This is a genomic window from Aquabacter sediminis (genome assembly GCF_028863665.1).
Classification (GTDB): Bacteria; Pseudomonadota; Alphaproteobacteria; order Rhizobiales; family Xanthobacteraceae; genus L1I39.
Genome location: NZ_JARBFX010000004.1, coordinates 456665 through 572007 on the forward strand (window position 1 = coordinate 456665; position 115343 = coordinate 572007).

Annotated in this window: 96 protein-coding genes, 1 tRNA gene and 1 pseudogene (1 of these 98 cut by a window edge); 51 read left to right on the plus strand and 47 right to left on the minus strand. The window is 67.4% G+C overall.

Going from position 1 to position 115343, the window contains the following annotated elements:
* Together PV781_RS10360 and PV781_RS10365 are read left to right on the plus strand one after the other, a co-directional pair.
* Positions 1 to 1658, plus strand: the 3' portion of a protein-coding gene (locus PV781_RS10360) for an autotransporter outer membrane beta-barrel domain-containing protein (protein WP_274775542.1). 10234 nt of this gene lie to the left of the window's left edge; the window shows 1658 of its 11892 coding nt (coding positions 10235-11892); the start codon falls outside the window, past its left edge; the stop codon is at positions 1656 to 1658.
* A complete protein-coding gene (locus PV781_RS10365) occupies positions 1658 to 2815 on the plus strand; it encodes a TIGR03032 family protein (RefSeq protein WP_274775543.1) in 1158 nt (385 codons plus the stop codon). Before PV781_RS10360 ends, PV781_RS10365 begins: the two co-directional genes overlap by 1 nt.
* A gap of 11 nt (positions 2816 to 2826) precedes the next feature.
* Here the strand turns inward: PV781_RS10365 and PV781_RS10370 are convergent, their stop codons facing one another.
* Positions 2827 to 5631, minus strand: a complete 2805-nt coding sequence (locus tag PV781_RS10370; RefSeq protein ID WP_274775544.1) for a [protein-PII] uridylyltransferase — start codon at positions 5629 to 5631, stop codon at positions 2827 to 2829.
* A gap of 434 nt (positions 5632 to 6065) precedes the next feature.
* Here PV781_RS10370 and PV781_RS10375 point away from each other — a divergent pair, with 434 nt between their 5' ends.
* Complete coding sequence (locus PV781_RS10375; RefSeq protein WP_274775545.1) at positions 6066 to 8366, plus strand: transglycosylase domain-containing protein; 2301 nt, start codon at positions 6066 to 6068, stop codon at positions 8364 to 8366.
* Between the two features lie 106 nt (positions 8367 to 8472).
* On the opposite strand, the gene PV781_RS10380 is transcribed toward PV781_RS10375, so the two are convergent.
* The 4 genes from PV781_RS10380 to PV781_RS10395 form a co-directional block, all read right to left on the minus strand.
* Positions 8473 to 9705, minus strand: a complete 1233-nt coding sequence (locus PV781_RS10380) for an amidohydrolase family protein (RefSeq protein ID WP_274775546.1) — start codon at positions 9703 to 9705, stop codon at positions 8473 to 8475.
* A 55-nt stretch (positions 9706 to 9760) separates the two neighbouring features.
* Positions 9761 to 12211, minus strand: coding sequence for a branched-chain amino acid ABC transporter ATP-binding protein/permease (locus PV781_RS10385; protein WP_425532383.1), 2451 nt, complete (start codon positions 12209 to 12211; stop codon positions 9761 to 9763).
* Between the two features lies 1 nt (position 12212).
* A complete protein-coding gene (locus PV781_RS10390) occupies positions 12213 to 13082 on the minus strand; it encodes a branched-chain amino acid ABC transporter permease (RefSeq protein WP_274775659.1) in 870 nt (289 codons plus the stop codon).
* Positions 13083 to 13718: 636 nt separating this feature from the next.
* The gene (locus PV781_RS10395; RefSeq protein WP_425532384.1) at positions 13719 to 14912 is read right to left on the minus strand and encodes an ABC transporter substrate-binding protein; all 1194 of its coding nucleotides are present in this window, start codon (positions 14910 to 14912) and stop codon (positions 13719 to 13721) included.
* A gap of 446 nt (positions 14913 to 15358) precedes the next feature.
* Here PV781_RS10395 and PV781_RS10400 point away from each other — a divergent pair, with 446 nt between their 5' ends.
* Positions 15359 to 16057 carry a GntR family transcriptional regulator gene (locus tag PV781_RS10400; protein ID WP_274775547.1) on the plus strand — a complete coding sequence of 233 codons (699 nt, stop codon included), beginning with the start codon at positions 15359 to 15361 and terminating at the stop codon, positions 16055 to 16057.
* A gap of 6 nt (positions 16058 to 16063) precedes the next feature.
* On the opposite strand, the gene PV781_RS10405 is transcribed toward PV781_RS10400, so the two are convergent.
* The 11 genes from PV781_RS10405 to PV781_RS10455 all read right to left on the minus strand — a co-directional run bounded on the left by PV781_RS10405 (position 16064) and on the right by PV781_RS10455 (position 25748).
* On the minus strand, positions 16064 to 17443 hold the full coding sequence (locus PV781_RS10405) for an aminotransferase-like domain-containing protein (RefSeq protein WP_274775548.1): 1380 nt from the start codon (positions 17441 to 17443) through the stop codon (positions 16064 to 16066).
* Positions 17444 to 17505: 62 nt separating this feature from the next.
* A complete protein-coding gene (locus PV781_RS10410; protein WP_274775549.1) occupies positions 17506 to 17895 on the minus strand; it encodes a DUF983 domain-containing protein in 390 nt (129 codons plus the stop codon).
* A gap of 152 nt (positions 17896 to 18047) precedes the next feature.
* Entirely contained in the window at positions 18048 to 18857 is an 810-nt protein-coding gene (locus PV781_RS10415) for a Pnap_2097 family protein (protein ID WP_274775550.1), read from the minus strand.
* Positions 18858 to 18874: 17 nt separating this feature from the next.
* Entirely contained in the window at positions 18875 to 20128 is a 1254-nt protein-coding gene (locus tag PV781_RS10420; protein ID WP_274775551.1) for an MSMEG_0569 family flavin-dependent oxidoreductase, read from the minus strand.
* On the minus strand, positions 20125 to 20433 hold the full coding sequence (locus PV781_RS10425) for an MSMEG_0570 family nitrogen starvation response protein (protein ID WP_274775552.1): 309 nt from the start codon (positions 20431 to 20433) through the stop codon (positions 20125 to 20127). The genes PV781_RS10420 and PV781_RS10425 overlap by 4 nt, the downstream gene beginning before the upstream one ends.
* Positions 20426 to 21595: an MSMEG_0565 family glycosyltransferase gene (locus PV781_RS10430; protein WP_274775553.1), complete on the minus strand. Its 1170-nt coding sequence runs from the start codon at positions 21593 to 21595 to the stop codon at positions 20426 to 20428. Before PV781_RS10430 ends, PV781_RS10425 begins: the two co-directional genes overlap by 8 nt.
* Complete coding sequence (locus tag PV781_RS10435; RefSeq protein ID WP_274775554.1) at positions 21595 to 22572, minus strand: sll0787 family AIR synthase-like protein; 978 nt, start codon at positions 22570 to 22572, stop codon at positions 21595 to 21597. The genes PV781_RS10430 and PV781_RS10435 overlap by 1 nt, the downstream gene beginning before the upstream one ends.
* A 1-nt stretch (position 22573) precedes the next feature.
* On the minus strand, positions 22574 to 23113 hold the full coding sequence (locus PV781_RS10440; RefSeq protein ID WP_274775555.1) for an MSMEG_0567/Sll0786 family nitrogen starvation N-acetyltransferase: 540 nt from the start codon (positions 23111 to 23113) through the stop codon (positions 22574 to 22576).
* Positions 23110 to 24228 (minus strand): MSMEG_0568 family radical SAM protein, encoded by a 1119-nt coding sequence (locus PV781_RS10445; protein WP_274775556.1) that lies wholly within the window; start codon positions 24226 to 24228, stop codon positions 23110 to 23112. Before PV781_RS10445 ends, PV781_RS10440 begins: the two co-directional genes overlap by 4 nt.
* Positions 24155 to 25198, minus strand: a complete 1044-nt coding sequence (locus tag PV781_RS10450; RefSeq protein WP_274775557.1) for a Nit6803 family nitrilase — start codon at positions 25196 to 25198, stop codon at positions 24155 to 24157. Before PV781_RS10450 ends, PV781_RS10445 begins: the two co-directional genes overlap by 74 nt.
* Positions 25199 to 25265: 67 nt before the next feature.
* Positions 25266 to 25748, minus strand: a complete 483-nt coding sequence (locus tag PV781_RS10455; RefSeq protein ID WP_274775558.1) for an MSMEG_0572/Sll0783 family nitrogen starvation response protein — start codon at positions 25746 to 25748, stop codon at positions 25266 to 25268.
* Positions 25749 to 26062: 314 nt separating this feature from the next.
* Between PV781_RS10455 and PV781_RS10460 the strand changes: the two genes are divergently transcribed.
* The gene (locus PV781_RS10460) at positions 26063 to 27439 is read left to right on the plus strand and encodes an aminotransferase-like domain-containing protein (protein ID WP_274775559.1); all 1377 of its coding nucleotides are present in this window, start codon (positions 26063 to 26065) and stop codon (positions 27437 to 27439) included.
* Here PV781_RS10460 and PV781_RS10465 read toward each other — a convergent pair.
* Both PV781_RS10465 and PV781_RS10470 read right to left on the minus strand, forming a co-directional pair.
* Positions 27433 to 27822: a PaaI family thioesterase gene (locus PV781_RS10465; protein WP_274775560.1), complete on the minus strand. Its 390-nt coding sequence runs from the start codon at positions 27820 to 27822 to the stop codon at positions 27433 to 27435. The two genes, PV781_RS10460 and PV781_RS10465, sit on opposite strands and share 7 nt — an antisense overlap.
* A 132-nt stretch (positions 27823 to 27954) precedes the next feature.
* A complete protein-coding gene (locus PV781_RS10470) occupies positions 27955 to 29076 on the minus strand; it encodes a helix-turn-helix transcriptional regulator (protein WP_274775561.1) in 1122 nt (373 codons plus the stop codon).
* Between the two features lie 377 nt (positions 29077 to 29453).
* Here PV781_RS10470 and PV781_RS10475 point away from each other — a divergent pair, with 377 nt between their 5' ends.
* Positions 29454 to 30542 carry a helix-turn-helix transcriptional regulator gene (locus tag PV781_RS10475; RefSeq protein ID WP_274775562.1) on the plus strand — a complete coding sequence of 363 codons (1089 nt, stop codon included), beginning with the start codon at positions 29454 to 29456 and terminating at the stop codon, positions 30540 to 30542.
* Positions 30543 to 30649: 107 nt separating this feature from the next.
* Here the strand turns inward: PV781_RS10475 and PV781_RS10480 are convergent, their stop codons facing one another.
* Both PV781_RS10480 and PV781_RS10485 read right to left on the minus strand, forming a co-directional pair.
* Complete coding sequence (locus PV781_RS10480; protein ID WP_274775563.1) at positions 30650 to 31426, minus strand: SDR family NAD(P)-dependent oxidoreductase; 777 nt, start codon at positions 31424 to 31426, stop codon at positions 30650 to 30652.
* Between the two features lie 284 nt (positions 31427 to 31710).
* Positions 31711 to 32532 (minus strand): IclR family transcriptional regulator, encoded by an 822-nt coding sequence (locus PV781_RS10485; RefSeq protein WP_274775564.1) that lies wholly within the window; start codon positions 32530 to 32532, stop codon positions 31711 to 31713.
* 328 nt (positions 32533 to 32860) lie between these two features.
* On the opposite strand from PV781_RS10485, the gene PV781_RS10490 reads away from it, so the two are divergent.
* From PV781_RS10490 to PV781_RS10505, 4 genes are all read left to right on the plus strand, one after another.
* Positions 32861 to 34090, plus strand: coding sequence for an ABC transporter substrate-binding protein (locus tag PV781_RS10490; RefSeq protein WP_274775565.1), 1230 nt, complete (start codon positions 32861 to 32863; stop codon positions 34088 to 34090).
* Positions 34091 to 34190: 100 nt separating this feature from the next.
* The gene (locus tag PV781_RS10495; RefSeq protein WP_274775566.1) at positions 34191 to 34592 is read left to right on the plus strand and encodes a cupin domain-containing protein; all 402 of its coding nucleotides are present in this window, start codon (positions 34191 to 34193) and stop codon (positions 34590 to 34592) included.
* Positions 34593 to 34652: 60 nt separating this feature from the next.
* The gene (locus PV781_RS10500; RefSeq protein WP_274775567.1) at positions 34653 to 34988 is read left to right on the plus strand and encodes an NIPSNAP family protein; all 336 of its coding nucleotides are present in this window, start codon (positions 34653 to 34655) and stop codon (positions 34986 to 34988) included.
* Between the two features lie 213 nt (positions 34989 to 35201).
* Positions 35202 to 35489 carry a hypothetical protein gene (locus PV781_RS10505; RefSeq protein WP_274775568.1) on the plus strand — a complete coding sequence of 96 codons (288 nt, stop codon included), beginning with the start codon at positions 35202 to 35204 and terminating at the stop codon, positions 35487 to 35489.
* A 294-nt stretch (positions 35490 to 35783) separates the two neighbouring features.
* On the opposite strand, the gene PV781_RS10510 is transcribed toward PV781_RS10505, so the two are convergent.
* From PV781_RS10510 to PV781_RS10525, 4 genes are all read right to left on the minus strand, one after another.
* On the minus strand, positions 35784 to 36299 hold the full coding sequence (locus PV781_RS10510) for a Dps family protein (protein ID WP_274775569.1): 516 nt from the start codon (positions 36297 to 36299) through the stop codon (positions 35784 to 35786).
* A gap of 336 nt (positions 36300 to 36635) precedes the next feature.
* Positions 36636 to 37022: a response regulator transcription factor gene (locus PV781_RS10515; RefSeq protein WP_274775570.1), complete on the minus strand. Its 387-nt coding sequence runs from the start codon at positions 37020 to 37022 to the stop codon at positions 36636 to 36638.
* A gap of 102 nt (positions 37023 to 37124) precedes the next feature.
* Positions 37125 to 37775, minus strand: coding sequence for a response regulator transcription factor (locus PV781_RS10520; RefSeq protein WP_274775571.1), 651 nt, complete (start codon positions 37773 to 37775; stop codon positions 37125 to 37127).
* On the minus strand, positions 37772 to 39313 hold the full coding sequence (locus tag PV781_RS10525) for a two-component system sensor histidine kinase NtrB (RefSeq protein WP_274775572.1): 1542 nt from the start codon (positions 39311 to 39313) through the stop codon (positions 37772 to 37774). The genes PV781_RS10520 and PV781_RS10525 overlap by 4 nt, the downstream gene beginning before the upstream one ends.
* Before the next feature lie 456 nt (positions 39314 to 39769).
* On the opposite strand from PV781_RS10525, the gene PV781_RS10530 reads away from it, so the two are divergent.
* The 7 genes from PV781_RS10530 (at position 39770) to cydB (ending at position 50081) form a co-directional block, all read left to right on the plus strand.
* Complete coding sequence (locus tag PV781_RS10530; protein ID WP_274775573.1) at positions 39770 to 41872, plus strand: FUSC family protein; 2103 nt, start codon at positions 39770 to 39772, stop codon at positions 41870 to 41872.
* Positions 41873 to 41884: 12 nt separating this feature from the next.
* A complete protein-coding gene (locus PV781_RS10535; RefSeq protein ID WP_274775574.1) occupies positions 41885 to 42091 on the plus strand; it encodes a DUF1656 domain-containing protein in 207 nt (68 codons plus the stop codon).
* 58 nt (positions 42092 to 42149) lie between these two features.
* Entirely contained in the window at positions 42150 to 43070 is a 921-nt protein-coding gene (locus tag PV781_RS10540) for an efflux RND transporter periplasmic adaptor subunit (protein WP_274775575.1), read from the plus strand.
* Between the two features lie 289 nt (positions 43071 to 43359).
* Positions 43360 to 45654: an FdhF/YdeP family oxidoreductase gene (locus PV781_RS10545; protein WP_274775576.1), complete on the plus strand. Its 2295-nt coding sequence runs from the start codon at positions 43360 to 43362 to the stop codon at positions 45652 to 45654.
* A 226-nt stretch (positions 45655 to 45880) separates the two neighbouring features.
* A complete protein-coding gene (gene poxB, locus PV781_RS10550) occupies positions 45881 to 47617 on the plus strand; it encodes a ubiquinone-dependent pyruvate dehydrogenase (protein ID WP_274775577.1) in 1737 nt (578 codons plus the stop codon).
* A 65-nt stretch (positions 47618 to 47682) separates the two neighbouring features.
* Positions 47683 to 49095, plus strand: coding sequence for a cytochrome ubiquinol oxidase subunit I (locus tag PV781_RS10555; protein WP_274775578.1), 1413 nt, complete (start codon positions 47683 to 47685; stop codon positions 49093 to 49095).
* A gap of 2 nt (positions 49096 to 49097) precedes the next feature.
* Positions 49098 to 50081 carry a cytochrome d ubiquinol oxidase subunit II gene (gene cydB / locus PV781_RS10560; protein WP_274775579.1) on the plus strand — a complete coding sequence of 328 codons (984 nt, stop codon included), beginning with the start codon at positions 49098 to 49100 and terminating at the stop codon, positions 50079 to 50081.
* A 622-nt stretch (positions 50082 to 50703) separates the two neighbouring features.
* On the opposite strand, the gene PV781_RS10565 is transcribed toward cydB, so the two are convergent.
* From PV781_RS10565 to PV781_RS10580, 4 genes are all read right to left on the minus strand, one after another.
* Positions 50704 to 51909, minus strand: coding sequence for an MFS transporter (locus PV781_RS10565; RefSeq protein ID WP_425532385.1), 1206 nt, complete (start codon positions 51907 to 51909; stop codon positions 50704 to 50706).
* 79 nt (positions 51910 to 51988) lie between these two features.
* Entirely contained in the window at positions 51989 to 52519 is a 531-nt protein-coding gene (locus tag PV781_RS10570) for a DsbA family protein (protein WP_274775580.1), read from the minus strand.
* Positions 52516 to 53031 carry a redoxin domain-containing protein gene (locus PV781_RS10575; protein WP_274775581.1) on the minus strand — a complete coding sequence of 172 codons (516 nt, stop codon included), beginning with the start codon at positions 53029 to 53031 and terminating at the stop codon, positions 52516 to 52518. Before PV781_RS10575 ends, PV781_RS10570 begins: the two co-directional genes overlap by 4 nt.
* Positions 53032 to 53230: 199 nt before the next feature.
* Positions 53231 to 53989 carry a YoaK family protein gene (locus PV781_RS10580; RefSeq protein ID WP_274775582.1) on the minus strand — a complete coding sequence of 253 codons (759 nt, stop codon included), beginning with the start codon at positions 53987 to 53989 and terminating at the stop codon, positions 53231 to 53233.
* A 368-nt stretch (positions 53990 to 54357) separates the two neighbouring features.
* Here PV781_RS10580 and PV781_RS10585 point away from each other — a divergent pair, with 368 nt between their 5' ends.
* The gene (locus PV781_RS10585; protein ID WP_274775583.1) at positions 54358 to 55491 is read left to right on the plus strand and encodes a cupin domain-containing protein; all 1134 of its coding nucleotides are present in this window, start codon (positions 54358 to 54360) and stop codon (positions 55489 to 55491) included.
* A gap of 140 nt (positions 55492 to 55631) precedes the next feature.
* Here the strand turns inward: PV781_RS10585 and PV781_RS10590 are convergent, their stop codons facing one another.
* Positions 55632 to 56555: a helix-turn-helix domain-containing protein gene (locus tag PV781_RS10590; RefSeq protein ID WP_274775584.1), complete on the minus strand. Its 924-nt coding sequence runs from the start codon at positions 56553 to 56555 to the stop codon at positions 55632 to 55634.
* A 576-nt stretch (positions 56556 to 57131) separates the two neighbouring features.
* On the opposite strand from PV781_RS10590, the gene PV781_RS10595 reads away from it, so the two are divergent.
* Complete coding sequence (locus PV781_RS10595; protein WP_274775585.1) at positions 57132 to 57974, plus strand: alpha/beta fold hydrolase; 843 nt, start codon at positions 57132 to 57134, stop codon at positions 57972 to 57974.
* A 126-nt stretch (positions 57975 to 58100) separates the two neighbouring features.
* Here the strand turns inward: PV781_RS10595 and PV781_RS10600 are convergent, their stop codons facing one another.
* Complete coding sequence (locus PV781_RS10600) at positions 58101 to 58991, minus strand: AraC family transcriptional regulator (protein ID WP_274775586.1); 891 nt, start codon at positions 58989 to 58991, stop codon at positions 58101 to 58103.
* Positions 58992 to 59204: 213 nt separating this feature from the next.
* Between PV781_RS10600 and PV781_RS10605 the strand changes: the two genes are divergently transcribed.
* Positions 59205 to 64355: a trifunctional serine/threonine-protein kinase/ATP-binding protein/sensor histidine kinase gene (locus PV781_RS10605; RefSeq protein ID WP_274775587.1), complete on the plus strand. Its 5151-nt coding sequence runs from the start codon at positions 59205 to 59207 to the stop codon at positions 64353 to 64355.
* Positions 64356 to 64405: 50 nt separating this feature from the next.
* On the opposite strand, the gene PV781_RS10610 is transcribed toward PV781_RS10605, so the two are convergent.
* From PV781_RS10610 to PV781_RS10630, 5 genes are all read right to left on the minus strand, one after another.
* Positions 64406 to 65533, minus strand: a complete 1128-nt coding sequence (locus tag PV781_RS10610; RefSeq protein ID WP_274775588.1) for an FAD binding domain-containing protein — start codon at positions 65531 to 65533, stop codon at positions 64406 to 64408.
* A gap of 37 nt (positions 65534 to 65570) precedes the next feature.
* Positions 65571 to 66347, minus strand: coding sequence for an SDR family NAD(P)-dependent oxidoreductase (locus PV781_RS10615; RefSeq protein ID WP_274775589.1), 777 nt, complete (start codon positions 66345 to 66347; stop codon positions 65571 to 65573).
* Between the two features lie 56 nt (positions 66348 to 66403).
* Positions 66404 to 66811, minus strand: coding sequence for a fluoride efflux transporter CrcB (gene crcB / locus PV781_RS10620; protein WP_274775590.1), 408 nt, complete (start codon positions 66809 to 66811; stop codon positions 66404 to 66406).
* 176 nt (positions 66812 to 66987) lie between these two features.
* Entirely contained in the window at positions 66988 to 67698 is a 711-nt protein-coding gene (locus tag PV781_RS10625) for a LysE family translocator (RefSeq protein WP_274775591.1), read from the minus strand.
* A gap of 217 nt (positions 67699 to 67915) precedes the next feature.
* Positions 67916 to 68839 (minus strand): LysR family transcriptional regulator, encoded by a 924-nt coding sequence (locus tag PV781_RS10630; protein ID WP_274775592.1) that lies wholly within the window; start codon positions 68837 to 68839, stop codon positions 67916 to 67918.
* Positions 68840 to 68985: 146 nt separating this feature from the next.
* Here PV781_RS10630 and PV781_RS10635 point away from each other — a divergent pair, with 146 nt between their 5' ends.
* The 6 genes from PV781_RS10635 (at position 68986) to PV781_RS10660 (ending at position 76126) form a co-directional block, all read left to right on the plus strand.
* Entirely contained in the window at positions 68986 to 70713 is a 1728-nt protein-coding gene (locus PV781_RS10635; protein WP_274775593.1) for an acyl-CoA dehydrogenase family protein, read from the plus strand.
* Positions 70710 to 71918, plus strand: coding sequence for a CaiB/BaiF CoA transferase family protein (locus PV781_RS10640; RefSeq protein ID WP_274775594.1), 1209 nt, complete (start codon positions 70710 to 70712; stop codon positions 71916 to 71918). Before PV781_RS10635 ends, PV781_RS10640 begins: the two co-directional genes overlap by 4 nt.
* A 66-nt stretch (positions 71919 to 71984) precedes the next feature.
* Positions 71985 to 72971: a Bug family tripartite tricarboxylate transporter substrate binding protein gene (locus PV781_RS10645; RefSeq protein ID WP_274775595.1), complete on the plus strand. Its 987-nt coding sequence runs from the start codon at positions 71985 to 71987 to the stop codon at positions 72969 to 72971.
* Between the two features lie 430 nt (positions 72972 to 73401).
* On the plus strand, positions 73402 to 74220 hold the full coding sequence (locus PV781_RS10650) for an ABC transporter ATP-binding protein (protein ID WP_274775596.1): 819 nt from the start codon (positions 73402 to 73404) through the stop codon (positions 74218 to 74220).
* Complete coding sequence (locus PV781_RS10655) at positions 74220 to 75023, plus strand: ABC transporter permease (RefSeq protein ID WP_274775597.1); 804 nt, start codon at positions 74220 to 74222, stop codon at positions 75021 to 75023. The genes PV781_RS10650 and PV781_RS10655 overlap by 1 nt, the downstream gene beginning before the upstream one ends.
* A gap of 59 nt (positions 75024 to 75082) precedes the next feature.
* Positions 75083 to 76126 (plus strand): ABC transporter substrate-binding protein, encoded by a 1044-nt coding sequence (locus PV781_RS10660; protein ID WP_274775598.1) that lies wholly within the window; start codon positions 75083 to 75085, stop codon positions 76124 to 76126.
* A gap of 107 nt (positions 76127 to 76233) precedes the next feature.
* On the opposite strand, the gene PV781_RS10665 is transcribed toward PV781_RS10660, so the two are convergent.
* Positions 76234 to 76959 (minus strand): GntR family transcriptional regulator, encoded by a 726-nt coding sequence (locus PV781_RS10665; protein ID WP_274775599.1) that lies wholly within the window; start codon positions 76957 to 76959, stop codon positions 76234 to 76236.
* 319 nt (positions 76960 to 77278) lie between these two features.
* On the opposite strand from PV781_RS10665, the gene ggt reads away from it, so the two are divergent.
* Complete coding sequence (gene ggt / locus PV781_RS10670) at positions 77279 to 78871, plus strand: gamma-glutamyltransferase (protein WP_274775600.1); 1593 nt, start codon at positions 77279 to 77281, stop codon at positions 78869 to 78871.
* 61 nt (positions 78872 to 78932) lie between these two features.
* Here the strand turns inward: ggt and PV781_RS10675 are convergent, their stop codons facing one another.
* A complete protein-coding gene (locus PV781_RS10675; protein WP_274775601.1) occupies positions 78933 to 80339 on the minus strand; it encodes an aminotransferase in 1407 nt (468 codons plus the stop codon).
* A gap of 328 nt (positions 80340 to 80667) precedes the next feature.
* On the opposite strand from PV781_RS10675, the gene PV781_RS10680 reads away from it, so the two are divergent.
* From PV781_RS10680 to PV781_RS10695, 4 genes are all read left to right on the plus strand, one after another.
* Positions 80668 to 81387 carry a GntR family transcriptional regulator gene (locus tag PV781_RS10680; RefSeq protein ID WP_274775602.1) on the plus strand — a complete coding sequence of 240 codons (720 nt, stop codon included), beginning with the start codon at positions 80668 to 80670 and terminating at the stop codon, positions 81385 to 81387.
* Between the two features lie 72 nt (positions 81388 to 81459).
* The gene (locus PV781_RS10685; protein WP_274775603.1) at positions 81460 to 81921 is read left to right on the plus strand and encodes an RrF2 family transcriptional regulator; all 462 of its coding nucleotides are present in this window, start codon (positions 81460 to 81462) and stop codon (positions 81919 to 81921) included.
* On the plus strand, positions 81906 to 82793 hold the full coding sequence (locus tag PV781_RS10690; protein ID WP_274775604.1) for an NAD(P)/FAD-dependent oxidoreductase: 888 nt from the start codon (positions 81906 to 81908) through the stop codon (positions 82791 to 82793). Before PV781_RS10685 ends, PV781_RS10690 begins: the two co-directional genes overlap by 16 nt.
* Before the next feature lie 48 nt (positions 82794 to 82841).
* Entirely contained in the window at positions 82842 to 83516 is a 675-nt protein-coding gene (locus tag PV781_RS10695) for a class I SAM-dependent methyltransferase (RefSeq protein ID WP_274775605.1), read from the plus strand.
* A gap of 127 nt (positions 83517 to 83643) precedes the next feature.
* Here PV781_RS10695 and PV781_RS10700 read toward each other — a convergent pair.
* The 7 genes from PV781_RS10700 to PV781_RS10730 form a co-directional block, all read right to left on the minus strand.
* Positions 83644 to 83720 (minus strand) — tRNA-Arg (locus PV781_RS10700).
* 206 nt (positions 83721 to 83926) lie between these two features.
* Positions 83927 to 85405, minus strand: coding sequence for a sensor histidine kinase (locus PV781_RS10705; protein WP_274775606.1), 1479 nt, complete (start codon positions 85403 to 85405; stop codon positions 83927 to 83929).
* A gap of 178 nt (positions 85406 to 85583) precedes the next feature.
* Positions 85584 to 85940, minus strand: coding sequence for an HPr family phosphocarrier protein (locus PV781_RS10710; protein ID WP_274775607.1), 357 nt, complete (start codon positions 85938 to 85940; stop codon positions 85584 to 85586).
* Positions 85909 to 86310 (minus strand): PTS sugar transporter subunit IIA, encoded by a 402-nt coding sequence (locus PV781_RS10715; protein WP_274775608.1) that lies wholly within the window; start codon positions 86308 to 86310, stop codon positions 85909 to 85911. The genes PV781_RS10710 and PV781_RS10715 overlap by 32 nt, the downstream gene beginning before the upstream one ends.
* A gap of 114 nt (positions 86311 to 86424) precedes the next feature.
* Complete coding sequence (locus PV781_RS10720) at positions 86425 to 86889, minus strand: HPr kinase/phosphorylase (RefSeq protein ID WP_274775609.1); 465 nt, start codon at positions 86887 to 86889, stop codon at positions 86425 to 86427.
* 3 nt (positions 86890 to 86892) lie between these two features.
* Entirely contained in the window at positions 86893 to 88662 is a 1770-nt protein-coding gene (locus PV781_RS10725) for a sensor histidine kinase (RefSeq protein WP_274775610.1), read from the minus strand.
* 26 nt (positions 88663 to 88688) lie between these two features.
* The gene (locus tag PV781_RS10730) at positions 88689 to 89390 is read right to left on the minus strand and encodes a response regulator transcription factor (RefSeq protein ID WP_209103452.1); all 702 of its coding nucleotides are present in this window, start codon (positions 89388 to 89390) and stop codon (positions 88689 to 88691) included.
* A gap of 201 nt (positions 89391 to 89591) precedes the next feature.
* Here PV781_RS10730 and PV781_RS10735 point away from each other — a divergent pair, with 201 nt between their 5' ends.
* The 17 genes and pseudogenes from PV781_RS10735 (at position 89592) to yihA (ending at position 108087) form a co-directional block, all read left to right on the plus strand.
* Complete coding sequence (locus PV781_RS10735; RefSeq protein WP_274775611.1) at positions 89592 to 90302, plus strand: HugZ family pyridoxamine 5'-phosphate oxidase; 711 nt, start codon at positions 89592 to 89594, stop codon at positions 90300 to 90302.
* A gap of 177 nt (positions 90303 to 90479) precedes the next feature.
* Positions 90480 to 90944 (plus strand): (2Fe-2S)-binding protein, encoded by a 465-nt coding sequence (locus tag PV781_RS10740; protein WP_274775612.1) that lies wholly within the window; start codon positions 90480 to 90482, stop codon positions 90942 to 90944.
* The gene (locus PV781_RS10745) at positions 90941 to 93055 is read left to right on the plus strand and encodes a xanthine dehydrogenase family protein molybdopterin-binding subunit (RefSeq protein ID WP_274775613.1); all 2115 of its coding nucleotides are present in this window, start codon (positions 90941 to 90943) and stop codon (positions 93053 to 93055) included. Before PV781_RS10740 ends, PV781_RS10745 begins: the two co-directional genes overlap by 4 nt.
* A gap of 118 nt (positions 93056 to 93173) precedes the next feature.
* A complete protein-coding gene (locus tag PV781_RS10750) occupies positions 93174 to 94055 on the plus strand; it encodes an NAD(P)-dependent oxidoreductase (protein WP_274775614.1) in 882 nt (293 codons plus the stop codon).
* A gap of 275 nt (positions 94056 to 94330) precedes the next feature.
* The gene (locus PV781_RS10755; protein WP_274775615.1) at positions 94331 to 95944 is read left to right on the plus strand and encodes a phosphoenolpyruvate carboxykinase; all 1614 of its coding nucleotides are present in this window, start codon (positions 94331 to 94333) and stop codon (positions 95942 to 95944) included.
* A 275-nt stretch (positions 95945 to 96219) separates the two neighbouring features.
* Positions 96220 to 96993 (plus strand): hypothetical protein, encoded by a 774-nt coding sequence (locus PV781_RS10760; RefSeq protein WP_274775616.1) that lies wholly within the window; start codon positions 96220 to 96222, stop codon positions 96991 to 96993.
* Between the two features lie 156 nt (positions 96994 to 97149).
* Complete coding sequence (locus PV781_RS10765) at positions 97150 to 98406, plus strand: MFS transporter (RefSeq protein WP_274775617.1); 1257 nt, start codon at positions 97150 to 97152, stop codon at positions 98404 to 98406.
* Positions 98407 to 98503: 97 nt separating this feature from the next.
* A complete protein-coding gene (locus PV781_RS10770) occupies positions 98504 to 98674 on the plus strand; it encodes a hypothetical protein (protein WP_274775618.1) in 171 nt (56 codons plus the stop codon).
* Positions 98675 to 98762: 88 nt separating this feature from the next.
* Positions 98763 to 100181 (plus strand): 3-isopropylmalate dehydratase large subunit, encoded by a 1419-nt coding sequence (gene leuC / locus PV781_RS10775; RefSeq protein ID WP_274775619.1) that lies wholly within the window; start codon positions 98763 to 98765, stop codon positions 100179 to 100181.
* 372 nt (positions 100182 to 100553) lie between these two features.
* Entirely contained in the window at positions 100554 to 100976 is a 423-nt protein-coding gene (locus tag PV781_RS10780; RefSeq protein WP_274775662.1) for a metallopeptidase family protein, read from the plus strand.
* A gap of 101 nt (positions 100977 to 101077) precedes the next feature.
* On the plus strand, positions 101078 to 101632 hold the full coding sequence (locus PV781_RS10785) for a cytochrome b (protein ID WP_274775620.1): 555 nt from the start codon (positions 101078 to 101080) through the stop codon (positions 101630 to 101632).
* Positions 101633 to 101836: 204 nt separating this feature from the next.
* Positions 101837 to 102442 (plus strand): 3-isopropylmalate dehydratase small subunit, encoded by a 606-nt coding sequence (gene leuD / locus PV781_RS10790; protein ID WP_274775621.1) that lies wholly within the window; start codon positions 101837 to 101839, stop codon positions 102440 to 102442.
* A gap of 238 nt (positions 102443 to 102680) precedes the next feature.
* Positions 102681 to 104321: pseudogene (gene ybaL, locus PV781_RS10795) on the plus strand (YbaL family putative K(+) efflux transporter); the annotation flags it as partial.
* A 563-nt stretch (positions 104322 to 104884) separates the two neighbouring features.
* Complete coding sequence (rpmH, locus tag PV781_RS10800) at positions 104885 to 105019, plus strand: 50S ribosomal protein L34 (RefSeq protein WP_274775623.1); 135 nt, start codon at positions 104885 to 104887, stop codon at positions 105017 to 105019.
* A 27-nt stretch (positions 105020 to 105046) separates the two neighbouring features.
* The gene (gene rnpA / locus PV781_RS10805) at positions 105047 to 105427 is read left to right on the plus strand and encodes a ribonuclease P protein component (protein WP_274775624.1); all 381 of its coding nucleotides are present in this window, start codon (positions 105047 to 105049) and stop codon (positions 105425 to 105427) included.
* The gene (yidC, locus tag PV781_RS10810) at positions 105424 to 107262 is read left to right on the plus strand and encodes a membrane protein insertase YidC (protein WP_274775625.1); all 1839 of its coding nucleotides are present in this window, start codon (positions 105424 to 105426) and stop codon (positions 107260 to 107262) included. The genes rnpA and yidC overlap by 4 nt, the downstream gene beginning before the upstream one ends.
* A gap of 159 nt (positions 107263 to 107421) precedes the next feature.
* On the plus strand, positions 107422 to 108087 hold the full coding sequence (gene yihA, locus PV781_RS10815; protein WP_274775626.1) for a ribosome biogenesis GTP-binding protein YihA/YsxC: 666 nt from the start codon (positions 107422 to 107424) through the stop codon (positions 108085 to 108087).
* A 559-nt stretch (positions 108088 to 108646) separates the two neighbouring features.
* Here the strand turns inward: yihA and PV781_RS10820 are convergent.
* Together PV781_RS10820 and PV781_RS10825 are read right to left on the minus strand one after the other, a co-directional pair.
* Complete coding sequence (locus PV781_RS10820) at positions 108647 to 108838, minus strand: hypothetical protein (protein WP_209103434.1); 192 nt, start codon at positions 108836 to 108838, stop codon at positions 108647 to 108649.
* 648 nt (positions 108839 to 109486) lie between these two features.
* Positions 109487 to 110002 carry a cold-shock protein gene (locus PV781_RS10825; RefSeq protein WP_342449159.1) on the minus strand — a complete coding sequence of 172 codons (516 nt, stop codon included), beginning with the start codon at positions 110000 to 110002 and terminating at the stop codon, positions 109487 to 109489.
* 507 nt (positions 110003 to 110509) lie between these two features.
* Between PV781_RS10825 and PV781_RS10830 the strand changes: the two genes are divergently transcribed.
* From PV781_RS10830 to PV781_RS10840, 3 genes are all read left to right on the plus strand, one after another.
* Positions 110510 to 112204: a SulP family inorganic anion transporter gene (locus PV781_RS10830; RefSeq protein ID WP_274775627.1), complete on the plus strand. Its 1695-nt coding sequence runs from the start codon at positions 110510 to 110512 to the stop codon at positions 112202 to 112204.
* A gap of 9 nt (positions 112205 to 112213) precedes the next feature.
* A complete protein-coding gene (locus PV781_RS10835) occupies positions 112214 to 112855 on the plus strand; it encodes a nitroreductase family protein (RefSeq protein WP_274775628.1) in 642 nt (213 codons plus the stop codon).
* A 323-nt stretch (positions 112856 to 113178) separates the two neighbouring features.
* Positions 113179 to 114861 carry a B12-binding domain-containing radical SAM protein gene (locus tag PV781_RS10840; protein WP_274775629.1) on the plus strand — a complete coding sequence of 561 codons (1683 nt, stop codon included), beginning with the start codon at positions 113179 to 113181 and terminating at the stop codon, positions 114859 to 114861.
* A gap of 111 nt (positions 114862 to 114972) precedes the next feature.
* Here the strand turns inward: PV781_RS10840 and PV781_RS10845 are convergent, their stop codons facing one another.
* Positions 114973 to 115212: a hypothetical protein gene (locus PV781_RS10845; protein WP_274775630.1), complete on the minus strand. Its 240-nt coding sequence runs from the start codon at positions 115210 to 115212 to the stop codon at positions 114973 to 114975.
* Between the last annotated feature and the right edge of the window lie 131 nt (positions 115213 to 115343).

Genomic DNA, 115343 nt, shown 5'->3' on the forward strand with positions numbered 1-115343 from the left:
CCGAGAACAGCGTTACCATCGCCCAGGGCGCCACACTTTCGGCGCTGAGCGGACAGGCGATCCTCGCCGGCTCCGGCAATGAGAGCGTGACCAATGCGGGCACCCTGACCGGCAGCGTGGATCTCGGCTCCGGTGTCTCAAGCCTGACCAATGCGGGCCTGTTCAATTCCGGCGCCGTGGTGCAACTGGGCAGCGGCACCTTGAACATGGCCGGCGCATCGGCCGTGCTCTCGCCCGGCGGCAAGGGAGCCATCGCCACCACCGCCTTGACGGGCAATTTCGCCATGGCGTCCGGCACCGTCCTGGTGGATGCGGATTTCCGCCAGCAGAAGGGGGACCTTCTCGCCGTCAGCGGCACCGCGCAGGTGGCCGGAACGGTGCAGGTGGTGCCCGCCAAGGTGGTGCCCAATGGCCAGGTGATGTTCCTCGCCGCCGGCCAGATCACCACCCAGGGCCTTGCGGTGGCGGACACCTCCATTCCCTATCAATGGGAGCTGACGCCCCAGTACACCAACAGCCTGCTCACCGGGCTCGGCCTCGTCACCCAGGCGAACTTCACGCCGGCGGGCGTGGTGCTGAATGCCAACCAGCAAGGTGTGGCGCAGCATCTCCAGGCCACCTGGGACGCGGGCGGGACCAAGAATTCCGACCGGCTCTACACCTCGCTCGCCTCCGCCTCCACGGTCCCAATTTACCAGGCGGCGCTGACTGACCTGTCACCGGAACTGCTCGGCGCCGTGGCCTCCGCCCGCACGTCGGACGCGCGGGCGGTGATGAACCGCACCATGAGCTGCCCGGTCTTCGCCGACGACACCACCTTGCTGGTGGAGGATCAGTGCGCCTGGGCCCGGCTCATCCTGGGGCGCACCACCCAGACCACATCCGCCAGCAACCAGGGCTTCTCCACCAATTCCATCACCGCCCAGACCGGCCTCCAGGCGCGCCTGGCGCCGGACTGGTTCGGTGCCTTTTCGGTGGCCTACCAGGAGAGCTGGACCTCCGGGGCGGGCAATAGCAGCTGGACCTCCGCCTCCGGCCTCGACGTGACGGCGGCGCTGAAGCACCAGGTGGGGCCGTGGCTGTTCGCGCTTGCTGGCGACTTCGGCTATATGAGCGCCGACAGCACCCGCACCATTTCGGCTATGGGGGCGAGCCCGCAAAGTTCGTCGGACACCTACAGCCTCACCGGGCGCTTCCGCATCGCCTATGACATCCCCTTCAAGGACTGGTACCTGCGGCCCTATGCGGATTTCGACGTCTCCTATGTGAATGTCCCCGGCTATTCGGAAGCCGGCTTCAGTGGCGCCGAGCTGCAGATCCAGGGCCAGAGCCAGACCACCTTCATCTTCAGCCCGAATGTGGAGATCGGTGGCCGCTTCAATCTCGCGGGCGGAACGGTGCTGCGCCCCTATGCCACCGCTGGCGTCTCCTTCCTGTCCAATGACAGCTGGGTGACCACGGCGAGCCTGATCGGCGCGACGGCGGGCTCGGGCACCTTCAACACCACCACCTACATGCCGAACTTCGTGGGCAATTTCGAATTCGGCCTGCAAATGCTGACCGTCCAGAATGTGGAGTTCAAGCTCGACTATGGGCTCTCCGTCGGCCAAGACTATCTGTCCCAGGCCGGCATGGCCCGAATGGCGGTGCATTTCTGATGGGTGATCCTGAGGTGATCGAGGACCAGACCAAGGGCATGGGGGCGGCACCCGATGCCCCTCCGGCCGCGGCGGCGGGGGCGGGCGAGCCCGCCGCCCTCACCACCGAGCTGACTTGCTCGCGTGGATTTAGCGAGTGGCTGGCCCAGCACAATGTGAGCCTGGCCTTCTCCTCCTACCAGAGCGGGCAGCTCTTCCTCATCGGCCGCTTTCCCGACGGCACGGTCTCCTTCCATCAGCGTGACTTCGTGCGCGCCATGGGGCTGTGGGCCGAGCCCGGCCGGCTGTTCCTCGCTTCGCTCCTCCAGGTCTGGCGGCTGGAGAATGTGCTGGCGGACCATGAGCGGGCGAACCAGCATTTCGACCATCTCTATGTGCCGCGCACGGCGCGCATCACCGGCGACGTGGACGCCCACGAACTGGGGGTCGACGGACGGGGACGGGTGATCTTCGTCAACACCAAGTTTTCGTGCCTGGCCACCTTCAGCCTCACCCATTCCTTCCAGCCGCTCTGGAAGCCCAAATTCATCTCCCGCCTCGCGGCCGAGGATCGCTGCCATCTCAATGGCATGTGCATGGATGGCGGGCAGGTGCGCTATGTGACGGCGGTCAGCCGCACGGACGTGGTGGATGGCTGGCGCGAGCAGAAGGCGGGGGGCGGCGTCGTCATCCGGGTGGAGGATGACGCGGTGGTGGCGGAGGGGCTCTCCATGCCCCATTCGCCGCGCCTCTATGGCGGCTTCCTGTGGGTGCTGGATTCCGGGCGCGGCTATCTGGTGCGCATCGACCCGGCGACCGGCGCGCGGCAGGACGTGGCCTTCTGCCCCGGCTTCCTGCGGGGCCTCGCCCTCCATGACGGGCACGCCATCGTCACGTTGTCCCTGCCGCGCTACCTGAACTTCAAGGGGCTGCCCATCGACGAGGAGATCGCCCGGCGGGGCGGCCAGCCCTGGTGCGGCGTGCAGATCATCAATCTGGCCACCGGCGACATCGTGCAGTGGATCCGGCTGGAGGGCCATATCCGCGAATTGTTCGACGTCACCGTGATCCCTGGCGTCGCCTGCCCCATGGCCGCCCCGCTCCAGGGGCCGGACCTCGCCAACCTCATCACGGTGGAAGCCCCGCCGCGCTCCCTGGACGAGCCCGGCCCGCCCTGAGGGGCGGGAGATCAGCCCCGCGCCGCGCGGCGCGGGGGCTCTTCCTCGTCGAACGTGCCTTCGAACACGCTGATGAGCGCCCGGCGGATGGCCGACTGGCGGGCGGCGGAGGTGATCTTCGCGCCCATCAGGTCGGTAACGTAGAACACGTCCACCGCCCGCTCGCCGAAGGTGGCCACATGGGCCGAGGCGATGTTGAGGTTGAGGCGCGAAAGCGTGGTGGTCAGCTCGAACAGCAGGCCGGGCCGGTCGAGGCCGGAGACCTCCACCACCGTGTGGCGGTTCGACCAGCTGTTATTGACGGTGACCTCGGGCTCCACCGTGAAGGTGCGTCGTGCCTTGGGCAGCTTGCGGGCCATGACCTCGGGCAGGCGCACGGTGCCGGTGAGCGCCTGCTCGATGGCCTCGCAGATGCGGCCGGCGCGGCGCTCCTCATCCTCGTCCCGGTCAAAGGCGCGGCGCACCGAGATGGTGTCGAGCGCCAGCCCGTCCGTGGTGGTGGAGATCTGAGCGTCCACGATATTGGCGCCCGCCGCCGCGCAGGCCCCGGCGATCACCGCCAAGAGCTTGGGATGATCGGGGGCGAGCACCGTGAATTCGGTGATGCCGCGCGCCTGCTCCATGTCGGCGCGGGTGGAGAGCGCCTTGCCGGCGGCCTCGGTGGCCGCGATGAACCGGGCATGGCGGACCTTGGTGTCCAGGTCCATGCGCAGCCAATAGGGCGGATAATGTCGTGCCGCATAGGCCGCGAAGGCTTCGTCCGACCAGTCCGTCAGCGCATGGCGCAACTGGTTCTGGGCGATCTGCACGCGCTTGCCGCGATCCACTTCCGAGAAGCCGCCCGTGAGCACCGGCTCGGTTTCATAATAAAGGGTCTTGAGAAGCTGGGCCTTCCAGCCGTTCCACACCCCCGGGCCCACCGCGCGGATGTCGGCGGTGGTCAGGATCAGCAGCATCTTCATGCGATCGAGATTTTGCACCACGGCGGCGAAATTCTCGATGGTGCGGCGGTCCGAGAGGTCGCGGGACTGGGCGACCGTGGACATGACCAGGTGCTGCTCCACCAGCCAGGCCACCGTCTCCGTCTCCACCGCATTCAGGCCGAGGCGGGGGCAGATGCGGCGGGCGACGCGAGCGCCGGCGATGGAATGGTCCTCGGGCCGGCCTTTGGCGATGTCGTGCAGCAAGAGCGCCACATAGAGCAAATGGCGCGGCTTGATGGTGCCCATCAATTCGTTGGCCAGCGCATTCTCAGGGTTCGTCTTGCGCTCGATCTCCGAGAGGATGCCGATGCAGCGCAGCAGATGCTCATCCACCGTATAGTGGTGGTACATGTTGAACTGCATCATGGCCACGACCTTGCCGAATTCCGGCAGGAAGCGGCCGAGCACGCCCACTTCGTTCATGCGCCGCAGCACCGTCTCGGGGGCGTTGCGCGAGCACAGCACCTCCAGGAACAGGCGGTTGGCCTCCACGTCCTCGCGCAGCTTGGCGTCGATGAGGGAGAGCGAGCGGGCGGCCAGGCGCAGCGCGTCGGGATGGAAGGCGAGGTCGCGCTTGTCGGCGATGTGGAACATGCGGATCAGATTGATCGGCGCGCGCTCGAAGGCGGCCTCGTCGGCCACGTTCAGTCGCTCATTGTCGATCACGAAATCCGGGGTCTCCTTCAGGCGGGTGCGCTTGGAACCCATGCGCAGGCGCCCCACCATGCCCTTCAGGCCCGGCACCGGCTTGTCGTGCCGCGCCTCCAGCGCCGCCGAGAGAATGGCGGTGAGGTCGCCCACTTCCTTGGCCACCAGGAAATAGTGCTTCATGAAGCGCTCGACATCCCGCTGGCCCGGATGCTCGGTATAGCCCAGGCGCTCGGCCATTTCCCGCTGCACGTCGAAGGACAGGCGCTCCTCTGCCCGGCCGGTGAGGAAATGCAGGTGGCAGCGCACCGACCACAAGAAATCCTCGCAGCGGGTGAACAGGCGCACCTCGTCGCGGGTGAACACGCCCTTGGCCACCAACTCATTGGCGGAGCGCACGCGATAGACGTATTTGGCGATCCAGAACAGGGTGTGCAGGTCGCGCAGGCCGCCCTTGCCGTCCTTGACGTTGGGCTCCACCACATAGCGGGACGAGCCGGCCTTGCGCAGGCGCTCCTCCCGCTCGGCCATCTTGGCGGCGACGAACTCGGCGGCGGTGCCTTCCACCACCTCGGCGTCGAAGCGCTTTTCCAGGTCCTCGAACAGCACCTTCTCGCCCACCAGGAAGCGGGCTTCCAGGATGGAGGTGCGGATGGTGATGTCGGCTCGGGCCTGCCGCAGGCACTCGTCCACCGAGCGGGTGGCATGGCCCACCTTCAGGCCCAGGTCCCACAGCATGTAGAGCACAGCCTCGGCGACGCTCTCGCCCCAGGCGGTCTGCTTGTAGGGCAGCACGAAGAGGATGTCGGTGTCCGATCCCGGCGCCATCATGCCCCGGCCATAGCCGCCCACCGCCACCACCGCCATGCGCTCGGAGCGGGAGGGATTGTCTACGGGGTAGAGCACGGTGGTGGCCACCTCGAAGGCGGCCGCGATCACCGCGTCCTGGAGCGCGGACAGGCGCTGCGAGCAGGTGCGCCCGTGGCCGTCTTCCATCAGCAGCCGTTCCGCCTCGGCGCGGCCTTCGGCCAGCGCCTGCTTCATGCGCGCCACTACGGCCCGGCGCAGGTCGGGCTCCGGCCCCTTGTGGTCGCGGGCGATGGCGAGGACGTCCGCCTTCATCCGGGTGCCGAGGAACGGCTCGGCGATGGTGCGGGAAGACCGGTTCGTCCGCTGCGTACTCATGCGATCCCGACGACCTTGCTGGCGTTGGCCCCAAGCGGGGGGAAGAAATTTGCTTTAACGCAAACAAGGCCCGCCGTCACGGCGCGGCGCGGCATGACCTTTGGGAACCGGTGGCGCGTGCGGCCGGGCCGCTGGGGAAGGTCGCGGGCGCGCCGTTAACCGCCCCTTAAATGGCCGCAATCGAAGGTCGAATAGGGACATCGATCCGGACGGGCCGCACCTTGCCTGTGCCGGGACTGATGACGGATCCGGCGTTCAGGGGCCACGGCGCCCCCGGATCTCCCTGCGTTGGGCGAATCAGGCGTGCGAGAGCCTCGCGCGAGAGCCTGGCCCAGCTTCCGGTGGTTCGGGGCCGCGTCCCCGCCTGTCATCTTCCCGCGTGCACCAAGGCGGAGACGGCGCGTCGAAAGTCAAGGAATGGCGGAAAAAATCAGATGGCGTGGAAAGGCAATGGAGACGGGGAACGGCGCGAGCCCATGCTGGACGCACGCCCCGACTCGCGCTTCGACATCCGCCTCGACGCCAATGACCGCGCCGCCGGCGCACCGCCGAGACTCGACCGGAATTCCGAGCGCAAGCCAGACCGAAAGGGCGAGCGCACCGCCGTCAACCGGGCCGAGCCGCGCCTGTCCGCCCCTCGCGACGCGGCACCGGAGGACCACGTCTCTTCGCCTGACGGGTACGACATGAGCGCCCGGCGCGAGCCGGCACGCGGCGGAAGCGGCAAGTCCACGAAAGGCGCCAGCAAGGCCACGCGGACGCAGAAGGCGCCGCGTCGCCGCAAGCGCGGGTCCTTCCTGTGGTTCTTCATCAAGTGGAGCTTCGTGCTCGGGGTGTGGGCGGTTCTGGTGGTCGGCGGCGTCGTCGCCTACGAGGCTTCCAAGCTGCCGCCCATGCAGACCCTCATGGTGCCCAAGCGCCCGCCCACCGTCATGATCCAGGCGGCGGACGGCAAGCCCTTGGCCACACGCGGCGACATGGGCGGAGCGGCGGTGCCCCTGAAGGAGGTGCCGGCCTATCTGCCCAAGGCCTTCATCGCCATCGAGGACCGGCGCTTCTACGAGCATATGGGCCTCGACCCCCAGGGCCTCGCCCGCGCCATGGCGGCCAACCTCGTCTCCCGGCGGGTGCGGCAAGGCGGCTCGACGCTGACCCAGCAATTGGCCAAGAACCTGTTTTTGACCCAGGAGCGCACCTATTCGCGCAAGATCCAGGAACTGGTGCTGGCGCTCTGGCTGGAGCAGAAATTCACCAAGAACGAGATCCTCGACCTCTATATCAACCGCGTCTATTTCGGCGCTGGCGCCTATGGCGTGGAAGCCGCCGCCCAGCGCTATTTCGGCAAGTCCGCACGCAACGTGACCTTGGCCGAGGCGGCCATGCTGGCGGGCATCGTGAATGCGCCCTCGCGCCTTGCGCCCACCCGCAACCTGAAGGCCGCGCAGGATCGCGCCGCCTTGGTGCTCGCCGCCATGCGCGAGCAGGGTCTCATCACGCCGGACATGGCGGCCGCCGCTTTGTCGCGCCCCGCCGTCCTCGTGCGCCCGGCAGCCCCCGATTCCTCCGGCTATGTGGCCGACTGGGTCATGGACCAGCTGGATTCCTATGTGGGCGAACTGTCCGGCGACGTGGTCGTGCGCACCACCATCGACGCCGCACTTCAGGGGGCCGCCCAGTCCGCGCTCACCGATACGCTGGCCAAATCCGGCGGCAAGTATGGGGTGGGGCAGGGGGCGCTCGTCTCCCTCGACACGGACGGGGCGGTCAAGGCGCTGGTGGGCGGCAAATCCTATGAGGAGAGCCAGTATAACCGCGCCGTGGTGGCCCGCCGTCAGCCCGGCTCCTCCTTCAAGCCCTTCATCTATCTGACCGCGCTGGAGCATGGCCTGACCCCCGACACGGTGCGCGAGGACGCACCCATCCAGCTGAAGGGCTGGCGGCCGGAAAACTCCACCCACGATTATCGCGGGCCGGTCACCTTGCAGCAGGCGCTCGCTCTGTCGCTCAACACCGTGTCGGTGCGCCTGGTGCTGGAAGTGGGCCCCAAGGCGGTGGTGGCCACCGCCAAGCGGCTCGGCATCACCTCCAACCTCGATCCCAACCCTTCCATCGCGCTGGGCACGTCGGAAGTCTCGGTGCTGGAGATGGCGGCGGCCTATACGCCCTTCGCCAATGGCGGCATCGGCGTCATTCCCTATGTGATCGACAATGTGAAGGCGGCCAACGGCAAGGTGCTCTATGCCCGCGCGGGCCAGGGGCCGGGACGGGTGATCGCGCCCGAATATGTCGGCGAGATGAACCGCATGATGCAGGACGTGCTGATCGCCGGCACCGGCCGACGGGCCGAACTGCCCGGCTGGCAGGCGGGCGGCAAGACCGGCACCTCGCAGGATTATCGCGACGCCTGGTTCGTGGGCTACACCGCCCGCTACGTCACCGCCGTGTGGTTGGGCAATGACGATTCCTCGCCCACCAAGAAGGCCTCCGGCGCCAATCTGCCCGCCGAGATCTGGAGCCGCTACATGAAGGTGGCGCACCAGGGCATCCCGGTGGCCGAGCTGCCGGGCGGGGGCCGCGCGCCCGGCTTCGGCTTCCCCTTCCCGCAGGGTGGCCAGCCCGACGATTTGCCGCCCGCCGTGGTCGGCTCCATCCCCCAGCAGGCGCCCCCGCAGCAGCAGGAGCCCATGACGCTGGACCGCTGGTTCGTGGACACGTTCCTGGGCGGGCGGCGATAGAGCATTTCCGAGCGAAGTGGGATCCGGTTCGCGTGAAGGAAATGCGTCAAACCAACGAGTTAGAGCGCTTCAGCGTTTCCGCGAAACTCTGAAGCGCTCCAGGCTCCTATTCCGGCTGGTGGAGCGTCGGGGCCGGGCGGGTCACCGTGCGGCGGCCGGCCTTCATGGCGAAGAGCGGCTGCGCCAGTTCCGCCACCGCCTGGGCGCGGCTCTCGCAGGCGAGCGCCACCAGGTTCGCCGGATGGCCCACTTCGATGCCGTAATCGGCCACGTTCATCAGCTTGGCGGATGACGCGCTCACCATGTCCAGGCAATCGGCCATGCCGGCGGGCGTGCCCACCTGGGCGACATTGGCATAGAGGTTGGCGATGCGCACCGTGGAGCAATCGCCGAAGGGGGTGAAGGGGTTCAGCACATTGTTGGTGGAGAGGGAGCAGGTGACCCCGATCTCCTTCAGCTTGTGCGCCAGCGCCACCCCGCGCGGGACATTGTGATCGTACTCCCGGCCGATCAGGAACAGGTCGGTGGAGGGCAGGGCTGTCAGTGCAACCCCGGCTTCCGCCAGGCGCTTGCCCAGCTCCATGAGGCGCGGTTCCGGCACGGCGGAGAGCTTGGTTACATGGCCGATGGCCACCCGCCCGCTCCAGCCCGTTTCTTCCGCCAGCCGGCACACTTCCAAGAGATCCAGGTGCGAGGGGTCGAGGCCGAAATCCAGGTGGAAGTCGATGTCCACGTTGAAGCGCTGGGCGAGCGCGAAGATGCGGGCGATCTGGCCGTGGCTGTCCTTGTCCATGTAGGGCGCGCCGCCCACCACGTCCGCGCCGGCCTCCAGCGCCGCCACCATCACGTCCTCGCAGCCGGGGTCATCCAGGAGGCCTTCCTGCGGGAAGACGCACAGCTTCAGGTCGATGGCCCAGGCATAGGCCTGCTTCAGCTTCAACAGGGCCTTCACTGAGGTGAGCCCGATGCGCGGGTCCACCTCCACATGGGTACGCATGCGCTGGGTGCCCTGGAGGATGGCCTTTTCCAGCGTGCGGGAGGCGCGCTCATAGACGTCCTCCTCGGTAAAGCCCTTCTTGGCGGCGGCCACTGCCGCGATGGCCTCGTCCAGCGTGCCCTTCTGGCACTGGCAGCGGCCGAGCAGGCAGGATTTGTCGAGATGAATGTGGGTCTCGCAGAAGCCCGGAACCACCAGGCGGCCGCCCAGATCCTCCTGCGGCCCATCTGCCTCCAGCTTCACCTCAATGGCGGCGAACCGGCCATCCTTGATGCCGATGTCGAAAAGCGTGTCCTCCCGGCCGGCGATGCGGGCATTGCGGAAGATGTGATCGAGGCTCATGGGAAAGGGCTCCTTGAAATCGATTGGGCCGCCGGGACCTATTGGGCGGCGGGACCTATTGGGCCGCCGGTTTGGCGCCGAGATAGGCGGCTTCGAGCGCCGCATCGCCGGTCAGCTCCGCCGCGCTGCCGGCCTTCACCACCCGCCCGCTTTCCAGCACATAGGCCCGGTCGGCGACGGTGAGGGCGAGGGCGGCCATCTGGTCCACCAGGAGGATGGTCACGCCCTCCTCGCGCAGCTCGGCGAGCACGTCGAACACCTCGTTGATGATGGCCGGGGCAAGTCCCAAGGACGGCTCGTCCAGCAGGAGGATATCGGGCTTCGCCATCAGGCCGCGGGCGAGCGCCAGCATCTGCTGCTCGCCGCCCGAGAGAAGGCCCGCCCGGCTGGCGATGCGCTCCTTCAGGCGCGGGAAGCGGGCGAGCTGGGCGGCAAGGTCGCGCTCCAGGGTGGCGGCATCGGGGGCATCCCGGCGGGACGTGGCGCCCAGCAGGATGTTGTCGCGCACGGTGAGTTCCGGGAACACCTGCCGGCCCTCCGGCACCAGTGCCAGCCCCATGCGGGCGATGCGGTGCGCGGATAGAGACGAGATGCGCACGTCTTTCAGCACGATGTCGCCGCCAACCGGCCGCAGCAGGCCGGTCAGCGCCTTCATGGCGGTGGACTTGCCCGCGCCATTGGCGCCGAGCAGCGCTACCAGCTCGCCCGGCCGCACCTCCACGTCGACGTCTTCCAGCACCGGGGCGGCGCCATAGCCGGCGGTGAGGCGGAGCGCGGTGAGCACGGCGTCGCGCGGCCCGTCCCAGGGCGCCGCGCGGCCGCGGGCGCGGGTCTGCGTGCCACCCAGATAGGCGGCGATCACCTGCGGGTTCTCGCGGATGGCGGCGGGCGATCCGGCGGCGATGGGGCGCCCCGCATCCAGCACCACCACATGGTCGGAAATGCCCATGACCATGGCCATGTCATGCTCCACCAGGATGACGGCGATGCCGGCGTCCGCGATGCGCCGCAGGAGCCCGCTCAGGGCATCCTTGTCCGCCCGCATGAGGCCGGCGGCGGGTTCGTCCAGCAGCAGCACGCGGGGGCGGGTGGCGAGCGCCCGGGCGATCTCCACCAGGCGCCGGTCCACATGGGGCAGATCGTCGGCACGGGCGGCCAGCGCCCCGGCATAGCCCACGAAGGCGAGCAGGGCCTCGGCGGTGGCGGCATCGGCGCCGGCGATGCGGACATTCTCCAGCACCGAGAGCGTGCCGAACAGCTGGGTGGTCTGGTAGGTGCGGGCGATGCCGGCGCGGGCCACCTGATAGGCCGGCGCGCCGGCCAGGTCCTTGCCCTCACCGAGGCGGATGGAGCCGGCATCGGGCCGGTAGAAGCCGCCGATCATGTTGAGGACCGTGGTCTTGCCGGCCCCATTCGGGCCGATGACGGAGGTCACCGCTCCCGGCTGAGCCTCAAAGCTCACCCCCGCCGCCGCCTTCACCCCGCCGAAGGAAATGCCGAGCCCCTCCACACGCAGCGGGGCGGCATTCTCCGGCCTGAGCCAGGACATAGGCACGGGCAGGCCGTCGCGCGCCGCGCGCGGGTCGGGCCGGCGCAGGCGGGCGAGGAGGCCCACAATGCCCTCCGGCGCGATCCACAGCACCGCCAGCAGCAGTGCGCCGAACAGCAGCAGGCGATATTCGGCGAGGCCAGAGAGCAGTTCCGGCAGCCCCGCCACCACCAGTGCGCCCAGCACCGGGCCGAGCACGGTTCCCGCCCCGCCCAGCACCACGGCGAACAGGAACAGGATGGATTGCGAGAAGGGAAAGGAGCCCGGGCTGATGAACATGAGGAGCGGCGCGAACACCGCGCCCGCCAGTCCCGCCAATGCCGCCGAAAGCGCAAAGGCCAGCGTCTTCAGGCTCACCGGATTGAGCCCCACGGATTGCGCCGCCACCTCGCTGTCGCGCACCGCCCGCATGGCGCGCCCGAGCCGGCTGCCCGCCAGCGCCCAGAAGCCGAGAAGGCATAGAGTGGCAAGGAAAAGTGCCAGCAGCGCCATTTCCCGCTCGGCAAACATGATCGGGCCCACCACCGGCGGCAGGATGCCCATGAGGCCGTTGGCGCCGCCGGTGACGTCCTTCCACTCGATCAGCGCATGCTCGACGATGAAGGCAAACGCGATGGTGACCATGGCCAGATAGGGCCCGGACACCCGGAGCGCCGGCAGCGCCAGAAGCGCGCCCAGCGCGGCGGCCACCAGCACCGCCAGCGGCAGGGCGGCGAAGAAGTCCCAGCCCTTCAGGATCAAGATGCCTTCCACATAGGCGCCGATGGCATAGAAGCCCACATGGCCGAGCGACACCTGCCCTGCGAGGCCGAGCAGGATGTTGAGGCCCACGCCCACGATGATGGTGAGCGCGATGAGAGCGATCACGAATTGCGTGTAGCTCTCCGCCATGAAGCAGAAGGTGGCGACGGCGACGGAGCCGAGGAGGATGGCGAGGGGCAGGAGGAAGCGTCCCATCTCACACCTTCTTCACGGCGGCCCGGCCGAACAGGCCGTTGGGCAGGAAGGCGAGGGCGGCGATGACCGCCGAGAAGACGAGGATCTGAGTGTAAGAAGAGCCCAGATAGGCGGTGATGAGCGCTTCCGCGAGGCCATAGAGGAACCCCGCCACCATGATGCCCGTGGCCGAACCGATGCCCCCCAGGATCGCCACCGCGAACGCCTTGATGCCGAACATCAGCCCCATGTCGGAGGCCACCGACAGCAGGGGCGCGATCAGCATGCCCGCCACCGCCGCCAGCACCGCCGAGGCGGCAAAGGAGAGCGCGATGGCCCGCTTCACGTCGATGCCCATGAGGCGGGCGGCGGACGGGTTCTGCACCACCGCCAGGAGGCGCTTGCCGGCCTTGGTGTGGCGCAACAGCACATGGAGGCCGGCGGCGATGGCGATGCCCACGACGGGGATAGTGAGCTGGAGCGGATAGACGCCAGCGCCAAACAGGCTCACCGGCTTGGTGGCCAGCAGAGAGGGCAGGGAGCGGGGCTCCTTGCCGAAGGTGAACATCACCGCATTGTCGAGGATGATGCCGCCCGCCACCGTCGCCATTAGCCAGGCATTGGAACCGCGCGCCGCGAACGGGCGGACGAGAAAGCGCTCCACCACCAGGCCGAACAGCGCCGCCAAGGCCAGCGCGCCGATGATTGCCACCGCCAGGGGCGCGCCGAGCGTCACCCACAGGGTGTAGCAGAGCACGGCTCCCAGCATCACCGAGGAACCCTGCGAGAAATTGACGGTGTTCGAGACCGCGTAGGTGACGTGATAGCCGAGCGCGATCAGCCCATACATGGCCCCAAGCGAGAGGCCGGAGACCAAAGCGGAGACGATCAGCATTCGGGGTTCCTCGTTCTTCTTGGTGGCGGGCGATCGGCGCCCTTGGGCAGGCTTGCTTCAGGCAAACCCTGGCCTCTTGGTGGGCCCGCTTCGATTTCACCCTCTCCCGCGTGCGGGGGAGGGCAGGGAGGGGGAGCGCGCGCATTGTCGGCGCACCGTGCCTCCGTGTGGTCCGGCCCCCTCCCCATCCCTCCCCCGCACGCGGGAGAGGGGGCAGGGCGCGCCGGCGTTGACGTTTGTCCAGGTGCCCTTGCAGGGGATGCGCCCCAACAGCCCCGTGCACGTTCTCCAATTTCACCCTCTCCCGCTTGCGGGGGAGGGCAGGGAGGGGGAGCGCGCGCATTGTCGGCGCACCGTGCCTCCGTCTGGTCCCGCCCCCTCCCCATCCCTCCCCCGCACGCGGGAGAGGGGGCAGGGCGCGCCAGCGTTGACGTTTGTCCAGGTGCCCGGGCCTTGCAGGGGATGCGCCCCAACAGCCCCGCGCACGTTCTCCACTTTCACCCTCTCCCGCGTGCGGGGGAGGGCAGGGAGGGGGAGCGCGCGCAGTGTCGGCGCACCATGCCTCCGTCTGGTCCGGCCCCCTCCCCATCCCTCCCCCGCACGCGGGAGAGGGGGCAGGGCGCCCGCGCCGCCTCAGTTCACGGGCACGATCTCGGCGCCCTTGAAGTGGGTGAACATGTAGTCGTCCTTGGAGAGCGCATCCTGGTTCTCCGGCGAGAAGGGCTTCGCATAGGTCTTGATGAGACCCTCATAGGTGCCGATCTCGTAGAAGGCCTTGCGCAGCGCCGGGCCGTCGGTGGTGCCGGCCTTGGCGATGGCGAGCGCCAGCAGGTGCATGGCGTCATAGGCATTGGCGATGCCCACCGCCGGGGTCACGTCGGCGAGCGTGGTGATCTGCGGATACTTGGTCTTCAGCGCCGCCAGCACCACTTCGCCCTTCTTGGAGAGATTGCCCGAGAAGGAATAGGTCTGGACCATGCGCACCTTTTCCGCGCTCGGGCCGCCCAGCTCCGTGAAGCGCCCGCCCGCCGGGCCCCAATGGGAGACCACCGGCACGTCCCAGCCCATGCGATCGAGCGACTTGACCACCTGCGCGGCCGGCTGGACGTTGGCGACCAGGAAGATGGTGTCGGCGCCCGCCTCCTTCAGGCGGGTGAGCTGGGGCACCATGTCCACGTCGTTATTGTCGAACTTCTCGGCGCCGGCGACGGTGAGGTTGGCGGCGGCGGCCGCGGCTTTCAGGCCCTTCTCATTGCCCTCGCCCCAGGGATTGTTGATGAGCATGAGGCCGGGCTTCTTGGTCTTGTAGGTCTTCATGCCGTAATCGATCATGGCCTGGTCGACCAATTCGTCCACGGCCGAGACGCGGAACACGTAATTCTCCGCCGCCCCGTTGCGGGTGATGGCGGTGCCGGCCGCCCACACGCCGATGAAGGGCACCTTGGCCTGGTTGGCGAAGGGCACGATGGCCAGCGACACCGGCGTGTCGATGCCGCCGAAGAAGGCGGCGACCTTTTCCTTCTGTACCAGCTCGCGGGCGGCCACCACGCCCTTGGCGGGGTTGCTCTCATCGTCGCGGCGGATCAGCTCGATCTTCTTGCCGAGCACGCCGCCGGCGCCGTTGATCTCGTCAATGGCCACTTCCAGGCCGCGCGTGATGGCTTCGCCGGACTTGGCGGACTGGCCCGAGAGGGCGGCGACGAGGCCCACCTTGATGGTGTCATCGGCGCGGGCCGCACCGCCCATCACCAGAGCGGCGCCGAGGCCGAGCATGGCGGCGCGGCGGGTGAAGGCGGGAAACTTTCGATGCTGCGAGGACCTGCTCATGGGGATCACTCCTCTCCCGGACGTCACGTCCCCTTCCGCAAGCATCGTGCCAGGGGGCGCCAGCACTGGACTCGCCGCTCTTGTGCCGGAGGGAGGGGCAGGCGGGTTCGACCTGGAGCATCCAATCGCCCAATCATTGGGCATTTTGTGCACGAAGGATAGTCAAAATCGTATACGATTTATGGGCGGCGTGATCTCTTTCGCCCGTATCATGGGGTGATTTCCTCTGCTGCCGTCATGGCCGGGCTTGTCCCGGCCATCCACGGGGATTGGCCAGGCGCACGTGAAACAAGTTTTGCCTCGCGGAGAGGCGTGGATGCCCGGGACAAGCCCGGGCATGACGGTGGCAGGAGTGCACGAAATGTGTGCCTAAAATCGTATACGATTTTCTCTCATCTTGAGCCGCAAACGCTCTCGTGCCATTCAAAGGTGGAATGGAGACCCAGATGAAGCAGCGGGGCGAGCGAGTCGACGCGATCTATGCGGGCCTGCGCCTCGCCATCCTGGAGCAGGTGCTCCAGCCGGGCATGAAGCTTCCCGAGGATGCCATTGGCGAGCAGTTCGGCGCCAGCCGCACGGTGGTGCGCCGCGCCCTGGAACTGCTGGCCAGCGAGGAACTGGTGGACATCCGACCCAATCGCGGCGCCACCGTCGCCAAGCCCTCGCTGGAAGAGGCGCGCGATCTCTTCAGCGTGCGGCAGGATGTGGAGCAATTGGTCATCCGCCGCCTGTGCGGCAATCTCACCCCCGCCCAGGTGAAGCGCCTGGATGCCCAGATCGCAGCGGAGGAAAAGGCCCATCGGGAAGGCCGGCCGGAATATATCCGTCATGCCGCCGAGTTCCATCTGGTGCTCGCCGAGATGACCGGCTCGCCTCTGCTCGCCCGCTATATGCGCCAATTGGTGGGGCGCAGCGCCCTGATCCTCGGCCTCTACGGTCGCCCGCGCTGGACCGATTGCTCGGTGCAGGAACATCGCGATCTCGTGGCCTGCCTCGTCTCCGGCGACCGGGACCGGCTGGAGCATCTCATGCACGACCATCTGGAGGCCGTGCTCACCCGCGCCATCGAGACCGCCGGCCGCGACAAGGACCGCATCCTGCGCGACCTCCTCGCGCCTTATGCGGACGCTTCGCGGGGCGCTTAGCCGCCCTTACACCACCACCCGCAGCGGCGCCGCCGGGCGGGCGAGCAGAGCCGCGAGCAAAGCGAGGCCGTCCTCTAGCGCGCCGCGATCCGGCGCGACGCCCAGGGACAGTCGCACCGCCTCTTCCGCCGGGGTGCCGATGGCAAAGGCGGAGCCGGCCACGATGGACACGCCCGCCCGGTCCGCATGTTCAGCGAAATCGGCCGCGCGCCAGTGGGAGGGAAGGCGCAGCCAGACATGATGGCCGTGCGGGTCGGCGGCGAAGGCGTGGCCTTTCAGCGCCGCCCGCGCAAGCGCCTGGCGGGCCGTGTTCTCCGCCCGGATGGCGCGGGTCAGCAGGTCCAGCGTGCCATCGAGAATCCAGCGACTCGCCAGCGCCGCCATGAGCGGCGGGGCCATCAGGCTGGTGGCGCGCAAGATGCCCGCGAGCCGCTCCGCCGCGTGGGCATCGGGCGCGACCACATAAGCGGTGCGCAAGGCGGGGGTGGCGCATTTGGAGAGGGTGGCGATGTGCCAGCACCGCTCGGGCGCCAGCGCCGCAAGCGGCGGGATGTGCGCCGGGCAGAGCGGGGCGTAGGGATCATCCTCGATCACCGCCAGATCGTGCCGGCGGGCGAGGTCCGCCAGCGCCTGACGGCGGGCGGCGGGCAAGGTGGCGGTGGTGGGATTGTCGAGGGTGGGAATGAGATAGAGCGCGCGCGGCGTGCCGGTGCGGCAGGCGGCTTCCACCGCTTCCGGGCGGATGCCGTCCCCATCCATGGCCAGCGGCATCAGGCGCAGGCCCCGCTGGGCCGCCACGGCCTTGAGGCCGGGATAGGTGACATCTCCGGCCAGCAGCACGTCGCCCGGCTTCAGGAGCGCGTCGCAGACTGCGAACAGCGCGCATTGCGCTCCGCCGGCCACCACCAGGCGCTCCGCCGTCACATCCGGCAGCCGGCCAGAGAGCCAGCGCGCGCCCGCGGCCCGATCGGCGGGGGTGCCGGTGCTGTCCTGATAGTGCAGGGTGAGGAGACCGCGCGGGCCGGCCAGCAGGCTTGCCATGGCCTCGGGAATGCGGCGGGCGAACTGCGCCTCGTCGGGCTGGGGCGGGATGTTCATGCTCAGATCAATGAGCGGGCGGGGGGCGGGCATCTCGCCCGGCGCCGCAAGTGCCTCGCTCACGAAGGTGCCGCGCCCGGCCTGGGCGTCCACCAGCCCCCTTCGGCGCGCCTCGTTGAAGGCACGAGTGACGGTGGTGAGGTCCACGTCGAGGGCTTCGGCGATGGCCCGCTGGGGCGGCAGGCGATCGCCCCGCGCCACGCGGCCGGAGCGGATGTCCGCCTCCAGCGCGTCCACGATGCCGAGATATTTCAGCCGTGCGCCCGCCAGGACCCTGGGGTGCCACATGCTTCTTTTCCCCCGCCGCGATCCGGACATTGAGCTAGCATGTATGGATAAGGGGCGAAAGCTCAGCCTTCCTCGCGCAGCACCCGGCGGCCTTCCTCGGCCTTGTAATAATATTGGCTGGCCACCAGCCACCCCTTCAGCGGTCGCAAGGGCGGGATGCAGGTGAGCAGCATCACCGGCAAAGTGGTGACCAGATGCACCCAATAGGGTGCTTCATAGGCCACCTCGATCCAGATGCCGAACACCACCGAGGGAATGCAGGCAAAACAGATGACGAAGAAGGCCGGGCCATCAGCCGGGTCGGCAAAGGAATAGTCCAGGCCGCACACGTCGCAGGACTTGCGCAGGGTCAGGAAGCCGTTGAACAGCTTGCCCTCGCCACAGCGGGGGCAGCGGCCGCGCAGGCCGGCCCGCATGGGGGAGAGCGGCGGCCAGTGGCGGGTCTGGGACATGGAACGCTCCTTGGGGCGCGCGCTCTCAGGGGGGAGGGGTGAGCCGATGTCCGGCTTTGCACCCTCGGCGCCGTGAATGCCCGTATTTAATCCATACAATGCGCCGTTGTAAATCTAATGAGCCATACAATTTAGGGACCTCAGCCCCGCCCTCAGGGCGCGGCCGGAGACTTCACGGCGACCATCTCCGCCAGGAGCGCATGATCCCCGGCGCGCACAAGGCGCGTGGCGCAGACCGTGCGTCCGTGGGGGGCATCGGCCAGTTGGGTCAGGATCTCAACCGCGTCGCCCGGATCGATGTTCCCGTGATAGGCGACGTGCCGGCTGCGCGTGACGGTGGCGCGGGCGGGGGCATGGGAAAACAGCGCCCGCTCGGCGAGGCCCACATAGCTGGAAAAATAGAGAAAGCCGGCGCCGTTGAAATCCTCTGCCGGGCAGGGGGTGAAGGCGAGCCGCTCGCCGTCCGGCGCCTGCGGCACGGCCAGCGGCGCCGGCCGTGCGCCATCCCATTCGGGCAGGTCGGCAAGGCCCGGCACTTCGACGCGGCAGATGCGGCGGTTGCTCGTCGCTTCCCGCCGCACGAAGGCGGAAACGAGCGTGGCGGTGCCCGCCGGCGCGCCGTCCAGCATCAAGGCGTGACGGCTCAGCACCTGCGTGCGCGAGAGCCGCCACAGATGGGAGCGCACCGCCAGCCGCCCATCCTCCCGTGCCGCATCGAGGCAAAGCCCCTCAAGGCTCACATGCCGGAAGGCGGCATAGACCCGCGTGCCGCTGCGGTCGGCGATGCGGGAGGGCGGGCAGCCCAATTGGCGGGCCAGCATCTGCCAGTGGGCATCCCCCAGGTGTCGCAGCAGCCAGGTCTCCGACAGACCGCCGGGGACCAGATGCGGCATGCCCAGATGCACAGAACCCTCAAGGCCGGGATCGGGCACGAGGCGGGAAAGCGGGGGCAGAAGGCTCATGTCTTGCCCGCCTTTTCCTAGCCCGCCTTGGCGAGCGGCGGCGTGGCGCGCGCCTGGAGCTGGCCCACCACATAGGCCGCATCCGCCGCCACCCCGAGGAAGCGCCCGGACCCCCAGGTCCACAACCAGGGAAGACCGAGCACATAGAGCCCATCCACCGCCGTCACCCCCCGCTTGTGCACGGGATAGCCGGTGCCATCGAAAATGGGCAGGCCGACAAAGGACCAGTTGGGGCGAAAGCCCGTGGCCCAGATCACCGAGGTGATGCCAGCCGCCGCCAGATCCAACTCGGTGGTCTCGCCCGCGGGCTCCCACACGGGGGCATAGACGGAGGGCGGCGGGGCGGAGATGCCGGCTTCGGCGATATGCCGGTCGATGAGGGCGTTGATGCCGTTATAGACCCTGTCGGCGGCGTCCAGATTGTCCTTCAGATTGGGCGCGAACTGCATTTGCCCGCCGGACACGCCGGTGAGACGGCCGTAGAGGGCCATGCCCTCCCGTGCAAAGGCGCGCAGGTCGATGTCGCGCCCGCCCTCGCGGCCGGTGAGATAATGGTTGGTGTCGTGCTTCTTGCGGCCCATGCCGTCATCGGCCACCGTGATCTCGTAATGGCCGATGTCCCAGAGCCAGTCCACCACGTCGCGGCCGCGATAGAAGCGGGCGCAGCGGGGGGCATTGCCGGTGGCGAGGTGCACCTTGCGGCCGGCCAGATGCAGGTCCTCCGCGATCTGCGCGCCCGATTGGCCCGAGCCCACCACCATCACCGCGCCCTCCGGTAGCGCGGTGGGGTTGCGATAGGAGGCGGTGTGCAGCTGGACGATGCCGTCGGGGAGCCGCTCGCCGAGGCGGGGAATGTCCGGCTCGCCATAAAGGCTCACCGCCAGGATCACCGCATCCGCACTCACCGGGCCGGCGGCCGTCTCCAGGTAGAAGATGCCGTCCGCCTTCTCCAGCGCGGTCACCGGCGTGTGCTCCAGCACCGGCGCCTGAACCTTGGCGGCGAAGCGATCGAGGTAGGCGAGGATCTCGTCCTTCACCATGAAGCCGTTGGGATCGTCGCCATCATAGGGATGGTCGGGCAGGCGGCATTGCCAGTTGGGGGTGACGAGGCAGAAGGCGTCCCAGCGCTCGTCCCGCCATTTGTGCATGATGGTCTTCTTCTCGAACACCACATGCTCGATGCCCGCGCGGGTGAGATGAAGGCTGGCGGAAAGCCCAGCCTGGCCGCCGCCAATGACGATGGCGGGATAGTGCGACTTCAGCTTGGTCATGACGGCATGTCCTGATGGGAATAAAGGAAAGCGAGGCAGGTGACCTGCGCCGTGGGATCGTCGGCGAAGCGTCGGGAGGTGGCTTCCAGGCGCGCCAGTTGGCCGAGCGCCAAGGAACAGGGATGGCCATATTTGGCGGCGACGCGCTCCGAGGCGATGGTGAGCGCCGTCCGCGCCCGCGCTATGAAGTCGGGCAGGGCATAGGCGGTGCCTTCGCTCAAGTGCTCGCGCACCACGAGGGAGGGCGAATAGCAGCTCTCTTCCCGGCCATCGGGCCAGGCGATGTGGAAGCGCATTTCAGGCATGAAGGGCCTCCCGGCTCTTGGTCTTGGCCGCGAGGCGGCCATAAAGGGGCAAGTGGGCGCGGGCGACGTTTGACCAGTGGTGCCGCGCGGCGATCTGCGGCCCGAGCGCGGCTAGGCGCTCGCGTTCTGCCGGCTGAAGCGAGAGGGCCATGGCGTCCGCGATGGAGGCGGGGCGGGCGGGGTCGCACCACAAAGCGTCCCGTTCGCCCAGATATTCGGTGAAGGGCGCCATGGCCGAGACGATCACCGGCACGCCGCTCGCCAGCGCCTCCAGCACGGCGAGGCCGAAGCCCTCTTTCACCGAGGCGAAGAGCAAAGCATGGGCGAGGCGAAAGATGGCGGGCATGTCCGCATCCGCCAGCGGCCCGGTCACGTGCACGCCGCCGGTTCCGGTGCGGCCGAGCAGGCGACGGAACTCGCTTTGATAGGCGCAATGGTCCAGGAGCGAGGCGCCGCCGGCGATCACCAGTTGCGCGTCCCGGCGCACCTGGCGCAGCTGGAGGAAGGCCTCCAGCATGCGCACCGTATTCTTGCGCGCCTCGATGCCGCCGACGCTCAGGAAGATGGGCCCCGCGCCCAGCCCCAGCCGCGCGCGCAGCGCCTCTTCGCGCCCGTCCCGGCCAGGCGAGAAGCGCGTGCCGTCCACCCCATTGCCGGAAAGATGGGCGTCGATGCCGAAGCCATCCGCCAACTGATCCTGCCAGGTGCGGCTCACCGCCAGCCAGCCATCCGCCGCGCGGATGGAGCGGGACTGGAGGTCGAGCAGGCGGGTGTCTGAGAAGGTATCCACGTGATGCACCGTGCGCACGAAGGCGGGGATGCGGCCGCGTTCCTTCAGGGTGGCCAGCGCATTGCCGGAAATGCCGTCATGGGCGTGGAAGAGGTCGAAGCCGTCCGTGCCCGCAGCCTCGAAATGGCTGACATAATCGGCGATGCGCTGCTCCACCATGGCCGTCATGCCGGGCGCGGCAGGTGCCACCTTGAAGGCGACGGCCGGGCATTTCGGTGCGCGGAAGAAGCCTGTGCCGCGTGCGTCCGGCGCGAACAGGACCGGGGCATGGCCGAGCCCCGCCAACGCCTCGGCGAGCGCCATGGCATGGACCACCCCGCCGCGCGGATTGGTGGAATGGGTGAGAATGGCAATAAGCAGCGGCCGGTCCATCAGGCGGCCTCCCCGGCAGGGGCAAGGCCCATGAGGCGGGAGGCGGCAAGATCGCGCACCACGGCCCGGTGCGGCCCGTGCCGCACCGCCACGGCCGCGCCCGATGTCACCGCACCGATGGCGGAGGCGGTGAGGGCGCGGGCCTCGAACAGGGCGAGAAGTTCCGGCACATGAGCGGGCGGGACGGAAAGCAGAAAGCCGAAGCTCGGGAAGGACGCGAGCCAGCGTTGGAGGGGCACGCCGGCCGGCACGGGAAGCGCGGCCAGATCGATGGCAAGGCCCACGCGCGAGCATTCCGCCAGCATGATGGCGGTGCCGACCAGCCCCGCCTGGCTGATGTCCTTGGCCGCATGGGCAAGACCCCGCCGGGCGATCTCCGGCAGCAAGGCAAGGTCGCCCCGCAGGCGCTCCGGCGGCGCCGAAAGCGCGGCCTGCCAATTGTCGAAGGGCTCCCGATAGGCGCCGCGAAGGTCGATGGCCGCCACCAGCACGTCGCCAGGCCGGGCATCGAAGCTGGTGAGAAGGCCATGGTCCGCCCGCCCCAGCACCGCCACCGCCAGATGCTCGCCGCCCGCCTTCAAATTGGAATGCCCGCCCACAATGGGCACGCCATAGGCGTCCGCTGCGGCCTTCATGCCGTCCAGGATCGCCGCGCCATGTTCGGCGTCCCGCGCCCACAGGGCGTCCACCACGGCGAGCGGCCGCCCGCCCATTGCGGCGATGTCGGAGAGGTTCACCATCACCCCGCACCAGCCGGCGAACCAGGGATCGCGGGCGACAAAGGCTTCCAGGAACCCCTCGATGGCAAAGAGCAGATGGCCGCCCCCATCCGGCAAGGCGGCGCAATCATCGCCCACCGGCACGGCGCTGGCTTGAAGGCCGAGGCGGGCGGCGACCGTGCCGATATCCGCCTTGGCGGCGAGGCCCCGGCTGTGGCGCAGGCTCTCCACCAGAGCATCGAAGGCGGGCGCGTCCATCTCAGGCGGCCTTTCGCGGCAGAGCGGTGAAGCCGATTTCCGGCGAATGGCAAGGCGGGTAATGGCCAAGGTCCGCCTGCATGCGGAAGTGTCGCCGCCCGTGCAGGTCCACCTCCTCGAGCACATGCCAGTGCAGGCGGCGGAACAGCAGCGCGTTCTGCTCCTGCACATGGGCGAGGAAGGTGTGGCAGCCCATGGCATGGGCGGAGGACACGGCGAGGCGGATCAAGGTGGCGCCGAGCGCGCCGATGCGGCGATAGTCCGCGTCCACCGCGAGGCGCGAGCCCCACCAGGTGCCGGGCGTTTCCTCATGGATGCGCACCGTGCCCACCACCTTGTCGGGGGCCACCCCCAGCATGGCCAGCGCCACGATGGGGATGGCATAGGCGTCGATGGCGTCCTGGTCGGAGCCGGAAAACAGCTTCTGCTCGGTGGAGAAGACCTGTTCGCGCAGGGTCTTGGCCCCCTCGCGCTCCCAGCGGGAGGCGGCGAACTTGATGCGGTATTCGGCGGCGAGGAAGGGGGAGGTGGGGATCATCATGGCGCCAGCACCCGCTCATAGGAGGACAGCGCCGAGCACGCCCCGCACTTGCCGCAGCCGGCCTTGATGTCCACCGCCTTCAGCCCGCTCTCCACCAGCAGGCGCGAGAGCGGCGAGAGGATGGACTGCATGAAGGCCGGGCTGGGGGTGGGGTGGCTCTCCAAGGGCGTGCCCGAAATGGGCACGAAGGGCACCACGAAGGGATAGACGCCGAGCGCCACCAGCCGGGCGCAGACGGCGAGGATCTCCTCCACGCTGTCGCCGAGGCCGGCGAGGATATAGGTGGAGACTTGCCCCCGCCCGAACACGGGCACCGCCTGCGCGAACGCGGCCATATAGGCGTCCACGCCGATCTGCGCCTTGCCGGGCATGATGGCGGCGCGCACGGCCGGCGTGACCGCTTCCAGATGCATGCCCAGCGCATCGACGCCGGCCTCCTTCATGCGGCCGAACCAGGCGGCATCGCCGGGCGGCTCGCATTGGGCCTGGATGGGCAGGTCCACCGCCGCCTTCACCGCGCGGGCGCTCTCCGCCAGCACGGCCGCGCCCCGGTCCTCGCCCTTGGGGGTGCCGGTGGTCATGACCATGTGGGTGACGCCATCGAGCGCCACCGCCGCCTTGGCCACTTCCGCCAATTGGGCGGGGGTCTTGTGGGCGATGGTGCGCCCCGCCGCCAGCGACTGGCCGATGGCGCAGAACTGGCAGGTCTTGGTGCGGCTCTGATAGCGGATGCAGGTCTGCAGCACCGTGGTGGCGAGCACGTCGCGCCCATGCAGGGTGGCGATGTGGGAATAGGGAATGCCGTCCGCCGTCTTCAGGTCATAGAAGCGCGGGCGGAGCGGGAAGGAGACTTCACCCACCGCCCGGCCCTCCCGGCTGATGCGGCTCCGGCCATAGGCGTCGGGCTTTTCCACCAGATAGGGGCTGGTGAAGGCGGGCGCGGTGTGCACCGGCACCATCACCGTCATGCCGTCTATGGTCATCGCCTTGTGGTCGGAAGGGCCGGCCCCGCCGCGCCGGCTTTCGGCGCCAGCCTTCGGGTCAACCAGCCGCGCGCCGAAGGATTGCAGCTCGCTGATCAGAATCTCGGTCGGCAGCGGGGTCGAGGGCTCCATCGGAGAGGCTCCTTGCTTGCGGCTCAGCCTGGATGTCGGAAGGGGTGTGCAGCGGCCGCGCGGGCCGGGGATCGAGCACCAGATGGAGCAGTTCCGGCCGGGCATAGTGGCCCACCGAATCCATCATGCGCTTGCGCTTGACGATGAGGCCGAGGTCGAGATCGGCCACCAGCAGGCCTTCCCCGCTGGTGAGCGGCGGCGCCAAATGCTTGCCCTCGGGCGAGATGATGGCGGTCATGCAGCCGCCGCGCAGGGCGTTCTGGAGGCCGGCATCGGGGGTGATGGAGGCGATCTGTTCCTCGGTCAGCCAGCCGGTGGCATTGACCACGAAGCAGCCGCTCTCCAGCGCATGGTGGCGGATGGTCACCTCGATCTGCTCGGCGAAGATGGGGCCGACCAGGGAGCCCGGAAACTGGGCGACATGGATCTCCTCGTGCTGCGCCATCAAGGCGTAGCGGGCGAGCGGATTGTAATGCTCCCAGCAGGCGAGCGCGCCGATGCGCCCCGCCGCCGTCTCCACCACCTTCAGGCCGGCGCCGTCGCCCTGGCCCCAGATCATGCGTTCATGAAAGGTGGGGGTGATCTTGCGGCGCTTGAGGCACAAGGAGCCGTCGGCGTCGAAGACGAGCTGGGTGTTGTAGAGCGAGCCGTGGTCACGCTCGTTCACGCCGAGCACCACCACCATGCCGGCGCGGCGGGCGGCAGTGGCCACCGCCTCCGTTTCCGGGCCGGGCACGGTGACGGCCTGGTCGTAGAGCCGCACATGCTCGCGGCCGGAGAGCACCGGGGGCAGCACGAAGGAAAAATAGGGGTACCAGGGCACGAAGGTCTCGGGAAAGACCAGAAGCTCCACGCCCTTGCCCGCCGCCTCGGCGATGGCGTTCAGCACCTTGTCCATGGTGCCCGCGCGCGAGGTCAGATCGGGGGCGATCTGAACGGCTGCGGCGCGTACGGTCGCGGTGTCTTTCATGGTGCGGTCCTCGGTGGAAAGGGGGCGGCGGGTGAGCCCGCGCGCCCGGTTTTCGCGTGCGCCGGGATCACAAGGTCCAGGTGTCGAGGATGAAGGCGCCGTCGCGGCGGTGCAGGAGCACGAGGTCCAGCACGTCCAGCGGATTGATGGGGGTGATGCCCTCGATCAAGGACGGCTCGCCATGGCCATAGAGCGCCTGGAGCGCGAAGCGGCAGGCATAGACCTTGCCGCCCTCGGACATGAACTTCTTGATCTGGTTGTTGAAATTCTGGTGGCCGGGAAACGCCTCGTCGCCGAGCTTGGGAAAGCCGCGCTGCACGCCGAGCGTGACGCCGGGGCCGTAGAGCAGGATGGAGGTCTCGAAACCCTTGCGCAGCAGGCGGGTGGCCTGGAGCAGGTTGACGAGGCCGATGGAGCCCTCAAAGGCCACGGTATGGAAGGTCACCAGCGCCTTTTCGCCGGGCGTGGCCTTCACGTCCTCGAACAGCTTCTGCTCGTAATCGACAAAGAAGTCGCCGGTCTTATGGGGCGGGTGGGTCACGGCGGGCATGCTTCTCTCCTGATCGCTGGATCGCCCCGAGGGGGACGGGATCAGGTGAGCAAGCGGCGTGCCAACAATACGACGGTCAAAAATCCGATCATTTTGGAAGCTTGGCAGGATAATATCCGATCAAAGACGGCAGAATTGCCGTCAATGACCCGATTGTCGCATCCGGCCTGCCTCGCGAAAGGCGGCATCCTGTCTGAATCTGCCGCAGGTCCTCACGCAACAATGTGCGGTCAATAAAATCCTCGCCATCGCATGGCGATTGCGCCATACAATATAGAAACAAGATCCAGTCAATCGGCAAAATGAGGGGTTCAATGAAGGATTGGATGCCCCGCATGGAGGACGGGCAGGGGCCCCGTTACCTCGCCATCGCCGATGCCATCGCCGCCGACATCGCCGCCGGCCTATTGGTGCCGGGCGACCAGCTTCCGCCCCAGCGGCGCCTCGCCGCCGCGCTCGGCCTCGACTTCACCACGGTGGCGCGCGGCTATGTGGAGGCGGCGCGGCGGGGGCTCATCGAATCCACCGTGGGGCGCGGCAGCTTCGTGCGCGCCTCCGCCCGCAAGGCGCCCCAGCCGGAGCGGTTGCGGGCGGCCGACTTCACCATGAACATGCCCCCCGAGCCGGATGACCCCGACCTCATCGCCCGCATGCAGGAAGGCTATGCGGCCGTGGCGCGGGACCTGCTGCCTCTGCTGCGCTACCAGGGCTTTGGCGGTTCGCCGCTGGACAAGGACGCCGCCTCCGCCTGGCTCGGCCGGCGGGCCCTGGTGCCGGCGCAGGAGCGCATCTTCATCACGCCGGGCGCCCATCCTGCGCTGGTGGGCATCTTCTCGCTGCTGGCGAGCGCGGGCGACGTGGTGCTGTCGGAAGCCATCACCTATCCCGGCGCCCGCGCCATCACCGCCCAGCTCGGCCTCACCCTGGTGGGCGTCGAGATGGACCAGGACGGCATTCTCCCCGAGGCGCTGGAAGCCGCCATCCGCCGCCACGCCCCGAAGGCGCTCTATATCAATCCCACGCTCCAGAACCCGCTGACCATCACCACGTCCGAGCAGCGCCGCGCCGCCATCTGCGCCATCGCGCGCCGCCATGGCGTGCCGGTGGTGGAGGACGACGCCTATGGCTTCATCGCCTCCCACGGCCCGCCGCCATTGGCCGCAATCGCCCCCGATATCTGCTGGCACATTGCGGGCCTTGCCAAATGCATCGGCGCGGGGCTGCGCCTCGCCTATGTGGTGGCGCCCGACGCCAAGGCCGGCTGGTCCTTTACCGGCGCCATGCGGGCGGTCTCGGTGATGGCCTCGCCCGTGATGGCGGCGGTGGCAACGCGCTGGATCGACGATGGCACGGCCGACACCATCCTGCGCTTCATCCGCGCCGAGACCGCCGCCCGCCAGAAGATCGCCGCCCGCCATTTCGAGCCGGGCACCTATCTGTCCGACCCCATGAGCTTCAACATCTGGCTGCCATTGAACAATGGCTGGACGCGCTCGGCCTTCGCCAGCCACATCCGCGGCACCGGCCTCGGCGTGGTGGCGAGCGATGCCTTCACCGTGCTCGGCCCGCCGCCCGAGGCGGTGCGGGTGGGGCTCGGCGGGCCGGTGAGCCGGGAGCGCCTGGAGCGGGGCCTGGAATTCATGGCCCATGTGCTGGAGGCCCCGCCGGAGGTGGCGGCGGGCTATTACTGAGCGGCGGGAGCGGTTTCCGACTGGAGGCGAAAGGTGGCGGTGGCACTGGCCACCAGCCTTTCGTCGGCGAACAGATCCACCGCGCCGAAGCTCAAGGTCCGCACCTGCCGGACGACACGGGGCTTGGCGATGAGCAGTTCGCCCAGTTCCACCTTGTCCAGGAATTGCATGGTCAGCGTGATCGTCACCTGCCGCCGATTGCCGCTGCGCTCCCGCGAGGCCATGCCCATGGCCCGGTCCGCCAGCGTGCAGATGAGCCCGCCCTGCACCACGCCCGAGCGGTTGCGATGCTTGGCGCCGGTGAGGATGGCGTAGATCGTGCCCTCGTCCGTCTCCTTGTGCCAGAGCGGTCCCACCAGGGCCAGGAACCCGTCGTCGGGCATTTCGCTCCAGCCCTGTTTGCGCATGTCGCTTGGCCGCATGGTGTGCCTTCCGCCGGTTCGGGGAGGCCTCCTTAGCCCATGCCGCGCGGGCCGTCGCCCTCTGCAAGATGATTTTCAGCGGGAGGCAAGTCTTCAGCGGGAGGCCAGCGACATCAGCCGTGTGGCCAGCGCCACCAGTTCCGACTGGCGCCTGAGCCCCAGCTTCTGGAAGATGGAGCGCAGATGGGAGCGCGCGGTCTCATAGGCGATGGCGTTGAGATCGGCCGCCGCCCGCAGCGACACGCCACCCGCCAGGGTCTCCGCGAGCCGCGCCTCGGCGGGGGTGAGGCCCATCTCCCGCAAATGCTGGCCCACATTGCGCGGGCTTGCTTCCAGGCTGCGGATCAACACCATGGCCCCGCCATCGCCGAAGGCCATCACTTCCAGGGCGTCCATCTTGGGGCGGATGGGGGCGACTTCCGCATAGAAGGGCGCGCGTCCGCTCGGGCGGATAATCAGCACCCCGCCCGCCGCCGGCAGGACGCTGCCGGGCAAGGCCGACTTGATGGCCGCCTGGAGGCGCGCATCGGTGTTCGGCAAGGCAGCGTGGATGCGCCCATGGGCATAGCTCAGCCCGTCGCCGATGGCCTCGCGGGCGATGTCGTTCATGGTGCGCACGACGCCGTGCATGTCCAGAAGCACCACGCCCCAGGCCAGTTGCGCGATGGCACCCGACAGGTCGTCGGCAAGGCGGCGGGCCTCCACCATGGAGGTGGCCAAGGTGAGGGAGCGCTGGATGTGCGGAGCAAGCCGCGTCAGCGCCTCCACGTCTTCGTTCTGGTAGAGCTCCCGCCCGAGGCCCCGCTGTGCGGCTACGGACACCAGCCGTCCGGAGCCGACGGGCAGGAGAGCCGCCATGGATTGCTGGATGCCATGGGACCGCAAAAAGTCCTGGTAGAAGGGATCGCGCCGGACCTCCTCCTCCCGCATGACGATCCGGTCGGTGGCCACCGTCCCCGGCCGGATGCCCATGGAGAGAATGCGGCCGGATGGCGTGTCGTGCCGCCACCATCCCGCCTGGTACTGGGCATTGGCCTCCAGCAGGCTCTGCGAGGCCAAGGCCCGCATCACGCCTTCGGTGCCGAGCGGAATGATGCTGACCCCGATGGCGCCAAGGGCATGGGACACGGCGCCCAGCGCCTCGTCCCAGCGGTTTGGCTCCAAGGCGGCGGCATAGAGCTTGTCGATGGCGTCCAGAAGATCCAAACCCGACATGAGGCCTCCAAGGAGCCAGCCGCCTTCGCCGCTTGGCGGTCGCTTGCCGCGGCCCGATCAGAACCAACCGAATTCTATTTTGACGTGTGGCGACCTGTCATAACCCAAATGGGGTATGCGGCGGGTATTGGGTTCAGGCATCTTGATCTGCAGCGCCTTCGTGGCCAGACGGGCGTCATCAGGGCTGGCGCACGTCTGGCCATGGGGGCGTGGCAATCCCTGCCTGAGGTCATCACAATCCCTGCCTGAGGTCGTCACCTGGGGCGAGAGGCGTGCACCGGGCCAGGTCCGCCCATGGTGCAGAAGGGAATGGGCCGAGGTCCGCGCGGTGCGCATGCTGTTGGAACGCGGCCTCGATCCTATAATGTAAGCACCGGATGACGCACCTCCTCATTGACCGCATCTATGAATCCGCTGCCCTCCCGGAGCTGTGGGAGGGGACGCTGCAGCGCGTGGCGGAGCGGGTGGGGTGTATTGGCGGTCTCCTGTTCGTGCTGCGCGACGCCAAGACCCGCTGCGTCGCCTCTCCCGGCGCCCGCGACCTCTGGGAGGGGTTCGTTGCCGGCGGCTGGCTGGAGCGCAACAGCCGCGCGGAGCGTCTCCTGCGGTTCGATCATGCCGGGTGGGTCCACGACCTCGATCTCTTCACGCGGGAGGAACTGGACCGCGAGCCGGTCTATGTGGACTATTTTCGCAAGGTGGGCGGCGGCTGGGGCGCGGGCACGGCGATGGAGTTGCCCGACGGCGACAGCATGTTCTTCACCATGGAGCGGGCCTATGCGGCGGGGCCGTTCCCTGCGCACCAGATCAATGCGCTCGACGCCCTGCGCCCCCATCTGGGCCGGTCCGCCTTTCTGTCCATGCGCCTCGCCATGGCGCATGCGCAGACCACGGTCGCGGCGCTCGCCGCCGTGGACACCCCGGCAGCGGTGGTCCGCCCCAATGGCCGGCTGCTGGCGGCGAACCCGCAGCTGGAACGGCTCATTCCCGACATCTTCCTGGATCGGCAGGGGCGCCTGAGCCTTGCCCAGCGGCCGGCGGACGATCTGCTCGGGCGTGCCTTTGCCCAGCTTGCCGGTGCAGGCGTCGCCGATATCGCCTCCATTCCCATCAACGGCCGTAGCGATCTCGAGCGGGGCTTTGTCATCCACGTGCTGCCGGTGCGCCGGGCGGCCCATGACGTGTTCTCGGGCGGAGCCTTCATCGTCATCGCCAATATGGTGTCCCTCGCGCCCTCGCCCCGCGCGAGCCTGCTCTCCGCTCTGTTCGACCTGACGCCCGCCGAAGCCCGTATCGCGCGGGCGGTCGCCGACCTGAAGAGCCCGGCGGACATCGCGCTCGCCTGCGGCGTGTCGCGCGAAACCGTGCGCACCCAGATCAAGACCATCTATGCCAAGACCGGCCTTCGCTCCCAAGCCGCCCTCGCGCGCCTCGTCGCGGCGGTGGGCGAGGCGTCAGCCGTCTGAGGGCACCCATCCGGACGGCGCCCGCGCCACCGGCAGAGGGGCGACTGCAAGGGGCCGCATCCATCTCAATGCGGGACAGAGGCCGCGGCGCGTGCCCCGACGTGCGGTCAATAGATCCCCGTCTCCACCGCCACCCGCCGATAGGCCGCCCCTGCGGTGAAGCCGCCATCGATGACGAAGTCCTCGCCGGTGATGAAGGCCGAGCGGGGGGAGGCGAGAAAAAGCACCAGTTCGGCGATCTCTTCCGGCGTGCCGCTGCGCCCCAAGGGGGTGATGCCGATCATGGGTTGGAGGTGCGGGCTCGTGGCGTTCAGGGCCGTCACGACGAGGCCAGGGCACACGGCGTTCACGCGGATGCCGCGTGCCGCATATTCCATGGCGGCGCTGCGGGTGAGGCCGCGCAGGCCCCATTTGCTGGCGGTGTAGGCCGGATCGTAATGGCCGGAAAAGGCGCTGTTGGATGAGATGTTGACGATGCTGCCGCCGCCTGAGGCTTCCATCAGCGGCGCCACGGCGCGAATGCCCAGGAAGGCACCGGTGAGGTTTACTTTCAGCAGGCGCTCCCAGGCTGCGAGCGCGGTGTCGGCGATGGTGCTGCGATTGATGATGCCGGCATTGTTGACGAGGATGTCGAGACGGCCCTTCCAGGCGCGGATCGCTTCCCTGGTGGCGTCCCAGTCCGCCTCGTCGGTGACGTCGAGGGGGAGGAAACGGGCCTCGATCCCTTCGGCGGCCAGCTCCTGCGCGAAGGCTTCGCCCTCCGGGGCGAGCACGTCGCAGACCATCACGGCGGCGCCATGCCTGCCCAAAAGCCGCGCTTCCGCCGCACCCTGGCCGCGCGCCGCCCCGGTGACCAGCGCGACGCGCCCCTGCAATTCGCTCATGAGACGTGCTCTCCCCATGTCGAGCCTGTTCCCCAGTCCTATTTCCCGGGCCTGTTGCCCAGTCCTTTTGCTACGCTGCCCGAGCGGGCTGCCGCTGCGCGTCGCGTCCGCCTGAGCAGGACCGGCCAGACGCTAAGACGCAGGGCTCCGGGGCCGCGTGCTATCGCAGGGTAGGATAAAACAATTATCGCACAATAGGAGATTTTTTAATTTTTCTGGCACATCCCCGGGATGGGACGGGACGGAGACCGGGTGCGCGGCTCGCGCGGTCTTAGAGGCAATCTTCAGTCTGCGGTCGAGCCGTCCTCCACTGGCAGGGTGCGGATCTTGCGCGGGCGGGCGGCCCTCTGGGGTGGTCCCACGCTGGCTTGGCCGGCGATGGCGCCGGTGATGCGCGCGGCCAATTGCTTGATCTCGCTCACCAGTGCGTCCGTGTGGGCCGCATGGAACCGCGCCAAGGGGAGCGCGAACACCACGCTGCCCAGGATGCGCCGCTCCGCATCGAAGACCGGCGCGCCGATGCCCACCAGATTGGGAATCACCTCGCCCTGTGTGATGCAATAGCCGTCGCGCCGCAGCCGGGACATGTTGGCGCGAAACTGCTCCCAATTCTCGCCGAGCCCCGCCTCGCGCACCTGGTCCCCGTGCCAGAGCATGATGTTGCGCAATTGGTAGGGGGTCAGGTGCGCCAGGATGGTCTTGGCCATGGCGCCGCGGAACATGGGCATGGGCCGCCCCCGCTCGTAATGTTCCGGCACGGACCGCTCGGGCCACACGATGTCGGCGCACATGACCTTGTCGCCATAATAGCTGCACAGCATCACATTGATGCCGAGGCGCGCGCTGACATCCCGCATGGGGCCGCCGGCACCGGTCAGGAGCGGGTCGGCCCGGCGGACCAGGCGGTCCATCTCAATGATGCGCGGCCCCAGAACGTAGCTTCCGCCGGTGGTGGGCGCCAGGAGGCCAGCGTCGCACAGCGACTGGATATAGCGATACGCAGTGGCACGGGAAGCGCCGGTCGCCTGCACGTCCTCAAGCTGGATGTTCATCCGCTCTTCGCCGAAAAGGTCCAGGACCTTCAGCATCTTGTCGAGACTGCTCATGGCACCGTTCCTCGGCTGGCGGGGCCGGCGCGCGCGGGACGCACCCTGTCGCTGCATTATAGCCGACCCGCCGCAAATTGAAATTTGCGAGAAGTTTCAAATCTCCGCCCCATGCATCGTTCGGGGGCAGAAAAGCGCACTTCTGCGATCCTGAGAAAGGGCGTTTCGGACACAAAAATCACGGGATGAGGGTTCATGCAGGAGATTGACAATAATCTCGTAAATTGAGATTTTTCATTATTCGCTTGAAAATGAGCGAAACGGCCCGCGCAGACGGGCGAGCATGGTGCGCCCTCAGGCGAACCATGGTTGGGGGAGGAGACAAGAGATGAAGCGCGTGTCGGCTCGCACATGGATATCCATGGCGGTGGGAAGCCTTTCGCTTGTGGCGGCGTCCACGGCCCAGGCGCAGTTCACGGACGGCGTCTTGCGCATCGGCGTCCTCAACGACCAGTCCGGCATCTATGCGGACATGGCGGGGCCCGGCTCGGTGGTGGCGGCCAAGATGGCGGTGGAGGAGTTCGGCGGCAAGATCGGCAACACGCCCATCGAGGTGATCGTCGGCGACCACCAGAACAAGCCGGACGTGGGGCTCAACATCGCCAGGAAATGGCTGGACGTGGACGGCGTGGACATGATCGCCGACATCCCCAATTCCTCCATTTCGCTCGCCATCGTCCAACTGGTGAAGGACAAGAACAAGGTGGCCGTCATCGCCACCTCCAACAGCAATCGCCTGACGGGGGATTCCTGCACCCCCAACCATGTGCACTGGACGTTGGACAATTATGCGCTGGCCAAGAGCACGGCCACCGAGGTGCTCAAATCCGGCGGCAAGAGCTGGTATTTCGTGACCGTAGACTATGCCTTCGGCCATGACATGGAGCGCGAGGCGGGGCAGATCGTGAAGGCCGCCGGCGGCAAGGTGGTGGGCTCCGTCCGCCATCCGCTCAGCACGTCCGACCTGTCCTCCTTTCTGCTCCAGGCGCAGGGCTCCGGCGCACAGGTGATCGGCTTTGCCAATTCCGGCAGCGATTTTACCAATTCCATGAAGCAGGCGGCCGAGTTCGGCATCACCAAGGGCAACCAGAAGCTCGCGGCCTTGGCGGTCTATCTCACCGACATCAAGTCTCTGGGTCTCACCAGCGGGCAGGGGCTCTATCTCAGCGAGCCCTTCTACTGGGACCTCAACGATCAGACCCGCGCCTTCGCCAAGAAATTCGCTGAGCGCCATGGTGGCGCCATGCCCACCTCCTTCCAGGCGGGCGTCTATTCGGGCGTGCTGCATTATCTGAAAGCGGTGGCCGCCCTGAACAGCGATACGGACGGCCGCGCCATCGTCGCCAAGATGAAGGAGCTGCCCACCGACGACCCCGCCTTCGGCAAGGGCTCCGTGCGCATCGACGGCCGCAAGCTTCACCCCATGTATCTGTTCAAGGTGAAGACGCCTGCGGAATCCCAGGGGCCGTGGGACCTCTACGCCAAGATTGGCGAGACCCCCGCAGACCAGGCCTTCAAGCCGCTCGATCCGGCCTGCGCCCTCGTCAAGCCGAACTGACCTCGGGTTCCTGTCATCCCAACACAGGCACGGCCGGGGATAGCGGGCCCCGGCCGAAGCGCCTGCACATCCCGATCCCGCACCCCATCAGGAGCAGATCATGGTTGCCATCACCCCCGGCCTTGCCGGCGAGGACAAGCTCGCCCCGACGGATTCCCGCTACGTGGATGTCGCACGCCTGCCGTGGAAGCCCACGCCCACCAAGGGCATCGACATGAAGATCCTGCTCATCGACGAGGAGACCGGCCTGATGACCGCCCTCTTCCGCTGGGAGCCGGGCACCGTGCTGCCGCGCCACGAGCATGTGGAAATCGAGCAGACCTATGTGCTGGAAGGCAGCATCGTGGATGGCGAGGGCGAGGCGCTGGCCGGCAATTATGTCTGGCGTCCCGCGGGCAACCAGCACGTGGCCCGCTCGCCCAACGGCGCCCTCGTCCTGTCCATGTTCCTGCGGCCCAACAAGTTCCTGGATGGCGATCTCGCCGGGCAGGAATTGAAATAGGCGGCGATGGCCGCGACGCCGGCATCACGGCGTCGCGCGCGCAGGAAAAGGAGACAGGGCATGATTGTGGAAGAGCGCATGTATGTGCTGCACACCCATGCGGTGCTGGCGGACTATATGCGGATCTACACCGCGCAGGGGCTGCCGCTGCAGAAGGAGATCCTGGGCGGCTTCATGGGTTACTTCACAACGGAATTCGGAACGCAGAACCAGCTTGTCCATTTCTGGGCCTATGAAAACCTGGAGGAGCGCCGCATCCGCCGCGAGAAGCTGGCCCGGCAGCCGGGCTGGCAGGCTTGCCTGGCCCAGATCCGTCCGATGATCATGACCATGGAGAACCGCATCCTCCTGCCCACCGCCTTCTCGCCCTGGCCGGCAGCGCCGAAAGCGGACTGACCGGCACCTCGGTTGGGGAGGGCGCCGGCCGTTCAGCCACGATGCGAGGCACCAGGGTGAGGGTTTGGGGGTGACTGTTCAAACCATGTGAAGGTGGAGCATACGTCGGTATGGGCTTGGGAAAATGACCGTATAAAACCTCTGAACCTCCATAGAATACTCCGATGATATGGCAGATGGCACAGTACATCCATCGACAACGGAGTGTTCGATATGACCATCAAGACGCTGACCATCGCCACCGGCATCGCCCTCACCCTCGTTGCTTCCGGCAGTGCCGCTTTCGCCGACCCCTATATCGGTGTCGAGAACAAGGCCCAGTACGCCGTTTCCGCCCAGGAGACGCTCTTCCCCACGTCCGGTGCTGCTGCCATGCGCGAGCAGGCGGAACTGAAGCGGCCGAGCGCCTTCAACACCCCCGGCCCGTATTATGTGAACGAGGCCCCGTTCCAGTCCAACGACCCCCATTCCGGCCCGGCGCACGACGCCGACCAGGACTGAGCGGACGCCTGGAGCGCGACGGGGGCGCCGTGTCTCCCCCTTGGCGTCCCCTTGGTTCCCCTCACCCCGCCAACAAACCTCGCCGATCACTCGGCGGGGTTTTTTGTTGCGCCAGCGGACTTCGCGCGCCGTGGGGGGGCGGGTCAGCGGCCTTGAGCACCCCACGCGGGCACGTCCGTCAGGCCCCGTCCCGCCTTTGGCGAGGCGCTCGGCGGCGGATTTGGTCCGATGGCGGGGGACAAAAAAAACCCGCCGACGGGCAGTCGGCGGGCGAGGCGGGAGGAAGGGGAGATGTCAGCGGGTGCGGGTCGCCTCAAAGAGGAACCAGGTGCGGCGCTCGGCCTCGTCGATCCAATTCTCGATCAGGCTGGCGGTCGCCACGTCATGGTATTCGTCGCACACCGCATGGACTTCGCGCAGCGCGGCGACGATGGCCTTGTTGTCTTCGCAAAGCTCGGAGAGCATGTCCTGCGCGTCCACATAGTCGGCGTCATTGTCGGCGATCCGCTGCAGGCGGGCGATATGGCCGATGGAGCGCAGCGTGGTGCCGCCGATCTTGCGGGCGCGCTCTGCGATGTCGTCGGTGGTGGCGAAGATCTGCTCGCCCTGTTCATCCAGCAGAAGATGGTAGTCCCGGAAGTGGGGACCGCTCATGTGCCAGTGAAAATTCTTCGTCTTCAGGTAAAGCGCAAACATGTCCGCCAGCAGCAGCGTGAGGGCGGGGGCGAGGTCGCGGGTGGCGTTGGTTCCAAGGTCCGTCGGGGTGGCGAGCGGAGCCTTCTGGCGGTCCTTGACGGCAGGATTTGTCATGATCGTCGGTCCTGGTTCGGTGAATTTCTGCCGGCCGGAGTGGCATCGCACACCTGCGGGGCAAGCACCGTCACCTTAGGCTTGTGAGCGCGGGCCAAGAATTGCGCGATCGTTTTCTGAAACTATACGATCGTTTATCAGCCGCTCGGCGCGGGGAGGCACGCCCCTGTGCAGCAGGCGAGCCGGCGCGCATCAGGGCGAGGGGCGCCTTGCCGGACGCAAAGTGCCATTGAGGGATGGGGACGGGCCGGCACGGAGCAATGGCGGGCCGGGACCCTGCGGCCCATGGCGGGCTGCGACCAGTGCGCCGCTCAAAGCCGGCGCAAGCGCGCTCGATCAGGGGCGGGACTGGCCGGTGGCGCGCAAGGCTTCGTCGATGCACTGGATCATGGCGTCGCCCTCGAAGGGCTTGGCCAGGAAGCCGACCGCGCCGGCCGCACGGACCTGGTTGCGGATCCGCTCCTCGGGGAACGCCGTGATGAAGATGAGCGGCAAGCAATCGCCCTCGGTGCGAAGGCGCGCCTGGAGGTCGACGCCGCTCATGCCGGGCATCTGCACATCGGTGATGACGCACGCCGTGCTGTGCCGCTCCGGAGACCTCAGGAAGGCTTCGGCGGACGCGAAGACGCTGGCACCCAGGCCAAGGGAGCGCACAAGGCTCTCGGTGGCGAGGCGAACGGATTCGTCATCGTCGATGATCGTGATCATCGGAACATGGGACACGTGCAACACACCTCTATGGTCGTGCGGCGCTACGGGAGCACCGCCATAAGCCTACTATAGGCCCCCACGCCCCTCTTCTGAACTATACACGTGTTTGCTGCCTCATCCTTTCGCAACGCGAACGCCGAGGGCCTCGGCCATGCGCACGAGATCGGCAAGCGAATGGGCCTCCATTTTCCGCATCACGTTGCCACGATGAATTTTCACGGTGATTTCGCTCAGGCCCACTTCGCCGGCCACCTGCTTGTTCATGAGGCCGGACGTCACCAGCGCCATGATCTGCTTCTCGCGCTCGGTCAGGCTGGCATAGAGCGTGCGCAGGCGGGAGGCGGCTTCCCGCTCGGCGCGGCGCACCCGATCGATCTCGATGGCCGCTGCGACCGCATCCAGCATGTCCTGGTCGCGGAACGGCTTGGTGAGGAAGTCCACCGCGCCGGCCTTCATGGCCCGCACCGTCATGGGAATATCCCCATGGCCAGTCATGAAGATGACCGGCAGGTCCATCTCGGACTTGGTCAATTGGTTCTGGAAGTCCAGCCCGCTGACGCCCGGCAGGCGGATGTCCAGGACCAGGCAGCGGGGCGTGTCGGGCAGCTTGGCGGAGAGGAATTCTGCCGCCGACGCGTACAGTGCCACGTCGAGGCCGATCGACCGGAACAGGCTGGAGAGGGCCTCGCGCAGGTCCGCGTCGTCGTCCACGACGATCACCACGGGGCTGGCGGGGGCGGTTCGGCTTTGCGGGCGGCTGGTCACGACAGGGTGTCCTCAGGGCGCGGCGCGGAATGTTCGCCGGCCGCAGGCAAGGTGAAGGTGAAGCGCAGCCCGCCTTCGCACGCGGGGGCCGCCGTGATCCGGCCGCCATGGGCCTCGACAATGGAGCGGGAGATGGACAGGCCGATGCCGATGCCATCCTTCTTGGTGGAAATGAAGGGCGTGAACAGGGAGGGCAGCGACTGCACGGGCGCGCCGGGCCCGGTATCCTCCACCGTCAGGGCAATGGCGGCAACCGGTTCCGCCGGTCCGGCCTGATCCTGGCTGGGTTCGCCGGGACCGCCGAGCATGTCCAGGCCGGCTTTCGCCGGGGCGCTGCGGATGGTCAGCGTCCGCGCCTGCTCGGGCACGGCATCCATGGCCTGGATGGCGTTCAGTCCGAGATTGATGAGCACCTGCTGCAATTGAATCCGGTCGCCCTTGATGGGCGGCAGATCCGGGTCCAGCTCCAGCACCAGTCGCACGTGGTGGTTGGCAATCTCCCGCTCCAGCAGCAGGACGCTTTCCTCCACCAGCTCGGCGACGGGCAGGGGCAGGTGTTCCGGCTCGCCGCGCCGCACCAGGCTGCGCAGGCGGGTGATCACCTCGCTGGCGCGCCGCGCATTGGCGATCATGCGCGTGACCGTGCTCTCGGCCTCGCTGAGGTTGGGCTCCGGCCGGCGCAACCAGCGCAAGCAGGCTTCCCCATTGGTGATGACCGCCGCCAGCGGCTGGCTCACCTCATGGGCGATGGAGGCGGTGAGTTCCCCCATGGTGCTGACCCGCGTCACATGCGCCAGGTCCGCCTGGGCCTGGTGGAGATCGTTCTCGGCCTTCTTGCGCTCCGTGATGTCGTGATTGGTCTCCAGGATGCCGAGGCTGCGCCCGCGCGCGTCGCGTTGCAGGGACCAGCGGCTGAGGCAGGTCACCTTCCGGCCGTCGCGGGTGGTCTGGACCACTTCCCCTTCCCAGTGGCCGCTGGCCTCCAGGGCGTCCATGATCTCGGAACGGGACGCCGGCAGAACGGTGCGCAGCAGCCCGGCGGCTGCATAGCCGACCGCCTCGTCCCGCGGCCAGCCATAGAGGTGCTCGGCGCCCGCGTTCCAATAGATGATGGCGTCCGAGGGGTCGCGCACAAAGATCGCGTCGTGGGAGAGGTCCAGCAAGGCCGCCTGCGCCCGCAGCGAGGCGGTGGCCTCCTCGTTGCGCAGGCAGAGCAGGGTGGTCACCGAGATGGCGGCGATGCTCACCAGGCAGCGCATGACCGAGGCAAGATTGTAGTCGTGCGCATGCATGACCAGGAAGCTGATCACCGCCAGCCCCACGCAGCCGGCGCCGATGACGATCAAGCCGGTGCTGCGGAACCAGCTTGAGGCGAGCAGCACCACCACCACGTAGAGCACCGCAATGGCCATATCCAGCGGCGACAGGGTATCGATGATGAAGATCGCCAGGCACAGGACGGCCACCAGCAGATGGCCCAGCCAGCCGGTTTCAGCCGGTTCCGGCTTCGGCAACAGGGCGCTACGCGTGCCGGGCATGGTGTCCTCGATGGGTGGGCAAACCGAAGTCGGGCGAGAGGGGGAGGGGCTGGATCAGAAGGCCAGCATGCGAGAAGGGCGGCCGGCCCGTGGGAAGGTGGCTTGCGTTATACACTTCATCCCCCCTCATGCGTCCCGGGCCCGAGCAACGCTCTCCCTTCCGGCAGCTGCGTGATTGTCGGCGTTCCACCGCGTCACGGGGCGCGGCCTGGCCGAAAACCTGGGCCCACTATGCCAGCCATTCCCTAGCGTTGCTCCCATACCAAGGTATGCGCGCCTCGTCCCAGAATATGAACGGGCGGAGCCTCGGAATGTCCGCGCGCGAAGGGTGGGGCGGCACCGGCATCCCCTGCCCATAAACCAAGGTTCACCCCCCTCTTATTCCACGTATAATTTCGCCGATGCACCGCCCGCCTATGCTCTGGCTCTCCCCCTTTGAGACCATGTGGCAGGCCCATGAGCGCGCACGGCGACACCCCTCTTCCCGCAGCATCCCTGGCGCGGCCGGGCGCGCTGAACGCGCTCGCGACATCCAGCAGCCTCTTGCCGCGCCTTCTGTTCGGGCTGCGCCTGGCATCTTCGGTTTCCCTCGCGGCGTTCATCACCTACGCCCTGGAACTGCCCAACCCCTTCTGGGCCGCGACGACGGCGGCCATCGTCTGCCAGCCGAACCTGGGGGCCGCCCTGCAGAAGGGGCGCTTCCGTGCCTTGGGCACCACGGTGGGCGCGCTGGCGCTGGTTTTTCTCCTTGGCCTGTTTCCGCAGGAGCGTGTGGCGCTCCTCCTGTGCCTGGCGCTGTGGTGCGGCCTGTGTGGAGGCGCCGTGGTCCTGCTGCGCAATTCCGCTGCCTATGCGGCGGGGCTGTCCGGCATCACCGCCGCCATCCTCTTCGCCGATAGTCTGGCCGATCCCACATCCGCCTTCTTTCTTGGCGTCACCCGCGTGAGCGAGATCTGCATCGGCATTGGCGCCACTGCCGTGGTGATGCTGCTCACCGAGCCGGGCGCGGCCCGACTGGCGCTCGCCAGCCTGATGGAGCGCATCGCACTGAACCTGCGCGCCGGCTTCCTGGATACGCTGCAGCGGGAGAGCGAGACGTCGGCCATGGAGGCGGCCCGTCGCACGGTGGTGAAGGCCCTCGCGCCCCTTGGCGTCGCCATCGATGCCGCCCTGGGCGAATCCGCCGGCCTCTATGCCCGGCGCGGGGTGTTCGGCGCCGTGGTGGAAAGCCTCGTCGCCGCCCTGGTGGCCTGGCGCAATGTCAGCCGCCAGAAGGGGCGCAAGGCGGGCGCGGCGCTGCTGCTTCAGCGCGACATCGCCCTGCGCCTTGCCCGGATCAACCCGGCCTTCCCGGAGCGGCAGGGCGGCCTGGCCAAGGCCGCCGCCCTGCAGGCGGTAGCGGACATCGCGGCGCTGCGTCCAAAGGAGAATGATGACGTCTCCGCTCACCTCCTGGTGGAGGCTGCGCTGAAGGTGGCCGCCTGCCTGGTGGCGCTCATGGATGCGGTGGTCTTCCTGCGCACCGGTGCGGGGGCGGACCGGTGCGTGCGTCGCTCGCCCCTGGTCATCGCCGATGGCCTGCCAGCCTTGGTGGCGGGCGTGCGCGCTTTTCTGTCGGTGCTGGCGGTGAGTGCCTTCTGGATCGTGACCGCCTGGCCGAGCGGGGCCTTCGCCATGGCCTTCGCGGTCATCTCCACGCTGATCTTCGCCGCCTTCGCAGACGAGGCGCGGACCCGGGCGGCGGACTATGCAGTCGGGGTCGCCGTGATGGCGGTGATGGGCAGCGCGATCTATTTCTACGTGCTGCCAGTGCTGTCCGGCTTTCCCACCCTCGTGGGTCTGCTGTTCCTGGTCTATGTCCCGCTGGGCATGATGCAGGTGGGTGCCTGGCATCCCATGGTGTTTCTCGCCATGTCGATCACCTGCCTCCCGCTGCTGGCAATCGGCAATCCCATTGCCTACGACCCTGCCGGTTACTTCAACACGGCATTCGCCATCTTCGCCGGCACCGTGGTCGGCACCTTGTTCTTCGTCATCGTGCCGCCGGTGGGCCCCGCCCGGCGTGCCAGCCGGCTGATCCGCCTGTCCGTGCGCGATCTGCGCCGCCTGATCCTGAACCGGCGCAAGAGGGACGCCCGGCGTTGGCCGGCCTTGCTCACACGGCGGCTGGAGAGCCTGCCTTCCGAGGCGAGCCTGGACCAGGGCGGCGCCTTGCTGGCGCTGCTCGCCATGGGGGAGGCCGTCCTGGCCTTGCGAGCGGGCTTAGGCGGGCGGGAGGAGGCGCGGACGCTCGAAGCGGCCCTCGCGGCGCTGGCCTGCGGCCGGCTGGCTCTGGCGCTGGACTGTCTGGAGGACCTGCGCAAGCGGTTTGCAAAGGAAACGCCCGCCACGCCCTCCCAGGCCTCCACGTCCCAAGACAGCGCAGGCCGGGTGAGGGTCCAGATCCAGCTGGCCGTTCTGACAGACGCCATCATCAGCCACGCCCCACTGCTGGGCACGCGCGCCCCCGAGCCGATGACCGGGCCGGCCGATGGGCCGGCCACTGCCCCACGCCGGTGAGGAGAGACCCGCATGTTCTCGGACATCAACATCCTGGGCGTCTATGTGGCCCCGTTCGCAGTGATGATGCTCCTGGCCTATCTGTGCATGTGGCCGCTGAACCTGATCAGCGCGCGCATGGGGCTGTCGCGCCTGGTCTGGCATCCCGGCCTCGTGAGCCTCTGCCTCTACGTCATCGTGCTCGCGCTGATCGTGCTCGCCTTCGGCGCGCGGCCATGAGGCGCGGCCCATCCCAGTATTCCCCGCTGTCCTTCACCCCACCCACGGGAGAAACTCCATGACCGCCATCGACCTTCCCGCCGAAGCCCGGAAATCAGTCCTCATCCCCCTGTTACGGGGGCTTGCGACCCTCGCGGCCCTGGGGCTTGCGGGCATGCTCGGCTGGACCATGTGGACCGTCTACATGGCCACACCCTGGACCCGCGACGGCACGGTGCGCGCCTATGTGGTCACCGTCGCCCCGCAAGTGGCCGGGCGCATCGTCGACCTTCCCGTGAAGGCCGATCAGTTCGTTCACAAGGGCGACCTGCTCATGGTGGTCGAGCCGGACGACTACCAGATCGCCCTCGCCAATGCCGACGCCAATGTGGCCCGCGCCAAGGCCGATCTCGACAACAAGCAGGCGGAGGCCGAGCGGCGCTCGCATCTGAGCGCGCTTGCGGTTTCCGACGAGGAGAAGCAGATCTTCGCCGCCAGCGCCAACATGGCCCTGGCCGCCTATCAGCAGGCCCTCGCGGCCCGCGACAAGGCCGCACTGGACCTGAAGCGCACCCGCATCCTCTCGCCGGTGAACGGCTATGTGACCAACCTCATCACCCAGGCCGGGGATTTCGCCGCCGTCGGCCAGCGCGCGCTTTCGGTGGTGGACGCCGACAGTTTCTGGGTCGACGGCTATTTCGAGGAAACCCTGCTCAATTCGATCCATGTGGGCGACAAGGCCGAGGTCTCGCTGATGGCCTATCCCGACCGCCTGACTGGCCATGTCACCGGCATCGGGCGGGGAATTGCCGTTCCCAATGCCCAGCCCGACGGCACCGGCCTTGCCAGCGTCAATCCCGTCTTCACCTGGGTGCGCCTCGCCCAGCGCGTCCCGGTGCGCGTGGTGCTGGATGGCGTGCCGCCGTCCGTGACCCTCTCCGCGGGCCTGACCGCCACCATCTCCATCGTGCCTGACACTGCCCCGGTCGGCCGTCTTTAGCCCCGCGCCCCCGGCGTTGCGGGCGGCGGCAGGCCGCAAGGCGCACGAAAAGCCTTTGCCAGGGATCGCTGCGCCGGGGATCGCTGCGCCGGGGAGGGACGGCGCATGCCTGCGCGCTCCCGTCGGACCGCATACGCAGGTATGTCCCGCCCATATGTCGATCTGATTTTTCTTTGATGCGTCGGGGTTTAGCTCTTGGGTAATGCTGGCCGTCGATCGAAAGCGCTTCCCGTCCCCCTGATCCGGCGCCCGGCAACTTCCGAAAATCTTCAATCGGCAGGAGCACATCATGGGCGTCGCCAAGACCATTCGTCCCTATCACCACCCCGCCGGCGGATGGGGCGCCCTTCGTGCCATGGGCACGGCGCTGGTGCAGCAGCACGTGGCAGTCTCCGGCATGGAGACGCTGGCGCGCATGAACCAGCCCGGCGGCTTCGACTGCCCCGGCTGCGGCTGGGGCGATCCCAAGCACACCTCGCCGTTTGAATATTGCGAGAATGGCGGCAAGGCAGTCGCCTGGGAGATGACCGCGCGCCGCTGTACCCCCGATTTCTTCGCCGCCCACACCGTCACCGCGCTTGCGGCGTTGAGCGATTATGAGCTGGAGATGGAAGGGCGTCTCACCCATCCCATGCGCTATGACGCGGCCAGTGATCGCTACCTGCCGGTGAGCTGGGACGACGCCTTCGCCTTGGTGGGCGCGCACCTGAACGCGCTGCCAGACCCAAACATGGCAGATTTCTACACCTCGGGCCGGGCTTCCAACGAGGCTGCTTTCCTCTACCAGTTGTTCGCCCGCGAATACGGCACCAACAACTTTCCCGACTGCTCCAACATGTGCCACGAGGCCACCAGCGTCGGCTTGCCCCAGTCCATCGGCGTGGGCAAGGGCACGGTGCTGCTGGAGGATTTCGCGCAGGCCGACTGCATCTTCATCTTCGGCCAGAATCCCGGCACCAACTCCCCGCGCATGATGACGGAGTTGCGCAATGCCGCGCGGCGGGGCGCCACCATCATGTCCTTCAACCCGTTCCGCGAGCGGGCTCTGGAGCGTTTCCAGGCGCCCCAGAGCCCGATGGAGATGGCAACGCTCTCCTCCACGCCCATCTCCTCGCGTCTCTACCAGGTGAAAGTCGGGGGCGATGTCGCGCTTATCAAGGGCATGATGAAGCTCCTGGTGGCGGTGGACGAGGAGGCGCGGGTCAGCGAGGAGGCGCCGGTCTTGGATTGGGATTTCATCCGCGGCCACACCCATGGCATCGACGCGCTGATCGCGGACCTGAAGGCCACGTCCTGGGCGGATATCGAGCGCAAGAGCGGCATTTCCCGCGCCGACATCGCCCATGCCGCCGATGCCTATATGAAGGCCGAGCGGGCGATCCTCGTCTATGGCATGGGCATCACCCAGCATCGCCACGGCACGCAGAATGTGCAGCAGATCGCGAACCTCGCGCTGCTGCGCGGCAATGTGGGCCGCGCGGGCACGGGCATCTGCCCGGTGCGGGGCCATTCCAACGTTCAGGGCGATCGCACGGTCGGCATCACGGAGGTTCCGAGCCAGGCGCTGCTCGATGCGATCGAGGCCCGCTACGGCTTCACCCCGCCCAAGGCCCCCGGCCACAATGTGGTGACCGCGCTGGACGCCATGGTTAAGGGCGAGGCCAAGGTCTTCATCGGGCTGGGCGGCAATTTCGCCGCCGCCATCCCCGATTGGCAGGTAACGCAGGAGGCCATGCGCAAGCTGGACCTCACCGTCCACATCGCCACCAAGCTCAATCGCAGCCATCTCGTCCATGGGCGGGATGCGCTGATCCTGCCCTGCCTCGGCCGTACCGAGGTGGACATGCAGGCGAGCGGCCCGCAATCGGTGACGGTGGAGGACACCATGTCCATGGTCCACGCCTCCACCGGTCACAATGCGCCCGCCTGCGCGCAGCTGAAGAGCGAGCCGGCCATCATCGCCGGCATGGCGCGGGCGACGCTGGGGGTACGCTCCAAGGTGGCGTGGGAGAGGCTGGTCGCCGACTATGCGCTGATCCGGGAGGAGATCGAGGCCATCTTCCCCATCTTCCAGGGCTACAATGCGCGCATCCGCGCGCCGGGTGGCTTTCACCTCACGTCGCTCGCCCGCGAACGCATCTGGGCGACCGAGACGGGCAAGGCGAACTTCCTGGTCTGCGAGGGTCTGTGCGAGGACCCGCAGGCGGGGGCGGACGACGTGCTCTGGCTCACCACCGTGCGCAGCCACGATCAGTACAACACCACGCTCTATTCGCTCTCCGATCGTTATCGCGGGGTCTATGGCCAGCGCGACGTGATTTTCCTCTCGGAAGCCGAGATGGAGCGGCGTGGGCTGGCGGAAGGAGACCGCGTGGACATTGTGACGGTCTCGCAGGATGGCATCGAGCGGGCGGTGCGGGCGTTCCGCGTGGTGCCCTATGCGTTCCCGGAGGGGAGCTGTGCCGCCTATTATCCCGAGACCAACCCGCTGGTGCCGCTCTATGCGCATGATCCGCAGAGCTTCACCCCGGCCTCGAAGGGCGTACCTGTCCGCCTGGTGAAATCTCCCCCGCGCGCGGTGTGAGACCGGGGCGGCCGCACGCGGCGCCCCGACCGGACCTCGACCCGTCGCCGGCCCTTGGCGGTGGATAGGTCGAGGTCCTTTTCTTATGGCAAAGCTCAAGCCTCTGACTGGCGCGCGTCATCCCAAGGTATGAGCGCTCCACCGTCACGTCTGACAGCCTGGCATTGCGCCGCCAATTAAGGTTTCGCCATCCCCATTGCTTGTCATGACTTGAAAGGAGAGAGCCATGTTCTCGCGCAACGTTGCGGACCTCATCGTGGACACGCTGGCCGAGGCCGGTGTGGAGCGCATCTATGGTGTGGTGGGCGACAGCCTGAACGGCCTCACGGAGGCCCTGCGCACCACCGGCAAGCTGCGCTGGCTCCATGTGCGGCACGAGGAGGTGGCGGCGTTCGCGGCGGCGGGTGAGGCGCAAATCACCGGCAAGCTGGCCGTGTGCGCCGGCTCCTGCGGGCCGGGCAACCTCCACCTCATCAACGGCCTGTTCGACGCCCAGCGCAGCCGCACGCCGGTGCTTGCCATCGCCGCGCAGATCCCCTCCGCCGAGATTGGCGGCGGCTATTTCCAGGAGACCCATCCCCAGACCCTGTTCCAGGAATGCAGCGTCTATTGCGAACTGGTCTCGGACCCCGCCCAGATGCCTTTCGTGCTGGAAAACGCCATCCGCGCGGCGGTGGGCCAGCGGGGCGTCGCAGTGGTGGTCATTCCCGGCGATGTGGCGCTGAAGCCCGCCCCCGAGCGCGCCATTTCCGCGCCGCAGGGCCTCGTTCCGCCGGCGCCCGTTGTGGTGCCCGCCGCCCGGGAGCTGGACGCCCTGGCGGGCCTCCTGAACGGCGCCGAGCGCGTCACCCTCTTCTGCGGCCGTGGATGCGCCGGGGCGCATTCGGAATTGATGCAGCTCGCCGAAACGCTGAAAAGCCCCATGGTCCATGCGCTCGGCGGCAAGGAAGTCGTGGAATACGACAATCCCTATGATGTGGGCATGACAGGTTTCATCGGCTTTTCGTCCGGCTACGAAGCCATGCATGCCTGCGATGTCCTGCTGATGCTGGGCACTGACTTTCCCTACAAGCAGTTTTTGCCCACCGCCGTGAAGATCGCGCAGGTGGACATCCGCCCCGCCAATCTCGGCCGGCGCTGCAAGCTCGATCTTGGCATCGTTGGCGATGTGGCGGCGACCCTCACGGCGCTGCTGCCGCGCCTGGACGTGAAGGCCGACCGGCTGCACCTCGACGATGCCGTCACGCGCTATCGCCATGCGCGGGCGGACCTCGACGCGCTGGCGGAAGGAACGCCCGGCCGCAAGCCGGTCCACCCCCAATATCTGGCGCGGCTCGTCAGCGAGCGCGCCGAGGACAACACCGCTTTCACCTTCGATGTGGGCACCCCCACCATCTGGGCGGCGCGCTATCTGAAGATGAACGGCAAGCGCCGGATGGTGGGCTCGCTGGTGCATGGCTCCATGGCCAATGCCCTGCCGCAGGCCATCGGCATCCAGGCCGCCGAGCCCACCCGCCAGGTGATCTCGCTCTCCGGCGATGGCGGGTTTTCCATGCTGATGGGTGATCTCATCACGCTGAAGCAGGAAAAGCTCCCCGTGAAGGTGGTGATCTTCAACAATGGCGTGCTCGGCTTCGTGGCGCTGGAGATGAAGGCCGCCGGCTTCGTGGAGCTGGGCACGGACCTTGAAAATCCCGACTTCGCGGCCATGGCCAACGCCATGGGCATTTTCGCCCTGCGCGTGGACGACCCCGGCGACCTGCCGGACGCGCTGGACGAGGTGCTCTCGCACGAGGGGCCGGCGGTGCTGGACGTGGTCACAGCCACGCAGGAACTCTCCATGCCTCCCACCATCGGCATCGAGCAGGCCCGCGGCTTCGGGCTGTGGATGCTGCGCGCCGTGCTGAGCGGGCATGGCACTGAGGTCATCGACCTCGCCGGCACCAATCTCCTGCCGCGCTGAACCGGCCGGCCCCTCGGGGCCGGTCCGCCGCCCGACGCCGGTTCCTCCCAAAGCGGGACATCGCCATGGACATCACCGCCCTTCTCCTCTCGCGCGTCCAGTTTGCCTTCACCATTTCCTTCCACATCATCTTCCCGGCCTTCACCATCGGCCTTGCCGCCTGGCTCACCTTTCTTGAAGCCTGCCACCTCATCACGGGGGAGCAAATCTATCGGCGGCTGTCGGACTTCTGGATGAAGATCTTCGCCGTGGCCTTTGGGCTCGGCGTCGTCTCAGGCATCGTGATGGCGTTCCAGTTCGGCACCAATTGGAGCGAATTGTCCCGCCGCACCGGGCCCATCCAAGGGCCGCTCCTGGGCTATGAGAGCTTCACCGCCTTCGCGCTGGAGGCCGCCTTTTTCGGCGTGCTGATGTTCGGGCGCGATCGCGTGCCGCGCTGGGCCTATCTGGTGGCCTGCCTGATGGTGTCGCTGGGCACCAGCCTGTCGGCCTTCTGGATCATGGTCAATAACAGCTGGATGCAATATCCCACCGGCTTCAGCCTGACGCCGGACGGTGTCTTCGTGCCCACGGACTGGTCGGCCATCATCTTCAATGAAGCCGTCTGGACGCGCTTCCCGCACATGGTGCTGGCGGCCTATGTGACCTCCGCCTTCTGCGTCGCGGCGACGGGGGCCTGGTACATGCTGCGCGGCACGGCGGTGCAGGAGGGCCGGGCCATGGCCGTCATGGGCCTGCGGCTCGCCGCCATCCTGGTGCCTCTCCAGCTCGGCTTCGGGCACCTGGTGGGCGATTTCGTCCATGACCGCCAGCCCGTCAAGTTCGCCGCCATCGAGGGGCGGTGGAACGACCAGCAGCCGGCGAGCGAGATCCTCATTGCCTGGCCCGACCCCGCCAATGAACGCAACCTTTTCGAGGCGGCGGTGCCTTATCTCGGCTCCGTCATCGGCTCCATGAGCCTGACGTCCAAGGAACTGGGCATCAAGAGCTTTCCGCCGCAGGACCGGCCGCCGATGGCCATTCCCTTCTTCGCCTTCCGCATCATGGTTGGCTGCGGCCTCCTGATGCTGGCCTTGGCCTGGACCGGCACCGTCCTCAGCTTCGGCGAAGGCATCCTCAAGGCGCGCCTCTTCCTGGTGGCCACCGCCTTGTCCTTCCCCCTTGGCTTCATCGCCACCCTCACCGGCTGGTTCACGGCCGAGGTGGGCCGCCAGCCTTGGGTGGTCTATGGCCAATTGCGCACGGCGGATGCGGTGACGCCCTTCCTGACCACCCATGAGGTGGCCGTCACCTTCGTGATGATCGCGGCGGTCTATGCGCTGATCTTCGGCTTCGGCGTCCTCTACCTCTACCGGCTGCTGCGCGCAGGCCCGATCCCGGCGCGCGAGATTTCCCTCTACGCCACCAATCCCAAGCGTCCCATGTCCGTGCCCGGCGCCAGTCCTGGCGTGTCGGGCGTCGCCCCTCTTGGAGAATGACCATGGTCGAATTCTGGGCCTGTGTCCTCGGGCTTTCCATCCTCCTCTACATCCTGCTGGACGGCTTCGACCTCGGTGTCGGCATGCTGTTTCCCTTCGCCCCCAGCGAGCGGGAGCGCCGGCGGATGCTCGCCTCCATCTCGCCCGTCTGGGACGGCAACGAAACCTGGCTGGTGGTCTCCGCCGCCACCTTGTTCGGCGCCTTTCCGGTCGTCTTCTCCATCATCCTGTCAGCCTTCTACCTGCCGCTTTTCCTCATGCTCGCGGGGCTGATCCTGCGCGGCGTGGCGTTCGAGTTCCGCTACAAGGCCACCACCAGCCGGCCCATCTGGGATTTCGGCTTCGTGGCCGGGTCCTATGTGGCGGCCTTCGTCCAGGGCACGGCGGTGGGCGCCATCGTCCAGGGGCTTCCCATCGCGGACGGTGTCTATACGGGCAGCGCGCTTGGCTGGGCGAGCCCGTTCGCGCTCTTCTGCGGACTGGGGCTCTGCATTGGCTACGCCATGATGGGCGCATGCTGGATTACCGGTAAGGCGGACGGGGCACTCCGCGATTTCAGCTATCGCGTCCTTCCCGGCCTCATGGCGGCGCTGGCGGCCTTTCTGGTTGCGGTCTTCGTCTGGTCGGTGGAGATCCGCCTGCAGGTGCTCGGCCGCTGGATGGAGCGCCCCCTCCTGCTCCTGTGCCCGCTGGTCGGCTTTCTCGCCTTTGCCGGCATGGCCCTCGCCGTATGGCGCCGAAGCGATCGCATCCTGTTCCCGTGCGGCGCGCTCATCTTCCTGGCGGCCTTCGCGACGCTCGCGGGCTCGTTCCTGCCCTATATGCTGCCCTTCTCGCTCACCGTATGGCAGGCGGCCTCGCCGCATTCCTCGCTCGCGTTTCTGTTCTGGGGGGCGGGCGTCTTCGTCCTGCCGCTGACGCTGGTCTATACGCTGGTGGTCTATTTCATCTTCCGAGGCAAGCTGGTCTCGGATCGGGACGACTGAGCACCCGCTCTCCCGACCCTGCCTGGACAGGACCGAAAATGAAGGCGGCCGCTCCCCGTGTGGGGAGCGGCCGCTTTTGCCTTGAGACCTGGCGCCGGCGCGAGCGACAGCGGCTTGGAGACGGCGCCTCGGACGGCTGCATCCTGGACGTCGGCGCGTTGGGCATCAGCATATGTGGCGTCAGCATCTCGGGCGTCAGAGTCTCGTGCGTCAGACGCTTGGGTTTCAGAGGTTTGCGGGCGCGTGAGAGGCGCCCCGCCTCCTTCCCGGCGTCCAGCTCCCCCTTGAGGACCGCGCACGTGCCTGTCCCGCTGCGGGTGGCTCCCGCTGACTGTCGGCCTATCCGCTGCTCTCCCTAAGGGCTGGTCCAGCCGGAACGTCGGAGCAGGTCGCGCCCACCTGCACCGACGCTCAGCGCTCCGGGCATGCAGCGGGGCGTGGGACGACCCGGCGTGAGCAAGGGTTCACCGCCGGCCGGACACCTGGTGAAGGTCCCTGCCGCTTGCTCGGATAAATGGGGCGGGCTTCACGCGAGACCCTGCGACCAAGACGCAAAAAAAGCCCTGGCCAGCGCGTACGCCGGCCAGGGCTTTTTCATGAAGGTGGAAGGTGGCGCTGGCCGTCAGATGCGACGGCGCCACGCGATCAGCTGAAGGAGGGTGGCGAGCACCGCGAAGGCGGTCCCCAGCAGGCTCACCAGCGGCCAGCCGCCGGTCTGCCAGGCAAGGGTTGCCAGTGCCGAGCCCAGCGCGCCGCCCAGGAACATGGTGCCCATCAGCACCGTGTTGAGCCGCGCGCGGGCTTCCGGATGCAGGGCGAAGACGATGTGCTGGTTGGACACCAGGGCCGTCTGCATGCCGAAGTCGAGCAGCACCACGCCCACCACAAGCCCGGCCAGCGAGGTCCACAGCCCGAACACCAGGAAGGAAGCGAGCGTCACGAGGACACCCAGCCCCACCGCCTGCGCCGGTCCGCGCTTGTCGGCAAAGCGCCCGGTGAGGGGGGCAGCAAGAATGCCCACCGCGCCCACGAGGCCGAAGAGGCCCGCGATTTCTGCGCCGTAGCCGTAGCGCGGTTCCGCCAGATGGAAGGCGAGGATGGTCCAGAACACGGTGAAGGCGGCAAAGAGCGCGGACTGGGTGAGCGCGGCAAGGCGTAGCTGCGGGAACTGCCGCCACAGGTGCCAGATGGAGTGCAACAGGCGCGGATAGGCCAGGGTGGAATCCGGCTTGCTGTGGGGCAGCACGAAGCCCATGAGCGCTGCGGCCGCCAGCGCCAGGGGCACGGAGAGCCAGAACATTTCGCGCCATCCCGCATGGGCCGCCACGAAGCCGGCCAGCGTGCGGCTGAGCAGGATCCCCGTCAGCAGCCCCGCCATCACCGTGCCCACCGTCGCGCCCCGCCGCTCGGGGGCGGCCAGATGCGCGGCGAAGGGGACGATCTGCTGGGCCACCGTCGCCAGGAGCCCGACCGCCAGGGACGCGGCCACCAGCGTGAGTGCATTGGGCGCGATGGCCGCGAAGGCGAGCGCCGCCGAGAGCAGGACGAATTGCAGGATGATCAGCCGCCGCCGTTCCACCAGATCGCCGAGCGGCACCAGCAGGAACAGCCCCACCGCATAGCCGAGCTGGGTCGCGGTGGGGATCGCCCCGGCGAGGCGATCGGGCAGGGCCTGCTCGATCAGTTCGAGCATGGGCTGGTTGTAGTAGATGTTCGCGATCGCAAGACCCGCCGCCGCCGCCATGGCGAAGGTGGTTCCGTGGCCGAGCGTGTGCCGCACACGCGACGGGGCGATGCGCCCTCCAGGGGCGCTGTCCTGAATGGTCATGGCAGTCACCAAGTGTGAGGAGAAGAAGAGATCGCGCCGGTCGCCCTCAGCTCCGGCACGATCGGATGAATTGGGCGGGTCAGGCCCGCTGGCTGGCGGCTTGTCGCAAGATGACGACGAGGTTTGCGGCGTCGCGTGGCCCCTCATAGAGGCGGCCATTGATGAAGAGGCACGGCGTGCCGTTCACGCCGCCGCGCACCCCGCCGAGGAAATCCCGCTGGATCTTGTCGTCGTGGCGCCCCTCGAAGGCCGCCATCAGCAAGGCACGGTCGAGGCCGAGATGCTGGCCATAGGCGAGCAGGCTCTGGTCGCCCAGCGCCTCCTGGTTCTCGTAAAGCAGATCGTGCGCCTCCCAGAACCGGCCGGCCTCGGCGGCGGCTTCGGCGAACTGGGCCGCGCGCAGGGCGTGGGCATGGACCTCCACCAGCGGGAAGTTCCGGAACACGAAGCGCAAGCCGTGCCCCATGGCGCGCTGCACGGCCTTCAGTTCGGGATAGGCCTCGCCGCAATAGGGGCATTGATAGTCGCCATATTCCACCAGGGTCACAGCGGCGGTGGCGGGGCCGGCAACATGATCGTCGCCAGCAAGCGCAGGGATGGGGTGGGTCATGCTGCAGCTCCTTCGGCAGGGGCCGTGCCGAGCTTGTCCAGCGCGTCCAGGATGCCGTCGGCGCCGGGATTGATGCCGAGCGGAGAGACATAGGACCAGCGAATGATGCCGGCGCCGTCGATCACGAACAGAGCACGATCGGAAACGCCGTCGGCGGCGCGATAGACGCCATAGTGCCGGGCGGTCTCGCCCTTGGGCTCAAAGTCAGCCAGGAGGGGAAAGTGCAGCTTGCGCTCGGCCGCGAAGGCCGCGTGGCACCAGACGCCGTCGGTGGAGATGCCGACGAGCTGGGCACCCCTCTTATGGAATTCCGGCAGCACGGCGTTGAGAAGGCTCATCTCGTCCCCGCACACGGGGCTCCAATCGGCCGGATAGAAGGCCAGGATCACCGGATGGCCCCGCATCTCGGTGAGCGAGAGGGTCTGGTCCGGTGTCGCGGACAGGGTGAAATCGGGCGCCATGACGCCGGCGGGCAAAGCCGTCGCGGGCGCGGGGACAGACGGGTCTTGCATTGTGCCACTCCATTTCAGACCGTGCCCGGTGCCGGGATCAGCAGGCGATCCATGCCCGGCTCAAATCTGTGCAGGTCTGTCCGTTATTGTCGGAGGGCGGCCCGATGACGTGAATTGCGCCTTCGCGTGGGGTGCTCATACTTAGGTTTTCGTGTGCCAAACCCGCGGGGGTGGAGCAGGTCTTGCCGATCGGCTTGCTTCAGGGCAAGGGGATCGGGCGCGCGTGGGATCGGCCGGTGCGCCACAGCCGGGCCAGCAGCGCCAGGATGATGCCCGCGCCCACCAGCAGGCACCCGGTGAAGCCGATGGCCGGCAGGGCGAGCGCGCCCGCTGCGGCGCCCGCGACAAAGGCGAGCCAATTGAACAGCGAGGTGAGCACATGGCCCACCTTTGCCTTGCCACTCACCAGGCGCGCAAGGGACTGGCCCAGGTGGAACAGCATGCCGGTCACGAAGCCCTTCCCCACATCCACGCCACAGACCGCCTGGTGCAGGACGTTCTGGAGGCCCATGGTGAGGGCGACGATCATCACGCAAGGCAGCGAGAGGGACGCCAGTGCCGCAGCCATGGCTGCACAGAGCAAGACCGCCTCAAGGGCCAGCACGCGCGCGCTGAACTGGCCTTCATGATGATCCGCGATCCATGTGCCGGCGGCAGAGCCCGCCACGAAGGCGCAGATGACCGCGAGCACTGCCAGCATCCTGGGGATGTCCCAGCCGGCAAGCGTGAGGCCCAGATGCGTGCTGTTGCCGCTCATGAACGACACATAGAGATGATCGAACTGCACGAAGGCGGCAGCATCCAGGAAGCCGGCAAGCCCCGTGAGAATGAGCGCGAAGGCCAGGGGATGGCGAATGATTGCGGGTCGCGCCGGGGCGCCCGTGCCGGCCCATCGGTCCGGCGGGATGGCATCGGCGGCGGAGGGGCCAGGCATGTGCATCTGGGGAGGCGGGCTCATGGTGGTCCATTGGGTCATCGGGGGGAGAGGGAGGCAGGCGCCTGCGCGCCAGGGGACGAACAGGCCGCCGGTGCGGCGCGCCGAAGGTCGCATTCCTCCTCGCGGGCGGCCATCATGCGTGTGTTGGCCCGTCCGCGTGGTCCTATTTAACAACATTAAACGATTGTATATTCACCTTATATTGCAGTTCAAATACTCAAATTGACAATTGATCGACCTCGGTTGCCATGATTTCTTGCCTCTCGACCGAAGCATGGTGCGCCGTTTTCTTGTGTCGCGGCGCTCTTCATGCGCCTGTCCGACCTGCGGTGCAAACCTTGCTCCGCGCAACACGTCCTCCGTGAGAGGCCATAGGCAAGGAGTTCCCGATGACCGTCCTGAAGCAACCCATCGTCGGCAGCAGGGGAGCCGACATTGTGGGGCCGCGCAATCCTGAGGTGGAGGCGCAGAATCCCGACATCCTCATCCCCCCGGCCACCGACCATGGCGGCATTCCCAACCTGAAATTCCCCTTCGCCATGGCGCATAACCGTCTGGAAGACGGCGGCTGGGCGCGGGAGGTCACGCAGCGCGAGATGGGCTCGCTGAAGGAGCTGGCCATCGTCAATATGCGCCTGCCCCCTGGCGTGGTGCGCGAGCTGCACTGGCACAAGGAGGCCGAATGGGCCTATGTGCTCAACGGCCGGGTGCGCTTCTACCTGGTGGATGACCAGCGCCAGACCCTGGTCGAGGATCTCGGCCCCGGCGACCTATGGCTCGCGCCCGCCGGCTTCCCGCACGCCATCCAGGGTCTTGAGGAAGGGACGGAGTTCGTCCTCGTCTTCAATGACGGAAACTTTTCCGAAAACCAGACCTTGCTGGTGACGGAACTGTTCGCCCACATGCCCCGGGAAGTCCTGGCCAAGAATTTCGGAGTGCCGGTCGAAGCTTTCGATGGCATCCCGGCGCATGAGAAGTATATCTTCCGTCAGCCCGTCCCGCCGCCGCTGGACGAGGTGCGCACGGCGCTCGGTGCGGTGAGCTTCACGGACAAGTATGTGTTTCGCGCCTCCGAGATCGCGTCCACCCCGTTTCCGGGAGGCGCCACCAAGGTGGTGGACAACAAGACGTTCGGCGTCACCAATCTCGCCGCGCTGTTCATCGACCTTGAGCCGGGCGGCATGCGCGAGATCCACTGGCATCCGGATGCGGACGAGATCCAGTACTACATCACCGGCAAGGCGCGCATGACCGTCTTCGACGCCGTGGACAATGCGCGGACCTTCGATTTCGTGGCGGGGGACGTGGGCTATGTGCCGAAGACGCTGGCTCACTATATCGAGAATACCGGCGACGAGCCGGTGCGTGTGCTGAATGTCTTCCACACGGCCGAGTATAAGGATGTCTCCCTCAACAATTGGCTGGCCCTGACGCCCAAGCATCTGGTGGAAGGTCATCTGGACATTGGCGAGCCTCTCCTGTCCCGCCTGCGGGCGACGCGCCAGCCTCTCGTGAAAGGCTGACCCCTACACGCTGGAGCCCCGTGCCCGGCCGCGCCCTCGCGCGGCCGGGCCGTCGTGCTTGGAGGGCGGGGAAGGGGAGGCCAAATGAAAGGCCGGCCCAAAGAGCCGGCCTCGCCTTCGTTTCTTGTGGCAGCAGGCCATCAGGCCGGCGCGCGGTCTGCGGCTGCCCGTCCGCTCTGCATGGCCAGGGCGGGGAGGCCGCCGACGGCCGGATTCCACCTGGCGCGCGCTCGGTTTTCGGGGAGGGGACCTCGCGCGGCCATGCGGGCGCTTCGCCAGCGGGACGGCGTTTCGCCCACGATGCGGCCGAAGACGGTGGTGAAATGGGCCTGGGTCTGGAACCCCACCGCGAGGGCGACCTGCACGATCGGCAGATCCTCCTCGAGCAACTCCTTGGCCCGCGCGATGCGCTGCTGCAGGAGGTAGTCGTGTGGCCGCAGCCCTGTGGTGGCACGGAATTGGGCGGCGAAGTGCATGCGCGTGAGCTTGGCCGCCGCGCTCATGTCGGCCAGCGTGATGGGTTCGTCCAGATGAGCGGCCACAAATTCGGTCACGCGCTTCAGACGCCATTTGGGCAGAAGACCGCACGGCCGCCGGGTGGTGGTCGGGCAGGGCTTTGGCGCCTCGGCGCATCGGGCCGCCAGAAGCGCCCCGATGGCATCGGCATAGAGACCGGCGGCCAATGGGTCGTGCGGCAGGGCGTCGAGAAGGCTTTCAGCGAGCGCGGCCAACTCGGCGTCGTCGCCTGCGCGCAGGTCCACCATCAGGACGCCGCTTCGCCTGCGGGAGAAGAAGGCGGCAAGATCGGCGCGGGTGGATGGGACGCAGACAAGCGGCCCCGCATCCGCGAACAGCACCTCCAGCGGCGGGCGGGAGGCGGCCGCCTTCCGCCCGCCGGGCGGGACACGCGGCAGGGTAATGGCGATGCCGGCCTGCGCGAGGACCAGGCCGATCACGAACCCGGCCTCCGCGCCAGCCGCGCCTGGTGGAGGCGGGCGACGCGCCGGGGAGGCGGAGCGCGGGTGCGAAACATCGATGCCGGGATGGGGGGAAGGCTCGAACATGGTCTTTCCTCGCGATCGATGGGGCCTGTATTGCGCGCGGCGACGCGAAGCGGATCCGAAGGACCGCTGGCCGTATGACGCCGGCGCCGTGATCGATGCGAATTTAGAAAAATCCTGCGGAGCGCCCCATTCTACGAGCGGCGTCGCGAAGTATCGTTCGGGATAAGCGGACCTATACCAAGGTATGGTTTCGAGGATGGCGGATCCAATGACCAGGAGACACCGGGGCTTCTTGAAACGTCATCAGCCGAGATGCTCTTAAACCTAGGTATGAATGGGCGATCTGACTGTACAATTCTGCCGACCGCCGCCGCCATCTAGCTTCCATCCCGTAAGCAATGGCAGCAGGAGATCACGGCCATGGGCAGTTTCCCCATCGTTCCCGAACGGGCACAGGACGACGAAAACCGTGCCGTCGGGACGGCCGCGGTTCCGGTGGAGGGTCTTCGGATGACCCGACGGGAGGTGTTTGGCATCGCCGCGGGGTTCGCGGCGACCACGATGCTTCCGGCGCGCGCCAGTGCCACCACCCAAGGCGCCACTTCCGGCGCGACACACAGGACTGGAGAGACTTCCATGAGCAGCGGTTTCGTGAAGACGGCGGACGGGACGGAGATTTTCTTCAAGGACTGGGGTCCCAAGGACGCGCAGACCATCCATTTCCATCATGGCTGGCCGCTCTCGTCTGACGACTGGGATGCGCAGCTCCTGTTCTTCGTGTCCAAGGGCTACCGGGTGGTCGCCCATGACCGCCGCGGCCATGGCCGTTCCAGCCAGGTGGACACCGGCAACACCATCGACCGCTATGCGGCCGACGCCTCTGCGGTGGTGGAGCATCTCGACCTGCGGAACGTGGTCCATATCGGTCACTCCACGGGCGGCGGCGAAGTGGCGCGCTACGTGGCCCGTTACGGCCAGCCCCAGGGGCGCGTTGCCAAGGCCGTGCTGGTGGCGGCCATTCCCCCGCTGATGTTGAAGACGCCCAGCAATCCCGAAGGCACGCCCATCGAAGTGTTCGACGGTTTCCGCGCCGCGCTCGCCGCCAACCGCTCGCAATTCTACCTGGATGTGGCTGCCGGCCCCTTCTACGGCTTCAATCGCCCCGGCGCGAAGGTATCCCAAGGCATCATCCAGAACTGGTGGCGGCAGGGCATGATGGGCGGCGCGCTGGCCCAGTATGAGGGCATCAAGGCCTTCTCCGAAACCGACCAGACGGACGACCTCAAGGCCATCACGGTGCCCACCCTGGTGCTGCAGGGCGATGACGACCAGGTGGTCCCCTACAAGGATGCAGCGATCCTGCAGGCCAAGCTGCTCAAGAACAGCACCCTGAAGATCTATCCTGGCTTCCCGCACGGCATGCTGACCACCCATGCCGATGTGATCAATCCGGACCTGTTGGCCTTCGTGAAGGGCTGAGGTCAGAGCGGGGACGGCGGATCACGTGCCCCTCGCGTGGTCCGCCGGACCTGACATGGCTCATCCAGGTGGTCATGAGGGGGGACTGTTGGCCTCACGTGTCCCCTCGTGGCTCCCTGGGGCGGCCTAGCTTCCGGCCGTGCGCCGGAACTCGCCGGGCGACATGCCCACATGGCGCCGGAAGGCCCGCGTGAACGTGGATTGTGAGGAGAAGCGGCAGGCAAAGGCGATGTCCGCCAGGCTGCACTGGGTGTGGGCCAGAAGGTCCTGGGCCCTGTGGAGGCGCTGTTCGCTGATGAAGCGATGCGGCGGCACGCCAAGCGCCGCGCGGAAGGCGCGCGCGAAATGATGGCGGCTGAGGCAGGCAATGTTGGACAGGTCGGACAGGGAGATGTCCGCATCCAGATTGTCGCTGATATAGTCGAGCACGCGCCGCATCCTGAACGCCTCGATGGCGGGCGTCTCGCGCTCTTGCATCTGGTCGCTGCTGTAGGTGGCGACAAGATGGGCCGCCAGCGCGCTCGAAAGGCTGTCCACCAGCAGGCCGCCGACGGAGGTTTCCTCCTCCAGCTCGGCGCTGATCCTGTACCCGACCTGCCGGATGAAATCGTCCTCGATGCCGGCGCGGTAGGCAATGCTCTCGGGCAATACGGTCCGCGACACGGAACGCGAAACATCCTTGAAGACGTCATGTCCAACGAAGATGTGCAGGATGCGGCTGAGGTCATCGGTGATGCGGATGGACTCCTCCACCACGCCGATCGGGCACAGCCAGAGGGTGCCGGGCCGGGCGGGTGTGTCCTGGAATTCGCCGTTTCCGCGCCGCTGCACCCGGCCGTCCTGCGATCCGAACAAGGCCAGGGTGATTTCCATCTGCTGGGGGACGGGGGGCGGGATCTCGCCGGCCGGATGGTTGCGCACCTCGGCGGCGATCCGCGTCCAGTTCCGGCGCGTGGAGCTCAGCAGCACCTCGCCCCGGGGGAACTTCCTGCGGCCGAACTCATGTACGCCCGCCATGCCTTTATCCTCGATCTGGAGGACGCCCTCCCGCGTGACCCTTTATCTTGCGGCCAGCCGCACTGCCAATCAAGTCTGTCAATTCCGGCAAACACAATGCCGTTCTCGGCAAAGACCAAGCCATGGTACATGAGCGACACTCTCACCAGATCATCGGCACACCTCCGCGTGCATTCGGGACATGCGGCGGAGCAAGCGCAGTGAGAGGCGACCATGAACTCCAGCAGTCATGCTCCCGGCGTCTCCTTCGAGAGCGCCGCCCTTGCGCCGCATGCCTCCTATTTCATGACCCATGAGATCGCCACCCGCCTCCCGCGCCAGGATGCCCGCTGGTGGGCCAGCCTGATCATCACCTCCCGCAGCACCCACGGGGGCATCGAGGAGTTGCAGGTGGTGGATGAGGCGGGCGCGCCCTGGCGCATCCTGCTGGCGGAGTGGAACACGCCCCAGGCCTTCGGGCTCCTCGCCGATGCCAACCTTGCCTTGACGCTGGGCCACGAGCTTGCGGAAGTGCCGGCTTTCGTGGGCGAGCAGGAACGGCTCGCCCTCGTCTATCCGCCGCGCACGGCGACGGCCCTCGCCGATCTTCCCCCTGAAGGCGGGGAGATCGGGACCTTCATGGCGCTCGCCCTGGCCGCGAGCGCAGCCTTGATGGGGGTGCATCAGGCCGGGATCATTCATGGGGGCCTGTCGCCCACCCGGCTTCTGGTGGAGCCGGATGGACACGTGCGCTTCACCGGGTTCACGTGGAGCGCGGGGGCGCAGGCGAGCGCCGCCCAGGAGCATCGCATCGACGGGCCGGACGTGGCCTATGCGGCCCCGGAGCTGATCCGCACCGATCCCGCGCCGGTGGATGCCCGCACCGACCTCTATGCCCTGGGCGTGCTGCTCTATGAGCGCCTGTCGGGCCATCTGCCGCTCACGGCATCCTCCCTGTCGGGCTGGCTGCACGCCCATGTGGCCATGCAGGCGCCCTCCCTTCGCCTGGCCCGGCCGGAGATTCCCGCCAGCCTCGATGCCATCCTGCTGAAGCTCATCAGCAAGGATCCCAAGCAGCGCTACCAGACCGCCCGTGCGCTTCACGCCGATTTCTGGCGGCTGGCCACCACGCTTGCCACCACCGGGCAAGACGAGGACTTCGTGCTGGCGCGCGGCGAATTTGCCGAGCCACCCCGCGGCGCCAGCCAATTGTTCGGCCGTGCCCCGGAGCTGGCGCGGCTTGGCGCGCTCTACGCCGCATTCCGCTCCGCCTCCCAGCGGCGGATCGTGCTGGTAACGGGAGAGCCGGGCGCGGGAAAATCCACCCTGGTGGAGGCGCTGATCGCGGACATTCGGGAGGGGGGTGCCCTGTGCGCCTCCGGCAAGGGCGTCCAGCTGCGCGAAGGCACGCCCTTCGCGCCCATCGCCCAGGCGCTGCGCACCGCGCTGGCGCATGTGCTGGGCGGCGACGAGGCGGGCCTTGCGGCCGCGCGCCTGCGGCTGGGGGGCGTGGTGGGCTGCGGGCGCGTGCTCGCCGATCTCGTCCCCGACCTGACCATCCTGCCGCCCGAATCCCACCCGGTTGCCGATGTGCCCGCCCATCTGGCGCAGGTCCGGGCCGCCCGCATCCTGGCGCAGACCTTCGCGGCCCTCGCGAGCGCAGACACGCCCCTGGTCCTGTTCCTGGACGACCTGCAATGGTTCGACCACGCCAGCCTGAATGTGGTCCGGCAAATGTGCAGCGAGGCGCCGGCCCATGTCTTCCTCATCGGCAGCTATCGCCCGGAGGCGCTGAACCGGAAGGCGGTGCGCGAGCTCCTGGAGGTGGCCAGACGCGCGCCCGCCTTCGCGCAGGAACTGAACCTGGAACCGTTCGGGGAGGGCGACACCCTGGCCTTGGTGGCCTTCATCCTGAAAAGCGCGCCGGAGGCGGTCCAAGCCATTGCCGCGCGGGTCCACCGGGAGGCCCGCGGCAATCCCTTCTTCATCGGGCAGCTCCTCCAGACCTTGCTGGAGGAGGAGGTTCTCCAGTTCGATGCCGACCGGCAGGACTGGACCTGGAACGCGCGGCGCCGCCGGCAGCAGCACGAGATTGCGGATCTGATGCTGGAGCGCTTGAACACCTTACCGCCGCTCCAGCGCAGCTTGCTGCAACGCTGCGCCACGCTTGGCGGGCGCTGCTCGGCGGCCTTTGCGGCGCGATTGTCCGGTGCCAGCCTGGAAGAGACCGTGCGCGCGGCCAACGCGCTGGTGGCGGCCGGTCTTCTGCACCGCTCCGGCACCGACTTCGTCGTCGCCCATGACCGGGTTCTGGAAGCGGCCTCCGCGAGCATGTCGCCGGCCCAGAAGGCCCGAAAGCATTTGGGCAATGCCCGCGCGCTTTCGGCGCTCCACCCGGCGATCGAGACCGATGTCGCCTTCGACATTGCCTCCCAGGTGGATCATTGCACCCTTGAGGATTTGGCTGGGCATGAGCGTCCGCACTTTGCCCGGATCCTGCTTCTGGCGGCGCGCGCCTGCCGGTCGGCGGGGGAGGCCCATCGCGCCCTGCATTTCGTGGACCTGATCCGCCGCATCCTGCCGGAGGACAAGAACGAGGATGTCGCCGCGCTCGCCTTCGACGCCGAATGGCTGGAATGCGACTGCCTGCTGGCCCTTGGTCGCGTGGACGAGGCGCTGGCGGCGCTCGACGGCCTTTGGGGATTGCGGGACGATTCCATCAGCGTCGCGGAGCTGTGCCGCCTCAAGGCCACCGCCTTGACCGTCAAGGGAGCCTATGCCCACGCCATCGACAGTGCGCTCCAGGGCCTGCGCGCGCTGGACGTGGAGCTGGAGACCTCAGCCGGTCCCGACGAACTGGAGGCGGCCTATCGGATCTGTCTGCAAAAGCTCGAACGGGTAGCGGTCGAGGATCTCGTCAAGCTGCCGGACATCACCGACCGGCGCGCGCGGGCCGCCCTGTCGCTGCTTTCCACCCTCATCTCGTCCTTCTTCGTCGAGGGCGAACTGCGTTTCTTGCATGTCATCAAGATCGTGGAGCTGACCCTCGCCCATGGTGCGGCCCCGGAATCGGCCTATGGCCTGGCTTGGTTCGGTGTGCTCGCCGCCCATTATTTCGGGGCCTATGAGCAAGGTGCGGCCTATGCGACGGCGGCCACCACACTGGCCAAGCGCGACGGCTATGAGGCCCAGCGCACCGCGGCCCTGATCGCGCTGGACCAGGTGAGCCCCTGGACCTCTCCCATGCGCACGGCGCTCAGCCATGCGCGCGAAGGCGCCCGGGTGGCGCAGGCGGCCGGCGACCTCGGCATGGCCTGCTATGCCCGCAACCATATTGCCTCCGACTTGCTGGTCATCGGCGCACGGCTCGATCGCGTCCGCTCCGAACTGGTGGACAGCATCGCGATGACCCGCGATATCGGCTATGGCGACATCGAGCTGATCCTGGCCGCGCAACTGGGGCTCGTGGAGGCGCTCGGCTCCGGCGAGCCGCAGGATGGGGCGTCCGAGGCGGTGCTGCGGGCATCCTCGGTCGCCACCCGCTACTGGGTCCGCCATTATGCCGGCCTCCAGGCTTTCGCTCTCGGCGACCTTCCGGGCGCGCTGCGCCACCTGGAAGAGGCGGATGCCATGGCCTGGGCGGCGCCCGCCCATATTGACACTGCCATGACGTGCTTCTTCCTCGCCCTGGCCCGCGCGCAGGTCGAGGATGGGGCGCGCTCCGCCGACGAGCGCCTCGGGGGGATGGCGGTGGCGCGGGAGCGCTTCCGGGCCTGGGCGGGGCTCAACGCCGAGACGTTTTCCGCCAAGCATCTGCTTCTGGAGGCGGAAGCCGCGCGCCTCTCCGGAAAGCGCGCCGAAGCCATGGTGCTCTATGAGCGCGCGGCGGAGGCGGCAGCGGCCGCGCGCTTCGTCCATGACCAGGCGCTCGCCCAGGAGCTTGCGGCGCGGTTCTACCGGGACATCAACCTGACGGCACCCGCACAAGGCTGCCTGCAGAGCGCCATCCAGAGCTATCGGGAGTGGGGCGCGAACGGCAAGGCCGCGCAGCTTGCGCGCTTGCTCCCCGCTTCCGCCGGTCCCGACGCCGCAGCGGCGAGCCCCCGGCGCATGCAGCATGAGCTGGATCTGACCGTCATGGCGGCGGCCTCCCAGACCCTGGCCGAAGAGGTGGGCCTCGAACAGGTCGTCCGCACCCTGATGAAGAGCATGATTATCCATGCCGGGGCGCAATTCGGATTGCTGCTGCTGCTGCGGAACGGGGCGCCGGTCGTGGAAGCGGTCGCCCGTGTCCAGGGCCAGGAGATCGCGATCGCGCTGCAACCCGCCGCGACGCCGGAAGACCTGATGCCCGCTTCCGTGCTGAAGACGGTGCTGCGCACCGCGCGGCCTGTCACGCTTGCCGATGCCGCGCTGGAGGCCATCCCGCGCGGCCTGTCCCTGGGCGGGCGTGCCATCCGTTCCCTGGCCTGCATCCCGCTGGTCAAGCGGGGCGATCTGATCGGCATGCTCTATCTGGAGAATGCGCTGAGCGCCGATGTCTTCACGCCGCAGCGCATGGCCATGCTGGAGGTCATCGCGCCCCAGGCGGCCATATCGCTCGATGCGGCCCGGCTCTATGGCGACCTGATGGCGGAAAACCTCCGCCGCGCCCAGGCGGAGTTCGAGTTGCGGGAGGCCCGCAGCGACCTGGCGCGCGCCAACCAGATGACCGCCATGGGCAGCTTTGCCTCCTCCATCGCCCACGAGATCAACCAGCCGCTCGCCAGCCTCGTCGCCCATGCGGATGCCGGGCTGCGCTGGCTCAACCGGCCACAGCCGGACTTTGCCGAGGTGTCCAAGAGCCTCCAGAGCATCCGCCAGTCCGGGCGCCGCGCCGCGGACATCATCACCGCCCTGCGGGCCTTGGTGAAGCAGGAGCCTTCCGCGCTCCGCAAGGTGGCGGTCGAGGACGTGGTGGAAGACGTCTTGAAGATTATCGGCCCCGACATGCAGTCCAACCGGATCGAATTGGAGACCACGTTCAGCGATGCCCGAAGCGCGGTGCTGGCGAACACGGTTCAGCTGCAGCAGGTGCTCTTCAACATCATGACCAATGCCATCCAGGCCATGTCGGGGAAAAACGACGGGGCGCGGCGCCTGCACATCACCACCTCCAGCCTGGACGAGGCCGTTCAGGTGGAAATCGAGGATACCGGTGCCGGCATGTCGCCGGAGGTCATGGCCCGCATTTTCCAGCCCTTCTTCACCACCAAGAGCACGGGCATGGGGGTGGGCCTTGCCATTTGCCGCTCCATCATGGAGCTGCATGGCGGCGCGCTGGAATGCCGCTCCGCAGAGGGGCGGGGAAGCACTTTCGTGGTGCGGCTTCCCCGCGAGGGATGAGGCGCGCCGGCGCACACCGGCACGCAGTCCCTTGAAGGCGCAGGCCGGGATCAGGCGGACGCCAGTTGCAGCCCCTGTCCCAGCCTCTGGCCATAAGCGACGATGGCCTGCCCAACCGGCACCCGTGCGGCCTCGTAGGCGGCGAGCTCGGCGCCAATGTCCGCGTGCTCCCGCAGTGCATCGCGCAACGCGAAGGCATCGCCCGCCGCCTTGGCGACCCCCATGGCCGTGTGCGGCCGCGCCACGAAGGCGGCATCGCCCATGAGCGCCACGCGGCCTTTCACCATGTGGGAGGGGGCGTAGTCGAAGATGGCGTGAAGAAAGGGGCGAGGTTCGGCCGCCACCGCCGCCGCGAAGGAGGGGGGCAGCTCTTCGGCCGCATCGGTGTGGAGCGCGCGGATCCTGTCGGGCGGGACACGGCCGGGTGCCAGCGAGAACGGTCGGGCGAGGCCGTCCACATCCACGAGGACATGGCGCAACTCCTGTGGCGTGTAGCGCCGGTACCAGACCCAATTGTAGCGCCGCCGGCCCGCCGCGATGGACCCGTCGGCACCAGGAACGAGATAGCCGAGGATGTGCGAACCGGGGCTCTCGTAAAAGGCGAAGCGCTCGAACAGCTGGCGCGCCGCCTCGGCCGGCACGTGTGTCTCCGGCACCAGGCCACGCCAGGTGGCATAGCCCACATAGCGCGGATGCGCCTCCGGCCCAGATACGGCCGCCCGGACGAGGGAGCCGATCCCGTCTGCCCCGATCACCAGGTCCGCCCGTTCCTCATGGCCGTCGGCAAAGCGCACCCGGGCGCCTGCGGCGTCTGGCTCGACCGCCACTGCCTGCGCTTTGATGCGGTAGCGTGCATCCGGAACGAGGTCACGGAAGGTGCGGAACAGCACGTCCCAGGACAGCTGCGTCTGGGGCGTGCGCTGCCGGTGGACGATCTCACCCGCGCGATCGAGGAAGATCCGCTCGACGGCGGTCACGCCCACCTGGGCGAGGTGCTCGATGCCCGCCTCCCGCAGCATGGCGAACACCTCGCGCTGCGCCACCAGGCCCGCGCCGCGCCCCTCCAGGCCATGCTCGGACCGTTCGGTGACGGTCACGTCGAAGCCGGCGCGGCCGAGCAGAAAGGCGGCGAACAAGCCTCCCATGGACCCGCCGACAATGAGAATGCGAGGGCTCATGACTTTGCTCTCCCAGGTCCTTGAGCGCGATCCGGCGCTAATTGATGAAGTCGATGACGCCGCCATCCACCCGCAGCGCGGCGCCGGTGGTGGCCGAGGCGAGGGGCGAAGCGAGGTAGACCGCCATGCTTGCCACCTCCTCCACCGTGGACAGGCGCCGGATCAGGGAGGAAGGCCGCTGCGCCTTCACGAAGTCCGCGCCGGCCTGCTCCAGCGACTTGCCCCCCGCCGTCTCGGCCTTGAGCATCTGGGCAACCCCCTCCGAAAGGGTGGGGCCGGGCAGGATGGAGTTCACGGTCACCCCGGTGCCGGCCATGCGCTTGGCAAGGCCGCGGGCCAGCGCCACGTCGGCCGTCTTGCTGACGCCGTAATGGATCATGTCGGGCGGAATGTTGAAGGCGGATTCCGAACCCAGGAACAGCATGCGTCCCCAGCCCCGCGCCGCCATGCCCGGCAGGTAGGCGCGGGCGAGCCGCACGCCGGTCATCACATTCACCTGCCAGTGCCGCTCCCAGATGGCATCGTCCGTCTCGAAGAAATCCTGCGGCTGGAAGATGCCGAGATTGTTCACGACGATGTCGAATGCGGGCTCGTCGGCCACCAGTTCCCGGGCGCCCTCGGCGGTGGCCAGATCAACCGCCCGGCCGCGCACCCCACCGGGCATCCGGGCCAGGGCCTCCTCCACATTGGCGGCCGTGCGGCCATTGATGACCACGTCCGCGCCCGCCTCCTGGAGGCCCCTTGCGATGGCAAAGCCGATGCCGCCGGTCGAGCCGGTGACGAGGGCGCGCTTGCCGGTCAGGTCGATCTTCATGGTCTGCTCCTGTCGTAGGGCTTCCTGGGAGGATGGCGCGTGCAGGGCTCAAGCCCTCACGCCCCCATGCTCCGGGAGAGGGTGGCAAAGGCGGTGGGCAGCATGTGGCCGAGGGTGACGCCCAGGATGCACAGCGCCAGGGAGAGCACGACGTTCAGCACGGCACGGCCGGGCTCCCCCGCCTGCATCAAAGAGAGGGTCTGAAGGCTGAAGGACGAAAAGGTGGTGAATCCGCCGCACACCCCCACCAGGATGAACTGGCGGATTTCAAACGGCACCTCCGCCCCCGCGCGACCCTCGAACAGAGCGGCGAACAGGCCGATGGCGAAGGAGCCGCCGATATTGATGAGGATGGTCCCCCAGGGGAGCGCATCGCCCAAGAGCAGGGTGAACCAGCGGTTCAGTCCGAAGCGTAGGATCGAACCCATCGCGCCCCCAAGGGCCACATATCCATAGGCGAGCATGGCATCCCCTCTTCCCTGCTCGTCCCCGTTTCCGGCGGCGCGATGCACGGGGCAAAACTTGCATAAGGGGAGATTTTCACGGGGCGTCGGCGGGGGACATTCTACATGGGGCTCGCGCACCTGAACCAAGGTATGGCGGCAGCCTCATTTCGGCCGGCGGTCGCTATTTCTGGCCTTCAGCCCCGCTCCTGGAACGCCAACCGGACGCCGAAGGCGATGAGCACCGTCCCGGTCACGCCATCAATGCCGCGCGTGAAAAAGGGGCTCCGGAAGAGCCGGGTGAAGGGGCGCGTGGCCAGTGTGAGCCCCGAGAACCAGACGAGGCCCATCAGGGCGTGAATGCCCGCCAGCATCACGCTGAACGCGACAATGGGAACGTCCGCCGGAATGAACTGGGGCAGGAAGCTGACATAGAACACCCCGACCTTGGGGTTCAGCAGATTGGTCATGAGCCCGCGCCAGAACCAGGCGCGCCCCTCGCCTCTTCCCTCGCCTCTTCCCTTGCCTCTTCCCTTGCCGCCCTGCGCGCTGCCGTGCGGGGCCGCGCCGACGGTCGCGGGAGCGGCGGGGGAGGGGAGGCCGAGGCCAGGTCTCCCACGGCAGGCGCCGACCAGCAGCCGTGCCCCGAGCCAGACCATATAGGCGGCACCGGCATATTGGAGCAGGCGATATCCGATCTCCGACAGGGTCAGTACGGCTCCCAGGCCGAGCGAGGCCAGAAGCCCCCAGGCGAGGACGCCCGTCACCACCCCGGCGCCCGCCTGAAGCGCCGGACGGGCGCCCTCCACGGTGGCGGTGCGCAGCACGAGGGCCGTGTCCAGCCCCGGCGTCACCGTCAGGAGGGCGGCCGCGAGGGAGAAGGCGGCGATGGCGGACAGCGGATCCATGTCACCTCTCAAGGCCCCTAGCGGCGGCGGATCACCTGCGGCCCGACGACGTCCGCTCGGCCGCACGGCGCGCGCAACCCGGCCGCCCATTATAGGGACCCGATGCTGGAGGCAAACTGAAGTCCTTTCAGGACAATCCCCGTTTCCATTCAGGCCGCGCACTCTTGCGCTGGCAAGGCCCGGACCGGCGCGGCGCACGGTGACGGTCGGCGACCGATCAACGGCGGCCATTGCCTTGCGCGCCATAGAAGGTGCCCACCTGTTCCAGAAAGGCGGAGCGGGTGGGGCTGTCTGTGCGCTCATCCCAGATGCAGCACGTATCGTGACGCGCGTCCTTTTCCATCACGTCGAGAAAGGCAACGTCCGTGAAGCCGGAACGGACCAGGCAATTGGGCACCAGGGACACCCCAATCCCCTGGCTGACGAGACTGAGCACCGTGAGCCAGTGGCTGACCTCATGGGAAAGTTCAGGCTCGACCTCCGCAGCGCGCAACAGGCCCACGATGCGGTCGTGATAATGGGCGGCATAGGCGCGGGAGAAGACCAGCACGGTCTCTTCCTTCAATTCCCGCAAGCCGATGCGTCGGCGGCGGGCGAGGCGATGGGTGTGCGAGACGCAGCACACGAAGCGCTCGTCGAGAATGACCTTCTCGGCCATGCCGGTGGGCAGGGGGCAGGCATGGATGAAGCCCACGTCCAGGGCCCGTCCGTCCCGGTCGGCCCCGGCGAGGCGGGCGATCTGGCGGGCGCTGTTCAGCTCCTGAAGCTCCAGCGCGATGTGGGGATGTCGCTCGGTGAAGGCCCGCAGCATCTGCGGCAGGCCCCGGAAGATCATGGAGGGCACGAAGCCGATGCGCAGTGTCCCCATGGTGCCGGTGGCGGCCTCGCGCGTGACTTCCCACGCCTCGTCGAGCTGTCCGAGCCCCGCCGAGACGCGGGCCGCGAACAGCTTTCCCGCCGGGGTCAGGCGCACGCTCCGGCTGGTGCGGTCCAGGAGCTGAACCCCCAGCTCGTCTTCCAGCTGCCGCAGGCTCGCGCTCAAGGGGGGCTGGGAGATGTTCAGGCGCCGCGCGGCGCGCCCAAAATGCAGTTCCTCCGCCAGGACCAGGAAATAACGCAACTGGCGGAATGTGAAATTCATGGTGCCCCTCCCAAGCGCGGGCTGGCGCATCCCGCCACATTCATTCGTTAGACCGTATGGAATGATCTGAAAATGGTATTTTCCAGGCTATCGCCGCCCGCCTAACCTGCCGCCCATTCAAGATGCGATGCTCAGGGAGGACGAACGTGCAGGTCCAAGCCAGGGTGCACCGGAACATTCCGGACGGGTACGGCCGCAACCTGTATCTGGACGACCCCGCTTTCGCACGGCTGCTGCGCCTTTATCTCGACGGCGCGCTGCTGGATCGGCTCGAGAGCCAATTCATCCGCATGGGCCAGCTGGCCGGCGGTCAGCTGGAGACGTTCGCGCTCGATGCCGACAAGAATCCGCCCAAGCTGCACCTGCGCGCCCGCAATGGTGCCGATCACGAGCGGATCGAGAAGCACCCAAGCTATGTGGCGCTGGAGCGGACGGTCTATTCCGACTTCGGCCTTGCGGCCATGTCGCATCGGGGCGGCGTGTTCGGCGAGGCGGACAAGCTGCCGCCACTGGTGAAATACGGCCTGTCCTACCTGTTCGTGCAGGCCGAGTTCGGCCTCTGCTGCCCCTTGAGCATGACCGACGCGCTCACCCGCACGCTCACCCGCTTCGGCGACGAAGCCCTTGTCGCACGCTATTTCGATGAGCTGACCAGCCAGGATTTCGACACCCTGTTCCAGGGCGCCATGTTCATCACGGAGCAGGATGCCGGCTCCGACGTCGGCGCCATCACCACCACCGCGCGCTTCGAGGATGGCCAGTGGCGCCTTTATGGCGACAAGTGGTTCTGCTCCAATCCCGACGCCGCCCTTGCCATGGTGCTCGCCCGGCCCGAGGGCGGCGCGGCCGGCACCAAGGGGCTGTCCCTTTTCCTTCTGCCGCGTCACCTGCCGGATGGGCGTCGCAACGCCTATCGCATCCTGCGGCTGAAGGAAAAGCTTGGGACGCGCTCCATGCCCAGCGGTGAAATCCTGTTGGAGGGCGCTGTCGCCCATCTGGTGGGGGAGCCCGCCTCGGGCTTCAAGCAGATGACGGACATGATCAACATGTCCCGCCTGTCCAACGGCATGCGCGCCGCCGGCCTGATGCGCCGGGCGGTGAACGAGGCGCTGTTCATCGCCCGCCACCGCACCGCCTTCGGCGCCCGCCTCTGCGACTTGCCCCTCATGCGCCGCCAATTGGCGAAGATGCTGGTGGCGGCGGAGCAAGGGCGTTCCATGGTCTTCCACACCTCGGACGTGCTGCTGCGGGCGGACGCGGGGGATGTGGAGGCCCAGAAGCTGATGCGCGTGCTCACGCCGCTCATCAAGTTCCGCACCTGCCGGGACGCGCGCAAGGTGGCCGGGGACGGCATGGAGGTGCGTGGCGGCTGCGGCTATATCGAGGAATGGTCCGACGCGCGGGTGCTGCGCGACGCTCATCTCGGCTCCATCTGGGAAGGCACCAGCAACATCGTCGCCCTCGACGTGGCACGGGCCGTGCGGCGGGAGGGCGTCCTGCCGGTGCTGCGCACCTATCTTCATCGCCTGCTGGACGAAGCCGCCCTGCCTCAGGCGTGGGATGGCCCGCTGCGCGACGTCCTCGATCGCGCCGCCGCCCGCATGGAAACGGTGGCGGGCGCCCGCGCCCTGGAAGGGGATGTGCGAACCGCCGCGAGCGGGCTTTATCACGCCGTGTCGGCGGTGCTGATGGCCTGGGAGGCGTCCCGCATGGGCGGGCGCTGGGATCGCCTCGCTTTGGCCGGCCTCGTGCTGCGCCACAAGCTGCTGCCGCGCGACCCTCTCGCCGGCGCGGAGGAGGATGGCGAGGCCGTGGGCAGGCTGCTCCACGACGAGCCCGTCTCCCTTGAGGCGGCTTTCAAGGTGCTGGCATGAGCGCGGCGGCGTCCCCCGCGCCCGGGGCCTTGTCCGGGCTCAAGGTGATCGATCTCAGCCGTGTCCTGGGCGGGCCCTATTGCACGCAGGTGCTGGGCGACCATGGGGCGGAGGTCATCAAGGTCGAGCCGCCCTCCGGCGACGAGACGCGCGGCTGGGGACCGCCGTTCCAGGACCGGACGGCGTCCTATTTTCTCGGCCTGAACCGCAACAAGGCGGGCATCGCCCTTGACCTTTCCCTGCCGGCGGGGCGCGAGGTGCTGATGCGGCTGCTGGAGGATGCCGACATCCTGGTGGAGAATTTCAAGACCGGCACCCTGGAAAAATGGGGTCTCGGCCATGAGGAGGTGCTGGCGAAGCGTTTCCCCCGTCTCATCCATTGCCGGGTGAGCGGCTTTGGAGCCGACGGCCCCCTCGGCGGGCTGCCCGGCTATGACGCCGTGATCCAGGCCATGAGCGGCCTGATGAGCGTCAATGGCGAGGCCGAGGGCGGGCCGCTGCGCGTCGGCCTCCCCGTTGTCGACATGGTGACGGGTCTCAATGCGGTGATCGGCATTCTGCTGGCGCTGCAGGCGCGTGCCGTGACGGGCAAGGGCCAGTTCGTGGAGGCGGCGCTGTATGATTCCGCCCTGGGCCTGCTGCACCCCCATGCGGCCAATTTCTTCCTCTCCGACCGCCCGCCGGGGCGGACCGGCAATGACCACCCCAATATCGCGCCCTATTCCCAGTATCGCACGGGCACGCGGCCGATCTTCCTGGCGATCGGGAATGACCGCCAGTTCGCCCGGCTCTGCGAGATGATCGGTGTGGGCGACGTGCCGGCGGACCCCCGCTTTCACACCAACGGCGCGCGGGTCGAGAACCGCGAGGCTCTGCGCGCCGTGTTGGAGGCGGCGCTGGCTGCCCATGACGGGCCGGCGCTGGCCGAGCGGCTGATCAAGGCGGGCGTGCCCAGCGGCGGCGTGCTCGGCGTGGACGAGGCGCTGGCCCATCCCCATGCGGCGCATCGGGAGATGATCGTCGCGCACGGCACCTATCGCGGCCTCGGGGCGCCGGTGAAGCTCGCTGAGACGCCCGCCAGCTATCGCCGCCCGCCCCCCGCCTTCGGAGGCGATACGGACGCCGTGCTCGCCGCCCACGGCTATGGCGCGGCGGAGATCGAAGACATGAAAGTTTCGGGGGTCGTGCCGACGCCGCAATCCTGAACCCAAGGCAACCGGCCACCAAAGGCCGGAGAACACAAGCGGCGGATGCCGCAGACGGAGGAGACGATGAACAGACGCACCCTTCTCGCGTTCGTAGCGGCCACAGCGGGGCTTCTGGCCGCAAGCAGCACGCTGCCCGCCTTGGCAGGCGACTATCCCGACCGCGTGGTCAAGTTCGTCGTTCCGTTCCCGCCGGGCGGACCGACCGATGCGCTCGCGCGCCGTCTCGCGGAGGGGCTTCAATCGCGCTTCCCGGTGGGTGTCGTGGTGGACAACAAGGCCGGGGCGGGCGGCAATCTGGGCGCCGAGGCCGTCGCGAAGGCGGATCCCGACGGCTACACCATCCTGTTCGGCACGTCAGGGCCTCTCGCCATCAATAAGAGCCTCTACAGCAAGCTGCCCTACGACCCGCTCACCAGCTTCGCCCCGGTCATCTATATCGGCTCCCTTCCCAACGTCCTGGTGGTGAATGCGGACCTTCCGGTGAAGTCCGTGGCCGAGCTCATCGCCTATGCGAAAGCAAATCCCGGCAAGGTGACATTCGCCTCGTCCGGCAACGGGGCGTCCTCCCATCTGGCGGGGGTGCTGTTCAACCGGACGGCGGGAACGGAAATCCTGCATGTGCCCTATAAGGGCACCGGGCCCGCACTCAACGATCTTCTGGGCGGGCATGTGCAGATGACGTTCACCGACGTGCTCACCGCGCTGCCTCACATCCAGGCGGGGAAGCTGCGGGCCCTCGCCGTGACCTCGGCGGAGCGATCCAACGTGCTGCCCGACGTGCCCACGGTTGCCGAGCAGGGTCTCCAAGGCTTCGATGTCAGCGTCTTCTTCGGCGTCGTGGCTCCCAAGGGCACGCCGCAGCCGGTGATCGGAAAGCTGAACGAGGCCTTCGCCGCCGCCCTGAAGGAGCCCGCCATCCGCTCCGCCTTCACGGCGCAGGGCATCATGCTCTCTTCAGACACCTCTCCCGCCGCGCTGACCGCGAAAATGGAGACGGAAGGCGCACGTTGGGACAAGGTGATCCTGGAGGCAAAAGTCCGCCTCGATTGAAAGCCAGGTCCAGCCTGGTCTTGCTCCGGCGAGGGCGCGGGAGCAGGCCTCTCCTCAGGACCGATGAACGCTCCCGCTGGATCGGCGGGAGCGTTCGCGTTTTGGGCACCGGCAGGCGGAGGGGTCTGGCTTATCATCATCCCCCAAGGGAAGCGCTAGCCCGACCGTGTCCTGCACATTTTTGGGGCGGCCCGTGCGGCCGGACCTCCCCGTGCGCAGGCCGTACACCCGGCTCCAGGCGCTGAACCGCCCAAACCGCAGCCATTTTCTGCCCGTCCATGCCCAGTTCACGCGCTTGACACGCCATACATTCGAGTGAACTATTGCGTATACAGAATGGCATTCAATCATAATCGATTGGTGCCGCAAAAGAAATTCGCTTCCAGAACGCGGGACCAGACGACATGCATAAGCGTGAGGAGGTATTTTGATGCCTCTAGCACTGGCGTTCCCCTCTCCGTCCGAGGTCCGCGCCCAGGGCGAATCCGCCATCGCGGTGGAGGGGCTGACCAAGCGCTTCAAAACGGGCTCGGGCGTGATCACAGCGCTCGACGGCGTATCCCTTGATGTCCGGCAGGGCGAGTTCGTCGCCATTGTCGGCCCCTCGGGGTGCGGCAAGTCCACCATGCTCAAGATGCTCACGGGGTTGCTCCGGCCCACCGCCGGCTCGGTGAAGATCGGCGGCACGCAGGTCTCCGGCCCGCGTCGGGACATCGGCGTCGTCTTTCAGGCGCCGCTCCTGTTCCCCTGGCGCACCGTCCTGCACAATGTGATGCTCCCCGCCGACGTCCAGAGGCTCAACCGGAAGGAGCATGAGGCCCGCGCCAAGGCGCTGCTCTCCCTGGTGGGTCTGGAGGCCTTTCAGGACCGCTATCCCAACGAATTGTCGGGCGGCATGCAGCAGCGCGTGGCCATCGCCCGGGCGCTGCTGCACGAGCCGGCCATCCTGCTCATGGACGAGCCGTTCGGCGCCCTCGACGCCATGACACGTGAGCACATGAATGTGGAGCTGCAGAAGCTCTGGGCCCGGCACCACAAGAGCATTCTCTTCATCACCCACTCCATCCCGGAAGCGGTCTTCCTGGCCGATCGCGTCGTCGTCATGACGCCTCGTCCGGGCCGGGTGGCGGAGGTGCTGGATATCGACCTGCCCCGGCCTCGCCCCCTCGAGATGATGAGTTCGCCGGCTTTCGGCGCCTATGTGGCCCGGATCCGCTCCCATTTCGGCTCCGTCGGAGTGATCGACTGATGAGCAGCGCCCCGCCCATTCGCTCCACGCCGACCACCATCGCCCTGAGCCTGCTGCTGCTGGGCTGCCTGCTCGGCGCCTGGGAGCTGGCCGTCCGCATCATGCAGGTCCCCGCCTTCATCGTGCCGGCGCCCAGCGCCATGTTTTCCGCCTTCTATCGCGGCCTCATGAGCGGGCTCTTTGTGGAGCATTTCGGGATCACCCTGCTGGAGATCCTGGCCGCCTTCGTCATCGGCGCCTCGGCCGGCTTCCTGATCGGCGTCGGGATCGCCACCAATCGATACCTGGCCTTCTTCCTGTATCCCTATATCATCGTCCTCCAGTCGATGCCGAAGATCGCCATCGCGCCGCTCATCGTGCTCTGGTTCGGCCTTGGCATCACCTCGAAGATCGTTGCCGGCGCGCTGATCTGCTTCTTCGCGGTGATGGTGAACACTGCCGCCGGATTGCGCGCGGTGGAGCAGGACCGCGTGGACCTGATCCGCTCGCTCGGCGGCTCCGACATGCAGGTGTTCTGGATGCTGCGCCTGCCATCCGCCCTCCCGTACATCATGGCCGGGCTGGAAATCGCGCTCACCTTCGCCATCATCGGCGTCATCGTGGCGGAATTCCTGGGCGCCGAGCGCGGCCTCGGCATGCTCATGCAGAGCATGAACTCGTCCATGGACGTGGCCGGCTCCTTCTCGGTCCTGATCATCCTGGTGGCGCTCGGCCTGACCTTGAACCGCCTCATCGTCTATGCCCGCCACAAGCTGATCTATTGGGAAAAACGCCCGACGCAGGATGTGGCGGTCGAGGAATGAGACGGCCGGCCGTCGCGCACCGGATCATCAGTTTCAAAAAAACCAACCAGAGGTGACCTATGCTCCATCGTGTCGCTACCGCGCTCGGCGCCACTGCGCTGGCGCTCTGCGCCGTCCTTCCGGCAAAAGCTGAAACGAAGATCCGGGTCGGCTGGTGCGCGAAGACCTATAATGTCGCCGTTGCGCCCTTCGCCATCGCCCAGAAGAAGGGGTGGTTCAAGGACAATGGCGTCGAGATGGAGATGGTCACCTTCCCCGGCTCCATCGACTGCATGCGCAGCCTTGCCACCGGCGACGTGGCCATCACCCTCGCGGCGCCTGAGCCGCTGGCCATTCTCTCGCTCCAGGGCGTGAAGGCGAAGGTCTTCTTCGAAGCCTACCGGCGCAACATTTTCGGCCTCGCGGTGAAGGCCGACAGCGGCATCGACAGCTATAAGGATCTGAAGGGCCAATCGATCGGCGTGCTCTCCATGGGCTCGGTGGGCGTGCCGATCGCGAAATCGATCGCCAAATCGGCCGGCCTTAATCCGGATGCCGATATTCGTCTCGTCGTCACTGGAGAGCCGGCGCAGACCGCAGCCTTGGTGCGGCGGGGCGAGGTGAAGGTCCTCAGCCAGTACGACACCTATTATACTTTGATCGAGCGCGCCGGCGTGAAGCTGAAGCGACTGGACGACCCGGCCATCGAGAATTTCCCCAGCAATTCCTGGGTGGCCCTCGACGAGACCATCGAGAAGCGCCGGGCAGATCTTGTGGGCTTCAGCCGCGCCTATGCCATGGGCACCGCCTATGCCATCGCCCATCCGCGCGAGGCCATCAAGATCACGTACGAACTCTATCCGCAGACCCGTCCCTCCAACCTGGATGGCGAGGAAGCGGTGACTTATGATCTGGCGGTCCTCAACGACCGGATCCGCACCTGGAAGCTGTCGGAAGGGCAGACCCTCTGGGGCGAGGTGAACGTGGCCGCCTATCAGGCCTATATGGACTGGCTGCGCGAGGCCGGCATCCTCTCCGGTCAGGTGGACGCCAAGACCATCACCACCAACGTCCTGATCGAGGACATCAACAAGTTCGATCGCAAGGTGATCGAAGCCCCCTGAGGGCGGAGGGCGCGCCCCTGCGGCGCGCCCTCCATCGGCTGGGGAGGCCATCCTCGGCCGGCTCATGGCGAGGGAAATGGGGACGTCGTTTTCGCCGGCATCCCCGCTCAGCGCAGGGACATCAGGTTCGGCGCGATGTGGCGCTGCTGGAAGATCTCCCGCACCCGGGTCATGCTGTCGAGCCGCGCCATGACATGGGCCCGCGCCGCCTTGCTGGCGGCCTCCGGGTCGCGCGCGATGATGGCATCCGCGATGGCGATGTGCTGCTCCAGCCCGCTGCGCTCGGCATCCTCGAACAGGACTTCCAGCCACAAGGCCATCTGCAGTTGCTGGTAGACCTGTTCGGTCAGGCGGATGAGGGCATCGTTTCGGGTCGCCGCCGCGATCACCTTGTGAATCTTCAGGCCGAGATCGAGATTATGGGCGACATTGGCCGTATTGGACCGTTTCTTGTCCGCGAACGAAATCATCTCGTCGATGATGGCGCGGATGGCGTCCAAATCTTCTTCCGTTGCGACCGCGCAGGCCAGTTCCGCCGCGCAGGCGTCAAGCGCCGCGCGCACGTGCAGCAGGTCGCAGGCGGTCTTGATGTCGAAGTCGGCGACCACATAGCCGAGATTGCGACGGCCGACGACCAGGCCTTCCTCCTCCAGCTTCATCAGCGCTTCGCGCAACGGGGTGCGGCTGACGCCGAGTCGCTCGGCAAGGCGCGTCTCGGACAGGCGCTCACCGGGACGCAAGCGGCCGGTCAGGACCAGATCCTTCAACTCGGCGTAGGCCTGCTCGCGCAGGGAATGCCGCTTGTTCGTGCCATCCGCCGCTGCCTCACTCATTCACGCCGCCTCGCCACTACCAAGGATCATGCGGTCCGGGTTCGCCCGGCGCGCCGCAGGTCCGTCCAGAACAGTATGCAACTCTGTATCTTATTCGCAACGAAGCCCGGCGCGCTTTTTCAACGCCTCAAGCCCGGGTGAGAGGCTCCCATGCTGGGATCGGGTGCGAACCCTTCCTGGACGACACAGATCGATTATCGTATACAATTTTAAATGCAATATTGTTCGGACTTTGGCGGGCGCCCTCGGCGGTTCCCTGGCCGAGGCCGGCTTCTCTCCCTTCGGGGCCCCGCTTGAGATCGCAACCAAGGCAGATGAGATGAGAGACTTCGAGACGACCGGCCGTTCGCTGGCGGTGGGACGGGCGGGGATGGCGGCGACCTCCCACCCGGTGGCGACGCTTGCAGCGGTGGAGATTCTGAAGGCGGGCGGCAATGCCATGGACGCGGCCATTGCCGCCTGCGCCGTGCAGTGCGTGGTGGAACCCGGTTCCACCGGCATCGGCGGGGACTGTTTCGCCCTCTATGCCCCCGAGGCATCGACGAACGTCCTCGCCTATAACGGCTCCGGCCGTCTGCCGGCCGCGGCCACCTGGGCGGCGCTCGCGGCAGACGGCGCCACCGCCATCGAGCGGCATTCCCCCCACGCCGTGAGCGTGCCCGGAGCGGTGGAGGCCTGGGCGCGGCTGAACGCGGACCATGGCCGCATGCCGCTTCGCGAGGTGCTGGCCCCGGCCATTGCCATGGCGCGCGAGGGCTATGCCGTGACCCCGCGCGTCGCCTTCGACATGCGCCGGGAAGTGGAGCTGTTGCGCCGCGATCCCACTGTCCGGGACACCTTTCTGGTGGCGGGAGAGGTGCCTGCCGTCGGCGTCCTGATGCGCCAGCCGCTGCTTGCCGATACGCTGGACTGCATCGCCCGCGAGGGAGCCGCCGGCTTCTACCAGGGCGCCATCGCCGCCGACATGGTCGACTATCTGCGCGGCAAAGGCGGGCTCCACACGCGGGAGGACTTCGCCGAGGCGCAAGGGGAATATGTCACCCCGATCACGACGACCTATCGTGGCCGCACCATCTTTGAATGCCCGCCCAACGGGCAGGGCGTGGTGGCGCTGCTCATCCTCAACATCCTGAAGCGCTTCGACGTGACCGGCGACGCGCTGGATGCCGACACCCTGTTCCTGAAGGCGGAGGCCAGCCGCCTGGCTTATGCCGAGCGCGACGCGCTGCTCGCCGATCCCGCCCAGGCTCCGGTGCCGGTGGACGACCTGTTGTCCGATGCGCTGGCGGACCGGCTCGCGGCGAGCATCCAGATGGACCGCGCCCGCGAGATCCCCCGCCCGGCGCCTGCCGTGGAGCATGCGGACACCGTTTACATCTCGGTGGTGGACCAGGCGCGCAACACCGTCTCCTTCATCAATTCCGTCTTCCACGTCTTCGGTTCGGGCCTGATGGCGCCGAAGAGTGGAGTGTTGTTCCACAACCGGGCGCAGAGCTTCTCGCTTCAGAAGGGCCATCCCAATTGCGTCGCCCCGCGCAAGCGGCCCCTGCACACCATCATCCCCGGAATGGCCGCCAAGGATGGGCGTATCTGCCTGACCTTCGGCGTCATGGGCGGCCATTACCAGGCCATGGGACACGCCTATTTCCTCTCCGCCGTGCTCGATCACGGGCTGGACCTTCAGGCGGCGGCGGAACTGCCGCGTCTCTTTCCGCGGCCGGACAATGGCCATGTGGAGATGGAGGGGCGCCTGCGCACCCGGCTCGCCGCCGATTTTGAACGCCGTGGCCTCAAGGTGGTCGCCCCCTCCGGTCCCATCGGCGGCGCCCAGGCCATCGCCATCGACTGGGAGACCGGGGCGCTGTTCGGCGGGTCGGACTCGCGCAAGGACGGCTGCGCGCTCGGCTATTGATCCAAAAGAGATGGCCGGCGCGCGCTGCGCCGGCCATCATTTTGACGCTCGGACTGACCGTTCAGCCCAGAAGGGCGTGCAAGGCGGGCATGGCCGCCGACAGGCCCTTGGCATAGCGATCCACCGCCTCGTCGATGTCCGCGGCGGTGATGTTGAGGGGCGGTGAGAAGGAGTTCACGGGCGCAAAGGGCAGGGCGCGCGTCAGCACACCCGCTGCGGTGGCGTGCTTGGCGACCACCCGATGGGGAACCGAGCCCGCCGGGAAGGCCCGCCGGCTGTCCTTGTCCGCCACGAACTCCACCGCCGCCATCAGGCCGACGCCGCGCACGTCGCCCACGAACGGGTTTTCGCCGAGCGCGTGGCGCAGCCGCTCCACGAGATAGGGGCCGAGCCGCGCCGCATTCTCCACCAGCCCTTCGCCTTCCAGCAGATCGAGATTGGCGAGGGCAATGGCGCTGCCCACCGGATGGCCCGAATAGGTGAAACCGTGCATGAAGGGGCCCATCTCGCCCGATGCGGCCTCCAGGGTGGACCAGATGCGGTCCGAGACAATGGAGGCGGACATGGGGAAATAGGCGCTCGTCAGCCCCTTGGCCAAGGACACGATGTCCGGGCGCAGACCATAGAGCCCGGTGGCGAACCAGCAGCCGGTCCGGCCGAAGCCCGTGATCACCTCGTCGGCGATCAGCAGGATGTCGTGGCGGTCCAGCACCGCCTGAACCTTCTCAAAATAGCCCGCCGGGGGCAGGAACACCCCGCCCGTGCCCATGACCGGCTCGGCGATGAAGGCGGCAATGGTGTCTGCCCCCTCGCGTGCGATCAGCGCCTCCAGATCGCCCACCATCCGATCGGTGAAGGCCTCCTCGCTCTCGCCCGGCTCACCATAGCTGTAATAATGCGGGCACGACGTGTGCAGCACCCCCTCCAGCGGCAGGTCGAAGGCCTTGTGATAGGACCCGATGCCCGTGAGGCTGCCCGAGGCCACGGTCACGCCGTGATAGGCGCCGATGCGCGAAATGATCTTCTTTTTCAGCGGCTTGCCGCGCAAATTGTTGTAGTAGCGCACCAGCTTGAAGGCGGTGTCATTGGCGTCCGAGCCGGAGGTGCCGAAGAAGACGCGGGCCATGTGAGGCGCGTTCGCCTGCTCCCGGAACAGGGTGAGAAGGCGATCCGCCAGCCGGATCGTATCGGGGCAGGAGGAGCCGCCGAACAGGTGCTGGTAGCTCAGGGTGCGCATCGCCTTGGCGCCGGCCTCTGCCAGTTCCTCACGGCCGAACCCCACATTCACGCACCACAGGCCGGCGCCCATGTCGATGCGCTCGTCGCCCCCATGCGTGGTCACGCGCACCCCGTGTGCCTTGTCATAGATGGCCGGGCCATCGCGCAGCAGGTCGGCGATGGAGGTGGCGGGGTGAAACAATGCGGCCTTGTCCAGGTCTTCGAGGGACAGATTGGGAAGGTGGGTCATCGGGTTGATCCTCGCGGCACAGGCGTCCGCCGCGGCGCGCGGCGGGGCGTCGCAATCCATGCCGAACCGGTCGCGTCACGGGAGAGCGTGCGCAAATTGCAGCCCCACCCCAAGCCGGCGCCTTGTCCGTGATCATGAAATTCGCGATCTGCGATCGCATTAGAGCAGACAATCCGCCCCGTGCAATGGAAAACCAATATGGCCGACAAAATTGTATACGAGTGTGTCGGGACATGATGCCACCCGGTGCTCCGGCGCCCATCCGTGGCCGTATCAAATTGCTCCGCGCGCGGGTTTGGTGAACCATGGCGACGGGGGAGGGACCATCATGGCGGGGAAGATCACGCCGCGGACCGTTGCGAAGCCAGACGTGCAGCCCATCGGCCTGGAGGCGGTGGAAACGGTGCCGCTGCATGAACTCGTCTTCGCCCGTTTGACGCGGGCGCTGATGGCTGGCCAGATCCAGCCCGGCCGCAAGCTGACCTCCCGAAAGCTCGCCCAGGAGCTGGGAACCAGCGACATGCCGGTGCGGGCCGCCTTGGCGCGGCTTCAGGCGCTCCAGGCGCTGGTGGCGCTCCCCAGCGGGTCGCTGACATTGCCGCCCATGACGCGCGAGCGCTTCGCCGACCTCATGAGCACCCGCCTGATCTGCGAGGGGGCCGCGACGGAGATCGCCGCCGGGCTCATCACCAAGCCGCAGCTGCGCGGATTGCAGGCGGAGCAGGACGCGCTCGTGGCGGCCGCGCGAAACCAGGACATCGCCGCATTTTTGGCCCGCAATTACGAGTTCAAGTTTCAGGTCTACCGGGCGAGCCGCTCGGCGTCGCTGATCTTCCTGATCGAGACCCTTTGGCTCCAGGTGGGGCCGTTCCTGCGCCAGTTTTCCGGGCGGTTCGATGGCGGCCTGGTGGGCGTGCTGGATCTGGATTTCCACGACGAGGTGCTGCGCGCGCTTTCACGCGGCGACGGGCCCGCTGCCGCGGCCGCCATGCGCAAGGACATCTCTTCCGGCGGCCAGTTCCTGATGCAGCAGGCCGAATTCGCCTGATCGGCGGATCGGCAACGGGCGCCCGCCCGGCGCCCTTGACAGTGGGTCTCTAAATGTAACATCAATAGTTACATGAAACGCGATAGCCGCCTGTCTTCGGTTCTCCACGCTCTCCTTCACATGGCCGAGCAGGACCGGCCGATGACATCCGAAGCGCTGGGACAGTGTCTCGGCTGCAATCCGGTCGTGGTCAGGCGGACCATGGGCCTGTTGCGGGAGGCCGGCCTTGTGGCGTCCGATCGGGGCCATGCGGGTGGCTGGCGCATCACGGCCGACCTGTCCACCGTGTCCCTGCGCCAGTTGCACGAGGCCCTTGGCGAGCCCGCCATTTTTGCCATCGGCAACCGCAACGAGGCGGCGCACTGCCTGGTCGAGCAGGCCGTCAATGCCGCCTTGGAGGGCGCCATCGCCGAGGCCGAGGCCCTGTTGCTCGAGCGGTTTTCAGACATCACGCTCGCCCAGCTGGCCGCGGACTTCGCGCGTCGCCATGCCGCCCGGCGGGTCGAAAAGGACCAGACATGCAATATGATGTGATCGTCATCGGGGGCAGCTATGCGGGCATGGCCGCGGCCCTCCAGCTGGTGCGGGCACGCCGGGCGGTGCTTGTGATCGACGGCGGCACGCGTCGCAATCGCTTCTCCAGCCACTCTCATGGTTTTCTCGGCCAGGATGGGGTTGACCCTGCCGCCCTGGCGGCAACCGCGCGGTCGCAACTGGAAGCCTACAAGACCTTGTCCTGGATCGAGGGCCGCGCGACGGCGGTTTCAGGGGGGCACGACCATTTCACCGTAAGAACGAGCGACGGCGCGCTGCATGGGGGACGGCGCATCCTGCTTGCCACGGGTGTCGCCGATCAGCTCCCCGATGTGCGCGGCCTTCCGGAGCGGTGGGGCAGGAGCGTCTTTCACTGTCCCTATTGCCACGGCTACGAGCTGGACCAGGGGCGGATTGGCGTGATCGCGACCAGCTCGTTGTCGCGGCACCAGGCGGAGCTCTTGACGGACTGGGGCGAGCCGACCCTGCTGACGAACGGGGCCATGACCCTGGACACCGAGGCAAGGCAGGTCCTTGAGGCGCGGGGCGTCGCCATCGAGCCGACCCTTATCGCGGAGCTCGAAGGCGTGGCGGACGTTCGTCTCACCGACGGCCGGGTTCTGGCCTTTGCCGGCCTGTTCGTCGGCCCGCGCTGCCATCCCGCGAGCCCTCTTGCCGAAGAGGCCGGATGCGCGCTGGAGAAGACGGTCATGGGCGTGCAGGTGCGCACCGACGAGGCTAAGCAAACCTCGGTGCCGGGCATTTTTGCCTGCGGGGATGTGGCCCGTATCCCGCACTCGGTGTCCCTGGCCGTCGGCGACGGGGCATGGGCCGGTGCCCAGGTGCATCGCTCGCTCCTCTGGCCACACTAGCAGGCCTCGCCCATGTCCACTCCGCCGCCCAACCCGGCGGGGCAGCCAATGGCTGCTTTCGCGGACCCGGACGCGGTGGCGCGCTATGCCGAGCGCACCGCCCGCATGGTCCCGGGCCTTTCAGATCTTCACACCATGGCGCGGTTGCTCCTCGCCGAGCGCGCGCCAGAAGACGCCCGCATTCTGGTGGTGGGCGCCGGCGGCGGATTGGAGCTGAAGGCATTTGCCGTGGCCCAACCGCGATGGCAGTTCCACGGCGTGGACCCTTCGGCGCAGATGCTGGCGCTGGCCCGCTCGACTTTGGGGCCGCTTGCCGGGCGCGTGCGTTTCCACGAGGGCTATCTGCAGGGCGCCCCGGCTGGCCCGTTCGATGGCGCGGCCTGTCTGCTGACCCTTCATTTCCTGGATCCAGCCGATCGACGCGAGACGCTGCGCGAGATTTTCACTCGGCTGAGGCCGGGCGCTCCGCTCATCGTGGCCCATCACAGCTTTCCCGGTGATGACGGCGAAAAGGACCTGTGGCTCGCGCGTTTTGCTGCGTTCGCGGCGGCCTCCGGCCTGTCTCCTGCGCCCACGCAAGCGGGAATCGAAACCATTAAGGCCCGCTTGCCGATCCTCTCGCCGGACCAGGACGAAGCGCTCATGCGAGAGGCAGGCTTCACCGGCGTCACGTTGTTTTACGCCGGTTTCACCTTCAAGGGCTGGGTCTGCCACAAGCCGTAGGCCCGCGCCTAGCCGGGGCAGCCCGCTGTCGGCCCGGTCCGGACAGCAGGAGAGCCGCGCGAAGGTCCGTTTCCCTACCAGGGGACGGTGGATGACGAGCCGGCGATTTGGCATCTGCAGAGTGGAATGGCGCGCCCGAAAGGATTCGAACCTCTGACCCCCAGATTCGTAGTCTGGTGCTCTATCCAGCTGAGCTACGGGCGCCTGCCGCCTCTTCAGTGGGGCCCTTGGGCTGTCCACCGTGCCGGTCGGATGCTCCGGCTGAGAGGCTCACCGACGGTGTGCGTCGGCGAGGGCTGTCTCTTACCCGCCTCTCCTTTTGAAGGCAAGGCCCCTTGCGCAGATTGGCCATGCCGTCCGCGCTGGCCTGTGGATGACGCGGGCATGACACGGTGCCGGGTGGTGCGCGCTCACGCGCTGGCGCGGCGGGAGGCGAGGCGCAGGTCGGCGGTGCGGTCGGGAATGGAAATGAGGAAGGTGGCGCCCATGGTGCCTTCCACCAGGCGCAATTCTCCGCCGTGCGCGCGCACCAGTTCGTCGGCGATGGGCAGGCCGAGCCCGGTGCCGCCGCGGCGCGCCGAGGCCTGGAAGGCGGCGAACAGGCGCTCGCGGCGATCGGCGGGAATGCCGGGGCCGGTATCGCTGACCTCGATCTCCACCACCGTGCCGCGGCGGCGGGCGGAGATGCGGATCTGGTCGCGGGTGGGATCGTTGGGCGTGCGGGCCTCCAGCGCCTGGCGGGCATTGCGGGTGAGGTTGAGCAGCACGCGGAACAACTGGTCGGGGTCCGCATCCACGGCGATGGAGCGGTCGAGGGAGGCGATCCAGCCAATGGGCGAATCGGGGCCAAGGCCTAGGGTCTCGCGCACCTCTTCCAGCAGGGGCGCCAGCTCCACCTTGCGGCGCACGGGCAGCGCCTCCTGGGCACGGCCATAAGAGAGCGTCTGCTCGCAATAGGTGATGGCCCGGTCGAGCGCGTTCATGAGCTTGGGGGCGAAGCGCTGGACGGTGGGGTCCGGCAGGTCGGCGAGGCGGTCCGAGATGAGCTGGACCGAGGCGAGCAAATTGCGCAGGTCGTGGTTGATCTTCGACACCGCCATGCCCAGTGCGGCGAGGTGGGACTTCTGCGCCAGGGTCTGCGAGAGGCCGCGCTGCAATTCCGCGAGGGCCTCCTCGGCGATGCCGATCTCGTCGCCCCGGCCGGATGGCACGATGATGCGCGAGGCATCCTCCGGCGCCTCGCGATAGGCGCTCATGCGCTCGGTCAGGCGCCGCATGGGCCGCACGAACATGCGGTGGAGGCTCACATAGACCAGCAGGCCGGCAATGCCGGACACCAGCAGCGAGAGCACGGAGAGCGTGGCGCCGAACCGCAGCATGGCGGCGCGCAGCGGCTTTTCGGAGAGGACGATCTCCAGGAAGTCGCCGTCGCGGGGCGCGGCGGCCACCACGCGCAAGGTGCGGTCGCCGCCGGAAATGAGGGTGTCGACCGCTTCCCACACCGCCTCCAGCATGGTGGTCTGGCGCATGTCGATGTGCAGGTCGATGGTGGGCGGCATGTCGGACATGGCAAGCAGGCGCCGGGTGTCCTCGCGCTTGACCACCACCACCTGGGCCCCGACGCTTTCCAGCACCTGGCGGGCCAGTTCCGGCGGCACGGTTTCCTCGGGCGCCGCCTCCAGGACCAAAGCGGCAGTGCGCGCGGCGGCCACGCGGTCGGAGAGCCAGCGCTGGCGGAAGGTGGCCATGGACGGCACGAAGATGGCAAGCTCCGCCGCCGTCACGAAGGCGATGGTGAGCAGCAGGAGTTTTCCGGACAGCCCGAGCCGTACGCGCCGCTCCTTGAGCGCGCGTGTCGTACCGGAAAAGGAGTCCTGGAGCCTGTACATGCCTTCCAAGCCAAGGCGGCACGCACCTCTTGCGGCCACCATGCCTTCATAATCGCGCGATTGTGGCTTTCGGCAGGCTGCAAGGCCAGCTTTGCGTCACGCGGCGGCGCCCACGGAATGACGCCAATGGCCAGGCTGGAGCTTGCCCCGACATGCCGGCGAAGCCGGTGCGCCGGACCTATTCCTCTTCGCCGAACCGGTTGGCCACCAGGGCGGTCAGCGCCTCCATCACATCCTGCGCCTCCTTGCCGGTGGCGGTGACGGTGACGGTGGTCCCAGGCGCGGCGGCCAGCATCATCAGGCCCATGATGGAATTGCCTTCCACCGCCTCGCCATTGCGGCACACGGTGACGGAGGCGGTGAAGCGCTCCACCGTCTGCACGAACTTGGCGGAGGCCCGGGCATGCAGGCCGCGCTTGTTGATGATGGGAAGCACCCGGACGAGGGCGCCAGGAGGAGCGGGAGACCCACAGGCCTCGGTCACGGCCTCCGCTGGCACGCTCTCACTTTCCGGCAAGGACACGACTTGCGACATTGATGTATTTCCGGCCGGCTTCCTGCGCCACGTTTACCGCCTCGGCCAGAGGCAATTCGGCGCGGACCTTGGCGAGCTTCACCAGCATGGGGAGATTGATCCCCGCCACCACTTCCACGTCGGGCGCGTTCATCACGGAGATGGCGAGGTTGGAAGGGGTGCCGCCGAACATGTCGGTGAGGATGACCACGCCCTGGCCCGCCCGCACGCGGTCCACCGCCTCGATGATGTCGTGGCGGCGGCGCTCCATATCGTCGTCGGGGCCGATGGTGACCGCGGCAATCTGGCTCTGCGGGCCCATGACATGCTCCAGAGCGGAGCAGAATTCTGTGGCCAGGCGGCCATGGGTGACGAGAACGAGACCGATCATGTTCCCTCCGCCTCAGCCAGTTCGGGGCGGAGGCCTCCCGCAGTGCGGGACCGCCATATTCAGAGCGGCTCAAAAATTACGCAAGGGGTGCATCGCACAAAAGCACAAAACCCTTCAGGGATTCTTGCCCTTCAGGAAGGCCGCGACCACGAGCCGGGCGTCCATTCCTTGCGGAATTGAAAGGCGGGGGATCTGGAAGCCTTCCAGGCTTGCAAAGCTGCCCGCGACCTCCGGCAGGCGTGTGGCATCTCCTGCCGCAAGATCGATCACCAACCCTACCGGCGCGTACGCCAGATAGGGAAAGCGGCGGATGCCGAGGTAGCGCACCTCGATCAGGCCGGCGAGCGTGGACGGCGCGCGGGCGAGGAGGCCATCCGGCGTCGGGGTCAGGTGCACCCGGTCGTCAGCCACCAGATCCGCCGCCGGCAAGGCGCGGGGCGGGTCCAGCATGAGGGCGAGGGCGAGGGTGGACTTGCCGGCTCCCGATGGGCCACGGATCAGGAGCCCGGTCTCGCCCACACGCACGCAACTGGCGTGGATGGTGGGTGAGGGCGCGCCCGGGCCGGGACCGTCTGACACCGCTCAACCCGCCGGCAGGCGCACCATGAGGCGCGCGCCCAGCACCGTTTCCTCGCCGTCCGCATCCTTGCCCATGCGGTTCTCGGCCCAGATCTTGCCGCCATGGGCCTCCACGATCTGGCGCGAGATGGACAGGCCGAGGCCCGAATTCTGGCCGAAGCCCTGGTGGGGCCGGTCGGTGTAGAAGCGCTCGAAAATCTTTGCGAGCGCATCGGGGCGCACGCCCGGCCCCTCGTCGTCGACGATGATTTCCGCGCCCTGCTTCAGGCGCCGGCAGGTGACGGTCACGGTGCCGCCGCTGGGCGAGAAGGAGCGGGCATTGGAGACCAGATTGTCCACCACCTGGCCAAGCCGCGAGGCATGGCCGACGATCACATAATCCGCCGGCGCCCCCGGCGCGCGCTCGAACTGGAGGGCGACGCTCACCCCGTCATCCTTGCGCACGTCCTGGGCCATGCCCACCACCATTTCCAGCATCTGGCGCAGGTCCACATTGGTGGCTTCCTGGCGCTGGAGCTCGGCATCCAGGCGGCTGGCGTCGGAAATGTCTGAGATCAGGCGATCGAGACGCTTCACGTCGTGCTGGATCACCTCCATGAGCCGGTCGCGGGACTTGTCGGTCTTGGCGAGCGGCAGCGTCTCCACGGCGGAGCGCAGGGAGGTAAGGGGGTTCTTCAACTCGTGCGCCACGTCGGCGGCGAAGCTCTCAATGGCCTCGATGCGGTTATAGAGCGCCGAGGTCATGTCGCGGAGCGCGCCGGACAGGTGGCCGATCTCGTCCGAGCGGGAGGTGAAGTCGGGGATCTCCACCCGGCTCTTGATGCGCCGGCGCACACGTTCCGCGGCCGCGGCGAGCTTGCGCACGGGATCGGCGATGGTGCCGGCCAGCAGGATGGACAGGAGCACCATCACCACCGCCGCCACCAGGAAGACGCGCACGATGACGAAGCGCTCCGCCTCCACCGCCTGGTCGATCTCCCCGCCCTGGGTGGAGAGCAGCAGGACGCCGAGAATGGCGCGGAAGCGCTGGATGGGCACCGCCACGGAGACCACCACGCGGCCGCGATCATCCACCCGCACGGCGCTCGCCTTCTGGCCGAGGGCGGCGGAGGCGACTTCCGGATAGTCCTTGCCGCTCTGGGGGCCCAGTTCCTTGTAAAGCGGCAGTTCCCGCCGCCCGATCCAGCTCTGCACCCACCGCCAGGCGCGCTGCAGAAGGCCGGGCGGAGCCTCGGTGGGCGGGGGCAGGTCGAAGCGCAGGATCTCGCCCTTGGAATAGAGCGAGCGGGTGTCCAGCAGCATCACCCCGTCGCGGTCATAGATGCGCGCGCGGGTGCCGGTGGGGCCGACCAGGCGCCGCAGAACCGGGGCCACCCGTTCCGGATTGATGGGGAATTCCAGCGGCGCGAAGCCCTCTTCCGCCGGCCCGTAGCTGTCGCCGGTCTGAAGCTCCAGGAGCTTTTCCGGATCGATCGTGATGGCGTTGGTTTCCACCTGGGCCGAGCCGGCAATGGCGGCGGCGATGATCTCGCCCTGCACCAGGAGGCTCTGCACGCGGGCATCGATGAGGCCGGCGCGGAATTCCGACAGATAGAGAATGCCCGAGACGAGCGCGCAGAGCCCCGCCAGATTGAGCAGCACGATGCGCCGCGTCAGGCTGGAGAAGCTCTTGAACGCCACGAACTGGCGGATGCGACGCAGCAGGCCCCAGAACCCGCGCGGACGCGGGGCGGGGCGCAGGTCCGCCGGGATGTCTTCGGTCTGGGCCGTCATGGCTGTGGGCGCCGGGGCGCCCGGCCTCACATTTCCTTAAAGCGATAGCCGACCCCGTACAGGGTCTCGATCATGTCGAAATTGTCGTCCACCGACTTGAACTTCTTGCGCAGGCGCTTGATGTGGCTGTCGATGGTGCGGTCGTCCACATAGACCTGATCGTCATAGGCCGCATCCATCAGGGCATTGCGGCTCTTGACCACGCCCGGGCGCTGGGCGAGCGCCTGGAGGATCAGGAACTCGGTGACGGTGAGGGTGACCGGCTCGCCCTTCCAGGCGCAGGTGTGGCGCTCCGGGTCCATGCGCAGCTGGCCGCGCTCCAGGACCTTGGCGCTGTCGGTCTCGCGCGGCGCGGTGCCGTCCTTGGCGCCGATCCGGCGCAGGATGGCCTTCACGCGCTCCACCAGGAGGCGCTGGGAGAAGGGCTTCTTGATGAAGTCGTCGGCGCCCATCTTGAGGCCGAACAATTCGTCGATCTCCTCGTCCTTGGAGGTGAGGAAGATCACCGGCATGTCCGTCTTCTGGCGCACCCGGCGCAAGAGCTCCATGCCGTCCATGCGGGGCATCTTGATGTCGAAGATGGCAAGGTCCGGCGGATTGGTCTTGAAGCCGTCCAGCGCGGACACTCCGTCGGTATAGGTGTCGATCCGATAGCCTTCCGCCTCCAACGCAATGGAGACCGAGGTCAGGATGTTGCGGTCGTCGTCGACCAGGGCGATCGTGGGCATGACACCTCTTTCATGCGTCGGAGCGGCTGTTTTCAGCCTGTTTCGGTGAAGCCGGTTCGCGTGGCCGAAATGTGACACCGGGTCCGATCATTCCCGGAAAATAACGGGAAATCACACAATCTCCAAACCCTTCCCGTTTGCCTTGCTTGACGGATGGGGACAGGGGCCGCACATCCCCCGGTCAGAGCAGGAGAAAAGGCCATGTCGCAGCCTCGGGAAAAGGCTGCCGCGCGGGCGCGGCAGGTGGTGGCGGAAGCCGGTTTCGCGGCGCTTGCGACCCTGGAGCCGGAGGGCGCGCCCTATGCCTCCCTGGTGGCGGTGGCGCTCGATCTGGACGGCCGGCCGCTGCTGCTGCTCTCCACTCTGGCGCGCCACACCCGCAACCTGACGGCCGATTCCCGCGTCTCGCTCCTGTTTGCCGGTCCGCGCGGAGAGGACCCGCTGAATGCCCCGCGCGTCAGCCTTCTGGGCGAGATCGCCGCGGTGCCGGCGGAGGAGGCCAAGGCCATCTATCTCGCCCGCCATCCCCTGGCCTCCGGCTATGCGGACTTCACCGATTTCTCCTTCTACCGCATGGCGGTGCGGGAGGCCCATCTGGTGGAGGGATTCGGGCGCATCGTCACCTTGCCGGGCGCGGACGTGGGCGTGGACTGGACCGGCGCCGAAGCGCTGAAGGGGGCCGTGGACGGCATCGTCTCCCACATGAACGAGGATCACCTTGACGCCATCGAGGGCTATGCCCACCGCCTCCTGAAGGAGACCGACACCGGTTGGCGGATGCTCTCCATCGATCCCGAGGGCACCACGCTTATTCTCGGCGATCGCACCCGCCGGCTGGACTTTGCCGGCCGCATCACCAATGCCGGCGAGGCGCGCAAGATGCTGGTTGCGCTGGTGCGGGGCGGCGATTGAGAGGTGGTGGCGGGGCAGGGATGATCGGGCGATACTCCAAAAGCTGAGGCGCGCAGGCGCCGCAGCGGGCAAGGGGATGCTTCTTTTCCCCTGAGGCCGGGCAGCGGGCGAGGGGTTCAGCCACAGCCCATTCCCGTCTCCTTTTCCGGTCCTGATGGTCCCGCAGGAGTCCCGAACGTGGTTGAGATCGCATTGCGCGTGAACGGTGAAGCGCGATCCGCGCAGGCGGACGAGGGCGCTGCCCTCATCCATGTGCTGCGCAACCTCCTGGACCTGAAGGCGACGCGCTTCGGCTGCGGGCAGGAGCAGTGCGGCGCCTGCATGGTGCTGGTGGACGGCAAACCCACCTTTTCCTGCACCTTCCCCGCCACCGATGCCGCCGGCCGGGAAGTGGAGACCGCCGAGGCGCTCGTCTCCCATCCCCTGCGCGAGGCTTTCCTGGAGCTTCAGGCCGGCCAGTGCGGCTATTGCCTCTCCGGCATCCTCATGTCCGCCAAGGGCCTGTTGGACCGCGCCCCCGATCCGGCGCGCGAGGAGATCATCGCCGCGCTCGATCCCCATCTGTGCCGCTGCGGCGCGCACGAGCGCATCATCGGCGCGGTGGCGCTGGCCGCCGCGCGTCTGCGGGGAGCGGCGGCATGATCCCCAATGCCTTGCCCTTGAGCCTCCAGGACAATCCCCGTCTCGACCAGTGGGTCGGCTTCCCCGCGCCGGGCCGGGTGAGCGTGCGCACCGGCAAGGTGGAACTGGGGCAGGGTGTGCTCACCGCGCTGCTCCAGATCGCCGCCGAGGAGCTGGATGTGGCTCCCGAGCGCATCGACCTGACCTCCGGCGACACCGCGTCCACGCCCAATGAAGGCTTCACCGCCGGCAGCCTCTCCATCCAGGTGGGCGGGGCGGCGCTACGCCTGGTGGCGGCGGAAGTGCGCGCCCTGCTGCTGGAGGCGGCGGCACGCCAACTCCAGGTGGATGCGGCGCGGCTCGCCGTGGCGGATGGCACCATCCTCAAGGACGGGGCGCCGAGCGGCATCGACTATTGGCGTCTCGCCCCGGCGCTGGATCTGTCCCAGGCTGCCACTGGTGCCGCGCCGGTCAAGGCTGCGGGGCAGCTCCGCCTGGTGGGCCAGGACCTGCCGCGCACCGATTTGCCCGCAAAGCTCGGTGGCGCGCCCTTCATCCAGGATCTGGCCCCGCCGGACCTTCTCCATGCCCGCGTGCTCCATCGTCCCCGCCGGGGCGCGCATCTGGAAGCCGTGGACGAGGCCGGCGCCGCGCGGCTCGGCGCCGTGACCTTCCACCGCTCGGGCGATGTGGTCGCGGTGATCGGGGAGGATGAAGCGGAAGTCCAGGCGGCCTTCACCCGCCTCAAGGACAGCGCCCGCTGGACGGGCGGCGTGGAGCTGAAGGAAACCGACGCGGAAGCCGTCACCCTGCTGGATCGGCCCACCGCCCCGCCCCGGGTGGTGGAGCGCGGCGCTCCGTCCGGCGCGCCCGTCGTGCGGCGGCTGGAGGCGACCTATTCCAAGCCCTATATCGCCCACGGCTCCATCGCCCCCTCCTGCGGACTTGCGAAATTCGAGGAGGGCCGGCTGACTGTCTGGACCCATGCCCAGGGCGTCTTTGCCTTGCGCGGGTCCATCGCCCGGGCGCTGGGGCTGGATCCGGCCTTGGTCCATGTGGTCCACCACCAGGGCGCCGGCTGCTACGGCCATAACGGGGCCGATGATGCCGCCTTCGATGCCGCCTTCGTGGCTCTGGCGCGGCCGGGGCGCACGGTGCGGGTGCTGTGGACGCGGGAGGACGAGCTGAGCGTTGCGCCGTTCGGCGCCGCCATGGTGGTGAAGCTCGCCGCCGGCCTTGATGCGTCCGGCCGGCCGGTGGACTGGACCCTCGACGTGTTCAGCCCCAGCCATGGGGGGCGGCCCGGCATGAACGGCGCCGTCAACCTTCTGACCCCCTTGGCCCTGGCGACGCCACCCGACGATCCCGCCCCCACGGACCTGCCGGATGCGGCCGGGGGAGGTGCCTCGCGCAACGCCTTCCTGCTCTATGACCTGCCGCACCAGAAGATGGTGCATCATTTCATCACCGATGCGCCGGTGCGCACGTCCTCCATGCGCGGGCTGGGCGCCTTCGCCAACGTGTTCGCGCTGGAATCCTTCCTGGACGAGGCGGCGGAGGCGGCGGGCCTGGACCCGGTGGCCTATCGCCTCTCCCTGATGTCTGACCCGCGCGCCCGCGCGGTGATCGAAGAAGCCGCCCGCATGTGCCATTGGGACATGCCGCCCCCCGATGGCTTCGCGCGGGGCTTCGCCTTCAGCCGCTACAAGAATTCCGCCGCCTATCTGGCCATGGCGGTGGAACTGGCGGTGGAAGAGGAGGTGCGCGTCTCGCGCGTGTGGTGCGCGGTGGATGGCGGGCTGATCGTCAATCCCGATGGCGCCCGCAACCAGATCGAGGGCGGCGTCATCCAGGCTTTGTCCTGGACGCTGAAGGAGCAGGTGCGCTTCGCCGAGGGCGCGGTGTCGTCCAACACCTGGGAGACCTATCCCATCCTGCGCTTCTCCGAGGTGCCGCGCATCGAGACCCGCCTCATCGGCGATCCCGCCCATCCCCCGCTGGGGATCGGCGAGGTGTCGCAGGGGCCCACCGCCGCCGCGGTGGGGAATGCGGTGGCCGCTGCGCTCGGCGCGCGGCTGCGCCACCTGCCGCTGACGCGCGAGCGCATCATGGCGGCGCTCCTGGAGGCGTGATCGGGGGAGAGGGACGAACGGGGCGATTTTCGCTTTCCCTCTCCCGGCTCAAGTGATCAGATGATAAATACATAATGAAGAATGCGGCGCCCCTGAAGGCGCCGAAGGGAGGACGCACATGAGGATCGGCTTTGCGGGCATGGGGCGCATGGGCAGCGCGATGGCGCTGCGGCTCCTGGAGCTCGGCCATGACGTCACCGTCTGGAACCGCAGCCCTGACAAGCTGGCGCCCCTGGTGGCCGCCGGCGCCAAGGTCGCGGACACGCCCGCCGGTCTCATCGGCACGGATGCGGTCCTCACCTCCTTGCTGGACGGGCCAGCGCTGGAGGCGGTCTATCTGGGTGAGAACGGGCTGCTGTCCGTGCCCGCCCCGGGCCAGCTCTTCATTGACATGAGCACCGTTCTCACCCGCGAGATCATCGCGCTGGCAGAAAAGGTCCGCGCGGCGGGGGGCGTGTTCTTGGAATGCCCGGTGGGGGGCACCACGGGTCCCGCGCGCACGGGCAAGCTGCTGGGCCTTGTGGGCGGGGAGGCTTCTGACGTGGAGCGCGCGCGTCCGCTGCTCGACCAATTGTGCCGGCGGGTGGAGCATGTGGGGCCGGTGGGGGCCGGCGCCGCGCTGAAGCTCACCATCAATCTGCCGCTGCTGGTCTATTACCAGTCGCTGAGCGAGGCCTACACCTTGTGCCGCAATGTGGGCCTCGACCCGCGCTGGCTGGTGGATTTCCTCGCCGACACCTCCGGCGGCGTGAACATATTGAAGGTCCGTCCGGAGCCCATCGCGGCGTCTCTGGCCGGGCAGGATACCGGCCCCGCCAACTTCTCGGTGGACGGCATCCGCAAGGATCTGCGCACCATGCTGGAAGAGGCGAAGGCGCTCCACACGGACCTCCCCGTCACCCGCGCCGCGCTCGGCGCCTATGACGCGGCTGCCGAAAGCGGCCTCGGCTCCAAGGACGGGTCCATGCTCGCAGGCTTCTGGGCCAACAGGGCCGGCTGAGTGCGCCGGCACGTCGTCGGACGCTGAGCCCTCGGATGGAAAGACCCGATCTTTCGCATTGCATCAGAGGAAATGGTGCAATGCGAAGATAAAATCCGACCTCCGGGAAGTTACGTGAAAGTGCAGGTCGGACCCATTTTAATCGTTTTTATGGTTCGTCGGGGCTGTTCACAGAAAGGTCATGGGGCACTAACCTCCGCCCGCGTGATCGACCGCCCTTCAGGGGCGCCTGCAAGAATGCCCCACATCATGTTGAGGGAAAGAGGAGATACTCCGTGCTCGAGACTGGACATCGCAACAGCGCTTACGGCGCGGACAGGTTCGGGCTGCGGCACCTTACCGGCGTCCATTGGAACCTGATGGCGCCGGCGCTCTATGAGCACGCTCTTGAGCGCAAGGAAGGCCATCTGGCCGCCGGCGGCGCTCTCATGGCGGAAACGGGTGTTCATACGGGACGCAGCCCCAAGGACAAGTTCGTCGTACGCGACGAGACCACCGAGGGCGAGGTATGGTGGGACAACAACGGCGCCATCACCGAAGCCCAGTTCGACGTCCTCTACGAGGACTTCATGAAAGAAGCCGAAGGCAAGACGCTGTTCGCGCAGGACCTTTATGGCGGCGCCGACCCGGCCTGCCGCATCAAGGTGCGCGTCTATACCGAGTTCGCCTGGCACTCTTTGTTCATCCGCACCATGCTGCGCCGGCCGGAAGTGGCCGAGCTCGCGGACTTCGTGCCCGAGATGACCATCATCGACCTGCCCAATTTCAAGGCCGACCCCGCCCGCCACGGCGTGCGCTCCGACACCATCATCGCCGTCAATTTCAAGCGCGGCATCGTGCTGATCGGCTCCTCGTCCTATGCGGGCGAGATGAAGAAGTCGGTCTTCACCTTCCTGAACTATTTGCTGCCGGCCAAGGGCGTCATGCCCATGCACTGCTCGGCGAACGTGGGCAAGGACGGCGACGTGGCGCTGTTCTTCGGCCTGTCGGGCACCGGCAAGACCACCCTTTCGGCCGATCCGAACCGCACTCTCCTGGGCGATGACGAGCACGGCTGGAGCAAGGACGGCGTCTTCAATTTCGAGGGCGGCTGCTACGCCAAGACCATCCGCCTCTCCAAGGAGGCCGAGCCCGAGATCTTCGCCGCCTCCGACCGCTTCGGCACGGTGCTGGAGAATGTCATCCTCGACCCCGTCACCCGCGTGCCGGACTTCGACGACGGTCGCCTGACGGAGAATACCCGCTCGGCCTATCCGCTGGACTTCATCCCCAATGCCAGCCCGACGGGCCGCGCGGGCCAGCCCAAGAACATCATCATGCTCACCGCCGATGCCTTCGGCGTGATGCCTCCCATCGCCAAGCTGACCCCGGCCCAGGCCATGTATCACTTCCTGTCCGGCTACACCGCCAAGGTGGCCGGCACGGAAAAGGGCGTGAAGGACCCCGAGGCCACCTTCTCCACCTGCTTCGGCGCCCCCTTCATGCCGCGCCACCCCTCCGTCTACGGCAACATGCTCCGCGACCTCATCGCCGAGCACGGCGTGGACTGCTGGCTGGTGAACACCGGCTGGACCGGCGGCAAGTACGGCGTCGGCCGGCGCATGCCCATCAAGGTCACCCGCACCCTGCTGGGCGCGGCGCTCGATGGCTCGCTGAAGGACGTGTCGTTCCGCACCGATCCCTATTTCGGCTTCGCGGTGCCCACCTCCGTGCCCGGCATCGAGCCCCACATCCTCTATCCGTCCAAGACCTGGGCCGATAAGGCGGAGTTCGATGTCACCGCGCGCAAGCTCGTCAACATGTTCCAGGAGAACTTCGCCAAGTTCGAGAAGCATGTGGACGCCGCCGTGCGCGAGGCCCAGCCGCAGGTCCGCCTCGCGGCGGAGTGAGGGCGGGGGATCGTTGGCAAGACGCATGCCGACCCCTTGAAACGTCATGCCCGGGCTTGTCCCGGGCATCCACGCCTTCACCCCCTGCCGCTCCTGGCGGCACCCCGTGGATGGCCGGGACAAGCCCGGCCATGACGGTTGTTCTTGGGACCAGGGGGCAAGGCTGTGGGACTGTCTGTCGTTTCGAGAGGCGAGGGGCCTCGAATGTCAGTTCGGACAGGGCCGGCGGGCATCCCGCCGGCCTCTTCTTTTCCTGAGGCGGCAGGGCGGATCGCATGACGGGGCTCATCTCCATCGAACCGGACCAGCGCCTCGTGGTGCTGGCGCGCACCCTGGATGCGCCCTCCGCCGAGGGCGACGATGCCCTGGCGCGGGAGGCGGGGGCGTGGGACCAGCTTGGCCCCACCTGCCTCGGTCGCTCGCTCTATCGCCACCATTCCGTCTTCAAGAGCCAGTCGGATGCGCCCCTCTGGAGCCATGCGGAGTTCGTCTATTTCCGCGACCTGGTGCCCGCGGAAGCCATGGCCCGGCTGGTTCAGGACGCGCCCGCGCCCGACGTGCGGCTGCTGCGGGCCGAACTGCTGGTGACGACGCCGGGCGCCTTCCACTTTCCCGAGGGCTGGGCGGGATCGGCCCAGAGGCCGCATCGCAAACCGTCCATCGAATATCTGGACGTGGATGTGGCTTACCTCGCCGCCTACCGGGACATCATGCGGCGCTATATCGGGCCGGGCGCCGCGCGGCTGGTGGCGCTGGGGACGCTCGGGACCTTCCGCACCCTTGAGACCACGGCGGTGCTGTTCCAGGATCCGGCGCTCCGCACGCAGTGGAACCAGATTCATCTGAGCGAGGTGCCCGCCGAAGGGTTCCAGGGCTTCGGGCAGGCGCTCGACGCGGCGCTGCGGGACATCTCCCCGGATGGCGCCTTCACGTCCCTGTTCGCCGGGCTGGAGCGCATGCGCACCATTCCCCGCTGGACATTGAATGACCCTGTGATTGAGGCGGATGCCGGAATTGGCGCGTGGGCGGCGCGCCCTGCGGCCCCCTGATCCGGCCGTGGGACGGTCTTCCCCAACGTGACCTAAAGCTTTGGCGTGGAACCGAAACCAAAGCTTGGCGTTTGTCCGCCAATCGGGTCTGATCGGGTCAGCCGGTCCGGCCGCGAGGCGAGCGGCCGGACGCGGGCCGGCGGGGGCCAGGACATCATGACCGATCAGGTGGGGTCGGCGCAGCGCGCTTCGGCGCGGGCGCTGGGCGGGCTCAATTTCTTTCTCGCCGACGTGCGCGACGGGCTCGGGCCCTTTCTCGGCATCTTCCTCATCGGCCAGGGCTGGGCGCCCGACCAGATCGGCTATGTCATGACCGCCGGGGGCCTTGCCGGCATGCTGGCGACGGCGCCGCTCGGCGCGCTGGCGGATGCAACCGCCATGAAACGGGCGCTCATCGCCGTGTGCGCGGTGGTGGTGATCCTCGCCTCGCTGGCTTTGCTCTATGTGCCCCATGGGCCCATGGTGGTGGCCTCCCAGATCCTCACCGGCCTTGCGGGGGCCGCCATCGGCCCGGCTATCGCCGCCCTGACACTGGGGCTCGTCGGCCAGGACGGCCTGCCCGCCCAGCTCGGCCGCAACGAAGCCTTCAACCACGCCGGCAACATGGTCGCCGCGCTGCTGGCCGGCTGGCTCGGCTATGCCTATGGGGTGGAGGCGGTGTTCTGGCTGATGATCGCCATGGCGGCGGGCTCCTTGCTGGCATTGTCGCGGATCGATCCGGCCCTCATCGACAATGACGTGGCCCGGGGCCTGGAGAAGGGCGCGCAGGCTCATGGGGCGCCGGAGCCCAGCTTTCGCCTGCTGCTGAAGTCGCGTCCGCTGGTGGCGGTGGGGCTGACCTTGCTGCTGTTTCACCTCGCCAATGCGGCCATGCTGCCCTTGCTGGGTCAGGCGGTGGCGGCCCGTGGTGGGGCGGACCCGGCGGCCTATACGGCGGCCACCGTGGTGGTGGCGCAATTGACCATGATCCCCATGGCGCTGCTCGCCGCGCGGCTCGCCCATAGCCGGGGCTATGAGGTCGTCTTCCTGATCGCCCTCCTCGCCTTGCCGGTGCGCGGCCTGGTGGCGGGCCTTTGGCCCGCGCTGCCCGCGCTGCTGCCGGTGCAGATCCTTGACGGCGTGGGCGCGGGCCTCATGGGGGTGGCGACGCCTGGCATCGTCGCGCGCATCCTGCGCGGCACCGGCCATGTGAATGCGGGCCTCGGCGCGGTGATGACCATGCAGGGGGTTGGCGCGGCGCTGAGCCCCTCGCTCGCCGGCTTCATCGCGGTGGAGTTCGGCTATGGCACGGCCTTCTGCACGCTGGCGGGGGTGGCAGCGGTCGCGGTGGTCTTCTGGCTCGTCTGCACGCCCACGGTGCGCCGGGGCGAGCGGGGCGTCGGGCCGGCCGCGTCCGCGCCGGGCGGCGCGTGAGCCGGGCAGGGGGCTGCCCCTTTTGACGGTTAGGCGCGCCATCACGTTGGCGCGTACGCGCATTGTGGGGCGTGACTGGAACTGCTAAAAAGCGCCCATGATCGGGTTCCGCGAAAATGGTCCGTGCCGCTCCCTGGAGGCGTATTGCGCCGCCGGGTCGTTCGCGCGCACCACCATGGAATTCGCGGCGGTGCCCGATCATGTCCGATTGCCGGGACGCTTTTTCGGCCGCTTCACGACCGCTGCGCTCGCCGCCCTTCGGCGCTGACAGCCCGTCCAAGCCGCCTTTTCTCGTCACCGACGTCGCCCGCTGCCTTTTCGCGCAGGCGGGCCCCGTTCCTCAGGACACAAAAACCATGAACGCCAGCGCCCCGCGCACCCTCTACGACAAGATCTTCGACGACCACGTGGTGGAACGCCAGGAAGACGGCACCTGCCTGCTCTATATTGATCGCCACCTCGTGCATGAGGTGACGAGCCCGCAGGCCTTCGAGGGGCTGCGCATGACCGGCCGCACCGTGCGCGCGCCGTCGAAGACGCTGGCCGTGGTGGACCATAACGTCCCCACCACCGACCGCACCCTGCCGAACCCGGACGAGGAGAGCGTGGCGCAGATCGCGGCGCTGGCCGAGAATGCCCGCGATTTCGGCATTGAATATTATGACGGCTTCGATCGCCGCCAGGGCATCGTCCATGTGGTCGGCCCCGAGCAGGGCTTCACGCTGCCCGGCACCACCATCGTGTGCGGCGACAGCCACACCTCCACGCACGGCGCCTTCGGCGCGCTGGCGCACGGCATCGGCACCTCCGAGGTGGAGCATGTGCTCGCCACCCAGACGCTGATCCAGAAAAAGGCCAAGAACATGCGCGTCACCGTCGACGGGGTGCTCCCCGAAGGCGTGGGCGCCAAGGACGTGGTGCTGGCCATCATCGGCACCATCGGCACGGCCGGCGGCACCGGCTATGTGATCGAATATGCCGGCGACGTGTTCAAGGCCCTGTCCATGGAAGGGCGCATGACCGTGTGCAACATGTCCATCGAGGGCGGTGCGCGCGCGGGCATGGTGGCGCCCGACGAGAAAGCCTATGCCTATATCAAGGACCGGCCCAAGGCGCCGAAGGGCGCCGACTGGGATGCGGCCATGCGCTACTGGGAAACCCTCCTCACCGACGAGGGCGCCTATTTCGACACCGAGGTCCGGCTCGACGGGGCCAAGCTGCCGCCCATCGTCTCCTGGGGCACCAGCCCCGAGGACGTGATTTCCGTGGAAGGCTTCGTGCCCGATCCGGACCAGATCGCCGACGAGGCCAAGCGCGCGGCCAAGAAGCGGGCGCTGGCTTATATGGGGCTCACGGCCGGCACGAAGATCACGGACATCGCGCTCGACCGCGTGTTCATCGGCTCGTGCACCAATGGCCGCATCGAGGACCTGCGCCAGGCCGCCGCCGTCATTGCCGGCCACAAGGTCAGCGCTAATGTGAATGCCATGGTGGTCCCCGGCTCTGGCCTGGTGAAGGCGCAGGCCGAGGCGGAAGGTCTCGACAAGATCTTCAAGGAAGCCGGCTTTGACTGGCGCGAGCCCGGCTGCTCCATGTGCCTGGCCATGAATGCGGACCGCCTCTCGCCCGAGGAGCGGTGCGCCTCCACCTCCAACCGCAATTTCGAGGGGCGCCAGGGCTTCAAGGGCCGCACGCACCTCGTTTCCCCCGCCATGGCGGCGGCGGCTGCCATTGCGGGCCGGTTCGTGGACGTGCGGGAATGGCCGCGCGCCTGACCGTCATAAAGGTCTGAACAATCAGCCCCTCCGGTCCTCCGGAGGGGTTTTTTATTGTGCGCCGGCCAAACTCAGGACCCGGCAGCACTCATCCGTCAGAGCAGGACGGCGCTTTCGATGGACGCGTGAATGTCACGCGGCTCATGGGGTGCAAAGTAAGCAGCAACGCCCAGAATGGTCACCAGACCCGCGGTGACCGCCAGCTTGCGCAGCATGGTCAGCCTCCTCACATGTAGTGAAAGCGTAACGAGCCGGGTTGGTTAATGGTTCCTTAAACGCACGGCGCTCACAGGACCTTGATCATCTGCTCTTGTTGAAAGGTGCTGCATGTCTGACGCCGAAGATCCCGTGATCGAGATGACCGAGGCCGAAATGCAGGCGGCGCTCGACTGGCGTGGGCGGGCGGCCCCCTCGCTGGCGGATTTCGAGGTGATTGCCGACGAGGCCTTCGCGCGCCTGCCTGACGCCTTCCGGCGCCTGTGCGCCGGCGTCATCATCCAGGTGGACGACTTCCCCACGGAGGAGGTGCTGGACGAGATGGAGGCGGAAACCCCCTTCGACCTGCTGGGCCTGTTCCAGGGCATCGGCCTCGCCCAGGATGCTGCCGTCACCGAGACCGGGCGCATGCCCAACCTCATCCATCTCTATCGCCGCCCCATCCTCGATTATTGGGCCGAGCACGAGGAGAGCCTTGGCGCCGTCATCACCCATGTGCTGGTGCATGAGATCGGCCACCATTTTGGCCTGTCAGACGAGGACATGGAGCGGATCGAGGCGGAGGCACGGGACGACTAGTTGATCGGCAGCGCAATCCCGCAGCGTCATGCCGCATGGCGACATTCTCTGGCCATATTAGAACGAATATAAACTAAGGCTGAACAAGGGGTATGTCCAAAATGGCGGGTTCCATCCAGGCCGCGCGCTACTCTATGCCCATGCGCGCCATCCATTGGCTCACCGTCATGGTGGTCCTGACGACTTATGGCCTGACCTATGTGGTCGACCTGTTCGCCCGCGGCACGCCGGAGCGCGCCACCACCTGGTGGCTGCACATTTCCTTCGGTTGCGTGCTGATCCTGCTCGTCGCCGCCCGCTTCGTCGCCCGCTTCACCACCTATGTCCCGCCCACCTCGGCGGCGCTCTCCCGGCCCATGTCCATCGCCTCCCATGCGGTGCACGGGCTGCTCTATCTGCTGCTGATTGTCGTGCCGGCGCTGGGCGTGCTCAGCGCCTTCACCGATGGCAAGGCCATCACCCTCTTCGGCCTTATCGACATCGCCTCGCCGCTCACCGCCGACAAGACCCTCGCCCACCAGATGGAGGACATTCACGGCTTAATGGCCGACAGCCTTCTCATCCTGGCTGGGCTCCATGCAGCGGCGGCGCTCTGGCACCATTTCGTGCAGAAGGACGACGTGCTGCGCCGCATGCTTCCCGGCCATGGCCAGTGAGGCGGGCAAGCCTTTATCCGCGGGCGGTTTCGCACTAGAGTGACAAGGCATCGGAGGGTCGCAAGCGGCCGCCGATGCGCCATCTGCATGCCGTACCTGACGTCCTGAAGACGGAAAGGCCGCGCCCGGCGATTGAACCTCGCCCGCGCAGGCTCTAAGAACCGCTCCAAAGGGCCCACCGGCCGCAAGGGAGCCGCCCGGAACATGGAAAAGTTCACTGTCCTCGAAGGCGTTGCCGCGCCGCTGAAGCTGGTCAATGTCGATACCGACATGATCATCCCCAAGCAGTATCTGAAGACCATCAAGCGCACCGGCCTCGGCAAGGGCCTGTTCTCCGAGATGCGCTACAATGAAGATGGCACCGAGAATCCCGACTTCATCCTCAACCAGAGCGCCTATCGCAATGCCAAGGTGCTGGTGGCCGGGGACAATTTCGGCTGCGGCTCGTCCCGTGAGCATGCCCCCTGGGCGCTCCTGGACTTCGGCATCCGCTGCGTGATCTCCACCAGCTTCGCCGATATTTTCTACAATAACTGCTTCAAGAACGGCATCCTGCCCATCGTGGTGAGCCCCGAGGAGCTGGACAAGCTGTTCGACGACGCCGAGCGCGGCGCCAACGCCACCTTGACCGTGGACCTGGCCGCCCAGGAGATTCGCGGCCCCGACGGGGGCGCGATCAAGTTCGAGATCGACCCCTTCCGCAAGCGCTGCCTGCTGGAAGGCCTGGACGATATCGGCCTGACACTGGAGAAGGAAACCAGCATCACCCGCTTCGAGGGCACGCGCGGACAGACCCAGCCCTGGCTGTGAGCGACCGCTTCGGCCATGGGACCGGAACTCCGGCGTCGCTTGAGGCGCCGAGACCCGAAAAAAGTTGAAGCAATTGACGCAAGGTCAGATGGGCGCCACTTCGGCGCCCATTTTTTTTGCCTTATGCCGAAGTGAAATTGTCCCGTCCGTCCAAGCCTTTCGCCTAAAGTGTCGCGAGGCTGAAAAGGAATGGGGCGATCCTGCCGCCATACGCCCCCATGCATCTTCGGAGACGCCCGTGCCGCATCATTCGCCGCTCATCGCCACCATCGTGGGCGCCATCGTCCTGGCGTTCCTCCTCGGTGCCCTGGCACAGCGGCTGAAACTGTCGCCACTGGTGGGCTACCTCATCGCCGGCGTGCTGTGCGGCCCGTTCACGCCCGGCTTCACGGCCGATCCGGACCTTGCTCTGGAACTGGCGGAGATCGGCGTCATCCTGCTCATGTTCGGCGTCGGCCTGCACTTCTCGCTGGCGGACCTGTTGTCTGTGAAGGCCATCGCCATTCCCGGCGCCATCGTCCAGATCGCGGTGGCCACCGTTCTGGGCATCGGGCTGGCGCATTTTCTGGGCTGGAGCTTCGGCGGCGGCCTGGTGTTCGGCCTGGCCTTGTCGGTGGCGAGCACCGTGGTGCTGCTGCGCGCCCTCCAGGAGCGGCGCATCCTTGAGAGCGAGCAGGGGCGCGTGGCGGTGGGCTGGCTGATCGTCGAGGATCTGGCCATGGTGCTGGCGCTGGTGCTGCTGCCGGCGCTGTCGGAGGCGCTGGGCGGGCGCCCCGCCACCGCCACCGCGACGGCCGCCCTGGTGGGCCCCGATGCGGGAATTGGGGTGACGCTGGCGATCACGCTCGGCAAGGTGGTTGCCTTCATCGCCCTGATGCTGATCGTGGGTCGCCGCGTCATTCCCTGGATGCTGCACTGGGTGGCCCATCGCGGCTCGCGCGAATTGTTCCGCCTGGCGGTGCTGGCCATCGCGCTGGGCGTTGCCTATGGCTCGGCCTTGCTGTTCGACGTGTCCTTCGCGCTCGGCGCCTTCTTCGCCGGAATGGTGCTCTCCGAATCCCCGCTCTCCCAGCGGGCGGCGGAAGAGACCCTGCCGCTGCGCGATGCGTTCGCCGTGATGTTCTTCGTCTCCGTGGGCATGCTGGTGGACCCTTCCATCGTCGTGAAGCATCCCCTTGAGCTTATCGCCACCCTGCTGATCGTGGTGGTGGGCAAGTCGCTGGCCTCTTTCGCTCTTGTGCGTCTCTTCGGCTATGGCAACGCCACTGCGCTGACCATTTCCGCCAGCCTGGCGCAGGTGGGCGAGTTCTCCTTCATCCTGGCGGCGCTGGGTGTGAGCCTCCAGCTGCTGCCGCCGGAGGGCCGGGACCTGATCCTGGCGGCGGCGATCTTCTCCATTGTGCTCAACCCCTTCTTCTTCCTCGCCATCGACAAGCTGCGCCCCTATCTGGTGAAGGCGGCGCCGACGCCGGAGGCGGCAGCAACCCCGGCCTTGCCGCAGACCGAGAAGGCCGATCACACCATCCTGGTGGGCTATGGCCGCGTGGGGCGGCTGGTGGCGGCGGGGCTTGAGACCGCCGGCACCCCCTTCGTTGTCATCGAGGACCAGGAAGATGCGGTGGAGCGCCTGAAGAAGGCCGGCATCGAGGTGGTGAGCGCCAACGCCGCCGCCCTGGAGGCACTGGCTGCTGCCAATATCGCCCATGCCAAGCGGCTGATCCTGGCCATTCCCGATGGCTTCGCCGCTGCCGGCGTGCTCAAGAAGGCCCGCACGCTCAACCCCAAGCTTGACATTATCGCCCGCGCCCATTCGGACGCCGAGATCGACCGCCTGAAGCAGGGCGGCGCCAATTTCATCATCATGGGCGAGCGCGAGGTGGCGCGCGGCATGCTCGGCCATGTCTTCGGGCTCGACAAGAAGGCCACCTCGGATGCGGCCGCAGCGCCGGCCGCAACGCACAGCGAGGAGGCCGCGGCGCGCGCCATCGAGGCCGTGGAAGCCCCGACCGATTCCGCCTCCGACATCCTTGCCCCGGGCACGGCCTTGCCGGATCTCGGCGATGTGCTCACCTCCAAGGCGGACATTACGCCCGAGCGTGATGAGGCGGCGGATCGGGTGTCGGCTGCGCCGGCCGCCGCCGAGCCGGACGGGAAAGTCGTGGTGGCAGAAGCCCTTCCGCAGGACGAAGCCGCGCCTGCGCCAGGTTCCGACGCCCCCAAGCCGGCGGCCTGAGCCGCAAGGAAAGCCGGGGGTGGGCGCCTTCACCGTTGACGTGCGGGCCTCCTCCCCCTATAAGCCCGACCCGAACTCGGGCGGCTCCGGCTCCCGGGAGCCAAACCTTATTTTCGAGTTGGACTCGAGTGAGGTGGCAGGCGACAAGGGTCGCAGGCCAAGGCTTCTGGATCGCAGTTGGCGTCGCCAAAACCCCGGAGACAAGTACCGTGAAGCGCACCTATCAACCGAGCAAGCTCGTGCGCAAGCGTCGGCACGGCTTTCGTGCGCGCATGGCGACCCGCAACGGCCGTAAGATCATCGCCTCCCGCCGGGCCCAGGGCCGCCAGCGCCTGTCCGCGTGAGGCATGCCTCAGGCGGAGTTGCGTTCCATGGATCGCCTCCGCCAAAGGCGTGACTTTCTGGCGGCAGCCAAGGCCGACAAGGCCGGCGTCGCCTCGTTCCTGCTACAGGGGCGAAACCGTCGCGGCGAGGACACCGTGCGCCTTGGCCTGACGGTCACCAAGAAAATCGGCAATGCCGTGGTGCGCAACCGCATCCGTCGGCGGCTGAGGGCGGCGGCAGGGGAAGTCCTGCCCGCCCACGGCCGAGCCGGCTACGATTATGTCCTGGTCGCGCGCCCGCATGCTTTGCATGCGCCCTTCTCGGATCTCACCCGCGATCTCGAGCGCGCCATCGCCCGCCTGCACGGCGCGCCCTCGAAAAAGCCCAAAGACACGTCCGCCCCCGCCAACGGAGGCCGCCCGGCATGACCGACAATCGCAACATGTTCATCGCCATCGGCTTGTCGCTGGCGATCCTCCTCGGCTGGCAATATTTCTTCGGCATGCCGCAGGCGGAGAAGCAGCGCCAGCTGGCGGAGCAGCAGCGCCAGACGCAGCAGGCCCAGCAGGCCCCGGCCCAGCCCGGCAGCACCGCCCCAGCGCCTGGCGCCGAGGGTGGCGCCAGCGTGCCCGGCGGCACCGCCGCGCAAGGCCCCGCCAAGGCCCTGACCCGCGCCCAGGCGCTCGCCGCCTCGCCGCGCGTGGCCATCGAGACTCCCCGCGTCACGGGCTCCATCAATCTGCGCGGCGGCCGTGCGGATGATCTCTCGCTGAACGACTATCGCGAGACGGTTGCGCCCAACAGCCCGAACATCGTGCTGCTGGAGCCCTCGGGCGCTCCCAATCCCTTCTATGCGGAATTCGGCTGGACCAGCGCCCCCGGCGCCAACCTGAAGCTGCCCGGCCCGGACACGGTCTGGACGGCCCAGAGCCAGAAGCTGACCCCCGCCGCACCGCTGGTGCTGACCTATGACAATGGGGAAGGGCTGCTCTTCAAGCGCACCTTCACCATCGACACCGAATATATGTTCACGGTGAAGGACGAGGTGGAGAACAAGGGAGCGGGTCCCGTCACCCTCTATCCCTACGCTCTCGTCTCCCGCCATGGCCTTCCGCACACGGCCGGCTTCTACATCCTCCATGAGGGTCTCATCGGCGTGCTCGGCGATGCCGGCCTGCAGGAGGTGACCTACGCCAAGATGGAGGACAACCAGCCCCGCACCTTCAAGGCGACCGGTGGCTGGCTGGGCATCACCGACAAATACTGGGCGGCGACTGTGATCCCGGACCAGGCGACGGCGGTGGATGCGCGCTTCTCCTCCTCCACCCAGGCGGGCGTGCGCACCTTCCAGGCCGACTATCTGGCCGCCGGAAAGACGATCGCCCCTGGCGCCACCGAGGCCTCCCAGGCGCGCCTGTTCGCCGGCGCCAAGGTGGTGTCCGTGGTGGATGGCTATCAGCGCCAGTACCAGATCGACCGCTTCGACCTGCTCATCGACTGGGGCTGGTTCTATTTCATCACCAAGCCGCTGTTTATCGTCATCGACTGGATCTATCGCGTCGTCGGCAATTTCGGCGTGGCGATCCTGATCGTGACCGTGGCGCTGAAGGCCCTGTTCTTCCCGCTGGCCAACAAGTCCTACGCCTCCATGGCGAAGATGAAGGCCCTGCAGCCGGAGCAGCAGGCCATCCGCGAGCGCTACAAGGACGACCGTACCAAGCAGCAGCAGGCGGTGATGGAGCTGTACAAGAAGGAGAAGGTGAACCCGATCGCGGGCTGCCTTCCCATCCTGGTGCAGATCCCGGTCTTCTTCGCGCTCTACAAGGTGCTGTTCGTGACCATCGAGATGCGGCACGCGCCCTTCTTCGGCTGGATCCACGATCTGTCCGCGCCGGACCCGACGACCATCTTCAACCTGTTCGGCCTCATTCCCTGGGACCCGTCCACGGTACCCGTCATCGGCACCTATCTGATGCTCGGCGCCTGGCCGCTGATCATGGGCGTGACCATGTGGGTGCAGATGAAGCTGAACCCGGCCCCGCCGGACCCGACCCAGCAGATGATCTTCAACTATATGCCGATCATCTTCACCTTCATGCTGGCCCATTTCGCCGCCGGCCTGGTGATCTACTGGGCCTGGAACAACACGCTCTCGGTGATCCAGCAGTCGGTCATCATGAAGCGGCACGGCGTGAAGATCGAATTGTTCGACAATCTGAAGTCGACGTTCAAGAAGAAGCCGAAGGCCAACACCAAGGCCTGAGGCGGTCCCCGCTGCGGGGACCACAGACCCACCGGGACGGCGCCTTCGGGCGCCGTTCTGCGTTTTGAGCCGCGCGCGCGACGATGGGAACGGGACCTTGGGCGCGTGGCCTTCGGGCTCGCCCTTGCGTCGCACGCGCCTTGAGCCGATAAGCGGGACATGAGCACAGACGTTGGCGAGACCGCCGAAGACAATCCCTTCATCGAGCCCGGCCGGCTCCTGTTCGCGGCGGAATGGAACTTCATCACCGCCGCGCCCACGGTTGAGACGCTGCCCCCCATGACGGGGCTGGAGATCGCGCTCGCCGGGCGCTCCAATGTGGGCAAGTCCAGCCTGGTCAACGCGCTGACCGGCCGCAAGACGCTGGCGCGCACCTCCGTGACGCCCGGCCGCACGCAGGAGCTGATCTTCTTCCGCGTCGATCCGCGCCTGACCCTGGTGGATATGCCCGGCTACGGCTTCGCCAAGGCCCCCAAGGAGAAGGTGGACGCCTGGACGGCCACCATCCGCGCCTATCTGCGCGGGCGGGTGAATCTGGCGCGGGTGTTCGTGCTCATCGATTCCCGCCACGGCATCAAGCCAGTGGACGAGGAGATCCTGGACCTTCTGGACAAGGCGGCGGTGTCCTATGCCATCGTCCTGACCAAGGCCGACCAGATAAAGCCCACCGAGCTGAAGGCGCGCCTTGTGGAGACGCAGGAGCGCATCCGCAAGCGTCCGGCGGCCTATCCGGTCATCTTCCCCACCTCCAGCGAGACCGGCGCCGGCCTTGCCGAACTGCGCGCCGCCGTCGCCCAGCTGATGGCGGAACGCGGCGTCGCCTGAGGGCGGCGGGGCGCGGGTGTCGGGCCGAGAGCGAGACAAAGGTGCGCGACCAGCGTCCGTCCTGAACACGGCGAGCAGGGCTGGCGGGCGCCCATCTGGCGTCAGGGGGAGCGCCGCGCGGCAGGTTCGCCCCGCTTCCGGGTCAACACTTGCAGGATCAACGCTTGCCGGATCAACGCTTGCAGTGGCAACGCCCGCAGGCCAGCGCCCTCGCCACGCTCTCCGGCCCCCGGTCGGGACGCGGGATCAGTGCGGCTCCGGCGCGCGGCTCATGCAGGCGGGAGGCTGGACGTTCAGACCCTGTTTGGGATGCAGATGGGGGGCAAAGTGGCTCTGGGCCAGCGGTACGCGCTTGGCGCGGCGGCATATGGGCGGTCAGTGGCTGCTTGACGCTTCGGGATAGCCCTGTGGCTGCAGTCGACCGGTTTCGACGCCAGTCCATTTTCGACGCCAGTGCGTTGAGGAGCCGGCCCCGAGGGGCCGGCCCGTCGTGCCGAGGCAATGGCCGGGCGCGCGCCGATCGCGGGCCACCTGGCCTCAGGCATCGGCTGATGGCGTCTCAGCGCCGCTTGCGCTCGTCCTGGATGAGGGCTTCTGTCGCCGCAATGGCCCCCTCCAGCTCGGAAATCTTCCGCAGGGCGCCGTCGGAGGGAACAGTGGTGGCCTGTGCTGCGGCAAGCAGGAGGTCACGCTGGGCGTTCTTCAGTCGTTCGAGGAGACCCTTGAGGTCCGCCTCCGTTTGTTGAGCCATTCTGGGTTTTGCTCCGTACTGAAAGACCTGTCCGCGCCGCCCTGACAACGCTGACCTGTCGACTGAGAGAGGGCGGCGGGTTTCAACAAGGCCGGAGCCCGTGATCCAAAACCTGGCGCCCTCGCCAAAAAGAAAACGTTAAAGCCATCGGCCGGGTCGGATCATCCTGCCCCTTGGCTTCGGCCTCACGCGGGCTCTGTCCGCCCCACCGCAACAGATCGTGCCCTCGTGTCCCGTGCCCGGCCCTGCGCCACGCTCCCATGAATGGGAGACCGCACATCGGCAGCAAGCAAGGCTAAGCCTAATCGTAACAAGCCGCGCCTGGCGTTCCGTCGGATCCGCGTCAAGCCATGCTTGATCAGACCAGCGCGAGCAGGTCCGAAGGTGCGGACGGTCCGGCGCGTGGTTTTTCGGCGCGCCCTTTTTCCTGGTGCTCGTGCCCCGCGCCGCTCCCATGCAGGAGAGAACACATCCCACCCTCCAACTGGGCCCGCCATGGGGTCAGACTGAGGGTGCGCCTGAGGCGGGACCCCCTGGCTCTGCCTGTAGGGATGCCATGCCCGAGGATGCTCGAACGCAGGCCACATGGCACAACGGGCGGAAGAGTGTCTCTTCCGCCCGTTGGCTGTCATCTCGTCAAGAAGCGGATCAATCCGCGACTTCGATGCCGCGCGCCTCGGGACCCTTGGGACCCTGGCCGACCTGCACCACGACGCGCTGGCCTTCGCTGAGGTCGGACAGGCCGGAACGGGACACCACGGTCACGTGGACGAACACGTCCTTGCCGCCGCCTTCAACCGCGATGAAGCCGAACCCCTTGTCGGGATTGTACCACTTCACGGTGCCGACGCGCTCCTCGGTGGGGCCGGAGGCCGCACGGGGACCACCAGCGCCGCCGCCGAAGCCGCCCGAACGGGGGGCGCCGCCGAAGCCGCCGGGAGCCCGGCGCGGGGGAGCCGCTTCCGCCGTGGAGGTGTCCACGTCGAGAACTTCGGTGACCTGACGGCCCTTCTGGCCCTGGCCCACGCGCACGGAGAGCTTGGAGCCGGGGGGGACGCTTTCCTGGCCAGCGGCCTCAAGGGCGCGGGCATGCAGGAACACGTCGCCGGAGCCGTCGGAGAGTTCGACGAATCCGAAACCCTTTTCAGGGTTGAACCACTTCACAGTCGCGTCGATCGGCGGGCCGGACGGCGCGGGCGAGCTGAAGCTGCTGCTCGGCGAGGAAAACGCGCGCTCTCCTCCAAAACCACGGTCACGCGGCGGTGCAAAGTCGTCATCAAATCCGCGACGGCGCGGCTCTCGGAAGTCTCGGTTACGGCTCATGTGTATTTCCGTTGAGGTCAGGTCGCCAATCTTGGCCAGGGCCATCCACTTGCTGAACTTGTTTGCGTTTTTGATACTCACATCCTCAGACGACCCAACAGAAGTCCTGACGACACGCTCAAGTCAGCCACCCGCGTCTTGCCTTTCAGCCTACTGGACACACCCACCTGCCACGCGAGCCAAACGGAATACGCGTAGCAGATCGGCATTTATGACAGTAACACACATCTGTGACGTTTTGGTACATGAATTGTTGGCTCTTCAGGAGCAAGCTTCGCCGAGGGGAAAGAGGCCCTCTTTCCCGGCGGGTCAGGGCGCCCGCAATTGTCGAAGCGCAGGGGGTCACCCATGGCTGATCTGGCCGACCTCGCACCACAGCGGGTCCGCGCGCCACGGCGCGACGGCCTGCTGCCGAAGATCGTCACCACGTTCCGTCAAGGCTATGGTTTCAAGGACTTGCAGGCGGATGCGGTGTCCGGCCTCACGGTCGCCATCGTCGCTTTGCCATTGGCCATGGCGCTGGCCATCGCCTCCGGCACCGGCCCGGAGAAGGGACTGGTCACCGTGGTGGTGGCCGGCTTCCTCATTTCGGCGCTGGGGGGCAGCCGCTATCAGATTGGCGGACCCACCGGTGCCTTCGTAGTGGTTGTCGCGCATGTGATCGCCCAGCACGGCTATGACGGCCTGCTGCTGGCGACCCTCATGGCCGGGCTCATGCTGCTGGTGGCGGGGGCGCTGAAGGTCGGCACCTTCATGCGCTATATCCCCGAGCCCGTGGTCACCGGCTTCACGGCAGGCATCGCCGTCATCATCTTTTCCAGTCAGGTGAAGGACTTTTTCGGCCTCTCCATCGCCCATCTGCCGGCCGAGTTCCTGGGCCAGTGGCACGCGCTCATTGGCGGGGTCTCCACCCTTTCCCCCGTCACCACGGCGGTCTCGGTCGCGGCGCTGGCGCTGATCCTGGTGCTGCGGAAAGTCGCGCCCAAGGCCCCGGGCTTTCTCATCGCGGTGCTGCTGGGCGCGGTGGTGGTGACGGTCTTTCATCTTCCCGTGGCCACCATCGGCTCGCGCTTCGGGGCGCTGTCCGGCAGCCTTCCGGCGCCAGCCTTTCCCACCGTCACGCTTGAGCGCCTCTCCGACCTGCTGCCGAGCGCCATCACCATCGCCTTCCTGGCCGGCGTTGAAAGCCTGCTTTCCGCCGTGGTGGCCGATGGCATGACCGGCGGGCGGCACCGGCCCAATGCGGAACTGGTGGCCCAGGGTGTCGCCAACACCGCCTCCGCCCTGTTCGGCGGCCTGCCTGCCACCGGCGCCATCGCCCGCACCGCCACCAACATCCGCGCCGGCGCCCGCTCGCCCATGTCCGGGGTGCTGCATGCGGTGTTCGTGCTGGCGGTGATGCTCGTTCTGGCGCCGTTCGCGGTCTATATTCCGCTGGCGAGCCTGGCGGCCATTCTCATGGTGGTGGCTTGGAACATGAGCGAGATGGACAAGATGCGCCATCTCATGAGCGCCCCCATGGGCGACCGCATCCTGCTGCTCTCCACCTTCTTCCTCACCGTGGTGGTGGACCTGACCGTGGCCATTGGCGTGGGCGTGGTTCTGGCGGCGGTCATCTTCATGCATCGCATGGCGGAGGCCTCGTCCGTCGCCCATCTGCCCGACACCGATGAGACCGATTCCCGCGCCTTGCTGCCGCCGGGGGTGGAGGCGTTCGATGTGTCCGGCCCGCTTTTCTTCGGCGCCGCCGCGCGCCTGTCCGAAGTCCTCGACCAGATCGGCCAGCCCCCTCGCGCCTTCATCCTGCGCATGGAGGATGTGCCGCTCATCGACGCCACCGGTGCCGGCGCCATCGGCGATTTCGTCCGCCGCTGCCGCAATGGCGGCACGCGTGTGATTCTGTGCGGCCTCAGGCCTCAGACCGCCCGCGTGCTCAGCCAGATGGGGCTGAAGCCGGAGCCGCCCGCCATCCTGTGGGTGGACAGTTTCGATGAGGCGCTGCACGCATCCGCCGCCGATCCGGCCACGCCATCCATCGCCTGAGGGAGACTTATGGCGCACGCCCCCCATCACGCCTCCACCGCCGCGCCCCTCCATGACGGCACGCCGATCCAGGCGCCCACATCGCGGGAGATGCTGGAGCTTCTGGCGACGCGCCGCTCGCTGCCGCTGCGCGCGCTGGTCGCGCCCGGCCCGAGCGCGGCGGAACTGGACGCCATGCTCGCCATTGCCGCCCGCGTGCCGGATCATGGCCGCCTCGTGCCGTGGCGCTTCATCGTGCTGGAGGGGGAGGCCCGCGCCGAGGCGGGGCGGCGTTTCGATGCGCTCTACAAGGCGCAGAACCCTGATCTGCCGGACGCCAAGGCGCAGATGTGGCGGGATTACATGATGCGCGCGCCGGTGACGGTGGTGGCCGTGAGCCGGCCCGATCCCGCCGCCAAGGTGCCGGAATTCAACCAGGTGCTCTCCGCGGGCGCGGCCTGCATGAACCTGATCGCGGCGGCCACCGCCATGGGCTATGCCGCCCACTGGCTGCTGAAATGGCCGGGGCGGGACCCTGAGGCGGCGGCGCTTCTGGGCGTCACGGCGCAGGAGAAGGTGGCGGGCTTCCTGCATCTGGGGAGCCCGGCGGACGTGGTGGCCGACCGCCCTCGGCCGGACATGGCAGCCATCGTCACGCATTGGAGCCCCTAGAGCCAAGTCGGGGCACATTGAATCACATGGCGATCCGATGGGCTCGGTGAATCCGTCTCTATTCAATGAGTTGGAGGGTTGTTCCCCGTCCAGTCGGATCGCGCTCTAGGAGCCTGCTTGGACATTCGGGTTTTGGGAATTTCGCTGTGCGGGTGGCTGTGATTCAAGCTCTGGATGTGGACGCCAGAGCACATCAGGCTACAGATCCCAAGAACGTGTCTGCTCTGACAATCCACAAGCCTCGCGACAGGACCGCTCACTAACATCGCCCCACCGTGAAACGTGCGTTTCAGCTCTGGTCTACGGCTGCGGGGTGCCTATCGATGAAAAAGCTGCTCTTCGTCATTCCCCCCTATTTCAACGCGGCGGACTATCTCGACAAGACGCGTGCAGCTGTTCTTCCTGCTTTCACCATTCCCTATGGCATCCTGTCCATGGAAGCCTATCTGACCAGGCATTGCGAACGCCTTGGCGGCCTGCAACTGCTTGACCTGAATGTGACGCTGAAGCGGCTCGTGGAAGAGCGTTCGGTGGATTCCTATGACGCGGTCTTTCGCGCGGAGTTGACGGCCGTTCTCAAGGCGTTCAAGCCGGATATCGTAGGTGTGTCCGCGCTGTTCAACTCCTCTTTCGACTACATCCAGAGCCTGGTGAAGGCGGTGAAGGATTTCGATCCTAACACCTTGACCATTGCCGGCGGCGGGTTGCCGTCGGCCGCCTATAAGCTGATGCTGGAGCAGTGCCCTGATCTCGATGCGATCTGCAAAGGCGAGGGCGAACTGCCGCTGAAGGATCTGATCGATTCCCCCGATCCCGACGCGCTGATTGCCAATCACAAGTCCTGGATCAGCCGCTCGGCTGCGGCGGCCGGCAAGATACCGGAGCATACGTTCATCGCCAATCTCGATGACATTCCGCAGATGAACTACGCGATGCTCAATCTCGATCATTATAACAATCGCGGAATCGACAAGCGTTATACCGATCAGCCCAAGCGCGAGATGGCCATTCATACGTCGCGCGGTTGCCCGTTCCTGTGCGTGTTCTGCTCCAATCCCGCGTTACATGGCCGCGACGTGCGTTTCATGTCCATCGAGCGGGTTATTCAGGACGTTACGCGCATGCGTGACGAGTTCGGCATGACCGTGTTGATGGTGGAAGACGATCACTTCTTCCACGACCGAGCCCGCGCCAAGCGATTGTTGCGTGAACTGGCCAGCCTGGGCATCCGCCTGGAATTTCCCAACGGCGTGGCGGTCTATGCCATCGACGATGAAGTGGCGGAATTGTTCGCCAGTGCTGGCGTGTCAGCCGTGGCGCTGGCGGTGGAATCGGGTTCTGACCATGTGCTCAATAACATCATCAAGAAACCTCTGAAGAAAAAGTTGATCCGGCCTGCGGTCGAGGCGTTGCGCAAATTCAATGTGCGCTCGCATGTATTCATTGTTGTCGGCCTGCCTGGCGAGCAGGATGAGCATCGCCAGGAGACGCTAGAGATGTTGATCGAGAATGGGTTTGATTGGGTTCACGTCTTTTTGGCGATCCCCATTTTCGGAAGTCGCTTGTATGACATTTGCGTCGAAAATGGCTACATCGAAAATACAAACAATGCCAACTTCATCGCCACCAAGTCGGTCATCCGCTCGCCGGGCGTCGATCCAGAAAGATTGGAGCGGTATGCGTACGAGACGCAGTTGCGTGTTAATTTCGTTGAAAACTACAACATGAAAATCGGCCGCTACGATGTGGCTTTACATTATCTGAAGAACGTCGTTATCAAGTATCCAGACCACGCATTTGGTCATCTTTACATGTCTTTGTGCTACAGGGGGCTGGAAGAGACATCTCTAGCTGCCCATCACGCAGCCGAGGCTCTTGAGGTGTTCTCAAGGGATGCCTGGTGGCGCGAGTTGGCTCATCGGTATGATGTCGACTATCTCAGCATGTTGAACGGGTGTGGCAGTCTTGGCCACAGTCCCGCGTCCCTTAGCGCGGCCGAGTGCTGACGTCCTGAGGTGTGAGGACATAGGTTTCTTAAGAGCCGGATCCGTTCGCAGTGAATCGCCCAGCCGCTCAACCCTTTCGGGACGGGCTCTTAAGAACAAGTGCGCGCAAGGTCAGTTGGCGAGCTTGGCCTCGGCAATGGCGGCCATGCGGGCATAGCGGTAGGTGCCGTAGATGGCGACCACCGAGAACAGGGCCATCAGCACATATTCTCCGACGTCACCCAGGTTGAACAGGCCACCCACCGCCCAGCCGGCGGCGAGCGCGGTCGCCACGGCTTGCAGAGCCACGAACAGCGTCGCGCTGGCCACCGTGAACATATGCTTGCCGCCCGTGCGTGCGTTCCCTGCCATATCCCGTCCTCTCCCGTCGCCCTGTGCCTTTGCGGCCGGCGACCTCACACGTATCCATTCGCCCCGGCGGGGCCGGGCGTTTCGCGCCGGACACTGCGCCGCAAAGGCCGATGGGTCAAGCATGGCGGGCG

Bases quoted from the DNA above. Each gene is read 5' to 3' on its own strand.
- PV781_RS10365 (WP_274775543.1), top strand. From the start codon at position 1,658: ATGGGTGATCCTGAGGTGATCGAGGACCAGACCAAGGGCATGGGGGCG.
- PV781_RS10370 (WP_274775544.1), bottom strand. From the start codon at position 5,631: ATGAGTACGCAGCGGACGAACCGGTCTTCCCGCACCATCGCCGAGCCG.
- PV781_RS10375 (WP_274775545.1), top strand. From the start codon at position 6,066: ATGGCGTGGAAAGGCAATGGAGACGGGGAACGGCGCGAGCCCATGCTG.
- PV781_RS10380 (WP_274775546.1), bottom strand. From the start codon at position 9,705: ATGAGCCTCGATCACATCTTCCGCAATGCCCGCATCGCCGGCCGGGAG.
- PV781_RS10385 (WP_425532383.1), bottom strand. From the start codon at position 12,211: ATGGGACGCTTCCTCCTGCCCCTCGCCATCCTCCTCGGCTCCGTCGCC.
- PV781_RS10395 (WP_425532384.1), bottom strand. From the start codon at position 14,912: ATGAGCAGGTCCTCGCAGCATCGAAAGTTTCCCGCCTTCACCCGCCGC.
- PV781_RS10400 (WP_274775547.1), top strand. From the start codon at position 15,359: ATGAAGCAGCGGGGCGAGCGAGTCGACGCGATCTATGCGGGCCTGCGC.
- PV781_RS10405 (WP_274775548.1), bottom strand. From the start codon at position 17,443: ATGTGGCACCCCAGGGTCCTGGCGGGCGCACGGCTGAAATATCTCGGC.
- PV781_RS10410 (WP_274775549.1), bottom strand. From the start codon at position 17,895: ATGTCCCAGACCCGCCACTGGCCGCCGCTCTCCCCCATGCGGGCCGGC.
- PV781_RS10415 (WP_274775550.1), bottom strand. From the start codon at position 18,857: ATGAGCCTTCTGCCCCCGCTTTCCCGCCTCGTGCCCGATCCCGGCCTT.
- PV781_RS10420 (WP_274775551.1), bottom strand. From the start codon at position 20,128: ATGACCAAGCTGAAGTCGCACTATCCCGCCATCGTCATTGGCGGCGGC.
- PV781_RS10425 (WP_274775552.1), bottom strand. From the start codon at position 20,433: ATGCCTGAAATGCGCTTCCACATCGCCTGGCCCGATGGCCGGGAAGAG.
- PV781_RS10430 (WP_274775553.1), bottom strand. From the start codon at position 21,595: ATGGACCGGCCGCTGCTTATTGCCATTCTCACCCATTCCACCAATCCG.
- PV781_RS10435 (WP_274775554.1), bottom strand. From the start codon at position 22,572: ATGGACGCGCCCGCCTTCGATGCTCTGGTGGAGAGCCTGCGCCACAGC.
- PV781_RS10440 (WP_274775555.1), bottom strand. From the start codon at position 23,113: ATGATGATCCCCACCTCCCCCTTCCTCGCCGCCGAATACCGCATCAAG.
- PV781_RS10445 (WP_274775556.1), bottom strand. From the start codon at position 24,228: ATGGAGCCCTCGACCCCGCTGCCGACCGAGATTCTGATCAGCGAGCTG.
- PV781_RS10450 (WP_274775557.1), bottom strand. From the start codon at position 25,198: ATGAAAGACACCGCGACCGTACGCGCCGCAGCCGTTCAGATCGCCCCC.
- PV781_RS10455 (WP_274775558.1), bottom strand. From the start codon at position 25,748: ATGCCCGCCGTGACCCACCCGCCCCATAAGACCGGCGACTTCTTTGTC.
- PV781_RS10460 (WP_274775559.1), top strand. From the start codon at position 26,063: ATGAAGGATTGGATGCCCCGCATGGAGGACGGGCAGGGGCCCCGTTAC.
- PV781_RS10465 (WP_274775560.1), bottom strand. From the start codon at position 27,822: ATGCCCGACGACGGGTTCCTGGCCCTGGTGGGACCGCTCTGGCACAAG.
- PV781_RS10470 (WP_274775561.1), bottom strand. From the start codon at position 29,076: ATGTCGGGTTTGGATCTTCTGGACGCCATCGACAAGCTCTATGCCGCC.
- PV781_RS10475 (WP_274775562.1), top strand. From the start codon at position 29,454: ATGACGCACCTCCTCATTGACCGCATCTATGAATCCGCTGCCCTCCCG.
- PV781_RS10480 (WP_274775563.1), bottom strand. From the start codon at position 31,426: ATGAGCGAATTGCAGGGGCGCGTCGCGCTGGTCACCGGGGCGGCGCGC.
- PV781_RS10485 (WP_274775564.1), bottom strand. From the start codon at position 32,532: ATGAGCAGTCTCGACAAGATGCTGAAGGTCCTGGACCTTTTCGGCGAA.
- PV781_RS10490 (WP_274775565.1), top strand. From the start codon at position 32,861: ATGAAGCGCGTGTCGGCTCGCACATGGATATCCATGGCGGTGGGAAGC.
- PV781_RS10495 (WP_274775566.1), top strand. From the start codon at position 34,191: ATGGTTGCCATCACCCCCGGCCTTGCCGGCGAGGACAAGCTCGCCCCG.
- PV781_RS10500 (WP_274775567.1), top strand. From the start codon at position 34,653: ATGATTGTGGAAGAGCGCATGTATGTGCTGCACACCCATGCGGTGCTG.
- PV781_RS10505 (WP_274775568.1), top strand. From the start codon at position 35,202: ATGACCATCAAGACGCTGACCATCGCCACCGGCATCGCCCTCACCCTC.
- PV781_RS10510 (WP_274775569.1), bottom strand. From the start codon at position 36,299: ATGACAAATCCTGCCGTCAAGGACCGCCAGAAGGCTCCGCTCGCCACC.
- PV781_RS10525 (WP_274775572.1), bottom strand. From the start codon at position 39,313: ATGCCCGGCACGCGTAGCGCCCTGTTGCCGAAGCCGGAACCGGCTGAA.
- PV781_RS10530 (WP_274775573.1), top strand. From the start codon at position 39,770: ATGAGCGCGCACGGCGACACCCCTCTTCCCGCAGCATCCCTGGCGCGG.
- PV781_RS10535 (WP_274775574.1), top strand. From the start codon at position 41,885: ATGTTCTCGGACATCAACATCCTGGGCGTCTATGTGGCCCCGTTCGCA.
- PV781_RS10540 (WP_274775575.1), top strand. From the start codon at position 42,150: ATGACCGCCATCGACCTTCCCGCCGAAGCCCGGAAATCAGTCCTCATC.
- PV781_RS10545 (WP_274775576.1), top strand. From the start codon at position 43,360: ATGGGCGTCGCCAAGACCATTCGTCCCTATCACCACCCCGCCGGCGGA.
- poxB (WP_274775577.1), top strand. From the start codon at position 45,881: ATGTTCTCGCGCAACGTTGCGGACCTCATCGTGGACACGCTGGCCGAG.
- PV781_RS10555 (WP_274775578.1), top strand. From the start codon at position 47,683: ATGGACATCACCGCCCTTCTCCTCTCGCGCGTCCAGTTTGCCTTCACC.
- cydB (WP_274775579.1), top strand. From the start codon at position 49,098: ATGGTCGAATTCTGGGCCTGTGTCCTCGGGCTTTCCATCCTCCTCTAC.
- PV781_RS10565 (WP_425532385.1), bottom strand. From the start codon at position 51,909: ATGACCATTCAGGACAGCGCCCCTGGAGGGCGCATCGCCCCGTCGCGT.
- PV781_RS10570 (WP_274775580.1), bottom strand. From the start codon at position 52,519: ATGACCCACCCCATCCCTGCGCTTGCTGGCGACGATCATGTTGCCGGC.
- PV781_RS10575 (WP_274775581.1), bottom strand. From the start codon at position 53,031: ATGCAAGACCCGTCTGTCCCCGCGCCCGCGACGGCTTTGCCCGCCGGC.
- PV781_RS10580 (WP_274775582.1), bottom strand. From the start codon at position 53,989: ATGAGCCCGCCTCCCCAGATGCACATGCCTGGCCCCTCCGCCGCCGAT.
- PV781_RS10585 (WP_274775583.1), top strand. From the start codon at position 54,358: ATGACCGTCCTGAAGCAACCCATCGTCGGCAGCAGGGGAGCCGACATT.
- PV781_RS10590 (WP_274775584.1), bottom strand. From the start codon at position 56,555: ATGTTCGAGCCTTCCCCCCATCCCGGCATCGATGTTTCGCACCCGCGC.
- PV781_RS10595 (WP_274775585.1), top strand. From the start codon at position 57,132: ATGAGCAGCGGTTTCGTGAAGACGGCGGACGGGACGGAGATTTTCTTC.
- PV781_RS10600 (WP_274775586.1), bottom strand. From the start codon at position 58,991: ATGGCGGGCGTACATGAGTTCGGCCGCAGGAAGTTCCCCCGGGGCGAG.
- PV781_RS10605 (WP_274775587.1), top strand. From the start codon at position 59,205: ATGAACTCCAGCAGTCATGCTCCCGGCGTCTCCTTCGAGAGCGCCGCC.
- PV781_RS10610 (WP_274775588.1), bottom strand. From the start codon at position 65,533: ATGAGCCCTCGCATTCTCATTGTCGGCGGGTCCATGGGAGGCTTGTTC.
- PV781_RS10615 (WP_274775589.1), bottom strand. From the start codon at position 66,347: ATGAAGATCGACCTGACCGGCAAGCGCGCCCTCGTCACCGGCTCGACC.
- crcB (WP_274775590.1), bottom strand. From the start codon at position 66,811: ATGCTCGCCTATGGATATGTGGCCCTTGGGGGCGCGATGGGTTCGATC.
- PV781_RS10625 (WP_274775591.1), bottom strand. From the start codon at position 67,698: ATGGATCCGCTGTCCGCCATCGCCGCCTTCTCCCTCGCGGCCGCCCTC.
- PV781_RS10630 (WP_274775592.1), bottom strand. From the start codon at position 68,839: ATGAATTTCACATTCCGCCAGTTGCGTTATTTCCTGGTCCTGGCGGAG.
- PV781_RS10640 (WP_274775594.1), top strand. From the start codon at position 70,710: ATGAGCGCGGCGGCGTCCCCCGCGCCCGGGGCCTTGTCCGGGCTCAAG.
- PV781_RS10645 (WP_274775595.1), top strand. From the start codon at position 71,985: ATGAACAGACGCACCCTTCTCGCGTTCGTAGCGGCCACAGCGGGGCTT.
- PV781_RS10650 (WP_274775596.1), top strand. From the start codon at position 73,402: ATGCCTCTAGCACTGGCGTTCCCCTCTCCGTCCGAGGTCCGCGCCCAG.
- PV781_RS10655 (WP_274775597.1), top strand. From the start codon at position 74,220: ATGAGCAGCGCCCCGCCCATTCGCTCCACGCCGACCACCATCGCCCTG.
- PV781_RS10660 (WP_274775598.1), top strand. From the start codon at position 75,083: ATGCTCCATCGTGTCGCTACCGCGCTCGGCGCCACTGCGCTGGCGCTC.
- PV781_RS10665 (WP_274775599.1), bottom strand. From the start codon at position 76,959: ATGAGTGAGGCAGCGGCGGATGGCACGAACAAGCGGCATTCCCTGCGC.
- ggt (WP_274775600.1), top strand. From the start codon at position 77,279: ATGAGAGACTTCGAGACGACCGGCCGTTCGCTGGCGGTGGGACGGGCG.
- PV781_RS10675 (WP_274775601.1), bottom strand. From the start codon at position 80,339: ATGACCCACCTTCCCAATCTGTCCCTCGAAGACCTGGACAAGGCCGCA.
- PV781_RS10680 (WP_274775602.1), top strand. From the start codon at position 80,668: ATGGCGGGGAAGATCACGCCGCGGACCGTTGCGAAGCCAGACGTGCAG.
- PV781_RS10685 (WP_274775603.1), top strand. From the start codon at position 81,460: ATGAAACGCGATAGCCGCCTGTCTTCGGTTCTCCACGCTCTCCTTCAC.
- PV781_RS10690 (WP_274775604.1), top strand. From the start codon at position 81,906: ATGCAATATGATGTGATCGTCATCGGGGGCAGCTATGCGGGCATGGCC.
- PV781_RS10695 (WP_274775605.1), top strand. From the start codon at position 82,842: ATGGCTGCTTTCGCGGACCCGGACGCGGTGGCGCGCTATGCCGAGCGC.
- PV781_RS10705 (WP_274775606.1), bottom strand. From the start codon at position 85,405: ATGTACAGGCTCCAGGACTCCTTTTCCGGTACGACACGCGCGCTCAAG.
- PV781_RS10710 (WP_274775607.1), bottom strand. From the start codon at position 85,940: ATGTCGCAAGTCGTGTCCTTGCCGGAAAGTGAGAGCGTGCCAGCGGAG.
- PV781_RS10715 (WP_274775608.1), bottom strand. From the start codon at position 86,310: ATGATCGGTCTCGTTCTCGTCACCCATGGCCGCCTGGCCACAGAATTC.
- PV781_RS10725 (WP_274775610.1), bottom strand. From the start codon at position 88,662: ATGACGGCCCAGACCGAAGACATCCCGGCGGACCTGCGCCCCGCCCCG.
- PV781_RS10730 (WP_209103452.1), bottom strand. From the start codon at position 89,390: ATGCCCACGATCGCCCTGGTCGACGACGACCGCAACATCCTGACCTCG.
- PV781_RS10735 (WP_274775611.1), top strand. From the start codon at position 89,592: ATGTCGCAGCCTCGGGAAAAGGCTGCCGCGCGGGCGCGGCAGGTGGTG.
- PV781_RS10745 (WP_274775613.1), top strand. From the start codon at position 90,941: ATGATCCCCAATGCCTTGCCCTTGAGCCTCCAGGACAATCCCCGTCTC.
- PV781_RS10750 (WP_274775614.1), top strand. From the start codon at position 93,174: ATGAGGATCGGCTTTGCGGGCATGGGGCGCATGGGCAGCGCGATGGCG.
- PV781_RS10760 (WP_274775616.1), top strand. From the start codon at position 96,220: ATGACGGGGCTCATCTCCATCGAACCGGACCAGCGCCTCGTGGTGCTG.
- PV781_RS10765 (WP_274775617.1), top strand. From the start codon at position 97,150: ATGACCGATCAGGTGGGGTCGGCGCAGCGCGCTTCGGCGCGGGCGCTG.
- PV781_RS10770 (WP_274775618.1), top strand. From the start codon at position 98,504: ATGATCGGGTTCCGCGAAAATGGTCCGTGCCGCTCCCTGGAGGCGTAT.
- leuC (WP_274775619.1), top strand. From the start codon at position 98,763: ATGAACGCCAGCGCCCCGCGCACCCTCTACGACAAGATCTTCGACGAC.
- PV781_RS10780 (WP_274775662.1), top strand. From the start codon at position 100,554: ATGCAGGCGGCGCTCGACTGGCGTGGGCGGGCGGCCCCCTCGCTGGCG.
- PV781_RS10785 (WP_274775620.1), top strand. From the start codon at position 101,078: ATGGCGGGTTCCATCCAGGCCGCGCGCTACTCTATGCCCATGCGCGCC.
- leuD (WP_274775621.1), top strand. From the start codon at position 101,837: ATGGAAAAGTTCACTGTCCTCGAAGGCGTTGCCGCGCCGCTGAAGCTG.
- rnpA (WP_274775624.1), top strand. From the start codon at position 105,047: ATGGATCGCCTCCGCCAAAGGCGTGACTTTCTGGCGGCAGCCAAGGCC.
- yidC (WP_274775625.1), top strand. From the start codon at position 105,424: ATGACCGACAATCGCAACATGTTCATCGCCATCGGCTTGTCGCTGGCG.
- yihA (WP_274775626.1), top strand. From the start codon at position 107,422: ATGAGCACAGACGTTGGCGAGACCGCCGAAGACAATCCCTTCATCGAG.
- PV781_RS10820 (WP_209103434.1), bottom strand. From the start codon at position 108,838: ATGGCTCAACAAACGGAGGCGGACCTCAAGGGTCTCCTCGAACGACTG.
- PV781_RS10830 (WP_274775627.1), top strand. From the start codon at position 110,510: ATGGCTGATCTGGCCGACCTCGCACCACAGCGGGTCCGCGCGCCACGG.
- PV781_RS10835 (WP_274775628.1), top strand. From the start codon at position 112,214: ATGGCGCACGCCCCCCATCACGCCTCCACCGCCGCGCCCCTCCATGAC.
- PV781_RS10840 (WP_274775629.1), top strand. From the start codon at position 113,179: ATGAAAAAGCTGCTCTTCGTCATTCCCCCCTATTTCAACGCGGCGGAC.
- PV781_RS10845 (WP_274775630.1), bottom strand. From the start codon at position 115,212: ATGGCAGGGAACGCACGCACGGGCGGCAAGCATATGTTCACGGTGGCC.